A 114,831-nucleotide genomic window follows, 5' to 3' on the forward strand; every position below is an offset into this window, starting at 1 on the left:
CCTCCACACCTACAACCACCATCGCTGCCACACCGCACTCGGAGGCAAGCCCCCGATCAGCCGCGTCAACAACGCTCCGGGCCAATACACCTAGCCGAGGTCGATGCCCGGGTAGAGCGGGAAGCCGGCCAGCAGGTCGGCGGCGCGCTGCGCGATCTCGTCGGCGACCTTCGCGTCCAGCACGTGCTGCGCCTTGGACGGCTTGCCGGCCGAGGTGACCCCGGCCTCCGTCGTGGTCAGCACGCGGTCGATGAGGCCCGCGATCTCGTCCATCTCGCCCGTGCCGAGGCCGCGGGTGGTCAGGGCCGGGGTGCCGATGCGGATGCCGGAGGTGTACCAGGCCCCGTTCGGGTCCTGCGGGATGGAGTTCCGGTTGGTGACGATGCCGGACTCCAGCAGGGCCGCCTCGGCCTGGCGCCCCGTGAGGCCGTAGGAGGACTCGACGTCGATGAGCACCAGGTGGTTGTCCGTGCCGCCGGTGACCAGGGTCGTGCCGCGCCGCAGCAGCCCCTCGGCCAGCGCCTTGGAGTTGTCGACGATGCGCTGCGCATAGCCGTGGAAGTCGGTGTGGCGGGCCTCGGCCAGGGCGACCGCCTTGGCCGCCATGACGTGCGGCAACGGGCCGCCGAGCACCATCGGGCAGCCGCGGTCGACCTGTTCGGCCAGCGAGGAGTCGCACAGCACCATGCCGCCGCGCGGGCCGCGCAGCGACTTGTGCGTGGTGGTGGTGACAATCTGCGCGTGCGGCACGGGGTCGAAGTCCCCGGTGAGGACCTTGCCGGCGACCAGGCCCGCGAAGTGCGCCATGTCGACCAGCAAGGTGGCGCCGACCTCGTCGGCGATCTCCCGCATGATGCGGAAGTTCACCAGCCGGGGGTAGGCCGAGTAGCCCGCGACGATGATCAGCGGGCGGAACTCGCGCGCCGTCCTGCGCAGCGACTCATAGTCGAGCAGGCCCGTCTCCGGGTCGGTGCCGTAGCTGCGCTGGTCGAACATCTTCCCGGAGATGTTGGGCCGGAAGCCGTGGGTGAGGTGACCGCCCGCGTCCAGGGACATGCCGAGCATGCGCTGGTCGCCGAGCTCGTGGCGCAGCCGCGCCCAGTCCGCCTCGGACAGCTCGTTGACCTGGCGCACCCCGGCGCGCTCCAGCGCCGGCGCCTCCACCCGGGCGGCCAGCACGGCCCAGAAGGCGACCAGGTTGGCGTCGATGCCGGAGTGCGGCTGCACATAGGCGTGCTCGGCGCCGAAGACCGCCCGCGCGTGCTCGGCGGCGACGGCCTCGACGGTGTCGACGTTGCGGCACCCGGCGTAGAAGCGGCGCCCGACGGTGCCCTCGGCGTACTTGTCGCTGAACCAGTTGCCCATGGCCAGCAGCACCGCCGGGGAGGCGTAGTTCTCGCTGGCGATGAGCTTGAGCGAGGCCCTCTGGTCCTCGATCTCCTGGCCGATCGCGTCGGCGACGCGCGGCTCGACCCCCCTGATCACGTCAAGGGCACTGCGGAAGGCGGTGGACTCGGTGGGACCACTGGACATGCGGACCTCCTGCGCGGCACGGCATACCGGATGGCCCAGGCGCACGGCACACAGTTCACGGGCCGCTCCCCGATGGTCCGTCCCATCCCAGCGCGCCAGTCACGGCCCACGGCCAGCCTAGCAACGCGAGGTCGGGACGTCGCCGCAATGTTTCTTCACATCCCGGGCGAGCGACGATAGGAACAATGGGAAGGAGCCCCACCGGGCTCCAGCGCCCCATCTCCCGACGTACCACGAACGGAGCACTCACGTGTCGACCGCCGCCGAGCACATCGCCGCCGCAGAAGCGCACAGCGCGCACAACTACCACCCGCTCCCCGTCGTCGTCGCCTCCGCGGACGGCGCCTGGGTGACGGACGTCGAGGGCCGCCGGTACCTCGACATGCTCGCCGGCTACTCGGCGCTCAACTTCGGCCACCGCAACGCCCGCCTGATCGACGCGGCCAAGGCGCAGCTGGACCGGGTCACGCTCACCTCGCGGGCGTTCCACCACGACCGCTTCGCCCGGTTCTGCACGGAACTCGCGGAGCTGTGCGGCATGGAGATGGTGCTGCCGATGAACACCGGCGCGGAGGCCGTGGAGACCGCGGTCAAGACGGCCCGCAAGTGGGGCTACCGGGTCAAGGGCGTGCCGGACGGCCAGGCGAAGATCATCGTGGCCGCGGACAACTTCCACGGCCGCACGACCACCGTCATCAGCTTCTCCACCGACCCCGAGGCCCGCGCCGACTTCGGCCCGTACACACCGGGCTTCGAGGTCGTGCCGTACGGCGACCTCGCGGCGCTGGAGGCGGCGATCGACGCGAACACGGTGGCCGTGCTGATGGAACCCATCCAGGGCGAGGCCGGGGTGCTGGTGCCGCCGGCGGGCTACTGGGCCGGGGTGCGGCGGCTGACCTCCGAGCACGGGGTGCTGTTCATCGCCGACGAGATCCAGTCGGGCCTGGGCCGTACGGGCAGGACGTTCGCCTCGGAGCACGAAGGCGTCGTCCCGGACATGTACGTGCTGGGCAAGGCCCTGGGCGGCGGCGTCGTCCCCGTCTCGGCGGTCGTGTCCTCCGCGGAGGTGCTCGGGGTGTACCGCCCGGGTGAGCACGGCTCGACCTTCGGCGGCAACCCGCTCGCGTGCGCCGTGGCCCTGGAGGTCCTCGCGATGCTCCGCACGGGTGAGTACCAGCAGCGGGCCACCGAACTCGGCGACCATCTGCACCACGAGCTGTCCCTGCTGACCGGCAGCGGCACGGTCACGGCGGTCCGCGGCCGCGGCCTGTGGGCAGGGGTCGACATCGCCCCAGGCCACGGCAGCGGCCGCGAGGTCTCCGAGCGGCTGCTGGGCCGGGGTGTCCTGGTCAAGGACACCCACGGCGCCACGATCCGGCTGGCCCCGCCGCTGGTGATCTCCAAGGAGGACCTGGACTGGGGCCTGGACCAGCTGCGGGAGGTGCTGTCCGCCTGAGAGCCGGCCCCCAGGGTCAGATCCCCTCGGGGCGGGGCGCCGGGGACATCCGCGTGGTGATGCCGATGCGGTTCCAGGCGTTGATGGTGATGCACATGGCGATCAGACGGGGCAGCTCGTCCTCGTCGAAGACCCGGGCGGCCTCGTCGTAGACGTCGTCCGGGACACCGTGCTCGCCGAGGCGGGTCACCGCCTCGGCGAGGGCCAGGGCGGCCCGCTCGCGCGCGGTGAAGAAGGGGGTCTCCCGCCACACGGTGAGGCCGTGCAGCTTCTGCTCGGTCAGGCCCAGCTTGCGGGCGTCCGCGATGTGCTGGTCGACGCAGTAGGCGCAGCCGTTGACCTGGGAGGCACGTGCCTTGACCAGCTCGACGACCACCGGGTCCAGGCCGTTGGCAGCCGCGGTGTCGAGGGCGATCATCGCCTTGTAGAAGTCGGGGGCGGCCTTGGCCAGCGCGATGCGGGGGGCGGGGGCGGGAACGGGCTCGTCCGGGCCGTGGCCGGAAGTGCTGCCCGCGGGAGCGGTGATCGTCGTCATGCCACCCAACCTATCGACGCGGTGGCCCTGCTCCGTGGTCCACTTGAAAGGTGAACGATTGGGCCACTTCCGGAGTCGATCTCCATCTCGACCTCGTCGGGGGCGCCGGCGCGCGGGCCGGGCTGGAGCGGGCGCTGCGTGAGGCCGTCCGCGTCGGCCGGCTCGCCCCCGGCACCCGGCTGCCGTCCTCGCGCGCGCTGGCCAAGGATCTCGGCCTCGCCCGCAACACCGTCGCCGAGGCGTACGGGCAGCTCGTCGCCGAGGGCTGGCTGATCGCCCGCCAGGGCTCGGGCACCCGCGTCGCCGACGGCCGGCCCCCGTCCGCACGCCGCGGCCAGGCCGCCGTCCCCCGCGGCACGGACCGGGGCACCCGCGGCGGCCCCCTCACCGTGACGCCCGGGATCCTGCCCGACCCGGACCGGTTCGCCTACGACCTGCGCCCCGGCTCCCCCGACCTCTCGTCCTTCCCGCGCGCCGCGTGGAGCGCGGCGGCCCGCCGGGCACTGGCGGCGGCGCCGCACGAGGCCTTCGGCTACACCGACCCGCGCGGCCGGCCCGAGCTGCGCGAGGCGCTCGCGGCCTATCTCGGGCGGGTGCGCGGGGTCCGCACGAGGCCCGAACTCCTCACGGTGTGCTCGGGGTTCGTGCAGGCCGTCGGAGTGCTCGGCCGCGCGCTGCGGGCCGGCGGGGCGCGCCGCGTCGCCGTCGAGGCGCCCGGCTACGCGCACACCGTGGAGATCCTGCGCAGGGCGCGGCTGACGACCGTCCCGCTGCCGGTGGACGACAACGGCGCCCAGATCGGCGCCCTCGGCAGCGACGTGGACGCCGCGCTGCTCACCCCCGCCCACCAGTTCCCGACCGGCAGCCCGCTGTCCCCGGAGCGGCGCACGGCGGCGGTGGCCTGGGCCCGCGCCACCGGCGCGGTGGTCGTCGAGGACGACTACGACGGGGAGTTCCGCTACGACCGCCAGCCGGTCGGCGCCCTCCAGGGCCTCGCCCCCGAGCACGTCGTCTACGCCGGAACCGCCAGCAAGAGCCTCGCGCCCGGGCTGCGGCTGGCCTGGCTGGCACTGCCGCCCGCCCTCGTCGAACCGGTCCTGGACGAGAAGCGGATGGCCGACCACCACTCCCCCGTCCTGGACCAGTTGACGCTGGCCGAACTGATCGTCTCCGGCGCGTACGACCGCCATGTGCGGCGGATGCGGCTGCACTACCGGCGGCGGCGCGACCGGCTCGTCGCGGCGCTGGCCGAGCACGCCCCCGCCGTCCGGGTGTCCGGCATCGCCGCCGGACTGCACGCGGTGCTCCGGCTGCCGCCCGGCACACCGGCCGCGCAGGTCGTCGCCGAGGCGGCCGCCCGGGGCCTGGGACTGCAGAGCCTGGACGAGTTCGGCGGCCGGGACACCGAGGATCTCGTCGTCGGCTACGGCACCCCGCCCGAGCACGCCTTCGCCGGCGCGCTCGACGCGCTGTGCGCGCTGCTGGCCGCGCGGACCTAGCGGCTGGGAACGCCAACGGCCCGCCGCCGGCCCCCTCTTCGGGGACCGGCGGCGGGCCGCCGGACGCGCGTCAGATCAGGCCGAGGCCGCGGACCGCGTCGCGCTCCTCCTCGAGCTCCTTGACGGAGGCGTCGATGCGGGCGCGGGAGAACTCGTTGATGTCCAGGCCCTGGACGATCTCGAACCTGCCGTCCTTCGCGGTGACCGGGAACGAGGAGATCAGGCCCTCCGGCACACCGTAGGAGCCGTCGGAGACGACGCCCGCGGAGGTCCAGTCGCCCTCGGCGGTGCCGTTGGTCCAGGTGAAGACGTGGTCGATCGCGGCGTTGGCGGCCGACGCGGCGGAGGACGCGCCCCGCGCCTCGATGATGGCCGCACCGCGCTTGGCGACGGTCGGGATGAACTCCTCCGCCAGCCACTTCTCGTCGTTGACGGTCTCGGCGGCGTTCTTGCCGGCGACCTCGGCGTGGAAGACGTCGGGGTACTGGGTGGCGGAGTGGTTGCCCCAGATGGTGAGGCGGCGGATCTCGCTCACCGGCACGCCGGTCTTCTTCGACAGCTGCGACATCGCGCGGTTGTGGTCCAGGCGGGTCATCGCGGTGAAGCGGTCGGCCGGGACGTCCGGGGCGGAGGACTGCGCGATGAGCGCGTTGGTGTTGGCCGGGTTGCCGACGACCAGGACGCGGATGTCGTCCGCGGCGTGGGCGTTGATGGCCTTGCCCTGCGGGCCGAAGATGCCGCCGTTGGCCTCCAGCAGGTCGCCGCGCTCCATTCCGGCGGTGCGCGGGCGGGCGCCGACCAGCAGCGCGACGTTGGCGCCGGCGAAGGCGACGTTCGGGTCGTCGCTGATGTCGATGCCCTGGAGCAGCGGGAACGCGCAGTCGTCGAGCTCCATCGCGGTGCCCTCGGCGGCCTTGAGCGCCGGGGTGATCTCCAGCAGGCGCAGCTTCACCGGGACATCGGGGCCGAGCAGGTGGCCCGACGCGATGCGGAACAGCAGCGCGTAGCCGATCTGTCCGGCCGCTCCGGTTACGGTGACGTTGACGGGAGTGCGAGTCATTGCCTTCTCCTGGCCTTCTGCTGCTGGATCCCATGCCGCCCCGGCAGCGTCCCTTGCTCCCGGAACGGGGATCTCTCGGCGTCAAGAGACCCACGCCAGGCTATACCCGTGCCGTCCCGGCGGCTGCCACACCGGGTGTGGCCCCGGTCACCGCCCGCCCGGCCCCAGGGACGGGGAGGCGACCTGCGGCGCCGCGCACCCGTGGAGACCCGAGGCGAGCGTGGCGCAGGAGAGGACGGCGGTGGGAGCGGTGGCGGCGAGCATCGGGGTGTACGCGGCGGCCGTCCCGCCGATGCGGGTGCGCTGGACCTGACCGCCGGCCCCCGCGGGGCCGACGGTGAGGGTGTCGCCGGGCGCGGCGGCGGACATCCGCGCCCAAGCGGCGGCGCAGACCTCGCTGTACCTCGTCTCGACCAGGGCGCCGCCGATCCAGGCCGAGGCCGTCGTCCGCGCGTGCGCCCCGCCGCACCCCATGCCCTCGGGGTCCTCGCCGGTGCAGGTGGCGCCGGTGCACTTGACCCCGGAGGGGAGCGCGGCCGCGTGGGCCGTGCGGGAGGAGTGCGGTGCCCGTGGCTGCCCCGCGCGGTCGGTGCCGCCGCCCCCGCCTGCGAGCACAGTCGCGACGACGACCGCCAGCACCACGGCCACCGCGCCCGCGGCGAACAGCACCAGGGCGCGCCGGGACCGGTGCGGGGCCGGACCGGTGCCCGGCGCGGGCCCGAACTCGCCGAGCGCGGCGCGTGCTTCGGCGACCCGTCCGGCCTCCATCGTGACGTCGTGCCGGTTCTCGGCGCGGCTCCAGGCCCGTTCGGCGACCTCCCACAGGGTGACGAGGTGCCGCGGGTCGGCGCCCGTCGCCTGGGCGAGCGCGACGACGGCGTACCGGGGCGGCAGAAGCCGGGCGGACAGATACCGCTCCCAGGAGCTTCTGCTGTACCCGGTGGCGTCGGCGAGCGCGGCGGCGCTCAGGCCGCCGCGGTCGACCTGCCGTCGCAACTGCTCGGTGAACTCCCGGACGCGCGGGTCGAGATCGTCCGCCAGCGGTCGCCAACGGGTCATGGTGCGCTCTCCCTGCTCGTCCTGCTGTCGTGCTGTCGTGCTTGCCGTGCTTGCCGTGCTTGCCGTGCTGGCGTACGAGGGGATGCCGTCACCCGATGCAGATGCCGAGGACGATCAGCCCCAGGCACAGTCCGTGGCCCGGGGTCGGGCTCGGTGCCGCGGGGGTGGGCGTGGGGGTCGGGGCGGGCGGGGCCGTGGTGGCGGGCGGTTGCGTGGTGGCGCCGCTGCCCGGCGCTGTCGTGCCGTGGCCACCGGAGGAACCCGTGCCCCCCGGGGAACCCGTGCCGCCGGAGGACCCCGAACCGCCGGAGCCGCCGGTCGCGGGGGCGTGGCCGCCCTCAGTGTGCTCGCTCATGTCGTCGACCGGCGCCGCGGGCGTCCCGCCGTCCGGGGTGACCGCGCCGGCCCCGGTGCGCGGGGCGGCGGGCCGGACCGGCGATTGCGTCGGCACCGAGGAGGCCTTCCCCGGCCGGGCGACCGAGGACCCGGGAGCACCGGCGGACGGCGCCCCGCCGCCCGCGGCGGCCCCCCGGGGATGCGCCGACAGCGGCGCCTGCGCCCGCATGCTCCCGTCGGTGGCGATCCCGGCGACGAGCAGCAGCCCGAACGCCCCGGCCAGCATCCCGAAACCCACCAGCAGAGCCCTGCGCCGCCGCCGGGCCGCGTGCCGGGGCATGCCCTCGACCGGGGCCAGCGGATCGAGCGGATCGGAGTACCGGAAGCCGGTCATCGTGTCGGTCACCCCGCGGTCGGCCAACTCCCACAGGGCGATCAGCCGTTGGTAGTCCGCGCCGCTCAACTGGCCCAGCACCTCGACCGCGTCGCGCGGCGGCACCCGGACACCGTTGAGGAACTGCTCCCACGCCTCGGTGCTCTGGGCCGTGCGCGCGGCCAGCGCCGGCACGCTCAGCCCGCTGCGGTCCTTCATCCGGCGCAGGTGCACGGCCAGCCGGCGCGCGGCGGCGTCAAGTGTCTCGGGCAATGGTTCCCATCGCGCCACCACGCACCCCCCGGTTCCGTCGGTCAACCCACGGTAGCGACGCACATACGCTCGACGCTCGAAATCCGGAGAATCCTCATCCTCTTCGCGGGGTCACGAGTCCCGTCTCGTATGCCAGTACGACCGCCTGCGCCCGGCTGCCCAGCCCCAACTTGGCCATGGTGCGGTTCAGATGGGTCTTCACGGTCGCCTCGCTGATGAACAGCCCCTCGGCGATCTCCGCGTTGGACAGCCCCTTGGCGATCAGCCGCAGCACCTCCACCTCGCGCGCGGTCAGCGCCCCGAGTTCGGCGGGGGGCGGCCGGCCCGGGTCCTGGGCGGGACGGACCGGCGCGTACGCCTCGATCAGCCGCCGGGTGACGCTCGGCGCGAAGAGGGTGTCGCCCCCGGCGACCGCGTGGACGGCGGCGATCAGCCGTTCCGGGCCCGCGTCCTTGAGCAGGAAGCCGGAGGCCCCGGCGCGCAGCGCGGTGTACACGTACTCGTCGAGGTCGAAGGTGGTGAGGATGAGGACCCGCGGCGCCCGCTCGCCGGCCGCGGCCAGGATGCGCTCGGTCGCGGTGACCCCGCTGATGCCGGGCATGCGGATGTCCATGAGGATCACCTCGGGCGCGGTCTCGGCGGCCCGCTCCACGGCCTCCTCGCCGTCGCCGGCCTCGCCGACCACCTCGATACCGGGGGCCGCGCGCAGCAGCCCGACCAGTCCGGCCCTGATCAGGAACTGGTCGTCGACGACGAGCACCGTGGTCATACGTCCAATGAGTCCCCTCGCCGCGCGGCCCCGCGCGCCGATGTGGGAAGCGTGAGGCGCACCTCGAAGCCATCGCCGAGCGGGCCGATGTCCACCGTCCCACCGTAGAGCCTGGCGCGCTCGCGCATGCCGATCAAGCCGTGACCGGCTCCCTGGGGGATTGTGGCCGGATCGGAACGACCGGGCGCCTCGCCCGGCCCGGCACCTGCGCCGTCGTCGGTGACCGCGACCCGCAACCGGTGGGGCTCGTACGCCACCAGCACGCGCGCCCGCGCGTGCGGGGCGTGCTTGAGGACGTTGGTCAGCGCCTCCTGCACCACCCGGTAGGCGCACAGCCCCACGCCGGGCGCGACCGGGCGCGGCGTGCCCTCGATGCGCAGTTCCACCGCGAGCCCGGCGGCGCGCACCCGCTCGATCATCTCCCCCATGCGGGTCACCGAGGGCATCGGGTCGTAGGAGGGCGCGCCGCCCTCGGGCTCCCCCGGTCCCGCGCGCAGCACCTTGAGCATGCGGCGCATCTCCTGAAGCGCCTCGCGCGTGGTGTCGGAGATGGTGTCCAGGGCCTTGCGCGCGCTCTCCGGCTCGCTGGCGAAGACGTACGAGGCCATGCCCGCCTGCACCGATATCACCGACATGTGGTGGGCAACGACGTCGTGCAACTCCCGGGCGATCCGGGCCTGTTCCTCCGCGACCGCCAGCTTGGCGGCGTCCTGCCGCTCCGAGCGCAGCCGCTCGGTGACCTCCCCGAGCCGGTCCGCGCGCTGCGCCGAGACTCGCGCGGAGTGCCCGAACCAGCACATGACCAGCGGGAACACCACCGCCTGCGCGACCACCGTGGCCATCGAACTCTGCGCGGCCGTCAGCCCCGCGTACACCCACACCCCGCCGGTCAGCGCCGCACAGCCCAGCGCGACGCGCACCGGGCGCACGGTGGCCACGCCGTACAGCGCCATCAGGGGGGCGAGGCTGTTGACGACCGGCCAGTAGCCCGCCGCCACGAAGACCGCCCACGCCGCGCAGACGAAGACGGCCACACCCACCGGGAAGCGGCGCCGGGCGGCGACGGGCAGGTTGACCAGCGCGGTGAGCGCGTAACCCGCGGCGTCCAGCCGCTGCCAGTCCGGCGGTGGCCGTTCGTGTCCCAGCAGCATGCTGGCCGCCGTGAAAGCCACCGCCAGCGCCACGTCCGCCAGCACCTTGTTCCGCACGCGCGAAGCGTAGACCGGCCGCCGGGCACCCGCGTCAGCCCGTCGCCGTACCGCGAAAGTTGTACACCGGCCGAAAACCTCCACCCAGAACGGGACGCCCCGGCGGGCGGGCTGCCCGTAGCGTCGTGGCCGGGGAGCCAGAGGGGGGCGCCCTACGCGACGGTGTCCCGTCCTCCGACGGGGGGAGGACGGGACGCCAAGTGCTGTCGCGGGCCGGTACGCCCCGTGCGCTCAGCGCACGGAGAAGCGGACGACGTCCTCCAGGAACGGGATCTCCAGCACCGGATGCGGCTGCGCCATCAGCGCCAGCAGCACGATCACGGCACCCAGCACCCCGTAGGTGATCACGTCGGTGAAGCGGCTGCGCACCGCCAGCATGCCGACCGAGGGCAGCGCCCAGCGCATCAGTGCGCCCGCGAGCAGCGCCGCGCCGATCAGCACCATGCCGGACCGCACCGTGTCCGCGGCGATCAGCACGAGCCCGAGGGCCACCGCACCGCCGACCCCGAGAATCGGCCACTGACGGGCCGGCGCGGGCGCGTCGCCCGCCGCGGCCCGGCCGCCGCCCTCGGGCCGGGCCGTGCCCTCCGTGACGGCCTGGAAGCGGCGGCCGAGACCTGCCTGGTCCTGCTGCGGGGCCGGCTCGGCGGTCTTCGCGGCGGGAGTGGCCACCGGGGTGCCCTCGTCGCCGGTACCGGCGCTGTCGGTGCCGGTGTCGGTGCCGGTGCCGGTGCCGGTGCCGGCGGTGTTGCCCTGGCGGGGGCCGTCGGTCATGAGAAGCGGCCCTCCGCGGCCTCGACCACGTTCGCCAGCAGCATCGCGCGGGTCATCGGGCCGACACCGCCCGGGTTCGGCGAGATCCAGCCGGCGACCTCGGCCACGCCCGGGTGGACGTCGCCGACGATCTTGCCGTTCTCGTCCCGGCTCACACCGACGTCGAGCACCGCGGCGCCCGGCCGCACGTCCTCCGGCTTGACCAGGTGCGGCACACCCGCGGCGGCGACGACGACATCGGCCTGGCGCAACTGCGCGGCCAGGTCCCGGGTACCGGTGTGGCAGAGGGTGACCGTCGCGTTCTCGGACTTGCGGGTCAGCAGCAGGCCGATGGAGCGGCCCACGGTGACCCCGCGCCCGACCACGGCCACATGCGCGCCGTTGATCTCCACGCCGTGCCGCCGCAGCAGTTCGACGATGCCGTTCGGCGTGCACGGCAGCGGGCCGCGCTCGTTGAGCACCAGACGGCCCAGGTTGGTGGGGTGCAGTCCGTCCGCGTCCTTGGCGGGGTCCATCAGGCCGAGGACGCGGTTGGTGTCGATGCCCTTGGGCAGCGGGAGCTGCACGATGTAACCCGTGCACTGCGGGTCCTCGTTGAGCTCGCGCACGACCGCCTCGATGTCCTCCTGCGTTGCCGTCCCCGGCAGTTCGCGCTGGATGGACGCGATGCCGACCTCGGCGCAGTCGCGGTGCTTGCCCGCGACGTACCAGCGGCTGCCCGGGTCGTCGCCGACCAGCAGGGTGCCGAGCCCCGGCGTGACCCCGCGGGCCTTGAGCGCCTGGACGCGTACGGAGAGTTCTGACTTGATCGCGGCAGCAGTGGCCTTGCCATCGAGAATCTGGGCGGTCATACCTCCATCTTCTCAGGTCTCCCACCTGATGCTGGACAGCGGATGACACCGCCCAGGACGATGTGGGCCGTCCCCACTCGTATCAGCGCGAAAGAAGTCACCGTGAGCTACCCGCCCGGTCCCGGAAACCCGTACGGCCAGCCGCCCGTTCCGCCGCAGCAGCCGCAGCCTCAGCCGCCCTACGGGTACCCGCAGCAGCAGCCCCCGGGCCAGCCCGGTTACGGCTACCCCCAGCAGCCGCCGTCCCCGTACGGCAGCGTCCCGCAGCAGGCCCAGGGACCGTACGGCTACGGCGCCTACGGCCAGCCGGCGGGGCCGGTGCCCGGCATGCCGCCGTTCGCGAGCTGGGGCGCGCGGGTCGGTGCCACGCTGATCGACTTCCTGATCGTGGGACTCGTTCCGATGATCCTGGTCGGCATCGGCTACGGGCAGTTCATCTCCGTGGTCGTGGACGCGGTCAAGGCCTGCGACGCCAGCGGCGCCGCCACGTGCGACTCCCCGCAGATGCCGGGCGGCGCCCTCGCCCTGATCGGGCTCGGCGTGCTGCTGTCCTTCGTCGGCAGCCTCTTCCTCTGCTACCGCGAGGGCAGGACGGGCCAGACGCCCGGCAAGAAGGCCCTCGGCATCAGCGTGCTGCGCGAGGCCGACGGCCGTCCGCTGGGCTTCGGCATGGCCTTCGTGCGCCGCCTGTGCCACGGACTCGACGGCGCCGCCTGCTACATCGGCTACCTGTGGCCGCTGTGGGACGACAAGAAGCAGACGTTCGCCGACAAGATCCTCAACTCGGTGGTCGTCAAGACCCAGGCACCTCGGTGACCTTCGGCAGCACCAGCACCAGCAAGGCCCCGTCCGCGCGAAGGAATCCGAAGTGAGCCATCCGCCCGGCCCCGGCAATCCCTACAGCGGACCGCCCACGCCGCCGCAGCAGCAGCCGTGGGGCCGGCCCTCCTACGGCTTCCCCCAGCAACCGCACCAGCAGTGGGGCCCGCCGCAGCCGCCGTACGGCTACCCCGGGCCGCCGGGCGGTCCGCAGACGATGCCGTCGTCGGCGAGGACGGCGCGGGCGATGCTCTACGTACTGGCCGGCCTGTGGGTCCTCAGCGGCCTGCTGGTCCTGCTGATCGGCGTCGTCCTGGCGAACATCGAGGACGACACCGGCCTGGCCGCGAAGTACGGCGGCCTGCTGTGGGTCGGCGGGGTGCTCGCCCTGGCGCTGGCCCTGCTGGCGACCGGTGTGGCGGCGAAGTACCGGACGGGCGGCAGCGGCGTGCGCACGGGGTCCGTCGTGCTGGGCGCGCTGAGCGCGCTCGGCTGCCTGGCGAGTCTGGTCACGGGCGCGTTCCTGGCGGTCGTCCCGCTGGTGCCGAGCATCGTGCTGATCGTCTCCGCCGCGAAGGCGGAGACGGCTGCGTGGTTCAGGCGGCCGCAGTACTGAGCCCCCCGAGTCCCGCGAGCGCCGAAGGCCCCCGCTGCTGCGGGGGCCTTCGGACGTCAGGGCGCGGGTTCCGCCTCAGTGGAAGAAGTGCCGCGTCCCGGTGAGGTACATGGTCACGCCCGCCTGGCGCGCCGCCTCGACGACGGCCTCGTCGCGCACCGAACCGCCCGGCTGCACCACGGCCTTGACGCCCGCGCCGGTCAGCACCTCCAGGCCGTCCGGGAACGGGAAGAAGGCGTCGGACGCCGCGTAGGAGCCGGCCGCGCGCTCCTCGCCGGCCCGCTGGACGGCGAGCCGGGCGGAGTCGACACGGTTGACCTGGCCCATGCCGACGCCGACCGTCGCGCCGTCCTTGGCCAGCAGGATGGCGTTGGACTTCACGGCGCGGCAGGCCCGCCACGCGAAGGCGAGGTCGGCCAGCTCCTCCTCCGCCAGCGGCTCGCCGGTCGCCAGCGTCCAGGTCGCCGGGTCGTCACCGGTGGCCTGGAGGCGGTCCTTCTCCTGCAGCAGCAGGCCGCCCTCGACCGGGCGGAACTCCGTCACCGCGACGGGCGCCTCGGGGCAGCGCAGCACCCGGATGTTCTTCTTGCGGGCGAGGACCTCGACCGCGCCCTCCTCGAAGTCCGGCGCCACGATGACCTCGGTGAAGATCTCCGCGACCTGCTCGGCCATGGCCACGGTCACCGGCCGGTTCACGGCGATGACGCCGCCGAACGCCGACAGCGGGTCGCAGGCGTGCGCCTTGCGGTGCGCCTCGGCGACGTCGTCGCCGACCGCGATACCGCACGGGTTGGCGTGCTTGATGATCGCGACACAGGGCTCGTCGTGGTCGTACGCCGCCCGGCGCGCGGCCTCGGTGTCCACGTAGTTGTTGTACGACATCTCCTTGCCGTGCAGCTGCTCGGCGTTGGCGAGTCCGGGGCCGCCGTCGGTGTAGAGAGCCGCGGCCTGGTGCGGGTTCTCGCCGTAGCGCAGCACGTTCTTGCGCTCGTAGGTGGCGCCGAAGAAGTCCGGGAAGGGGCTGTCGTCGGCCGGCGCGTAGGACTCGGCGAACCAGCCCGCGACCGCGACGTCGTACGCGGCGGTGTGCTGGAAGGCCTCGGCGGCAAGGCGCTTGCGGGTGGGCAGGTCGAACCCGCCCCCGCGGACGGCGGCCAGCACGTCCGCGTACCGCTCGGGGCTGGTCACGACCGCCACGGACGGGTGGTTCTTGGCGGCGGCGCGCACCATCGACGGGCCGCCGATGTCGATCTGCTCGACGCACTCGTCGTCCGAGGCGCCGGACGCGACGGTCTCGCGGAAGGGGTAGAGATTGACCACGACCAGGTCGAAGGGCTCGACGCCCAGCTCCTCCAGCTGCCGGCGGTGGTCCTCCAGCCGCAGGTCGGCGAGGATGCCCGCGTGCACCTTCGGGTGCAGGGTCTTCACCCGGCCGTCCAGGCACTCGGGGAAGCCGGTCAGCTCCTCCACCTTCGTCACCGGCACCCCGGCGGCGGCGATCCGCCCGGCCGTCGAGCCGGTGGAGACCAGCTGGACGCCCGCCTCGTGCAGGCCGCGGGCCAGCTCCTCCAGACCGGTCTTGTCGTAGACGCTGACCAGCGCGCGCCGGATCTCCCGCTTGGTACTCACGGCAACAGAACCTTTCGTCCCTCAATGCGATACCCGTCGCGGGACAACCGCCCCACGACGTCGACGAGCAGCCTTCGCTCGACTTCCTTGATGCGCTCGTGGAGAGCTTCCTCCGTGTCGTCCTCCCGCACCTCGACCACGCCCTGGGCGATGATCGGGCCGGTGTCGACGCCGTCGTCGACGAAGTGGACGGTGCAGCCGGTGACCTTCGCGCCGTACGCGAGGGCGTCGCGCACCCCGTGCGCGCCCGGGAAACTCGGCAGCAGCGCCGGATGGGTGTTGACGACGCGGCCGCCGAACCGGGCCAGGAACTCCTTGCCCACGATCTTCATGAAGCCGGCCGAGACGACCAGGTCGGGCTCGTACGCCGCGACCTCCGCGGCCAGCGCCGCGTCCCAGGCCTCCCGGTCGCCGTGGTCCTTCACCCGGCACACGAACGTCGGCACCCCGGCGCGCTCCGCGCGCTCCAGTCCCGCGATGCCGGAGCGGTCCGCGCCCACGGCGACGACGTGGGCCCCCGCGTCCAGCAGCGCCTGGAGGTTCGTGCCCGAACCGGAGACGAGCACGACGAGTCGGGCGGGGCGGGAAAGGGGCGGGAAGACTGCGGCCACTGCGGGTCAACTCTCGGGTCCGGCGCTTTGGAGGATCGTACGACTCGAAGATCCCCCCGATTACGGGGAACCCTACGAGCCCGTCGACCGTCAGCAACGATACCGGCACACCCGACCGCCCCCCACGGGACGGGGGAGCGCCCGGACGGTAGCGTCTGGGGGAGAGAACGGCGTAGCGACGCGTCCGACAACTCGAGGAGTCGACGGCAAGGGGATGACCCAGGCAACCATGAGCAGTGGCCGCGGCCATGAGCAGGACAATCCGTTCGCTCCGCCGCCGGAGAACGCTCCCGACCAGCCGTGGCAGCCGCGCAGGCCGCAGCAGCCCTCGGACGAGCAGGACTCCGACCAGCGGCCCACGCCACCCCCGCCGCCCTCTTGGGGCAGCCAGTGGAGCGACCGGCAGCCGGGGCGCGGCGGCGGTCTCGGCGACCGCCCCGGCGGAGACGGCGGCTACGGCGGCGGGCGCCCGAACGGGCCGCGGTTCGACCCGACCGACCCGGCGCAGCGGCGCGCCCGCTACGCCCTGCTGTCCGGCATGTGGGGGCTGTTCTTCGCCCTGCTGCTGGGCTGGACGTACCTCGCCCTGCTGCTCGGCGGACTCGCCCTCTACTGGGGCGTCAACGCGCTCCGCATGAAGCCCGAGGAACGCGCCAAGGCCCGCGCCGAGGCCGCCGCCCTGCTGGCCGACGGCCCCGCGCAGCCCCCGCCCCCGCCGGCCGACCCCAACGCCAAGCCCCAGCGCCCCGCGGCCATCGGCGGCATCGTCATGGGCGCCCTCGCGGTCGGCCTCGTCGGCGGCCTGCTCAGCAGCGAGTTCGCCTACCGCGACTACTACTCCTGCGTCGGCGACGCCCTCACCCAGTCGGCCCGCGACTCCTGCGCCCGCGACATGCCGGCCCCACCCGTCTGGCTGCGCAAGGCCTGACACCCACCCCCGCCCGCCGGGCCCGCGCCGTCCACGACGCCGCGGGCCCGGCGTTCGCGCGGGTCAGGTCAGACGGGGTCCGTGGCCGCGGACTGCCTGCGGCTGCCGCCGGCACGGGGTTCCGCATCGGGCCCGGCCTTGTCGTCGTCGTCCTCGTCGGCCCGCGACTCATACCCCCGCGACTGCCGGCCCCACCGGTCCGGCAGCACAAATCCTGACACCCACCCCGCCCGCCCGGTCCACACCGCCCCCGACGCCGCAGACCCGGCGATCGCGACACTCAGACCGGATCCGTGGCCGCGGACCGCTTCCCGCCGTCGCCCGCGCCGGCCTCCGCGTCGGACCCGGCCTTGTCGTCGTCGGCGGCGTCGTCGTCCTCGTCGGGGTCTGCCACCGCTTCACCGTCCCAGTCGTCGGCGTCCTCGGCGTCCGCGTCCTCGAACCAGTCCTCGGCGCCCTCGGCGTCCGCGTCCTCGGCCCAGTCTTCGTAGGCGTAGGCGTCCTCGTAGGCCGCACGGGCCGCGCGGAAGCGGCGGAGCCAGCGCACCACGAGGGCGGTGGGGACGCCGATGACGACGGTCCAGCCGGCGGCCGCGGCCGCGGCGAGCCAGCGTGACGGGCCGAAGTCGGCGAGCGCACCCGAGCCGAGGGGGCCCGCGGCGAGCTCCGTGAGCAGGCCGAGGGCCACGCCGCAGGCCGTACCGCCGAGCGCCGCGCGGGCCGCCGTGCGGCCCAGGCCCGCGGAGGCTTCCCGATCGACCGCGAACCAGCCCGTGGCCACCCCCGCGACGGCGGGCACCAGCAGCGCGAGCCAGGTCAGCACCGTGCCCGGGCCGGCCTGCGGCAGCGTGGCCAGGAGCGGGAAGTCGGGCAGTACGGGATCGCCGACCGCGCCGGCCGGCCGGACGACCGCCTCCGTACCCAGGGCGAACCCCGGCCCGAGGGCGTAGGCCGCACCCCACACCGCCGCGTTCGGGATCAGCGCGACCGACAGGGCGAGCACGGCCAGCCGCCCGGACAGCGCCTCGCTGAGCCGGCTGAACGATGCCCCGGTGGCGCCGGGATGCAGGACCAGCGCGACCGCCGTGAGGACCGCGCCGCCGGCCAGCAGCACCGCCACTCCGGCCGCCGCCGAACGCGTCACCGGCCCGATCTCCCCTGCCGGCACCCGGTCCGTCACCCGGTGGAACGCCGCCGGAAGGGGGATGTGCGGCCTCCCCCGTTCGGCCCACGCGCCGGCCGCCGCCGCCAGGGCGGCGACGAGGGGGACGTGCAGCCCGGCACTGAGGGCATCGCTCCGCACCGGTCCGTACGAGGTGAAGATGGCCGCGCCCGCGGCCACCGCGACATATCCGCCGATCAGCCAGGCCACGGCGGACGCCGCCGCCCGGTCGGTGGACGCGGGGGCGGCGGCGTCGGCACCGGCCCGGTACAGCAGCCAGACGGGGAAGACCGCCAGAAGGAGCGGCGTGACCCCGACGGGCGCGGGGACGCCGGAGACCGTCTCCACCCGCACCAGGTCCGTGCCGTGCGCCAGCAGCCAGCAGTCGGCGGCGATGTGCAGGGCCCCGTACAGCCCGCTGTCGGGGAACGGGGAGATGATCCAGAGGAACAGCACCAGCACGGCGAAGCCGCCGAGTCCCAGTCCGGCGGCGAGCACGCCGCCGGTGAAGGCGGGCACGGACTCCGCGGTGAGCAGGGCCTCGTGCGCGGCCCGGACACGGCGGAAGACGAGTCTCACAGCGCGGGCGGCGGTCACGGCACCCCATGCTGCCAAGAAGACCCCTTTTACCGTCGCAGCATGCGAATGTCCGTCGTGTCGCAGAACATGGCGGTATGCGTATCTTCACACGATCCGAGTGGTCGATCGCATGACCCGCACCCACCTGACGAAGACGGCAGGGACCGCCAGGAAGCGGCGGCCCCACCCGCAGCCCGCGGCGACCCCGCGGACCGCCCCGTCGGCTCCGCCCCCCGCCGGCCCCGAAGCGCCCGCCGGGGCCGCGGGGCCGCCTCGCGCGCCCCGCGCCGAGGCTCCCCAGGCCGCGCGGCCCGAGGGGCAGGACCGGTCCGCGCCCCCGGGGGAGCCCGACGACGCGGCGGCCGACGCCGCCGGGACGTCCGGGGCGACCGCGAAACAGGTCAAGGCGGCGGCGAAAGCGGCGGCAAAGGAGACCAAGGCAGCGGCCAAAGAGGCCGAGGCGGCCGCCGAGGAGGCGGAACTGCGCCTCGCCGAGGCCGCCGAAGCCGCCTTCGACCACCTCTACGCGCACGCGGCCCCCGCCCTGATCCGGCAGGTCGAGGTCCTCACCGGCAACGAGGAACTGGGCCGGCACTCCGTCCACCGCGCCTTCCACCGGGCCTGGCAGCGCTGGCCCGAGGTCGCGGCCGACCCCGATCCCGTCGGCTGGCTCCGCTCCCAGGCGTTCGAGCACGCGCTCGCCCCCTGGCAGCAGTTCGTGCCCTGGCACCGCACCGGGCGCCGCGCCCGCGGGGACCTCCAGCGGCTGCCGCGCGGGGCCCGGCACGCCGTGCTGCTCCACGAGGGCCTCGGGCTCGGCCTGCGGCACACCGCCGCCGAGAGCATGGCCAGCACCCCGACCACGGCCGCGCGCATCATCCGGGCCCGCGACGCGCTCGGCGAGGAGGCCGTCGCCGGGCTGGCCGGCCTCCTGAACGAGCCGCGTGTCCCGGAGTTCCCCGCGGAGCAGGTGCGGGAGATGAGCGAGGAACGGCTGCGGCACCAGACCTTCGGCTCGGTCGCCGCCACCGTCCTCCTGGTGCTGCTGACCGCGGGCGGTCTGGTCTTCGGCCCGCTCAGCGACCACTTCTCGGTGTCGACACCGCTGATCGACATCCGCTTCTCCCCCTGACGCCGCCCCCGGGCACACCGGCACACGGCAGCGGGCCCGCCCCCCGAAGGGAGCGGGCCCGCCGACTCACGGCGTACGCCTGGGCGAACTCAGCCCTGCAGGATGGCGCGCGCGAGGCGGGCCGTCTCCGACGGGGTCTTGCCCACCTTGACGCCGGCGGCCTCGAGGGCCTCCTTCTTCGCCTGGGCGGTGCCGGAGGAGCCGGAGACGATGGCGCCGGCGTGGCCCATGGTCTTGCCCTCGGGCGCGGTGAAGCCCGCGACGTAGCCGACGACCGGCTTGGTGACGTGCTCGGCGATGAACGCGGCGGCACGCTCCTCGGCGTCGCCGCCGATCTCGCCGATCATGACGATCAGGTCGGTATCGGGGTCGTCCTGGAACGCCTTCAGCGCGTCGATGTGGGTGGTGCCGATGATCGGGTCACCGCCGATGCCCACGGCCGAGGAGAAGCCGATGTCGCTGAGCTCGTACATCATCTGGTACGTCAGCGTGCCGGACTTCGACACCAGGCCGATGCGGCCGGCGGTGCTGATGTCGGCCGGGATGATGCCCGCGTTGGACTGACCGGGGGTGATCAGACCGGGGCAGTTCGGGCCGATGATCCGGGTCTTGTTGCCCTTGCTGCCCGCGTACGCCCAGAAGGAGGCGGTGTCGTGGACGGCGATGCCCTCGGTGATCACGACCGCGAGCGGGATCTCGGCGTCGATGGCCTCGACGACCGCGTCCTTGGCGAACTTCGGCGGGACGAAGATGACGGTGACGTCGGCACCGGTCTTCTCCATGGCCTCGGCGACGGAGCCGAAGACCGGCACCTCGGTGCCGTCGAAGTCGACGCTCGTGCCGGCCTTGCGCGGGTTCACGCCACCGACGATGTTGGTGCCCGAGGCGAGCATGCGCCGGGTGTGCTTGGTGCCCTCGGAACCGGTCATCCCCTGGACGATGACCTTGCTTTCCTTGGTCAGGAAGATAGCCATGATGTGGTGACCTGTCCCTTACTTCGCAGCCAGCTCGGCGGCGCGCTCGGCGGCGCCGTCCATGGTGTCGACCTGCTCGACCAGCGGGTGGGCGGCGTCCGTGAGGATCTGCCGGCCCAGCTCCGCGTTGTTGCCGTCCAGACGGACGACGAGCGGCTTGGTGACCTCCTCGCCCTTGGACTTGAGCAGCTCCAGGGCCTGGACGATGCCGTTGGCCACCGCGTCGCAGGCGGTGATGCCACCGAAGACGTTGACGAAGACGGACTTGACGTCCGGGTCGCCGAGGATGATCTCAAGACCGTTGGCCATGACCTCGGCGGAGGCGCCACCGCCGATGTCGAGGAAGTTGGCGGGCTTGACGTTGCCGTGGCCCTCGCCGGCGTAGGCGACGACGTCCAGGGTGCTCATGACGAGACCCGCGCCGTTGCCGATGATGCCGACCTCGCCGTCCAGCTTGACGTAGTTCAGGCCCTTGGCCTTGGCCGCGGCCTCCAGCGGGTTGGCGGAGGCGTGGTCCACCAGCGCCTCGTGCTCCGGCTGGCGGAAGTCGGCGTTCTCGTCCAGGGAGACCTTGCCGTCGAGCGCGATGACGCGGCCGTCGGCGACCTTGGCGAGCGGGTTGACCTCGACGAGGAGCGCGTCCTCGGCGATGAAGGTCTTCCACAGGGTCTGCAGGATCTCGACCACCTGGTCGGCGACGTCGGCCGGGAAGGCGGCCGCCTCGACGATCTCGCGGGCCTTCTCCGGGGTGACGCCCTCGTTGGCGTCCACGGCGATCTTCGCGAGGGCCTCGGGCTTGGTCGCCGCGACTTCCTCGATCTCCATGCCGCCCTCGACCGAGGCCATCGCCAGGAAGGTGCGGTTGGCACGGTCCAGCAGGAAGGAGACGTAGTACTCGGAGGCGATCTCCGGCGCCAGCTCCGCCAGCATCACCTTGTGGACCGTGTGGCCCTTGATGTCCATGCCGAGAATCTGGCCGGCCTTGGCCACCGCGTCCTCGGGGTCCGACGCCACCTTCACGCCGCCGGCCTTGCCACGGCCACCGGTCTTCACCTGTGCCTTGACGACAGCCTTGCCACCGAGCCGCTCCGCGACCTCGCGCGCCGCCTCAGGCGTGTCGATGACTTCACCGGCCAGCACCGGTACACCGTGCTTGGCGAAGAGGTCCCTCGCCTGGTACTCGAACAGGTCCACGCGCGTCCGTCCTTGGTAATCGCGGGTTCGTTGTTGGCGTGAGCGTGCCGGGGGCGGTCGTCGCTGACGTCTTCGTAACGATCCATGCGTACGGTCGTACGGGGGGCGCACACGTCGGCCGAGCACGCGGCATGTCCGTCTCGCAGGTTAGCGCCGCGCAGGCGGCGCGACTAAATCCCAGCTCGTGGACGAGCGGTGAGAACAGTCACAGACGGCGCCCGTAACAGCGGCGCGGTTGATCCTTCCGGGTGATCCGGGCGGCGACGGTAAGGCCTTACCCCCTCTACTCCTGCGGGACGGGCAGCGGCCGCCTCTCTATCGCCGCCGCCATGATCTCCGGGAACACGTCGGGTGTGCAGGCGAACGCGGGGGCGCCGAGCGCCGCCAGGGCCGCGGCATGCTCCCGGTCGTAGGAGGGCGCGCCCTCGTCGGACAGTGCAAGCAGAGCGACGAACTGGACGCCGGAGGCCTTCATCGCCGCGACGCGCTTGAGCATCTCGTCCCGTATGCCGCCCTCGTAGAGGTCGCTGATGAGCACCACGACCGTGTCCGCCGGGCGGGTGATGAGCGACTGGCAGTAGGCCAGGGCCCGGTTGATGTCGGTGCCGCCGCCCAGCTGGATGCCGAAGAGGACGTCGACGGGGTCGTCCAGCTGCTCGGTCAGGTCGACGACCGCGGTGTCGAAGACGACCAGCTTGGTGTCGATGCTGCGCATCGAGGCGAGGACCGCGCCGAAGACCGAGGCGTGGACGACCGACGCGGCCATCGACCCGGACTGGTCGATGCAGAGGACGACGTCCTTCTTCACCGCCTGGGCGGCACGGCCGTGGCCGATCAGCCGCTCCGGGACGACCGTGCCGTGCTCGGGCAGGTAGTGCCGGAGATTGGCGCGGATGGTCCGGTCCCAGTCGATGTCCCGGTGGCGCGGGCGGTTGACCCGCGCCGAACGGTCCAGCGCCCCGGTGAGGGTGGCGCGGGTGCGGGAGGCCAGGCGCTTCTCCAGGTCCTCCACGACCTTGCGGACCACGGCCCGGGCGGTCTCCTTCGTCGTCTCGGGCATCGCCTTGCTGAGCGACAGCAGCGTGCCGACCAGATGCACGTCGGCCTCGACCGCCTCCAGCATCTCCGGTTCCAGCAGCAGCGCGGACAGGCCGAGCCGGTCGATGGCGTCGCGCTGCATCACCTGGACGACGCTGCTCGGGAAGTAGCCGCGGATGTCGCCCAGCCACCGCGCGACCTGCGGCGCGGAACCACCCAGCCCGGCGGAGCGCGGCCCGCCCCGCGCCGGTGTCCCGCCCCCGGCGCGCGGGCCGGACCCGTACAGCGCCTCCAGCGTCCGGTCCATCGCGGCGTCGCGGCCGGTGAGCACCCGGCCGGTGCCGTCGGCGGGGCCCCCGCCCAGCACCAGCCGCCAGCGGCGGAGCCGCTCCTCGCCGTCGATGCCGGTGTCCACCCTCGGGTCGCCGTTCACAGCCGCGTCCACAGCCCCGTTCATGTCGCCGTTCCCCCTGTCGGTCGGTCGTGTCCCAGCAGCAGCCGGACGGTGGCCAGCACCGCGCCCGCCCGGGCCTCGTCCAGCCCGGCGGCGAAGCCCGGCGCGCCCTCCGCCGCCGCCTCGGGCGAGCCCTCCGCGGGACCGCGCCGCACCAGCTCCCCCACCGTGCACCGCACACCTGCGTCGAACTCGCCGAACGTGCGCCGCAGAAGCGGCAGTACGTCGTCGAACGCGGCGGCCGGAACCGCCGACAGCCACTCGTCGACCAGGGCCAGCAGCCGCGCGTCGTGGACGAGCAGCATGCCGCCCCCGGCGAGGAAGCCCTCCGTCCAGGCGGCCGCCTCCTGCGGCGGTGTCCCGGCCGACAGGGCCAGCCCCATCAGACGGGCCACCTCCCCGGCCGCCAGCCGGCCGTCGTCCAGCAGCAGGCGGGCGGCGGTGCCGCGCAGCAGCCCCGGCATCCCGCGGTCGCGCACCGCCAGGGCCCGCAGGACCCCCGCCCAGCGCGTGCGCAGCCCGTCGTCGGCCAGCAGCACCACCGCCTGCTGCACGCCCTGGACATGGCCCCGCATCTCGGACGCGCCCTCGGCGTCCAGCCCCGCGCACGCGGGCGGGAGACCGACGCATATCCGCTCCGCCAGCCCTTCCGCGACCTCGCGCAGCGCGGCCGCGTCCGTGCCCCGGACGTCGCCGTAGCGGACGGACCGCACCAGCGCGGGCAGCGCCTGCGCGAGATGGCCGACATCGGCGTCGAGCGCGGCGCGGTCGGCGAGCACCCGCATCACGACCGGCAGCGCGTCCGGCAGCTCCGCCAGCAGGCAGCGCTCGGCGAGGCCGGTCACCTCGGCGAGCGCGGTCGCCCGCACCGCCTCGTCCTCCGCCCTGGCGGTGGCGGCCGACGCCACGGTGGTGCCCCACACCCCCGCCTCGGCGACCCGCACCGCCAACTCGGGCTCCCAGCGCAGCCGCCAGGTCTCACGGAAGGTGCCGGTACCGGCGCGGGACCGGGCGGGCTCGCCCCATCCGATGCCGAGCAGCCGCAACCGGTGCAGCAGGCGGCTGCGGCCGGCGTCGGTCTCCTTGCGCAGGTCGAGCTCCACCTCCTTCTCCAGTGCCTCCGGCTTCAGTCGCAGCCTGCGCTGCTCGCGCGCCAGGTCGCAGGCGAGCGGCACCGCCGGCGCGCCCTCGGGAACCCGGCCCAGCTCGTCCCCGACCACCAGGCGGTCCCGGATGAGTTCCATCGGCACGTCGGACCCGTCGCACATCACCGCCCGGATCGCGTCGGTGGTCTCCCCGAGGCCGGCCAGCGGGCGGCCGCGCATCGCGGCGAGCGCGCCCGCGAGCCGCACCGCCTCGATGACATGCGCGGAGGAGACCGGCAGGTCCTCCTCCCGCAGCAGTCCGGCGGCCTTGGTCATCCATCGCGCGACGGGCCGGTCCGGTGCGGTGAAGAGATGGCGGTACCAGCCGGGCGAGTCGATCCCGGCCCCGTACCCGCCGGCCCGGGACAGCCGCCGGTGGGTCCAGGGCACCCAGGTGATCTCGACCTTGGCCTTCGGCAGGCCCTTGAGCAGGGCCCGGTCGGCGGTCACACCGGTCGCGGCCGCGAGCGCGGGCACGTGCCAGGCACCGCAGACCACCGCCACGCGCTCGTACTCGCGGCGGGCGTCCCGTATCCGCAGCCGCATGTGCGCCTCCCGGACGGCGTCATGGGGGTGCCCCCCGTCCCCGTACTCCGCGCGCAGCGCCCCCATGGCCTCGGCGACCGCTTCGAACGCCGCGAGCGGATCGTCCGCGTCGCCGGCGGAGTCCGCTTCCCCGTCGCGGCTCCCCCGGTGCTCCACGGCGTCCTCCCACCACCGCTCGGGGTCGTCGTAACCGGCGGTCCGCGCGAGTACGGCCAGCGGATCGATCCGCGCGCGGGCACCCCCGGACCCGCCGTCCCCTTCTTCTCCTTCTTCTCCTTCTGCTCCCTCCTCCGTCCCGTTGTCCGCGGACTCCCGCATCAGCAGCGAATGCGCCGCCGGCAGGTCGATGAAGCGGACCGGCACCCCCCGCGCGGCCGCCCAGCGGATCGCCTCCCACTCCGGGGAGAAGTCTGCGAACGGCCAGAACCCGGCCCGTGACGGCTCGTCGACGACGTGCGCCAGCAGCGCGACCGGCGGACGCATGTCAGGCTCCGCGGCCAGCCCCACCACGGCGTCCGCCTCCGGCGGCCCCTCGATCAGCACGATCTGCGGCGCGTACCGGTCGAGCGCCGCGCGGACACCGCGGGCCGACCCCGGCCCGTGGTGCCGCACCCCGAGCAGCGCGGGCCCGTCCGTCACGGCGTCACCTCGCGGCAGGCGCGGTAGAAGTCCTTCCAGCCCTCCCGCTCCCGGACCACCGTCTCCAGGTACTCGCGCCACACCACGCGGTCGGCCGCCGGGTCGCGGACCACCGCGCCGAGGATCCCCGCCGCCACGTCCCCGGCGCGCAGCACGCCGTCGCCGAAGTGCGCCGCGAGAGCGAGCCCGTTGGTGACCACCGAGATGGCCTCGGCCGTGGAGAGCGTGCCCGAGGGGGACTTGACCTTCGTCCGGCCGTCGGCGGTGACCCCGCCCCGCAGCTCGCGGAAGACGGTGACGACCCGCCGGATCTCGTCCGCGCCCGCAGGCAGGGACGGCAGCTCCAGCGACCGGCCCAGCTGCCCGACCCGGCGGCTGACGATGTCGACCTCCTCCTCCACGGTCGCCGGCAGCGGCAGCACGACGGTGTTGAAACGCCTGCGCAGCGCGCTGGACAGCTCGTTGACCCCGCGGTCCCGGTCGTTGGCGGTGGCGATGAGGTTGAAGCCACGCACCGCCTGGGTCTCGGCGCCCAGCTCCGGTATCGGCAGCGTCTTCTCGGACAGGACCGTGATGAGGCTGTCCTGCACGTCCGCGGGGATGCGGGTCAGCTCCTCGACGCGGGCGATGCGGCCCTCGGCCATCGCCCGCATGACCGGGCCGGGCACGAGCGCCTCCCGGCTCGGGCCGTGGGTGAGCAACTGCGCGTAGTTCCACCCGTAGCGGATGGCCTCCTCGGGTGTGCCGGCCGTGCCCTGCACGAGGAGGGTGGAGTCGCCGCTGACGGCGGCCGCCAGATGCTCCGAGACCCAGGTCTTGGCCGTGCCCGGCACCCCGAGCAGCAGCAGGGCCCGGTCCGTGGCGAGGGTGCTGACCGCGACCTCGACGATGCGGCGCGGGCCCACGTACTTGGGTGTGACGACGGTGCCGTCGGGCAGCTCGCCGCCCAGCAGGTACAGCGCGACCGCCCACGGCGACAGGTTCCAGCGGGCCGGGCGCGGCCGGTCGTCGGCCGCCGCGAGAGCCTTGAGCTCATGGGCGAACGCGTCTTCGGCATGCGGCCGGAGTGCGGTGTCCGCGGACATGCTTCTCCCCCTGTTCTGGGCACGTCTCAGTGGAGCGGACGATCCGTCAGACCCCCTGCGCCGTCCGCGGTTCCCACCATGCACGAGCCCACTGACAGTCGCCCTCCGCGCACACACAACGCCAGGTCAGGACCGATTGTCAGTGCCCGCACCTACCGTCTTGGGCATGGACGGGATGGACGAACAGCGACCCGAGCGGTGGACCGCCGACCAGGTCCTGGCCCTCGCGCCCGACGCGTCGTCGCGGAAGGCCGGGACGGGTCTGGCGGCGGCCGCGCGCTGGTCGGGCACGGGGACGTCGGACACGGCGGTGTGGGGGCTGTGCGCGGGCAGCGGCAGCAAGCCGTACCAGACGGTGGTGGACACCGCCGGGCCCGCGGCCAAGTGCAGCTGCCCGAGCCGCAAGTTCCCCTGCAAGCACGCCATCGGACTGCTGCTGCTGTGGTCCGGGGGCGAGGTCGGGCCGGCCGCACACGGGGGCGGCCGGCCCGACTGGGTCACCGAGTGGCTCGACGCGCGGCGCGCGCGTGAGGAACGCAAGGCGGCCCCCGCCGGCGGCGGGGACCCCGAGGCGGCGCGCAAGCGGGCCGGACAGCGGGCGCGCCGGGTCGCCGCCGGAGCGGTCGAGCTGGAGCAGCGGCTGACGGACCTGCTGCTCGGCGGGCTGGCCGGTGCCGACCGCGAGGGCTACCAGCGGTGGGAGGAGACGGCCGCCCGCATGGTCGACGCCCAGGCACCCGGGCTCGCCTCGCGGGTGCGCGAACTGGGCGCGGTGACGGCCGCGGGGGGCGACTGGCCGTCACGGCTGCTGGAGGAGACCGCGCTGCTGCATCTGCTGACCCAGGGCCTGCTGGGGCACGACCGGCTTCCCGAGGCCCTGGCCGCGACGGTGCGCGGCCGGGTGGGATTCACGGTGGACTCGGCGGAACTGCTCGCCGGGCCCACCGTGCGGGACCACTGGCTCGTGCTGGCGCAGCAGGACTCCGCCGACGACCGGCTCACCACCCGCCGCATATGGCTGCACGGCCGGGACACCGGGCGGCCCGCGCTGCTGCTGTCCTTCGGCGCGGGCGGCCGGGCGCCCGAGCTCGCCCTGCCGGTCGGGCTCGGTGTCGACGCCGAGCTGGCGTACCACCCGGGCGCCCGGCCGCTGCGGGCCGTGCTCGGCACCCGGCACGCCGCGCCCGGTCCGGCGCCCGTGCCGCCCGGACTGCCGGTCGGCGCGGCACTGGCGGCGTACGGGGAGGCCCTGGCGGACGACCCGTGGCTGGACGCCTGGCCCTCGGTCCTCGCCCAGGTCGTGCCGGTCCCGGGCGACGCGGGCTGGCAGCTCGCCGACGCCGAGGGGGCGGACGCGGTGCCGGTGACCGCGGGGGGCGGCACCGGCGCCGGGGGGCTGTGGCGGCTGGCGGCGGTCTCGGGGGGCCGGCCCGTGACGGTCTTCGGCGAGCTGGGACACCGCGGCTTCCGGCCGTACACGGTCTGGGGCGGGGCCGGGGCGGAAGCGGTCGCCCTCGTGGCGTAGCGCCACAACCGCCGACCGCACCGCGGACGGAGGCGAACGACACCGAAGGGGGACGCATGGAGACGGCGACCTGGGCCGAACTGGTCGGGACCGCCCTGATGGGCACCGAACGCAAGGGCGGGACGCCCACCGAACTGCTCGACGCCGCCGCGGTCGCCGTCCTGCGGCGTCGTGCGGGGCTGCGGCCGGCCGCCGCGGGGAAGCGGCCGGCCGCGGCCCCGGACGATCCGCGCCCCGCCCTGCCGGCCGCCGCGCGGCGGCGGCTCGCGCTGCTGCTGGCTGACCGGTCGGGCGGGAGCGGGGGTCGCCGGGGCGCCGCGCCCAATCTCGCCGAGCTGCTGCCGCAGTGGCTCGGCGAGGCCACCGCACGCGGTTACGCCGCCCCGCCGGAGATGCTGCCCGCCCTGCTCGACGCCGCCCGCGCCCGTACCGACCTGAGACCGGACGCGCTCGCCCTCGCGGGCCCGCGCGGACTGTGGCTGGCGGAGCTGAACGCGGACTGGCGGTTCGCGCTGCGGGCGGGCGCCTCCGGCGCCGCACCGGACGCCGGGAACGGGGCGGACGACCCGACGGTCCGGCAGCTGTGGGAGGAGGGCCTGTTCGCCGAACGGGTGGCCCTGCTGACGCGCCTGCGGTCCCGCGACCCCCGGGGCGCGCTGGAGCTGCTGCGGACCGGGTGGGGCGGTGAGCGGGCCGAGGACCGCCTGATGTTCCTGGACTCCCTGCGCGAGGGACTGTCCCCGGCCGACGAGCCCTTCCTGGAGCAGGCGCTCTCCGACCGCAGCCGCAATGTGCGGGCGACCGCCGCCGAGCTGCTCTCCGCCCTGCCCGGCTCCGCACTGGCCGGCCGGATGGCGGCCAGGGCCCGGACCTGCGTGGCCTGGGACGCCGCGGACAGCCGGATCGTGGTGGAGGCGCCGTACGAGTGCGACGCGGCGATGGAGCGCGACGGGGTGGTGGCGATACCCCCGGCCGGGCGGGGCGAGCGGTCGTGGTGGTTCGGGCAGGTGGTGGACGCGGCGCCGCTCGGGACCTGGCCGCAGCGGTTCGGCAGCCGCACACCGCAGGAGATCATCGCGCTGCCGGTCGCCGACGACTGGCAGGGCGACCTGCACGCGGCCTGGTGCCGGGCGGCGGTCCGCCAGCGCGACGAGGACTGGGCCCGGGCGCTGCTCGGGCCGATACCGACCACGGCGACGGCGGTCGCCCCGGTGGGCGACCCGGCGAAGCTGCTGGCGGTGCTCCCGGCCGGCGAGAGGGCCGCATGGGTGGCGCGCTTCATCGCCGCGCACGGCCTGTCGGAGGCGTTCCAGATGCTCGCGGTGTGCGCCGTTCCCTGGGCCGAACCCCTGGGGCGGGCGGTCGTGGACGCGCTGGACATCGCCCGGGACGCCGGCAGCTACCCGTGGAGCTTCAGCGGGGTCATGGGCCTCGCGGAGCGCTGCCTGGACCCGGCGGAGGCCGATCGCGCGACCCCGCTCACCGCGGTGCCCGCCGAGTCGGCGGACACCTCACCGGGCGCGGGCGCCTACTGGGCCGAGGCCTTCCAGCGCCTGGTGGGCACCCTGCGGCTGCGCGCGACGATGAGTGAGGAGCTGGCCTGAGCGGCCGCGGGAGCCCATGGCTCCCGCGGCCCCGGGCCGCGATCAGGCTTCGGCGGGCTGCCGGATGTTGGCGTTGACCCAGTCCACGACCTCGGAGGTCGTCGCACCGGGGGTGAAGATCGCGGCGACGCCCAGTTCGCGCAGCGGCGCCATGTCGTCCTCGGGGATGATGCCGCCGCCGAAGACCTTGATGTCGCTCGCGTCGCGCTCCTTGAGCAGCTCCAGCACCTTGGCGAACAGCGTCATGTGCGCACCGGACAGGATGGACAGCCCGATCGCGTCGGCGTCCTCCTGGATCGCGGTGTCGACGATCTGTTCGGGCGTCTGGTGCAGGCCGGTGTAGATGACCTCCATACCGGCGTCGCGCAGCGCGCGGGCGATGACCTTGGCCCCGCGGTCGTGGCCGTCGAGTCCCGGCTTGGCCACCACGACCCGGATCGGACCGGACACTCCCATCACTGCCTCCAACACGATTGCTGCGCTCAGCGGGCACTTCTGTGAACGAACGTTATCGCCAGCATCCCCCGACCGGACAGTTTCGCGAAGGCCCTCGAGGGGGAAATTACCCATTGGGACACGTTCACGTTAGAAACGCGTTCGGCCCGTGGTCGCCTCGGTCAGTGAGGCGACGCGGGCTTTCGCGTTCTCGGCGCACGGGGGACAGAGCCGTCTCCGTGTGCCGCACGGGAGGTAGGCCATGGGCGTCCTGTCTTTCGGTGTCGGAGACCGTCTGGTGCGTCAGGCGGCCTACGTACGAGCCGCGGCGATCGAGATCGCCATCCTGACCGGTCACGTTTTCCTGTACCCGACCGGCATCTTCCAGGAACGCGGGCCGGAGCCCCCGGTCGGCGAGCCGGAGGAACCGACGCGCATCCCCACCGCGGGCCGAAGCCACCCGCCGGTGCTGCTGCTGCACGGCTTCGTGGACAACCGTTCGGTGTTCGCCATGCTCCGCCGGTCTCTGCGCCGGCACGGCTGGCCGCATGTGCAGGCGGTGAACTACTCCCCTTTGACCTGCGACATCCGCACCGCCGCGGCGCTGCTCGGCCGTCACGTGGAGCAGATCTGCGAGCAGACCGGCCACAGCCAGGTGGACATCGTGGGCCACAGCCTCGGCGGGCTCATCGCGCGCTACTACGCGCAGCGCCTGGGCGGCGACAGCCGGGTCCGCACGGTGATCACCCTCGGTACGCCGCACTCCGGCACTCGTGCCGCGCCCCTGCTCAACCCGCACCCCATCGTCCGGCAGATGCGGCCCAACTCCGACCTGATAGAGGAACTGGCCGAACCGGCGGCGGGCTGCCGTACCCGTTTCGTGGCGTTCTGGAGCGACTGGGACGAGATGATGAGCCCGGTCGAGGCGGCCCGCCTGGACCATCCCGATCTCATCGCCCGCAATGTGCACGTCGCGGGCGTCGGTCATCTGACCATGCCGGTGCACGCGGCCATCGCGGCCGGGATCCGGCAGGCGCTGCTCGGGGAGGAACTGGCGTCCGGCGCCGTCGACGCCGCGTGACGGTCCTGCCCGCATAAGCATCGAAACGCCATCGAACACAAGGCATGGACGATGCCGGAATCCTGCCGAAGATTGTCGCCGTCGGCCGCAGGGGGATACAGTCGCCGCTAATTCTCCTGCTGCCGAGGCGAAAGAGAAGCGGTGAACACTCGTCACCCGTCGGGGTACGCCCCCGAGTACAACGCCTACGGGCACGAGGGCTATTCCGGCGCCTCGTACCAGTCCGCAGGCGCTGTCCACGCGGATGACGACCCGCTCTTCGGCACGTGCCAGGGCTACCCCGCGTACGACACCGGCACGCAGGCCACCGGTTCGTGGGGCACCACCGCGACCGCCTACTGGCAGCAGCCCCAGGACGCCGCCACCGGGTACGGCGACCCCGCCGCGGCGGCCACGGGCACCTGGTACACGCAGCCCGCGGCCGGGACGTACGACTACACGGGCGCGACGACGGCGTACGAGCACGCCCCGGTGTACGAGTACCACGAACCGGAGCCCGCCCTCCCGCACGAGCCGGCCCCGCACGAGCCCGTCGAGCCCCGCGCCTATGTGCCGCACGCCCGCGAGCCGGAGGAGTACGACTCCGCGCACGGCGCCGCCGCCGAGGAGTGGGCCGACGACGAGGGCGGCTACGCCTTCGACGAGCACGACGCCGCCCACGACCTGCACGGCGAGGACCCGCACGGCGACGAGCCGGAGGACGGCGCCGACGACGCGGGCCCGGACGGCGCGCCCGCCCTTCCCCGCCCGCGCGCCGGCAGCCGCCGGCGCCGCCCCGCCCGGCGTTCGGCGCTGCTGACCGTCGCCGTCCCCTCGGTCGCCGTCATGGGCGTCGCGGCCTGCGCCGCCGCCGTGACCGTCAACACCGAGGAGGGCGACACCACCACGACGCAGGCGGACGGCGTGGTCGACGCCGCCAAGACCCCCACGACCAAGCTCGACCAGCAGCTGGCCGGGGTGAACCGGGACGTCGACGATTTCGCCTCCCGTGCCAGCCGCACCCAGGAGCGCCTGGACATCAAGGAGCGCCAGGCCGCGGAGCGGAAGAAGAAGGCGGAGGAGGCGGCCCGCAAGGAGGCGCTGCGCCCGAAGTTCCTGCTCCCGGTGAGCGAGCACGGTCTGAGCGCCTACTTCGGCCAGGCGGGCGTGAACTGGATGTCGGTCCACACGGGCATCGACTTCCCGGTCAGTTACGGCACCCCCGTGATGGCCGCGACCGACGGCACCGTCCGCACGCAGTGGAACAGCGCCTACGGCAACATGGCCATAGTGACGGCGCCGGACGGCACGGAGACCTGGTACTGCCATCTGAGCAGCACCAAGATCCGCTGGGGCAGCGTCAAGGCCGGCGAGGTCATCGCCTATTCCGGCAATTCAGGCAACTCCACCGGCCCGCACCTGCACTTCGAGGTACGGCCCGCGGGCGGCTCGGCGATCGACCCGCTGCCGTGGCTGCTCAAGCACGGCCTCGACCCGCGCTGAGCCACCGGCCCCGGGGCGGCCCGTGCGGCTCCCTCACCGGAAGCCGCCACGCGACGCGCGTCCCGTCAGAGCTTCTCCACCGGCGCGTAGCGCAGCAGCAGCACCTTCGGCCGCTCGTCGCCGAAGTCGATGGTGGCCTTGGCCTTCTCACCGCTGCCGTCGACCGAGACGACCGTGCCCAGCCCGAACGTGTCGTGGTTGACCCGGTCCCCGACCGCCAGGGCGACGACCGGCCGGTCCTGGGTGCGGCGGGTGGCGAAGCCGGAGGGACCGCTCCTGGACGAGGACCGCGACAGCACCGAGGCCGCCGCCGACACCGAGGCGGACGGCGCCGGTGAGGACCCCGTACGCCGCCACTCGATGAGCGACTCGGGGATCTCCTCAAGGAAGCGGGAGGGCGGGTTGTACGACGGCTGGCCCCACGCGCTGCGCATGCTCGCCCGCGTGACGTACAGCCGCTGCCGCGCCCGGGTGATGCCGACGTAGGCGAGGCGGCGCTCCTCCTCCAGTTCCTTGGTCTGGCCGAGCGCGCGCATGTGCGGGAAGACCCCGTCCTCCATGCCGGTCAGGAAGACCACCGGGAACTCCAGGCCCTTGGCGGTGTGGAGGGTCATCAGCGTTATGACGCCGCCGCCCTCCTCGTCGTCCGGGATCTGGTCGGAGTCGGCGACCAGTGCGACGCGTTCCAGGAACTCGGCGAGCGTTCCGGGCTCCTCCTCGGTGCGCTCCTGCTCGAACTCCAGGGCCACCGCCGCGAGTTCCTGGAGGTTCTCGACGCGGGTCTCGTCCTGCGGGTCGGTGGAGGCCTGGAGTTCGGCCAGGTAGCCCGTGCGCTCCAGCACCGCCTCCAGGACGGTGGCGGGGCCGGCGCCGGACTCCACGATCGTGCGCAGTTCCTCCAGCAGTTCGTTGAAGCGCTTGACGGCGTTGACCGAGCGGGCGGCCATGCCGAAGGCCTCGTCGACGCGGCGCAGCGCCGCGGGGAAGGAGATCCGCTCGCGTGAGGACAGGGCGTCGATCATGGCCTCGGCGCGCTCGCCGATGCCGCGCTTGGGCACATTGAGGATGCGGCGCAGCGGGACGGTGTCCTCGGGGTTGGCGAGCACGCGCAGGTAGGCCAGGACGTCCCGGACCTCCTTGCGCTCGTAGAAGCGGACTCCGCCGACGACCTTGTACGGCAGGCCGACGCGGATGAAGACCTCTTCGAAGACACGGGACTGCGCGTTGGTGCGGTAGAAGACCGCGACCTCGCCGGGACGGGCGTCGCCGGCGTCGGTGAGCCGGTCGATCTCGTCGGCGATGAACTGCGCCTCGTCGTGCTCCTGGTCGGCGACGTAGCCGGTGATGACCGGGCCCTGGCCGGCCTCCGTCCACAGGTTCTTCGGGCGGCGGGAGGCGTTGCGCTCGATGACGGCGTTGGCGGCGGTCAGGATGTTCTGGGTGGAGCGGTAGTTCTGCTCCAGCAGGATCGTGCGCGCCTGCGGGTAGTCCTCCTCGAACTGGAGGATGTTGCGGATGGTGGCGCCGCGGAAGGCGTAGATGCTCTGGTCGGCGTCACCGACCACGCACAGCTCCGCCGGCCCTTCGCCGCCCTCCTCCGCGTCCCCGGTGCCGACGAGTTCGCGCACCAGGGTGTACTGGGCGTGGTTGGTGTCCTGGTACTCGTCGACCAGGACGTGCCGGAAGCGGCGCCGGTAGTGCTCGGCGACGTCCGGGAAGGCCTGGAGCAGGTTGACCGTGGTCATGATGATGTCGTCGAAGTCGAGGGCGTTGGCCTCGCGCAGCCGCGACTGGTAGATCGCGTAGGCCTCGGCGAGCTTCTTCTCGAAGGGGTTCTCGGCCTGGCCGGCGAAGGTCTCCTCGTCGATGAGCTCGTTCTTGAGGTTGGAGACCTTGGCGCTGAAGGACTTCGGCGGGAACTGCTTGGGGTCCAGGTCCAGGTCGCGGCAGACCAGGGCCATCAGGCGCTTGGAGTCGGCCGCGTCGTAGATGGAGAAGCTGGAGGTGAAGCCGAGCTTCTTGGACTCCCGGCGCAGGATGCGGACGCAGGCGCTGTGGAAGGTGGAGACCCACATCACGTTGGCGCGCGGGCCGACGAGTTGCTCGACGCGCTCCTTCATCTCGCCGGCGGCCTTGTTGGTGAAGGTGATCGCCAGGATCTGGCCGGGGTGCACCTGGCGGGCGCCCAGCAGGTGGGCGATGCGGTGGGTGAGCACCCGGGTCTTGCCGGAGCCGGCGCCCGCGACGATGAGCAGGGGGGAGCCGGTGTGCTCGACGGCGGCGCGCTGCTGCTCGTTGAGCCCGTCCAGCAGGGCGGCGGGGTCGACGGCGGGGCGCGGCGCGCCGTCCCGGTAGTACGCGTCCCGGTCGGCGGGCGCGTCGAAGCGTCCCTCGAAGAGGTCGTGCGGAACCGCCTCGGCCTCCTCCTCGGGGGGCGGCGGCGGGTGCTCCTCCCTCGGTTCGAAGCCGGCCAGGAAGCTGTCGTCAAAGAGGCTGCTCATCGCCTCCCGAGTCTAGGCGGTGGGACCGACAGCGGTGCACCGCTTCCGGATGCCGGTCGTCCGCGGGACGCACACCGCGGTGCCGCCGGGCGCCGCCGGGCCGCCGCCGGAACCCGTCCCGGCCCCGTCCGGGGAGCCGGACAACGGCACGGCTGCGTAAAGGTCACGAAATGATTGCGGACAATTCGAACACCAGCCTTCCCAGGAGCCACCCCAGTTGACTAGCGTGCCCCCTCAGGCGGTCCGCACCGAACGGCGGCGACCGAGCCGTCACGGCCGCCTCCGCTGAGTCCGGCAACCGCCGGAGCCGGGGACCCACCACTTTGGGGTGAATCGGTCCGTACGGGCGCACCGCACACGTGCCCGGACGACCGTAGGGCGGCCTTCCGAAGCCCGAACCCGACAGCTAACCCGGTAGGCGGTCCACGGAAGGAGCCGTCCGCCTTGGCGACGCACCGCAAGCCGCGCCCCCGCATGCTCACCGTTCCCGGCCCGCGCACGGCCGTGGGGCTGACGACCGCCGCACTGGCGACCGTCACCCTCTTCGGAGAAAGCGCCAGCGCGGCGCCCGCCTCCCCCGACAAACCCTCCATCACCGAGGTCAAGGCCAAGGTCGACGCCCTCTACCACCAGGCCGAGGCGGCCACCGAGCGCTACAACGGCGCCAAGGAGCAGACCGACAGGCAGCGGACGCACGCGGACGAACTGCTCGACCAGGTCGCCCGCAGGACGCAGACGCTCAACGACGCCCGCCGCACGATCGGCGAGTACGCCTCGGCGCAGTACCGCGGCGGCGGCCTGGACAGCACGACGACCTTCCTGCTCACCTCCGACCCGCAGCAGTTCCTGGACCAGGCGCACCTGATGAACCGCCTGTCCGACCGCCAGGAACACGCGATGGAGGACTTCCGCACGCAGCAGGCGGCGACCACGCAGAAGCGCACGGAGGCCGTCCAGAGTCTGGCGAAGCTCACCGAGGCGCAGACGCGGCTGGCCGCGGAGAAGAGGACGGTCAAGCAGAAGCTCGCCGCCGCTCAGCAACTGCTCAACACCCTGACCGCCCAGGAGAAGGCGCGGCTGGCCGCCCTGGAGAAGAAGAAGCAGGAGGAGGCCGCGGCCGCGGCCAAGTTGATCGCCGCGAAGGAGAAGGCGGCGCAGGAGGCGGCCGGGACGTCCTCGGACACGTCGTCCGCCGGCGGCACCACGACCTCGACGGCCTCGGGCAGCTACGCCGCCAAGGCCGAGAAGGCGATCGCCTTCGCCCACGCCCAGCTCGGCAAGCCGTACGTGTACGGCGCCACGGGCCCCAACTCCTTTGACTGCTCGGGCCTGACCCAGGGCGCCTGGGCCGCCGCGGGCGTCTCCATCCCCCGCACCACCTACGACCAGGTCGACTTCGGCACCCGCGTCACCGCGGACCAGCTGCAACCCGGCGACCTGGTCTTCTTCTACTCGGACGTGACCCACGTCGGCCTCTACATCGGCGGCGGCGAAATGATCCACGCGCCTCACACGGGCACTGTGGTGAAGGTCGCCCCCATCACCGAGATGCCGATCTACGGCTACGCCCGGATGGCCTGAGTCCCCCCGCCTCCCCGCGAAGGGGCTCAGGTCCAGAGCACCGCGATGAAGATGTCGGCGGTGGTCAGCGCACCCACGGTGCCGAAGGCCGCCGCCGACACCTTCTCCTCGTCGCGCTTGACGTAGACCAGGCCGAGGACCACCACCAGCACGGCGGGCTTCAGGCCGATCTTGGCGTTGTTCACCGGGTGGTCGTCGGCCTGGTTCAGGCCGACCGGCAGGGCGCCGGTCACCAGCATGGTGAGCGCCCCGTGCAGCATGCCCGGCACGAAGCGCGCCTCGCCGCGGCCCATGGCCTTCGTCCGGGTGAGGAAGCCGCCGAGCAGGGCGGCGATGCCGATGATGTGCAGGCCGACGACGAAGTCGATGGTTGCGTCCATGGCTCAGGACCCCAGCCAGGCCCGTATCAGCACCCGGCACCGAGGTGGGTCCCTTCCGGCACATCGGTCACGGCTGGACCGCAAGCGACCAGGTCACCCGTCGAACAGCGGTCATCGGCCGACAGGTAACGGCCGAATCGGACCAGTCCCGCACAGTGCCCCGCTGCCCGGCGACGCACAGGTTTAGCGTCCTGCCCCAGGTGGCCGATCCCCACTGCCGGCGGGACTCGCCGTCGGCATCGGCCACCCCCGCCGAAGGTCCGGCGGCGGCGCGGCTCCCCGTCCGTCCGCCGCCGGGCCGCGGGCAGCAGGCCCGGCAGCCCGGAAGGAGTGACGGCGCGTGGCGTCGCACAGAAAGCCCAAGGAGCGCACCCTCACCGGCTCCACCGCGCGCACGGCCGCCACCCTCGCCATCGCGGGAGCGGCCTCGGTGACGATGTTCGGTGAGACCGGGCACGCCGACCCCCGGCTGACCACCTCCGAGGCCAAGGCCCGCGTGGACCGGCTCTACGAGGAGGCCGAGCAGGCCACCGAGCGGTACAACGGGGCGAAGGAGAAGGCCGACACGGTCCAGCACCGGATCGACGACCTCCAAGGCGAACTCGCCCGCAGGACCGAGCGGCTCAACCGCACCCGCGACGGCCTCGGGTCGATCGCCACCGCCCAGTACCGCTCCGGCGGCGTCGACCCGGCGATGCAGCTCGCGCTCGCCTCCTCGCCGGACCAGTACCTCGAACGGGCCGGGCTGCTGGACCGCATGAGCAGCCGCCAGAACGCCGCGCTGCACGCCCTCGGCGCCCAGAAGCGCGAGATCGAGCAGCTGCGCACCGAGGCGGGCACCGAACTCACCGAGCTGCGCCGGTCCCGCGCCGAACTCGCCCGCCACAAGCGCACCGTGCAGGAGCGCCTGGCCTCCGCGCAGCGGCTGCTGGACGGGCTGACCGCGGGCCAGCGCGCCGCCGTCCTGGCGGACGGGGGCCAGGGCACGGCCCGCTCCGGCGACCGGGCCGGCCGCGCGGTGTCCGCGGGCTCACGCGCGGCCCTGGCGCCCGCGGCGGCCCCCAACGCCCGGGCCGCGCGGGCCGTGTCCTTCGCGTACGACTCCCTCGGCCTGCCCTACGTCTGGGGCGCCACCGGCCCGTCCTCGTACGACTGCTCGGGCTTCACGCAGGCCGCCTGGCGGGCGGCCGGGGTGGAGCTGCCGCGCACGACCTACACCCAGATCAACGCGGGCAGCCGCGTCTCCCGCGCCGAACTGGAGCCGGGGGACCTGGTCTTCTTCTACTCGGGGATCAGCCACGTCGGCCTCTACATCGGCAACGGCATGATGATCCACGCCCCGCGCACCGGCGACGTGGTGAAGATCGCCCCAGTCGACCAGATGCCCTTCGCGGGGGCCACCCGCCCCGTGTGACGCCGCCTTGCCCGGCCGGCCCTCAGACCAGCCGGCGGGCGGTGGCCCAGCGGGTGAGTTCGTGGCGGTTGGAGAGCTGGAGCTTGCGCAGCACCGCCGAGACGTGCGACTCGACCGTCTTGACGGAGATGTAGAGCTGCTTGGCCACTTCCTTGTAGGCGTAGCCGCGGGCGATCAGCCGCAGGACCTCGCGCTCGCGCTGGGTGAGCCGGTCCAGGTCCTCGTCGACCGGCGGGGCGTCGGTGGAGGCGAAGGCGTCCAGGACGAAGCCGGCCAGCCGCGGGGAGAAGACCGCGTCGCCGTCGGCGACCCGGAAGACCGAGTTGACCAGGTCGGGACCGGTGATGGTCTTGGTGACATAGCCGCGGGCGCCGCCGCGGATCACGCCGATGACGTCCTCGGCGGCGTCGGAGACCGACAACGCCAGGAACCGCACCGGGTGTTCGGCGGCCGCGCTCAGTCCCGCGCAGCGCTTGAGCACCTCGACCCCGCCGCCGCCCGGCAGGTGGACGTCGAGCAGGACGACGTCGGGCCGCGTCGCGGTGATGACCGCGACGGCCTGGTCGACGTCGGCGGCCTCGCCGACCACGTCGACGCCGGTCCGCTCGGTCTCGCCGATCTCCGCCTGGACCCCGGTGCGGAACATCCGGTGGTCGTCGACGAGGACGACCCTCACACGCCGTTCGGTGCTCATGACGGCCTCCCTGCTCCCGAGTCCTGCTGCCGCTCCATCTCCAGCTCCACTTCCGTCCCCCCGCCCGGCGCGGGGCGCAGCCGCGCCTCGCCGCCATTGCGCCGCATCCGGCCGATGATGGACTCCCGTACGCCCATCCTGTCCGACGGTACGTCGTCCAGGTCGAAGCCGGGGCCGCGGTCGCGCACGGACACGAAGACCCTGTCCCCCTCGACCTCTGCGTACACCTGCACCGGCTCGTCGCCACCGTACTTGGCGGCGTTGACCATGGCCTCGCGGGCCGCCTGCATCTGCGCGACCAGCCGCTCGTCCAGCGGGCAGTCGCCGACGCACACCACCTCGACCTGGACGCCGTGCGCGTCCTCCACCTCCGCCGCCGCGCGGCGCACCGCCTCGGCCACCGTGGCCGGCTCGTCCTCGCGGCCGTTGCCCTCGGGGCGGTAGAGCCAGGCGCGCAGTTCGCGTTCCTGCGCGCGGGCAAGCCGGGCCACCTCGCGCGGGTCGTCGGCGTGCCGCTGGATCAGGGTCAGGGTGTGCAGGACGGAGTCGTGGACGTGCGCGGCGACCTCGGCGCGCTCCTGGGCCCGGATGCGCGCGAGGCGCTCGGCCGACAGGTCCTGCGTCATACGCACCAGGTAGGGGCCGGCGATGAGCGCGACGCCGACGAGCACGGCGAGCGCGGCCTGCAGGATGGTGCCGAGGTGGCTGACCGAGCCCTGCACGACCAGGAAGCCGGTCACACCGACGCCCACCAGGATCACCCCGGCCGCGCCGCGTGCGACGGGCAGCAGCCGCTTGCCGCGGCTGAGTTCGGCCCAGCGGGCACGGCGCGCGTTGTCCGCCTGCCGCCACACCAGCGCGACGCCGAGGCCGATCAGCAGCAGCGGCCAGACATAGGCGTTGGCGGCCCCGAGGTCGAGGTTGTCCAGCAGGATGCCCAGGCCCGCGGCGAGCGCGAGCAGCGCGACGATCTGGCCGCGGTCGGGCCGGCGCCCGGCGAGCCAGGACCGGGCGTCACGCGGCTCCTTGGCCTCCACGACCCCGCCGACACCGAGCGGCACGACGAACCAGAAGACCGCGTACAGCAGGATGCCGAGGCCCTGGATGGTGGCCAGCACGACGAAGACGACCCGCACCCACGCCACCGGCAGCCCGAGGTGCCCGGCCAGACCGCGGGCCACGCCGCCGATCATGCGGCCCTCGGAGCTGCGGTAGAGCTTGCGGACCGGCGCCTCGGCCGGATCCGGCGGGGCGAAGTACGACGCCCCGGTGGACGGGGGTGTCTGCGGGCCGGCGGGTGACATGCCCCGATCGTCACACGTTTCGCGGGCGGTGGGTATCAGGGTTGGCCCCCATGCGCGGTCAGGGTCGTTCCGGATACCGGCGGGGCCGGCGGGCCGCCACCATGGAGCCATGACGGAGCAGTACACGCAAGGTGCGCCCGAGGCGGCCCCGCAGCGGCGCAGGCTCACCCGCAGCCGCCGGCGGAAGGTGATCGCGGGCGTCTGCGAGGGGGCGGGGCGGTACTTCGACATCGACCCGGTGGTCTTCCGGATCGTGCTCGGTGTGCTCGCGCTCACCGGCGGTCTCGGGCTGGTGGCGTACGGCCTGGGCTGGCTGCTGATCCCGGCCGAGGGGGCCGGGGAGAACGACGGGCCCGCCGAGAGCGAGGCGCACCGGCTGCTGTCCGGCCGGGTGGAGGGCCCCGCGCTGACCGCCGTGCTGATGGCGCTGGTGGGGTGCGGGCTGTTCCTGTCGCTGCTCGGCAGCGGGGGCAACCTCGCGTTCTCGCTGGGGCTGGTGGCGGCGTTCGCCGGCGCCGTGTACTGGTCGCAGCACCGGGAGCGGACGGCCCAGGCGCCGGTGCCGGGCACCGCTCCGCCGCCCACCCAGCCGCCGCCCGCCCCGGCCACGGCGGCGTGGTGGAAGGACGCCCCGCCCTACGACGCGACGTCCGCGACGTCCGCCGCGGGCGGCGGGGGCGGCGGGGGCTACCTGTGGGGCCCGGACGACGGGCCGGCCGACGACGAGCGCGACCGCCGCGAGTGGCGGCGGCGCCGGCAGGCGGTCCGCCGCGAGGGGGCCTGGCTGGGCGTGCCGGTGTTCTTCCTGGCGGTGGCGGCGGCCACGGCCTGCGTCGCGGGCACCTGGAACTCCCAGCCGCTCGGCACCGCCCTGCAGATCGGGTTCGCCGCGGCGCTCGCCGTCTTCGGCCTGGGCTTCGCGGTGAGCGCGTGGTGGGGGCGGCTCGGCGGCGGCACGGTCTTCATGGTCGTGCTGGCGGCGGCCCTGCTGGTCGGTGCCTCGGTGCTGCCGAAGTCCGTCGGTCACGAGTGGGAGCGCCGCACCTGGCAGCCGGCCGCGGTCGCCTCCGTGCAGAAGTCCTACGAACTGGGCGCGGGAAAGGCGACGCTGGACCTGTCGCGCCTGAAGCCCGGGGGGCGCACGGTCGCGACCCGCGTCCACGTCGGCGCGGGGCAGCTCGTCGTCCAGGCACCGGGGGACGTCACCCTGGCGCTGCATGTGCGCGTGGGCCTCGGCGACGTCCAGCTGCCGGGCGACGCGCAGGAGGACGTGGACGTGCAGCCCGGGGTGGACAAGACCGTCAGACTGCAGCCGGTGGACGGGAAGAAGTCCGCCGGAACGCTGGAACTGGAGGTCGACATGGGCGTCGGACAGGTGCAGGTGACCCGGTGAAGCGGCACGGCTTCCGTTTCTCGGCCCTGTTCACCGCGCTGGTGCTGCTGGCGCTGGCCGCGGTGTTCCTGCTGGACGCCGTCGGCAGGCTCTCGCTGCCACCGCAGGTGGCCGTGCCCATGACCTCCGCGGGCCTCGGGCTGGCGGCACTCGGCGCGTTCATCGCGCGCTCCGCCCGCGCGCGGCGCGGCGGGCCGCCCTCGGAGCCCCCGGAGCCCGTGGACGCCCCGGCCCGCCACCACGGCGCCCGCCGGTAGCGGGACGCGGGGGCCGGCGAGGGGTGGTGTGCCCCTCGCCGGCCCCCGCGCGGCGGTCCGCCCGGGTCAGCCGAGGTACCGGCGCCCGCGCCGCCTGCGGCGGGCGATGGCCGCGTCCGCCGACAACTGCGGCGCCCCGGCGAGCACCAGCGGCAGCCAGGCCATCAGGTAGATGAGGTCGTTGCCGTAGTAGTACGGCTGGGTGGCCCAGCTGACGGTGAGCCACAGGCTCAGCGAGATGAGCGCGCCGCCCAGCGCGGCGATCCGGCTGAACAGCCCGATCAGGGTGCCGACACCCACCGCGATCTCACCGAAGGCGATGGCGTACCCGAAGCCGTGCGGGCTCTTGAGCGCCAGGTCGATCATCGCGGGGATGGCGGCGCTGCCGCGCACCCCGTTGAGCGTGCCGACCAGGGAGCCCGGTGCGGAGTCGGTGAAGAAGGTGTCCGACAGCAGTTTGTCGAATCCGGCGTAGACGAAGGTCACGCCGAGGAAGATGCGCAGGGGAAGCAGCGCGTAGCGCCGGGCGGTGTCCCGCCAGGGCCCCTGTGAGGGGTCCGTCCCCGAGTCCGGTGTTCCACTCATGCCCGATATACCCGTCACACTCATGACGTCCGCCCTCTCGCGTCCGCACCCGGTCCGATGCCCCCTCCCGGATCGGTTCTCCGGGAGCGCCATAGGCGGATACGTATGCCAACCGTCCACGGTTCAATCAAAAAGCTCGGAATCCTGGCGAACTATGCGCTCATATGTCGGCTGATAGTTGATCCATGCGACCAGATCATGGCCCAGTTGCTCACGGGTGGCCACCGCGTCGTCGTGGCCGATCTGCACCGGGGTGCCCGCCGCCTTGGCGCTGAGCTGGACCTCGCAGGCCTTCTCCATGGTCATGAACCACCACGCCGCGGCGTCCACCGTCTCGCCGACCGTCAGCAGCCCGTGATTGCGCAGGATCACCGCCTTGTGCCCGCCGAGGACCACGGCGACGCGCCGCGCCTCGGCGTCGTCGACGACGACCCCGGTGTAGGAGTCGTACACCGCGTGGTCCTCGTAGAAGGCGCACGCCTCCTGGCTGATCGGCTCCAGCCGCTCGCCGAGCGCCGCGAGCGCCCGGCCGTACGTGGAGTGGCTGTGCACGACGGCCACCGCGTCGGGTCGGGCCAGGTGCACATGGGCGTGGAGGGTGAAGGCGGCCTGGTTCACGTGGTGGCGGCCCTCGACCACCGCGCCCTGCTGATTGACCAGGATCAGCTCGCCGACACCGACGTGCGCGAAGGGCACCCCGAAGGGATTGACCCAGTAGTGGTCGGCCAACTCCGGGTCGCGGACCGTGATGTGGCCCGACACGCCCTCCTCGAACCCCATCCGGCCGAACGCCCGCAGCGCCGCCGCCAGGCGCTCCTTGCGGTGCCGCCGCTCCGCGGCCGGGTCCTCGAAGGTCGGCGGCAGGGCGAAGTGCAGTTCGCCGGGGGGCACGGGCTGGGGCGCGGTGTCGGTCATGGCGCGGAAGTTACCCCGAGGTACCGGAGATGAACAGGGGCGATACGAGGTTTCCCCCGTACCGCCCCAAGCCGGCCCCACTAGGGGCTCACTCCCACTCGATGGTGCCCGGGGGCTTGCTGGTGACGTCCAGCACGACGCGGTTGACGTCCGCCACCTCGTTGGTGATGCGGGTGGAGATGCGGGCCAGCACCTCGTAGGGCAGCCGCGACCAGTCCGCGGTCATGGCGTCCTCGCTGGAGACCGGGCGCAGCACGATCGGGTGACCGTAGGTGCGGCCGTCGCCCTGGACGCCGACCGAGCGGACGTCGGCGAGCAGCACCACCGGGCACTGCCAGATGTCACGGTCCAGGCCCGCCGCGGTGAGCTCCTCGCGGGCGATGGCGTCGGCGTCGCGCAGCAGGTCCAAGCGCTCCTTGGTGACCTCGCCGACGATGCGGATGCCCAGGCCCGGGCCCGGGAAGGGCTGGCGCTGGACGATCTCCTCGGGCAGGCCGAGCTCCTGGCCGACCATGCGGACCTCGTCCTTGAAGAGCTTGCGCAGCGGCTCGACGAGCTGGAACTGCAGGTCCTCGGGGAGGCCGCCCACATTGTGGTGGGACTTGATGTTGGCGGTGCCGGTGCCGCCGCCGGACTCCACCACGTCCGGGTAGAGGGTGCCCTGGACCAGGAACTCCACCGACTCGCCGTGCGCGCCCGCCTCGGCGACGATCTCGCTCGCGGCCTGCTCGAAGACCCGGATGAACTCCCGGCCGATGATCTTGCGCTTCTCCTCGGGGTCGGAGACCCCGGCGAGCGCGGTGAGGAAGCGCTCCTCGGCGTCGACGACCTTCAGCTGCACACCGGTGGCCGCCACGAAGTCCTTCTCGACCTGCTCGGACTCGCCCTTGCGCATCAGGCCGTGGTCCACGTAGACGCAGGTCAGCTTCTCCCCGATGGCCTTGTTGACCAGGGCCGCGGCGACCGCGGAGTCCACACCGCCGGACAGGCCGCAGATCGCGCGCTTGTCGCCGACCTGGGCGCGGATCGCGGCGACCTGCTCCTCGACCACGTTGTGCGTGGTCCAGTTCGGCGCGATGCCCGCGCCCCGGTAGAGGAAGTGCTCCAGGACCAGCTGGCCGTGCTCGGAGTGCAGCACCTCGGGGTGGTACTGGACGCCGTAGAGCTTCTTCTCGTCGTTCTCGAAGGCGGCCACGGGCACCAGGTCGGTGGCCGCGGTGACCGCGAAGCCCTCGGGGGCGGCGGTGCAGGTGTCGCCGTGCGACATCCACACCGAGTGCTCGGCCGGGGTGCCCTCGAAGAGCGTCGAGCCGGTCTTGCCGACGTGCAGCGGCGTGCGCCCGTACTCCCGGGCACCGGTGTTGTCCACGGTGCCGCCGAGGGTGATCGCCATCAGCTGGAAGCCGTAGCACATGCCGAAGACCGGGACGCCGGCCTCGAAGAGGGCCCCGTCCAGCCGCGGGGCGTGCTCGGCGTAGACCGAGGACGGTCCGCCGGACAGGATGATCGCGGCGGGCCGCTTGGCCAGCATCTCCTGGACGGGCATGGTGCTCGGCACGATCTCGCTGTAGACCCGGGCCTCACGCACACGACGGGCGATGAGCTGGGCGTACTGCGCCCCGAAGTCAACGACGAGAACGGTGTCGGGGGCGGCTGGGGTCGCTGATGCCACGGTGGGCCTTCCGGCGGGTCGAACGTGGGGTCCCTGCCGATTCTACCGGGGCCCGCGGCTTTACTTCCCCGCCCCGAGGAGTCAGACTGACCGCCATGTTCAGCAGCACGCATACCTATGGCACCGGCTGGTCCGGCTGCCATGGTCGTGCTGTCTGATCGCGGAAACGCATTCCAGACGTCACCAGGCGCCCCGGGCCACACGGCCCGGGGCGTCTGGCGTATGCCTCCCCGGGCGGGCCAGGGGCCCCGACCAACCGAGGAGAGACCCATGAGCGGCACGGCAGCACCCACCGAGCAGGACCGCACTCCGGACGCCGAGACCGTGATCGCCGGCGGGCAGCAGCGCATCGACGACCTCGACGCACGGATCGTCGCGCTGATCCGAGAACGGATGACCGTCTCGGCCGGGATCCAGCGGGCCAGGATCGCGTCCGGCGGCCGCCGGGTGCACCTGGCCCGCGAGATGGAGGTCCTCGCCCGCTTCCGCGGTGAGCTGGGCAGGCCCGGCACCACCCTGGCGATGACCCTGCTGGAGCTGTGCCGCGGCCGCGTCTGACGCGGGCGGGTGAGCAGCCCCCGGGACGGGCCGAGTGACCCGTTCGGGGGGCATCACCCGTACGGCACGTGACCGCCTCCGGGTGCCTTCGTTGAATCCGGTGTCCGTGCCAGCCAGGCGCGGTCACCTTGGGCCAGGGGTAGCAGGGACAGCAGGAACAACAAGACGTCGAAAAGCAGGACACCGCGCGTGGACACCGCTCAGACGCAGCTGGGCGGGGTGGCACCGGAACGATGAGGCGCGCCCGCGTCTAGTGGAAGCACCGCGGGCTCGCCGTGGGACCTCGTTCCGGTGGAATGTGACCGGACGGCAGGGGACAGCAGCCCGGTCACGACTCAAAAGTGGCGGTCGGCTCCGGGGACGCCGGGGGCCGGCCGCTCTGCGAGGAACACACTACTCATTTCGCGGCACTTGGGCAGACATCCGGCCCACGATCGAGTGAGTCGCCGTCCGCCGCCCCGCAACGACGGGGCCGTCAGGACGTGGGCGGGACCTGCCGCACTGGCGGCACCGGCGGGACCGGGAGCAGCGGCAGGCGCAGGGCGCCGAAGGCGTCCCCCGGGACGACCGGCTGCTTCGGCTCGACCGGCACGACCCGGCGGTAGGGCTCGCCCTGGGCCGGACGCGGGTCGGCATCACCCTTGTTGGGCCACAGAGACATCGCCCGTTCCGCCTGCGCGGTGATGGTCAGCGACGGGTTGACGCCGAGGTTCGCCGACACCGCGGCACCGTCGACCACATGGATGCCCGGGTGCCCGAACAGCCGGTGGTACGGGTCGATGACGCCGTGCTCCGCGTCCTCGCCGATCGCGCAGCCGCCCAGGAAGTGCGCGGTGAGCGGCGTGCCCATCAACTCGCCGACGTTGCTGCCCGCGAAGCCGTTGATCTCCTCGGCCAGCAGCCGGGCCGCCTCGGCGCCCTCGGGGATGAAGTCCGGGTTGGGCGCGCCGTGGCCCTGGCGGGCGGTGAGCAGGCCCTTCCCCAGTCCCTTGGGCTTGCGGTACGTGGTCAGCGAGTTGTCCAGGGACTGCATGACCAGGCCGATGATGGTGCGCTCGGACCAGCGGCGGTTGGACAGCGAGCGCATCAGCAGCACCGGGTGGCGGGCGCAGTGCGCGAGGTAGGCCAGGCCGCGCGGCAGTCTCGTGCCGTGCGGGACCTGGAGGATGGACAGGCCGCCCATCGAGTTGGAGCCCTTGCCGTAGCGGACCGGCTCGATGTGGGTGCTGTCGTTCGGGTGGATCGAGGACGTGATGGCCACGCCCCGGGTGAAGTCGACCCGCTGCTGGCCGGTCCGCTTCCGGTAGCGGCGGCTGTCGGTCTGCGCGCCCACCAGGGCCTCGGAGTTGGTGCGGGTCAGCTCGCCGAGCCGGGCCGAGACACCGGGCAGCCGGCCCGCGTCGCGCATGCGGTGCAGCAGCGTCTGCGTGCCGTAGGTGCCGGCCGCGACGACCACGTACCGCGCGCGCAGCACGCGGGGGGCGGCCTTGCGGCGGTCGGTGGGGACGACGGAGACGTCGTAGCCGCCCCCGGGGTTCTCCGCCAGCGCCGTGACCGTGGTCATGGGGTGGATCACCGCACCCGCCTTCTCGGCGAGGTGCAGGTAGTTCTCGTTGAGGGTGTTCTTGGCGCCGTGCCGGCAGCCGGTCATGCACTCCCCGCACTCGGTGCAGGCCCGCCGGGACGGTCCGGCGCCGCCGAAGTAGGGGTCCGGCACCTCGCCGCCGGGCGCTGCCTCGGCGCCGCCGCCGGCCCCCTCCTCGACTGCGTCCTTGCCGTCGCCGAAGAACACGCCGACCGGGGCCATGTGGAAGGAGTCGCCGACGCCCATCCGCTCGGCGGCGGCCTTGAGGTGGATGTCGGAGGGGGTCATGGTCGGGTTGAGGCGCACGCCCAGCATCCGCTGCGCCTGGTCGTAGTAGGGGGCGAGCTCTTCGCGCCAGTCGGTGATCCGGCCCCACTGGCGGTCCTCGAAGAACGCCTTCGGCGGCACGTACAAGGTGTTGGCGTAGTTGAGCGAGCCGCCGCCGACCCCGGCGCCCGCCAGGATCATGACGTTGTCGAGCAGGTGGATGCGCTGGATGCCGTACAGCCCGAGGGACGGCGCCCACAGGTAGTCCTTGAGGTGCCAGGAGTTCTTCGGCAGGCTCTCGCGGGTCCAGCGGCGGCCCGCCTCCATGACGCCGACCGCGTAGCCCTTCTCGGTCAGGCGCAGCGCGGAGACGGCCCCGCCGAAGCCGGACCCGATCACGATCACGTCGTAGTCCCGGCCGTCGTCCCGGCCGTCGTCCTGGCTCTGCGTCATCGGCCCGTCCCCCATCAGCGGAGCCTCAGCGCCTTCATCGCGCGGAGGCTGCGGCTCATGAACGCCGCGTACTTCTCGTCGTCCATGCCCATCGACGGGGCCATCGGCAGCAGCCGCTGCGTGGCCACGGTCTGCGCCTCGGTGTACTTCAGGATGCCCTCGGAGCCGTGCCGGCGGCCGAGGCCGGAGTCCTTCATGCCGCCCATCGGGGAGCGCACGCTGCCGTAGGCGGCCGAGTAGCCCTCGTTGACGTTGACGGTGCCGCTGCGCAGGCGGGCGGCGACCCGGGCGCCGCGGCGGGCGTCCTTGGTCCAGACGCTGGAGTTGAGGCCGTAGGGCGTGGCGTTGGCGCGCGCGACGGCCTCGTCCTCGTCGGTGAAGCGGTAGACGGAGACGACCGGCCCGAAGGTCTCCTCGGTGCAGACCGCCATCGGCGCCTCCACCCCGTCCAGGACCGTGGGCTCGAAGAAGAACGGGCCGACGTCGGGCCGGGGCCGGCCTCCGGTGAGGACGGTCGCGCCCTTGGCGACGGCCTCCTCCACGTGCCGGGTGACGGTCTCCAGCTGGCGTTCGCCGGCCAGCGAGCCCATCCCGGCGCCGTAGGCGAGGGCCGTGCCGAGCCTCAGGGCCCTGGTGCGGGCGGTGAAGCGCTCCAGGAAGGCGTCGGCGACCGACGCGTGCACGAAGAGGCGCTCGATGGAGATGCACAGCTGCCCCGCGGAGGAGAAGCAGGCGCGGACCGCGCCCTCGGCCGCCTTGTCCAGGTCGGCGTCCTCCAGGACGAGCAGCGCGTTCTTGCCGCCCAGTTCGAGGGAGACGCCGACCAGGCGGGCGGCGGCGCGCGTCGCGACGTCGCGGCCGGTGCGGGTCGAGCCGGTGAACGACACGTAGTCGGCGTGCTCGACCACGGCCGGGCCGACGACCGGGCCCTCGCCGATCACGATCTGCCACACGTCGGCCGGCAGCCCGGCCTCGATCAGCTGCTCGCGCGCCCACAGGGCGGTCAGCGCGGTCTCCGTGTCGGGCTTCATGACCACGGCGTTGCCCGCGACGAAGGCGGGCAGCGCGTCGCCGATCGAGAGCTCCAGCGGATAGTTCCAGGGGGCGATCTGCCCGACCACGCCCCGCGGGTGGCGCAGTTCGGTGACCTTGGTCAGCACCGGGATCGCGCCCGTGTGCCGCTTGGCCCGCAGGTACGACGGGGCCTTCAGGCCGTAGTGGCGGGCGGCGACCGCGACGGCCTGCACCTCCTCGTGCGCGTGCAGCCGGGTCTTGCCGGTCTCCAGCTGGATGAGGTCCAGCACCTCGGCCTGCCGGCGCAGCACGAGGTCGTGGAACCGCAGCAGGACCGCCGCGCGGCGGCGGACCGAGGTGGCCGCCCACGCCCGCTGGGCCTCCCGGGCCCGGTCGTACGCCGCCGCCACGTCCTGCGGCGTCGACTCGGGAAGCTCCGCCAGCGTCTCGCCGGTCAGCGGCGTGTGGTTCGCGGTACGGCCGCTGCCGCCCACGCCCCGCGTGAGCCGTGCGACCAGGTCGGGGGTGACCACGTCAGCGGCCGTCCTGCTGCCGGAGGGGGCGACCGGATTGCCGTCGCCGGCCGGACCGGCGGGACCACTTGGGGGGAAGTCCGTCATGGCGGGAGAGTACGGCGGGACGACACCGCGTGCATACCCGTCAGTAGCTACTTTTCACAATTACGCCAGCAAAAGCTGGCAAGAACGCCTCAGGTGTCCCTGCGGGGGCTCCGGGACGCGTGGTTCAGGCCCCCGATCCGGTCCGCCAGGTCTGCAGCGCGACCTGGAAACGGGCGAGGGAGGCGGGCCAGTCGGCCGCCGGGGCGCCCATGTAGATCGCGTACTCGGTGCCGTCCGGGGCGCGGTACGCCTGGTCGACGGCGCGGCGCGGCCCGGGGTTCTCGTTCCCCGCGGTCCACGTGAATTCCCACAGCGCGCCGTCGCCCCCGCGGAAGGTGTTCTGGTGCAGCCGCACACGGCTGTAGCGGGGCAGCGCGCGCACGTCCTGTTCGAGCCCGAGCAGGTGCATGTACGGGTTGGGCTCCGCCGGTTGCCGCTCGATCCCGATGCGCAGGCGGTGCGCACCGTTGTCGGGCGTGTAGTCGATCTGGTCGCCGTCCAACTGCCGCTTCCAGCCGCGCGGTACGGCCACGCTGAACCCGGCCGGGTCGTGGACCCGCTCGTATCCGGCGGGGACCCCGGCCGTGGAAGCGGCCGCCGAACCGCCGTTGCCGCCGTGGCCGTGGTCGCGCAGCACAGTGACGAGGACCGCGGCGCCCGCGACCAGGGCGACCGCGACCGACACGGCGAGCGCGGCGCGGACGCGCCGCGGCCGGGGGCGTTCCTGGCGGGGCCCGCCCGCGGCGACGACCGACAGGGCGGCGGCGAGCCGGTCCGCGGGCGTCCGCGCGGCCGGCTCCTTCCGCAGCAGGCCCGCGATCACCGGCCCCAGCGGTCCGGCGCCGGCGCCCTCGGGCGGCTCCTCGTACACCACCGCCTGGAGCGTGCCGATCGCCGAGGTGCGGCGGAAGGGCGAGCGCCCCTCGACCGCGGCGTAGAGCGTGGCGCCCAGCGACCACAGGTCGGACTCGGGTCCCGGGCGGTCGCCGCGGGCCCGTTCGGGGGCCAGGTAGTCGACGGAGCCGACGAGTTCGCCGGTGCGTGTGATGGCCGCGTCGCCCTCGACGACGGCGATGCCGAAGTCCGACAGCAGCACGCGGCCGTCGCGGGCGAGCAGCACGTTGGCCGGTTTGACGTCGCGGTGCAGGACGCCCGCGGCGTGCGCGGCGCGCAGCGCGTCCAGGACCGCGGCGCCGACCCGGGCGGCCTCGCGCGGGGCGAGCGGGCCGTCCGCGCGGATCGCCTCCTCCAGGGAGCGGCCGTCGACGAGCTCCATGACGATCCACGGGCGGCCGTCCTGCTCGACGACGTCATGGACGGTGACCACCCCCGGGTGGCTGATCCGGGCCGCCGCGCGGGCCTCGTGCTGCATGCGGGTCTGGAGCAGCGCCCGGTCCTCCTCGGCGAGATGGGCGCCGAGGGTCAGCTCCTTGACCGCGACGGTGCGCCGCAGCACGACGTCCTGGGCCTCCCACACCCGGCCCATGCCGCCGCTGCCGATCAGGTCGCCCAGCCGGTACCGTCCGGCCAGCACGCTGCCGCTGCCGCTCGCGCTTCCGATCATTCCTCTGCCCCCACGGCCTGTTCGACGCCGGACCGCCCCGCTCCGGTTCCGCGCGGCGGGACCGGAGCGGGACGGATCAGGTGCCGTATGTCTCCGCCGCCTTCTCGAAGTACCGCTTCACGTCCGAGCGGCGGCTGTCCGGGCCGACGACCAGCACGACGTGGTACTTGCCGTCCCGGATCATCACCAGGTTGCGCGCGAACAGCTGCTGCCCCGAGGTGTCGCTCCAGCTGAACTCCCCCTCCGCGGCCGGCACTCCGCCCATGTCGAGACGGCGCAGCCCGGAGGCGGAGGACCAGCCGGAGGCGCGGAAGCCGGCCAGTTCCGGCTCGTCGTTCTGGTACGCCATGGGGTCGCTGCCCTTGTCGGCGACGGAGTCGCGGCCCGGGACGACGAGCAGTTGGTAGTCCCCGCCGGCATAGCGGATCTGGCCGTCGCCGTTCTTGCCGCTGCGCTGCCAGCCGTTGGGCACGGCCAAGTGGAAGCCCGCGGGGTCGGTGCGCAGCTGGAAGTCGCCGCCGAGGCCGGTGGTCACCGTGTTGTCGGGGGACGCGGGCCGGCTGGGCGGGGGGCTGCTCACCGGCGTCCGCGAGGGCGGGGCGTGCGAGGACGGGGCGTGCGAGCCCTGCGGCTTGTCGTCGCCACCGGGCATCTGCGCGGGCAGGGTCCGCGCGGGGTCCGCGCCGCCCTCGTCGGTGCCGCCGCCGCGGGGCAGGAAGACCACGGCGTAGACCACGGCGGCCGCCAGCAGTGCCATGACCAGGGCGACGAGCATCAACCCCAGCGTGCGCGGCCCCCGTTGGGGCTTGGTGCGCGCCTTGGACCGCTTGTGCCGGCCGTGGGCCGGGGGCGCCGGCACCGGATCGGCGGCGGCCTTGCGGCGCCGGACGAGCTCGCCCCGGCGCCGTACGACGGGCAGCTTGTGCGCGTCGTCGGCGGGCACCGGCACGGTGCGCAGCCCGAGGTCCGGCTCGGGCGCGGAGCGCACGAGGGAGCGCAGCCAGCCGCGCAGTTCCTCCGCGTCCGGCCGCTCCTCGGGGTCCTGCCGCAGCAGGGACTCCACGACGGGCCGCAGCGGGCCGCACTCCTCCGCGAACGCGGGGGGCTCGGCGACGACGAGCTGCACCAGTTCGGTGGTCGACTCCTCGGGGAACGGCGGGTGGCCCTGCACACTGCGGAAGAGCAGCGAGCCCAGCGCCCACAGGTCGGCGGCGGGGCCGACCGGCGGGGCCAGCTGCCAGTTCTCGTGGACCTCGGTGGCCTGCTCCGGCGCCCAGCGTTCGGTGACCGGGCCGACCACGGTGAGCCGGGCCTGCCGGGCGCGCTCCAGCTCCAGCACCGAGTGCGGGCCCTCCCAGCTGCCGCCGCCCGCGTCCTCCTCGCCGCCGCCCGCGAGCGCCGGCACCGGCAGCGTGTTGTAGCCGCACAGCGCCTCCTGGGCGGCGCCGACCGCGAGGCCGGACAGCATCGCGCGGCCGTCGTCGCAGACCAGCACGGTGCCCGCGGTGACATTGCGGTGGGTCCAGCCGTGGGCGTGCAGCACGCGCAGCGCGGTCAGGACGTCGTTGCCGACCTCGGCGGCCCGGTACGGGCTCAGCCTCTTGTCGGCCAGGAGCGCGGCGAGCGGCCGGGCCGACACCAGCTCGCTCACTATCCAGACGCTGCCGTCCTCGACGAAGATGTCGAAGACCTGCACCAGCCGCGGGTGGTCGGGTATGGACGCCGCCGCGCGGGCGGCCTCGAGGGCCCGGCGCGCGGTGTCCCCGCCGTCACCGCGGTACGGCTCCGGCTCGGCGCCGACGACCTCCGGCAGCAGGACCTGGCGTATCAGCACCTCCTGGCCGCTGTAGGTGTCAAAGGCCCGGGTCTCCACGAGTTCGTACTCGTCGGCGGGTGGCCGCGGCAGGCGGTAGCGGTCGGCCAGTACCCGTCCCGCGTAGTCGTCCACCACGCCTCCCCAAAGCGTCAGATCCGGTCCGATCTGGATGCGGACAGTCCGCAATGATTCACGATACGTGCTCGGGCGGCGTCACTTGGCCGGTTTGAAGGTGTTGTACAGAGACGCCAGCATCGCCTTGGTCTCCGGGCTGTCCCACTCGGCGTCCGGGGCGGTGAAGAGGATGGCGTAGCCGTGCGTGTCGTCGGTGACGAAACCGCGGTTGACCGCCCGCATCCTGGTGCCGTGGGACGTGAAGGTGAACGTCCAGTCCGCGACGGTGCGGTAGCCGCGCCAGGACACCGGCTCGATGGCGATCCGCTGGTAACCGGGGTACGCACTGCGGGTGCTCGGCTCCTGGTCCCTCCACGCCTTCGCGGCGTCCTTGCCGGGCGTATTCGTCCAGTCGATCTGGACGCGCGGGCTGTGGCTCGCGTTGAATATCCGGCCGCTGCCGTAGCCGTTGCCCTTGCTGTTCGCCTCCCAGCCGGCGGGCAGCGCGATCGAGAAGCCGCCCTCGGAGGAGGCGTAGGTCTGCCAGCCGGACGGCACCGAACCGGCGGAGCCGTCGTCCGAGCCGCTGCCGGAGTCCTTGCCGGAACCGGAGTTGTCGCCGGACGAGGGTGTGGAGCCGGAGCCCTTGCCGGAGTTGTCGCTCTTGCCGTCGTCCTGGTTCTTGCCCTGGCCGTCACCGGACGTGTCGTCGCCCTTGCCGCCCTTGTCGTCCTGGACGCCGCCGTTGTCACCGGACTTGGTGCTCGACGAGGTGGAGGGGGCGGGGGACGCCCCCGAGCCCGTGCCGTCGTCGCCGCCGCCCGCGAGGACGCCGATGATCGTGCCGAGCACGGCCAGCACGACCACGCCCGCCACGATCAGCAGGGTCCTGCGGTGCCGCTCGTCCCGCAGGAAGGGCGGCAGGGTGAACGACGCCGGTGCGGCCGCGGTGGCCGCCGCGGGCGCCGGGGCCGGCTCGGGCTTGGTCTTCGCGGCGCGCAGCGCGGCCTGGTCGGCGGCGGCCTCGCGGGTCGCGGGCGGCGCGTCGGTGGGGGTCGGCTGCGGATCGGTGGGCAGTGCCATCGCGCGGGTGGCGTCGGGCGCGGGGCCGACGGGCACGGCCGGGGCGGTGGCCACCTCGGTGAGCATCGGCCGCACGGCCGCGTCGTCGAGGCGCTCCTCGGGGTCCTTGGCGAGCAGCCCCTGGATCGCGCCGGCCAGCGGGCCCGCGTTGGCGGGGGTCTTGAGCTGCTCGGTCATCACCGCGGTGAGGGTGGCGATGGCCGATCCCCTGTCGTACGGCGGCCGGCCCTCCACGCACGCGTACAGCAGCGCGCCCAGCGACCACAGGTCGGCGGGCGGTCCGGGCTTCTGGCCGCGGGCCCGCTCGGGCGAGATGTAGGAGGGGGCGCCGACGAGCATGCCGGTGGAGGTGACCGAGGGGTCGCCGTCGATCTGGGCGATGCCGAAGTCGCTGAGCACCACCCGGCCGTCCTTGGCGAGCAGCACGTTGGACGGCTTCACGTCGCGGTGGAGGATGCCCTCGTTGTGCGCGGCGCGCAGCACGTCGAGGACGGTCAGGCCCACCTCGGCGGCGCGCTTGGGCGTCAGCGGGCCGTCCTCGCGGATCGCGTCGGACAGCGAGCGGCCCTCGACCAGCTCCATCACGATCCAGGGGCGCTCGTCCTCCTCGACGACGTCGAAGACGGTGATCGCACCGGTGTTGCGGATCCGGGCGGTCGCCTTGGCCTCCCGCAGGGTGCGGGTGATCAGGCGGCGCTTCTCGTCCTCGTCGACGTTGCCCGGGAAGCGCAGCTCCTTGACGGCGACGGTACGGCCCAGGGTCTCGTCGACGGCCCGCCACACCGTGCCCATGCCGCCCTTGCCGAGCACGGCACCCAGCCGGTAGCGGCCGGCGAGGAGGCGGTGGTCGGTGTCGGTGTCGTGCGCCTGACCCATGAATTCCCTCTGCAGTCGCTGAAGATGAAGCTCCCTCATCGCCTGGTTTCGGCGACCGCGGGATGGAGAGCTCCATCATCCCTGACAATGCCCCGTGGTCCCACCCCGCCCTGACCCTGTGCTAGTCGTGCAGCACGAGTCCGGCCACGACGTTCTCGAACACCCGCCGGTCGGAGGCCCATTGGGCGGCCGGAGCGGAGAGGTAGACGGCGAACTCCCGCTGTCCGGGATCGCCGAAGCCGAGGTCGATCGCGCGGAAGGTGCGTGCCTTGCCCTCGAAGGTGAACTCCCATACGGCGGCGGGCCGTCCGCGCCACTGGGTGCTCTGCATCCGCAGCTGCTCGTAGCCGTCCAGCTTGGGGATCGTCTGCGCCTCTTCGTCCTTGAAGTGCTGGAGCGGGCTCGGCCCGGCGAAGTCCAGCGTGCCGATGCGCAGGCCGACCAGCTCGGTGGGGTCGACGTAGATGATCTGCTGGCCGTCGTCGCTGACCTGGCGCGTCCACCCGTCGGGAATCGGCACGGAGAAGCCCCGGTCCGGTTCGTCGACCATGTGGTAGCCGACCGGGACGGGGGACGGGCTGTACGAGGGCGGCTGCGAGGCGGGCGGCGACGTGGGGGCGGACGGCGTGCTGCTCGACGCCTGCGAAGACGGTCCGGTCGGTCCCGCGCCGGTGTCGTCCACGCCGCCGAAGTGCTGGGCCGCGTACGCCCCGCCCCCGGCGAGGACCGCGACCAGGACAGCGGCGGTGATCCACAGCGGGGCGCGCCGCCGGCGGACGGGCGGCGGCGCCTGGGCGGGCGCCGGAGCCTGCGGCATCGCGGTGACGGGGGCCGTCACCGGACCGGCCGGGGGGCGGACGACCGCGGTCGGCCCGGTCAGCGGCTGCTGCGGGTGGGACAGCACGTCCCGCGGCACGCTCGCCGTCGCGGTCTCGGCGGCGAGGCCGCGCAGCATCCGCTCCGCCTCCTGCGCCGGCAGCCGTCGCTCCGGCTCCCTGACCAGCAGCCCGGCGATGACCGGCCCCAGCGGGCCCGCACGGCCCGTGACGGGCACCTCGTCGGTGGCGATGGCGTACGCGGTCTCGATGGCGGTGTCCCGGCGGAACGGCGAGCGCCCCTCGACCGCCTGGAACAACGTCGCCCCCAGCGCCCACAGGTCCGCCTCGGGACCCGGCGTGCCACCCGTCAGCCGCTCCGGCGCCAGGAAGTCGATCGAGCCGATCAGCTCGCCGGTCCGGGTCAGCGTCGAGGTCCCCGACGCCTGGGCGATGCCGAAGTCCGTCAGCACCACCCGGCCGGTGTCGGACAGCAGCACATTGCCCGGCTTCACGTCCCGGTGCAGCACGCCCGCGGCATGCGCGGCACGCAGGGCGGCGATCATGCCGCGGCCGATGCGGGCGGCCTCCTCGGGCGCGACCGGCCCGCGCTCCTTCAGCCGGTCGCCCAGCGTCGTGGCCGGCACGTACTCCATCACGATCGACGGCAGGCCCTCGTCCTCCACCACGTCGTGGACCACCACGACATTGGGGTGGCTGATCCGGGCGGCGCTGCGCGCCTCGCGCCGGGTGCGCTCGAAGAGCGTCTCCAGTTCGTCGTCCTGCAGATGGGGCTGCGGCGGATGCAGCTTCTTCACGGCCACCGGGCGTCCGAGCAGTTCGTCCTCGGCCCGCCAGACAGTGCCCATGCCGCCGCGGCCTATCCGCTCGACGAGTCGGTACCGCCCTGCCACCAGGCGTCCGAGGTCGGACATCGCGCGCCCCTTCCTGCGATCTGCCAGAAGGAACGATATCCGGCCCCGTCACGGCACCTGCGGGCGCCGTGGTCCAGGCCACACGGAACCCCCGCCCACCTGCGCTCCCGCGCGCTACAGCGGCACGATGTCCGGGGCGCCCAGGCGGGCCGCGTCGGCCGTCTGGTCGTCCGGCTGCCGCTGCGACTCCCGCTCCGCCTCCACCCGCTTGCGGTAGTGCTCGACCTCCTTCTCCACCTGCTCCTTGTCCCAGCCCAGCACGGGCGCCATGAGTTCGGCCGCCTCGCGGGCGCTGAGGGTGCCGCGGTCGAAGGTCTCGATGGAGATGCGGGTACGGCGGGTGAGCACGTCGTCCAGGTGGCGCGCGCCCTCGTGCAGGGCGGCGTAGACGATCTCGGCCCGCAGGTAGTCCTCGGCATTGGCGAGGGGGCTGCCGAGGGACGGGTCGTCCTTGATCAGCGCCAGCACCTCCTCGGTCAGGGAGCCGTAGCGGTTGAGCAGGTGCTCGATGCGCGCCACGTGCACGCCGGTGCTCTCCGCCATGCGCGCCCTGGCGTTCCACAGCGCGTGGTAGCCCTCGGCGCCGACCAGCGGGACGTCCTCCGTGCAGCACTCCGCCACCCGCCGGTCCAGCCCGTGCACGGCGGCGTCCACCGCGTCCTTGGCCATCACCCGGTACGTCGTGTACTTGCCGCCCGCCACGACCACGAGCCCCGGCACGGGATGCGCCACCGTGTGCTCGCGCGACAGCTTGCTGGTCGCCTCCGACTCCCCGGCCAGCAGCGGCCGCAGTCCCGCGTACACACCCTCGACGTCGTCACGGGTGAGCGGCACCGCGAGGACGGAGTTCACATGCTCCAGCAGATAGTCGATGTCGGCACTGGACGCCGCCGGGTGCGCCTTGTCCAGGGACCAGTCCGTGTCGGTGGTGCCGACGATCCAGTGCCGGCCCCACGGGATCACGAACAGCACGCTCTTCTCGGTGCGCAGGATCAGCCCGGTCGAGGAGTGGATGCGGTCCTTCGGCACGACCAGGTGGATCCCCTTGGACGCGCGGACGTGGAACTGCCCGCGCTCGCCTATCAGCGCCTGCGTGTCGTCCGTCCACACCCCGGTGGCGTTCACGATCTGCCGGGCCCGCACCTCGTACACACCGCCGCCCTCGACGTCCTCGACCCGGGCGCCGACCACACGCTCGCCCTCACGCAGGAAACCGATCACCCGGGCCCGGTTCGCGGCGAGCGCGCCGTACGCGGCGGCCGTCCTGACCAGCGTCATCGTGTAGCGGGCGTCGTCCATCTGCGCGTCGTAGTACTGCAGCGCCCCCACCAGCGCGTCCTTGCGCAGGCACGGCGCCACGCGCAGCGCGCCCTTGCGCGACAGGTGCCGGTGGTGCGGCAGGCCGCGGCTGTGGCCCGACGACAGCGCCATCGTGTCGTACAGCGTCACGCCCGCCCCCGCGTAGAAGCGCTCCCAGCCGCGGTGCTGCAGCGGATAGAGGAACGGCACCGGCTTGACCAGGTGCGGGGCCAGCCGCTGGATGAGCAGCCCGCGCTCCTTCAGGGCCTCCCGGACCAGGGCGAAATCCAGCATCTCCAGATAGCGCAGGCCGCCGTGGATCAGCTTGCTCGACCGGCTCGACGTCCCCGCCGCCCAGTCCCGCGCCTCCACCAGCCCGGTCGACAGTCCGCGGGTCACGGCGTCCAGCGCCGTCCCCGAGCCGACGACGCCGCCGCCGACCACGAGCACGTCCAGTTCCTGCTCCGCCATTCGGGCGAGCGCGGAGGCGCGCTCCGCCGGTCCCAATGTCGCCGTCAGCATCCGAGCCTCCCGTGGTGACGCCAGGTCGCGCCACAGCGCATTCCCCGTCCCCACGATCGTTACCCGCCCCGCCCGCCCCTGCTACCTGTGGGACCCGGCCCTTTCCCCGCCCTCCCACCCGTGTGCCCCGTGAAGTCCGGGCGCCCCGACGCAAGTGGTGTGGGGGCCGGGTGCGGGCCCTCCGGGGCTGCCATTCTGGACAGCACATTTAGGTGCCTCAGGCACTGTCGGCTGCGCGCCCCGGGTCACGCACCCAAATATGCTCCACAGTCCAGAACGCCACCCTCCCCCAGCTACCGCTGGGAGGTGCCCCCACCTCCCCCGCCCCCTCCGTCTCGTATCGCGCCTGATCCCCGGTGGGTGGTCTGAAGCGGCACCGTGCTCGGGCACCCGTAGGCGCCGCGCTGTCCAAGTGCGCAGCCGTCACCGCCCGCCGACACCCCACCGGCCGTCAGTCGCCGCAACCGGCCCGGGAGGGGGTGTGGCGGGGTGCGCCCGGAAGCGACGAGCGGCGACCGCGGTACACCAATTTCAGGGCCGACCCGCGAGCGCTGAGGACGTACCCCGGCGCGGCACCGACCCCACAGCACACGTGCGGGGCCCGCACTTACCGCGCCGGGCTGGGGGCACCCCCGGCCGAAGGTTGGGGGAGGGTGGGAGGGCGGGGGAAAAACCCAGGCCCGGTCAAGCGAAGCGCAGCGCCCCGCAGCGTGGCGTGCGGTCATATCAGCTATCTGTCTGGTTAGCCTGATTTCGAGCTGTTTGGGTACCGCACGCAGGAAGAGGCCCCCATGCCCGCAGACCTCGCAGTCATCGGACTCGGCCATGCCGGCCTGCCCTTCGCGCAGGCGGCCTGCGCCGCCGGGATCGGGGTGATCGGGTACGACCCTGACGAGGGGACCGTGGACGCGGTGAACGCGGGCCTGCGCGGGCCGTCCGGGGATCTCGCCGCCGCGGACGTCCGCAGGATGCTGGCGGCCGGCTTCCGCGCGACCTCCGACCCGGCCGCGCTGGGCCGCGTCAGGACCGCCGTGATCTGCGCGCCGGTCACCGCCGGCGAGGACCGGGAACTCGACCTGTCCGCGCTGGAGGAGGCCGGCCGCACGCTGGCCGCGCAGTTGCGTCCGCACACCACCGTGGTGCTGCAGTCGCCCGTGTACCCGGGCACGACGGAGGAGTTCCTGCGGCCGCTGCTGGAGAAGGGCTCGGGCCTGCGGGCGGGCCACGGCTTCCATCTCGCCTACTCCCCCGTCCGCGGCTTCGCCGGCCCCAGGGTGATCGGCGGCCTGACCCCCGCGTGCACGGAGGCCGCCGCCGCGTTCTACGCCCGCTTCACCGAGCGGATCGTACGGGCCAGAGGCCTGCGCGAGGCGGAGACCGTGCAGTTGATGGAGACCAACTACCGGCACGTCAACATCGCGCTGGCCAACGAGATGGCCGTCTTCTGCCACGACATCGGCGTCGACGTCTGGGACGTGATCCGCTGCGCCGAGACCCGGCCCTTCGGCTTCCAGGCGTTCCGGCCGGGCCCGGGGGTCGGCGGCCACACGATGCCGCTGGACCCCAACCACCCGCCGTACCAGGGCCGGATGCGCGGCCACCCGCTGCGGCTGGTGGAGTACGCGCAGGAGGTCAACGCCCGCATGCCGCGCTATGTGGTGCAGCGTGCCGCCGCGCTCCTCAACGAGCACGGCAAGTCGCTGCGCGGCGCCCGCGTCCTGCTGCTCGGGGTGACGTACAAGCCCGACCTGCCGGACCAGGAGGGCGCCCCGGCCCGGGAGATCGGCGCCCGGCTCATCGAACTCGGCGCGCAGCTCAGCTACCACGACCCCTACGCCCCCGAGTGGCGCGTGCTGGACCGCCCCGTGCCCCGCGCCGACTCCCTGTGGGAGGCGGCGGCGCAGGCCGACCTCACGGTGCTCCTCCAGCACCACCGCACCTACGACATGCAGGGCCTCTCCGCCAAGGCCCAGCTCATGCTGGACACCCGCGGCGCCACCCCGGTCGGTGCGGCCGCCCGCCTGTGAGCCGCCCGGGCCTCAGACCGACGAGGTGGGCGCCGAGAGGCGGACCGCCCTCTCGGGGAGGCGGACGCCGCAGTCGACGCGCACGCCCGCCGGGAGCTCGTTGTGCGGGCCCACGTGGGCGTGGTCGCCCACCACCGCGCCGACCACGCTGGTGCGCTCACCGACGACGGCCCCCCGCCCGACCACGGACCGCTGCACCAGCGCCCCCCGCCCGATGCGCGCCCCGGGCAGCACGACACTGCCCTCGACCACGGCACCGGCCTCCACGACGGCGCCCTCGCACACCGCCGTGCCTGCCGTCAGCACTGCCATCGGGTCGACCCGCGCTCCCGGCAGGACCAGGGCCTCCCCCGCCGGACCGGGAAGCGCGGGCGAGGACACGTACCCGCGCACCAGGTCGGCCGACCCGGTGACGAAGGCCGACGGCGTGCCGAGGTCCAGCCAGTACGTCGTGTCAACGACGCCGCGCAGCAGGGCGCCGGCCGCCAGGAGGCCGGGGAAGGTCTCGCGCTCGACGGAGACCACCCGGTCCCCGGGGATGGAGTCGATGACGGACCGGGTGAACACGTAACAGCCCGCGTTGATCTGGTCGGTGACGATCTCCTCCGGCCGCTCCGGCTTCTCCAGGAAGGTGGTGACCCTGCCCGTGCCGTCGGTGGGGACCAGCCCGTAGGCCCGGGGGTCCGGGACCCGGGTCAGGTGCAGGGTGACGTCTGCACCGGTGGCGCGGTGGCCGTCCCGGAGGCCGGCGATGTCGAGGCCGCTGAGGATGTCCCCGTTGAACACCAGGACCGGCTCGTCGGGACCGCAGGTCAGATGGCGGGCGGCGTTGCGGATCGCGCCCCCGGTGCCGAGGGGCTCGGTCTCTGTGACGTAGACGAGTTCCAGGCCCAGTCCGGCACCGTCGCCGTACTCCCGCTCGAACAGCTCCGCGAGGTAGGACGTGGCGAAGACGATCCTGGTCACCCCCGCGGCCGCGGCGCGTGCCAGCTGGTGGGTGAGCAGCGGTACCCCGGCGACGAGCAGCAGGGGCTTGGGGGTGAAGGTGCACAGCGGATGCAGCGGGGTGCCCTTGCCGCCGACGAGGAGAATCGCTTCGCTCATGTCTTCTCCCAGTAAACGTTCAGGAGGGGTTCGGAGGACGGCGCCGCCGGCGCAGTTCGGTAGGCGGGCGCTCCGCCGTGCTGGACGGGGGCGGTTGCCTCCGTGCCGTCGGCGGCGGTCTTGAAGACCCACGTCCGGTAGGACCAGAAGCGGAAGAGAGTGGCAACGCCGATGCCGACGAACTTGAAGATGTTGTTGGCGAGCGTCCCGTCCCAGCCGAATCCGTAGGTGGTTGCGTAGAGCACCGAGTTCTCGATCACCAGGCCGACCGCGCTGAAGAAGAGGAAGAGCCCGAGCTCCCTCTTCTGGCCGTCCTGGCCTCGGTCGCGGTCGCGGTACGTGAAGTACCGCAGGCCGAGGTAGTTGGTCATGATCGCCACGACCGTCGCCAGGACGCTCGCCCGCACCGTCTGCCACTGGGCGACGTGCCTGATGAAGTTGAAGACCGCGAGATTGACCACGAAGCCCGAGAGCCCCACCAGGCCGAACTTCGCGATCTCGCGGTACAGGTGTCCCAACCGCGAAGGAAGCGCGTGCCGTCCGCTCATGGTGAAGTCATGTCCCTTGTCTCAGCAGTCTCGTGACTCGTGGTCCTCTGGGTCGTCCGTCGGCCGCGCCGCGGCCGACGGTCTCCGGTTCAGCTCCGGCGGTTGCGCATGCGCAGTCGCAGCGGCACCAGAGCCGACTCGATCTGCGTCGCGAGATTCATCTTGGAGACGCCCTCGGTGCGCTCCTCGAAGCGGATCGGGATCTCCACACCGTTGTGGCCGTTGCGCGCAGCAAGGAACTTCAGCTCCACCTGGAAGCTGTAGCCCGCGCTGTCCAGCGTCCGCAGGTCCACGTCGCGCAGCGTCTGGGCACGCCAGAGGTTGAAGCCGGCGGTGATGTCGCGGATCTTGGTGTCGAGGATGGTACGCGCGTAGCGGTTGGCGAAACGCGACAGCAGCTGCCGGTGCTTGCCCCATTCCTCGTCCAGGGAGCCGCCGTCCACGTACCGGCTGCCCACGACGAAGCCCGCCCCGGTGGCCAGCGCGGTGCCCAGCATCTGCGGGATGACCTCGGCCGGGTGGCTGCCGTCCGCGTCCATCTGCACCACGAACTCGGCGCCCTCGTCGAGCGCCGCCAGCATTCCCTCGGTGTAGGCCCTGCCCAGGCCGTCCTTGGTGGTCCGGTGCAGTACACTCATGCGCGGATACACACCGAAGTCGTTGTACTTCTCAGCCAGTTGCTCGGCGAGCGCACCCGTACCGTCGGGGCTCGAATCATCCACGACCTTCAGATGCAGGCCGGGCAGCGGCAGCCGCATCACGATATCCGCGATCCTTGGCAGGTTGGCCGCCTCGTTGTACGTGGGCATGACGACCGTCAGCGGAACGTTCCCCCACAACGGAGGGAAGTGGGCCGGATCGAGAGTGTTCACGGTCGCTCCTGTCTTGGTTGGGCCGGACGGCCCAGGGCGTGAAATTCCCAGCCGGCGGCGGCCCAGCGGGCGCCGTCCAGGAAGCCCCGGCCGTCGATGATCCGGGGACGGGGGGTTGCGGCGGCCAGTTCGGCCGGATCCAGTGCCGCGAACTGCGGCCACTCGGTGAGGTGCAGCACCAGGTCGGCGCCGCGCACCGCGTCCGGGGCCGAGACCGCGTAGCCCAGCGCCGGGTACGCCTTGTGGGCGTTGTCCATGGCCTCGGGGTCGAAGACGGTGACCTCGCCGCCCTGGAGGTGGATGCAGCAGGCGATGTCGAGGGCCGGCGAGTCACGGATGTCGTCCGAGTCCGGCTTGAACGCCGCGCCCAGCACGGCCACCCGCTTCCCTTCGAAGCTGCCGTCGCACAGCTCGCGCGACAGCTCCACGGTCCGCTCGCGGCGCCGCAGATTGATGGCGTCGACCTCGCGCAGGAATGCCAGCGACCGGCCGGTGCCCAGTTCCTCGGCGCGCGCGACGAAGGCCCGGATGTCCTTGGGCAGGCAGCCGCCGCCGAAGCCGATCCCGGCGCGCAGGAAGCGGGACCCGATGCGCTCGTCGTGGCCGATCGCCCGGGCCAGCACCGAGACGTCGGCGCCGGCAGCCTCGCACACCTCGGCCATCGCGTTGATGAAGGAGATCTTGGTGGCGAGGAAGGCGTTGGCCGCGGTCTTCACCAGCTCAGCCGTGGGAAAGTCGGCGGTGACCACCGGCGTGCCGGCGTCGACGACCGGGGCGTAGACCTTCCGCAGCAGCGCCTCGGCGGCCTCGGAGCGTACGCCGAACACCAGCCGGTCGGGGCGCAGGGTGTCCTGCACGGCGAAGCCCTCGCGGAGGAACTCGGGGTTCCAGGCGAGCTCGGCCTTCCCTTCCAGTCGTCCGGCGAGCCGCTCGGCCGTTCCCACCGGGACGGTGGACTTGCCGACCACCAGCGCCGGGGCGTCACCGAGGTGCGCGCGCAGCCCGTCCACGACCGCGTCGACATGGCGCAGGTCGGCGGCACCGGAGTCGGTGCGTTGCGGAGTGCCGACGCACACGAAGTGCACCTGGCCGAAGGCCGCGGCCTCCTCGTACGAGGTCGTGAAGCGCAGCCGCCCGGAAGCGGTGTGCTTGACCAGCAGTTCCTCGAGCCCGGGCTCGTAGAAGGGGACCCGTCCGGCGCGCAGCGCCGCGATCTTGTCCGGATCCACATCCACGCCGAGCACCTCGTGCCCCAGCTCCGCCATACAGGCGGCATGGGTGGCACCGAGATATCCGGTGCCGAAGACGGTGAGCCGCAGGGCCACGGTCTCTCCTCACAAAAATCCGTAGGTGCGGCTACTGCTTGATCCAGATGCGGTACTCGCCGTGGCCGGAGGAGTTCTTGAAGGGCAGGTTGCCCAGCAGCCGGTAGTGGGAGCTGCCCTTCATCTGTCCGGCGATGTACGCGTCCATCTCCGGGGTGGTCACCATGTCCAGGATCACCACGTCGAAGTAGCCGTCCTTGATGGCCTGGCGGTACCCGTCGCGGCCGGTATGGGTCGCACCCTTCTTGTCCTGATAGGAGATGAAGAAGGTCGACGTCCACTGGCGCTGGTTGGTGCGGTCCCTGAGGTAGTAGACGGGTACCTCGTAGGTCTCCGCGAGGTAGCGCCCCTCCTTGTTCACATGGGGCTTGATGGCCGACACGAGCTGGCTGGAGTCCGCCCAGACCCCGAAGCGCCAGGTGGACTGGCTCAGCCCCAGGCACAGCATCACCACCCAGACAAGTATCCCGAGCTGGGGGTAGCGGAAGTGCGCGCCGACCATCCGGGTCACCCCGATGCCCGCCATCGGCGCGGCGAAGAGCAGGCCGAAACCGATGTGCTTGAAGAGCGACACGGAGGTGTGCAAGTGGATCTGGTAGGCCGGGGCCAGCAGCGCCGTCCCGCACAGGGTCACCGCGAGCAGTGATCGCCAGCGCCAGCCGGGGCTGCTCATACGCAGGGAGAGCGGGGACTCGTTCATCCGGCTCCGCCGGATGTACGACACCAGTCCGCCGAGGGCGGTGAGGAACATCAGCCCGCCCCACTCCCAGGATTTCTCGATGAGCGACCAGGTGCTGTCGGTGCCGTGCTCTCGGTTGGTGGTCGTCTGCTGAACACCGGACAGGACGTCCGTGTACTTCGCCCCGAGCAGGATGAGGCCGCCGACGAAGACGGCGAGCAGCACACCGCGCAGCAGCGCACGCCACTTCCGGTGCGGCCAAGAGGTCAGCACTGCGAGCACGATGATCGTCGGCAGGTACAGGGCTGAGGCGTACTTCACCGCGACGGCCAGCACCGCGATGGGGGCCGCAAGCAGCACGACGGCGATGGGCGCACGGTCGGTACGCACCACGATCCAGGTCGTCAGCGCGAGCAGGAACAGCGCGGCGGCGTCGTACGTGGCGAAGTTGCCCATGACGATCGCCGACTGGGTGACCGCGAACATGGCGGCCGCCACCAGGGCCACCCGTTCGTTGAACATGCGCCGGGTGAAGGTGTAGAGCAGAATCGTGCTGCCCAGCATGAACGCCAGGCTGAGCAGCCGGGCGCCGATCAGCCCGAAGGTGCCGTCGACGGCGGCCGCCAGCACCGGGTACAGCACGGGCGAGCCCGAGAAGTACGTGTTGTAGTTGATCGGGGTGGGAGTGCCGTGCAGGAGGTGGGCGATCTCCATGTGCCCGGCGTAGAGGTAGAGCGCCTCGTCCTGGAAGGCGGTGTTGTCCAGGCGAAGCGACAGCACTGCCTGGATGGCCAGGATGGCCAGCAGGATGGCACGGCTGACCCAGTCCCTGCGGCGGCTGGGCGCCGCGTCCCAGCCGGCCTCGGGGCTCTCCGGCACGTGGTACGCGGGCTCGGGCTCCGGCTCGTGGTCCTGGTGGCCGCCGGCGTCTCCGTACGACTCGTACGACGGGTACGCCTGGTACTGCGGATAGGCCTCCTGCTGCGGGTACGCCTCGTACGTACCGTTGTCCTCGTAGGTTTCTTCCTGCGGCGGGTGGGAGGCGTATGCCGCCGGCTGCCGGTCCCACCTCTGGCGCGCCGCGTAGCGCGCATCGTTGGTCTCAGGTTCCATCACGGTTTCCGGACGTCGAAGCCGAAGCGGTCGTCAGCGGCGAGGCGCTTGAACTCGGCCAGGGCCAGCGGGCTCACCTTCAGCCGCCAGTCGGCGCGCTTGCGGTAGTCGAACCAAACAAATCCGAGGAGATCGTCATCGGCTGCGACGCCCTCGAAGAGATTGCGGACGTCGGCACGCCGGCGCTCACCGGGCTCGGCGGCCGTCTCGACGATGATGAAGGGCTTCTTGCTGAAGGTGCGGACCTGGCGCATCGTCGGGCCGAAGACGCTGTCGAAGGCGTTGTCCGACTGCAGGGTGAAGTAGCCGATCATCCCGACCCAGTCGACGTACCCGTCGCCGGGGTAGTACGGCTTCAACTCGACCTGCTTCACCGGGTTGATCACATTGGGCGACCAGGCCCAGATCACGTTGGCGGCGCCGGCGTCGGCGAAGACGTCGTGGATGTGCCGCCAGGCGGCCACGAACTCGGCGGCCGTGACGTGCTTGGTGCCCCAGTTCTCCCAGCCGCCGTTGAACTCGTCGGCGAAGTCCAGGACGACGGGCAGGTTGAGCTTGCGGACCGCGGTCGCGTACTCCTTGATGTAGTCGTCGTCCTTACCGGCCGCGATGTCGGCCAGGGTGATGTGGAAGGGCTCCCACGACATCAGCGTGAGGGCACCGGACTGCCAGGCATTCCGCACGCCCGAGGCGTCGAAACCAGCACCCCACTCCGCGTAGTACGCCACCAGGTTGGGCTGCTTGCCGGTCATCGCGGCGTACTTCTCCACCGGCGCCATCGAATGCGGCGCCTTGTCCTCGGCCACACCGAGGTACTTCTTGTCGGGCTGCAGCAGCGGACTCACATCGTAGGGAAAGGAGGCCGGAGCGCTCGCCTCGTTGTTGCCGCGCGGCTCGGCGCCCTCCGGCGAGCCGGACCCGGAGGGGCTGCAGGCGGTGAGCGCCAGCAGGGCCGCCGCCACCAGGCCGGCCGATGTCCGGATGATCTTCGCCGTCGGCCTCATGCCGCACTCCCCGCCCGCGGCTGCACCAGTACACGTCCGACGACCACCGCGTAGAAGAGCCCGGACGAGAGGACGAGGGCGAAGTCCAGGGGATCCATCGACAGCATCCGCCACACCGCGACGCCCACCCAGACCAGGGCGGTGCCGCCGCCCCAGGCCCACATGCCGATCCAGAAGCGCCGGGTCTTGTTCTTCTTGGCGCCGGAGGAGCCGGTGGGCTGCCAGCCCATCCGGTTCTTGCGGAGGATGTCCCAGATGGCGAAGACATGCGCCCAGCCGTACATCATGCGCGCGGCCCAGGCCTCGAGACGGTAGGGGGCGCGGTGCCAGAGGGGGAAGATGATCGTGGTGTAGAGGATGCTCGGCACGACGAGCGCCAGGTTCTCCACCCGGAGCTTGTCCGGCATGGCCAGCAGCAGCACGATCGGGATGACGGGCGCCGCGAAGGTGAACAGCGCCGTGTGGATGTAGTAGAAGAAGCCGGACATGTAACACATGCGGCTGGAGAACCTGATCTTCGAGTCCCAGAACTTGCGGCTTCCCAGCAGGCTCATCGAGCCGGAGCACCAGCGGTACTGCTGGTTGAAGAACGCGCCCGCGTTGTCCGGGCACACGCCGGTCGAGACGGGGACGGGCACGTAGCGCACGTCCCATCCGAGGTTGCGGAGGTCGAAGCCGGTGTGCACGTCCTCGGAGTGCTCGATCAGCGTGGTACCGCCGTTGGTCTCCAGCGCGGCCCGTCGGTAGACAGCGCAGCTACCCACACAGATCGCGCCATCACTGCCCTGCCGGGCGACCTGCACGGACCGGTAGAACAGCTCCTGCACGGCGCCGGCGCCCCGCTCGATCCAGTTCTGCGAATCGAGGACGCGGAAGAACTGCGGGGACTGGACGATGCCGATGCGCTCGTCCGCCGCCATATACGGAATTAGCTCTTCCAGAAGATCGGAACGCGGTGTGAAATCGGCGTCGAGGATGAGGATGTACTCCCCATCCGTCTGCGCGAAGCCGAAGTGGAGGTTACCCGCCTTCTTGAACCAGCCGCGATTCTCCCGGGTGCCGTAGCGGAACCCGAAGTCCCTTGCCATGGCGGCCAGCTCGGGGCTCGCACCGTCGTCGAGGACGAAGGGCACGCACCGTCCGGGGTACCGGTCGGCAAGGGCGCGCACATGCGTCCACGTGTTGTGGAGGACCTCGATGGGTTCACCGCACACGGGAAGGAAGACATCCACGGACGGATACACCTGCGGACGCCACTCCCGCACGAGGCGCTTGTGCGCCTTCATGTCGAAGTCCCGGGTCAGCGCGTTGACCCGAAGCGAGATCAGGTAGTACACCACGGTGAAGACCAGCAGTGGCATGTAGATCCACATCCACGGCGTGGACTGTGCCAGCTTGAACTGGCTCACCACCAGGCAGCAGAAGCTGATCAAGGAGAAGACCGTCAGGACCCACAGATGCCGCTTGGCGTACGAATACTTCTCGCGGTCCGTCGGCGGGATCGGCAGCAACCCCACCTGCGGGGCATGCTTGCGCGTCCCGTGACGCCGATTCACGGCAGGCTGACGCCCCCGGCTTCCCCCCGCAAACGCAGGTTGAAGAGAACTCATTTTCACTCCCCGAGCCAGCGGCCCGTATACCCCCACCCTTTACTCGGCCTCCATGAGTCGAACACGAGGCCGAGCATCGGAAGCATATATGAGACTCCCGGCGGCGCCAGATACCCAAGGGGCATCGACTGTCCGTTATGTGCATCTTGCATATAGGAAGAAGCACAAATTTTTCGTTACGGAATGATTGCCACCGGGGATGGCTCGAACTGATCGGCCCAGGCAGACCGTTCCCGGCGAGGGCTGCACGGCGGGCGGACCGGAGAGCGGCGAGAGGTGTCCCACGTCACGCGAGTCGGTCCGGCGTGTCCGCGGCGTCCGGGGCGTCCGGGGCGTCCGCGCACAACAACGGGCCCGGACCACCCATGGCCGGTGTCGCCACGTCCCCGGCCGACCGGACGACGTACACCTCGCCGCCGTGGGCCCCCTCGCGATCGGCTTCGGCGCCCGGTTCGCCCGCATTGCGGTCGACATGCCGCTCGCCCTGGTCTTCGCCGCCGCCCTCACCGCCTCGGGGCGGCACGAGAAGGTCGGCGATGTCCTGACGGTGCGTCCGTCCTCCGGCTGCGCTCCTCCCCGCGGCTCGCCGCTCCGGGCGGGGAATCGGACCGGGAACGCCGGCGAAGTGGCTTTACGGGGGCCCACGATGCTGCTCTAGCATCCGTGGTGTGACTGACCCCGTGGAGAACCCGGAAGACGCGGCTGCCGCTCCTGGGCGGAGCCCCTGGAACACCCCGTCCGCCCCCGAGCCGTCCGCGGCGCCGGGCGGTTACGGGTACCCGCAACAGCACATACCGCAGGAGCAGCAGCCCGGGTACCGGCAGTCCGGCTTCGGGCCGGCCACCGGCTACCAGCAGCCCTCCTACTCGCCCCAGCCCGACTGGCAGGCCCTGGCCGACGCCAACGAGACCACACAACGTCGCCGCCACAGGCTCAGGACGGGTCTGATCGTCCTGGTGGCGTGCGTGCTCGGGGTGGGAGCGGGCGTCGTCGCACTCCACTACACGAAGGACACGAACGGCTCGGCAGCCCCGTCGCCCTCCCCCAGCGCCTCGGCCTCCGCGTCCACCTCCGCCGCGGCCGATTCGCCCACGGTCCCCGGGGAGGACAACGCCCTCGCGGACAAGTCCGGGCAGAACAACCTGATCCTCGGGCCGGACGCCGGGGTGAGTAAGGTGACCAACGGCTTCGTGGTCAGGCTCAGGAGCAACGGCAATTCCTACGCCCAGTCGGCTGACCAACTGATCGACGTCACCAAGAGCTTCACCGTCTCGGCATGGGTCTACAACGAGGCCCCGGGCGGCTCCCGCTCCGCGATCAGCCAGGGTGACGGGGTCTCGCCCTCGTTCAGCCTGGGCCGGGAGGCCTCGGGTGCCGACCGCACGTGGGTCTTCAAGGTGCAGACCGCCGACGGCGGGGCGGACAGCACAATCCTGCAGGCCGAGGCGGCCGCGAACGTCAACACGGTCGGCCAGTGGGCTCTGCTCACCGGCACGTACGACGCCGGGAAGAAGACGATCGCGCTCTACGTGGACGGGAATCCGGCCGATTCCACGAAGGTCCCCGGGGTCTGGGCCGGAAAGGGTCCGCTGCAACTCGGCCGCGTCCGTACGCACGGGGTGTGGGGAGGCTACTGGGCCGGCGTCCTCGGTCACGTCATGGTCTGGGACCAGGCACTGGCACCGGACCAGGTAGCGGGCCTCAAGAAGGGTGCGGCGGGCGGGAGCGCCAAGCCCGTCGCCTCCTGGCTGGTCGGCTGACGAGCGCTTTTGCCCGTTCGCCATCACGAGTTGGTCACACCATCGACTGTGTTTCGCGGTATTGGACTAGAGTCGCAACCGTTCCGCACTTCATCGACTGCCGGATGAGCGGCGGGCTTCGCTGGCCGGAGTTCCCCGTCATCGCCACCAAGCGTCGGCGACCCTTCCCGTGCGCCGAGATGCCTTGCGGAGAAACTCATACGGGCGTGCCGCCCCGACGAGCGCCCGGGGGGGGATGACACATGAGAAGCCTGTCCGGAGTCGTCCCTGCGCGCGGCGAAGTGTCCCCCCTGCCCGGTGCCACGGCCCCGGCGGCCGAGGGCCGGGACTCCGCAGAGCGGTGCGGAACGACATGAACGACCCGGCCGACGAGCCCGACGAGCACGCTCCGGAACCGGACCCCGAACCGGATCAGCCGTCCCCCCGCCAGGCACCTGTGGACCAGCAGGACCGGGGGACACGCCGGCCTCCGGCCTCGCCGAAACGCAGGATGGCCGGTGCGGCGGTGGCCGTGGTGGTCGCCGTCGCTCTGGGGGCGGGGCTCTGGTCGGTGCCGACAGTGCGCACGGTGCTGCTCCAGTCCTTCACCCGGCAGCCGGCCCCGTTCACCGAGATCTACTTCACGGCTGTGCCGCGCTTCGACGGCAGCACGCTGATCGTCCCCGTCGCCGTGAACGCCCACGGCACGGGCCCCGCACCGCTGCGGCTGAGGCTGACACTGGAATCGGCCAGGGGCAAGGTTGTGGCCACCAGGACGGTCGGGCTGAAACCCAAGGACGGCAAGGCCGTACCCGTCGTCACGCGCTTCACCAAGACCACGGGCACGACCCTCGTACGGGTGGCCCTCGTCGGGCACGAGCAGACCTTGCACTACAACTTCGTGACGCCGAAGGCCATGACAGGGCCGCTCGGTACGCCGCCCCCTGACGTACGAGACTGAAGCCTGATGCGACGCACCATTTTGCAGATCACCCCGTACTACCCACCCCACCTCGGCGGGCTCGAACGCGTGGTGGAGCACCTCGCCGTCCAGCTCGGGCAGCGGCACGACGTGCGGGTCATCACCACCGGCCTCGGTGCCGACGGCGGACCGCGCCGCTACGGCGCCGGCCGGGTGACCATACGGCGGCACCGCGCGGTCGAGGTCGCGCACACCGCGCTCGCACCGGGCCTGCCCGTCTCGCTGGCGGTGCGCGCGCCGCGCGACGCCGTGCTGCACGTGCACTGCGCGCACGCGTTGATGCCCGAACTCGTCGCCGTCATCGCCCGCTTGCGCGGACAGCGCTTCATCCTCCACTTCCACCTCGACGTCGAAGCCTCCGGGCGCCTGGGTGGGCTGCTGCCCGCCTACAAGAAGCACGTCTTCGGACGGTCGATGCGCGCCGCCGCCGGGGTGATCGTGCTGACCGAGGAGCAGGGCGCCTTCGTCCGCGAGGCGTACGGCGTCCGGGCGGACAGGGTGTTCGTCGTCCCCAACGGCGTGGGGGCCGGCTACTTCATGCCGGTGCGGGAGACGGCACAACGTCCCCTGCGGTTGCTGTACGTCGGCCGCCTGAGCTCGCAGAAGAACGTGGCGCGGCTGCTGGAGGCGACGGCCCTGCTGCGGGAGCCGGTGCAGCTGCGCATCGTCGGCGACGGCGAGTTGCGGGAGAAGCTGGAGGCGCACGCCGCCGAACTGGGGCTGCGCAACGTCGAGTTCTCGGGCAGGCTGCTCGGCGAGCAGCTGGTGCGGGCGTACGCGGACGCCGACGTCTTCGTGCTGCCCTCGGACCGGGAGGGCATGCCGCTGGTCGCCCTGGAGGCGATGGCCGCCGCCCTGCCGGTCGTCGCGACCGACGTCCCCGGCACCGCCGAACTGCTCAAGGGGGTCGGGCTGCTGGCCGCTCCCGAACCGGCGGCGCTGGCCGCCGCCATCGACTCGGTGGCCGCCGACCCCGGTCTGCGCCTGCGGCTCGCCCGGAGGAGTGCAGCGGCGGCCCCCGACTACTCCTGGGAGGCCGTGGCGGCCCGGGTCGAGCAGGTCTACGCCCATGTCTACCCCGAGCCCGGCGTATGACGGCCCATGGCACGGGAAGCAGCGCTCCGCGCGCAACCTCCCGCCCGTCGTGGGCCGTCGAAGCGGACGGCGCGGATCTGGAGACGGAGAAAGAGCCGGAACCGGAACCGGCCGCGAGCGACGCGGCGGCGGGCGATGCCCAGGCCGCCGGCCTGCGGCTCCCGGGCCTCGTCCGGGGGCGCCTCGGGGTGCTGCTCTCCATCGCGGTGGCCTGTGTTGTGGAGATGCTGCCCGGCGTGCCCGGGGTGCTGCTGACGGTGGCCGGCCTGTGGCTGCTGTTCGGGGCACCCGTCGCGGTGTGGCGCGGCGTCGCCTCCCGGGTCGTGTCCACCAGGGACGGCAGCCTCCTGCTCGCCGTCGGCATGGCGGTCGTCACGGATCTCGTGATCGCCCTCGCCGTGAACACGCTGCTGCCACTGGCCGGGGTGGAACGCCCGCTGACCAGGGTGTCCCTGGCCGGGGCCACGGCGCTCACGCTCATCGTGATCGGCGCGTTCGTACCGGAGGAGGAAAGGGCCGGCACGAGCAGGTCCTGGCTCCGCAACGGGCTGCCGCCGGGCGCAATCCCCGTGGGGGCGTTCGCCGGCGTCGCCCTGGTGCTGTCGGTCGCGGGGCCCATCAGGCTGAACAACGGCTACGGCGGGGCGGTCAGCACGGCCGCGATTCCGGCCGTCATCGCGCTGCTGGTCCTGCTCATGGTCCGCCGCCGGCGCTACCCGGTCACCGTTCTCGAGACCGGCCTGTTCCTCGGCGCGACCGCGCTGCTCATGCTGAACTCGTTGCGCGGCTGGTCCATCACCGGGCACGACATCCAGCGCGAGTACGAGTACTACCGGCTGACGCTCGGCGGATCGCTCTGGGACGTCTCCACGTACCCCGACGCCTACAACGCCTGCCTGAGCATCACGTTGCTGCCGGTGAGCGTGTTCCGGCTCACCGCGATCCCCGACGTCTACATCTTCAAGATCGTGCTGCCGGTGCTGTTCGCGCTCACCCCGGTGCTGGTCCACCGCTCCGTCCGCAACGTCGCACCGCATCTGGTGTCCCTGTTGTCGGCCGTCTTCTTCATGCTCTTCCCCACCTTCCTGTCCGACATGACCTTCCTCGGCCGCCAGGAGATCGCGTTCGTACTGCTCGGCTGCGGCATGGTCGTGCTCACCGACTCCGGGCGGCCCCTGCGCGTACGGCAGCTCGCCTTCGCGGTGCTGTTGGCCGGCATCACGCTCTCGCACTACTCGACGATCTACGTCGTGATCGTCGTCCTCGGGGTCGCCCTCGTCGCCGACGTGATCTGGCGCACGGTGGACCGCTTCACGTCCAGGCGCGGGCGCCGGCGCATACATCGGCCCGCAGCGGCCGCACCCTTCCTGACCTGGTGGATCGTGGTGGGCGCCGCGGTCATGGCACTGGTCTGGGCGGGCCCGGTCACGCACACGAGCGGGCAGTTGCGGAGCACGCTGAACGCGGTCGTGCAGGAGATCAGGAACCCGGGGCACGCGGGCGTTGGTTCGTCCGACACCTCGTACAGCCTCTTCGGAGGCGGGCCCTCGCTGACGGCCGAGCAGCGGCTGGCCGACTACCGCGAGGAGACCGTGCGGGAGACGACCGCCGACCGGGCGAAGGGGACGTATCTGCCCCTCGATACCGTGGACGCCTACGCGACCCCTGTCGTGCCCAAGCAGAACATGGCCCCCACCGCCGCGGGACGGGTGCTGGAGGGCATCGGCCTGAAGGCGACCACGGTCAACTCCCTGCTGCGCCAGTTCACCGCCGGCATGATGCAGCTCCTGCTGATCATCGGTCTCATCGTCATCGACGTCGGGCGACGCGGCGCCTTCCGCCCACAACGCGAGCAGACCACGCTGGCCATCGGCGCCATCGCCCTCCTCGGGGTCCTCACGGTCGTGCCCCAGCTCTCCGTCGACTACGGCGTGCTCCGCGCCTTCCAGCAGGGCCTGTTCTTCTTCGCGCCCTTCATCGCGGCGGGCATGCTCTCCGCCCTGCGCTGGGCCGGGCGCCGTCGGACCGTGACGGTGTACGCGCTGGTGGCGGCCCTCTTCCTGGACCTCACGGGCGTGGTGCCCAAGCTGCTGGGCGGCTATCCGCCGCAGTTGCAGCTCAGCAACGCCGGCCAGTACTACGACGTCTACTACCCGAGCGCAGAGGAGCGCATGGCCGCCTACTGGCTGTCTCAGCGCTTCGCGGCCGAGGGCAAACCGTCCCTGGTGCAGACGGACCGCTTCACCTTCAACCGGCAGCAGACCATCCTGACCGGACCCGTCGTGGGCGATGTCTTCCCGACGGAGCTGCGCACCGACTCCTACGTCCTGCTGGGCACGTCGACCGTGCGCACCGGACGCATGACGTTCTCCTACCGGGGCGACCTCGTCACCTTCCGCTACCCCACGCGCCTCCTCGACACGACGAAGAACGAGATCTACAGCAGCGAGGGGGCGAGGATCTACCGATGAGGGTCCTCCTGGTCAGCCACTACTACCCGCCGCACGTCGGCGGCATCGAGAACGTCGTCCGGATGGAGGCCGTGCACCTCGCCGCGCGCGGTGCCGACGTCACGGTGCTCACCAGCGGCGCGCGCAGCGCGGTCAGCCAGGAGGACGGCGTACGCGTCGTGCGGGTCGCGGCGTGGAACGGCGCGGAGCGGGCCGGCGTGCCCTTCCCCGTCCTGGCGCCCCGGCTGCTGACGGCCGCACTCCGCTGGGCCCGCCGGGCGGATGTGGTCCATGTGCACGACTGCCTGTACCTGACCTCGTGGGCGGCGGGGCTCGCCGGCATGCTCACCCGCACTCCGCACCTGGTCACCCAGCACGTCGCCCTGGTCGAGCACCCGTCCGCGCTGGTGCGCGGGGTTCAGCGGGCCGTGTACGCCGTCGCCGGACGCGGCCTGCTGCGGCGGGCCCGTACCGTGATCACCCTCAACGCCTCGGTCGCGGACTTCGTACTGCGCCACGGCGCCCCTCCCGCCCGGACCCGCCACCTCGCGAACGGCGTGGACACCGCCCTCTTCCGCCCGCCCGCCTCGGTCGAGGAGCGGGCACTGGCCCGCGAGCGCTTCGGGCTGCCCGACAACCGGCCGCTGGTGCTCTTCGTGGGGCGCCTGGTGCCGAAGAAGGGCTACGACCTGCTGCTGTCCGGCCACGACCCCTCCGCCGGCTACGACCTGGTGTTCGCCGGGGACGGCGACTCCGCCGTCCTGGCAGGCCCGCCGGGCGTGCACCACCTGGGCGGACTGCCCCCGCGGGAACTGGCCGAGGCATACCGGGCCTGCGACGTCTTCGCGCTGCCGTCGACCGCGGAGGGCTTCCCCCTCACCGTCCAGGAGGCCATGGCCTCCGGCCTGCCCGTCGTCACCACCGACGACCCCGGCTACGCGCCCTATCGTCTCGACCGGTCGCGCGTCACACTGCTGGACCGGGACGCCGAGGAGATCCGTTCCGCCTTGTCCGCACTCGCCGGGGACAAACAGCGGCGCGAGCGCATGGGCCTGTACTCGCGCGAGCTCGCGACGACGGCCTTCGCCTGGGAGGAGCACGTGAGCGCCCTGTCCGAGTGCTACCGCGAGGCGGTGGGAGCGACCACATATGGCTAGGAACGGCAAGCGCGCCCTGACGCAGGACCAGGTGTACCGCAACTCCTTCTTCCTGATGGCGTCCACGGCGACCACCGCCGGCCTGGGCTTCGTCTTCTGGGTGCTGGTGGCACGCTTCTACAGTCCCGAACAGGTCGGACTGGCCACCTCGCTCATATCGGCGACTTCGCTCATCTCGTACCTGAGCCTGTTCGGGCTCAACAGCACACTGATCCGCTTCCCGGCGCCCGCCGCGTCCCGCAACGGACAGCTGACCCAGTCGATCGTGCTGGTCAGCCTGGTCTCGTTCGTGGTCTCCGCCGTCTACCTGCTCGGGCTTCCGCTCTACGCGGAGAAGCTGACCTTCATCCGCGACCATGCGACGGCGGCCGCCGCGTTCGTGATCTTCTGCATCTGCGCGACGGTGAGCCAGCTGACCTTCTCGGTCTTCGTCAGCGCCCGCATGGCCCATCAGAACGCGCTGGTCTACGGACTGCTCCAGGGACTGGTCAAGCTGGCGCTGCCGGTCGCGCTCGTCGGCTACGGCTCGGTCGGCATTCTCGGTGCCAACGGCGTCGGCTACGTGGTGACGGCGCTGGTCTCCCTGCTCCTGATGTACCGCCGGCTGGGCTTCCGCTTCCATCTGCTCGCCCGGGGCACGCGCATGCGGGAGCAGTTCCGCTTCTCCCTGGCGAGCTACATCTCCAGCCTGCTCAACCTCGCACCGCTCCTGGTCCTCCCGATGATCGTCCTGCAGCAGCTGGGAGCTGCGGCAGCGGGCTACTACTTCATCGCCTTCCAGATCGCCAACCTGCTCAACTCCGTCTCCTTCTCGGTCGGCGAGGCCGTGTTCGCCGAGGTCTCCTACGACCCCTCGCGCTTCTCGGTACTGCTGCGCCGTGCCGCCGGCATCATCGCCGCGGTACAGATACCGTCGGTGGTCGTCGTCGCGCTGGGCAGCGGACTCATCCTGCGGATGTTCGGCGGCCCCTACGCGATCCGTGCGCAATCGCTCCTCGTCGTACTGGCCTGCGGAGCACTTGCCGTCGCACTGAACACATGGGCCAGTTTCGCCCTCAAGCTGGCCCGGAAGATGACGCCACTGGTCCTCAGCAATGTCGTCTACGCCGTGGTGACCATCGGTCTTGCCGCGATGTGGGCGCCGCGCGGACTGGTCTGGCTCGGCTGGGCCTGGGGTCTGGGCAACCTCGCCAGCGGCATCTACGCGGCGGTCGCCCTGCTCGGCCGGCGAACCGCCGTGCCACGATCGCCGGAACCGCCCCCCGGCAACGCCGTGAACGAACCCGAAATGAGCCCAGTCGAGGGGTACCACCGGTGAAGATCGTCGTCATCAACGCCTACGTAAGAGAGAACGCGGGGGACGCGGCGCTGCTGTCCGTCTGCCTGCGCCACGTCAAGGAAGCCTTCCCGGATGCCGCCCTGGCCATCGCGGGCATGGAGGACGCCGCCACCCACCGCTCGTTCGAAGGGGTGGACAACCTCGGATCGATCCGCCGCTATGTCGCCGACGGTGGGGTCCCCCGGTCACGGCGGCTGCTGCGCAAGCTCGTGGTGGCCCTGGTGGGCACGACGGCCCTGCTGCTGCCCCGAGCCCTCGCCAACGTGCTGCTGAAGCTGCTTCCCGCGGAGGCCCGCCGGGAGGCCGACGCCGTGTCGCGGGCGGACATGGTGGTGTCCATGGGCGGCGGGTACCTCCTCGCACGACCCGGACTCGACGGGTACCAGAACGTGTTCTTCGTTCTGCTTCCGGTGCTGCTGGCGCAGAAGTCGGGAGTGCCCGTCGTGTTCGCGCCCCAGTCCTTCGGCCCGTTCCCGGGCAAGCCGCAGCGCCGGCTGGTCGGCCGGGTACTGCGTCGCGCGGCCCTGGTCCTCGCGCGCGAGGACGTGAGCGTCGGCCTGCTCGAGGAGTGCGGTGTCCCCGCGCGGCAGGTGCGGCGCGCGGTCGACTCCGGCTTCGCGTTCGCCCCCGAGGTCACCTCGGACTGGCGGAGCAGGCTCGGGATCGGGACGCAGGAGCCGCTGGTCGGCCTCACCGCGCGCCGCTGGCTCGCCCCCGCCGCACAGGAGCGCTACGAGCGCGCACTCGCCGCCACGATCGACGCGCTCCAGGCGGACGGGGCCCGTGTGGTGCTCATTCCGCAGGTGACCACGGACTACCTGGGCGACGACGACCGCATCGTCGAACGGCGGACAGCGGACTACTGCCGGACCTCTCCGCTGCGGATCGAGGAGCGCGTCGACTACCGCGACCTCAAGGGGCTGTACAGCGAGTGCTCCCTGCTCATCGGCACCCGCTTCCACTCGGTGATCTTCTCGCTCACCAGCGGCGTCCCGTGCGTGGCGATCGAGTACGAGCACAAGACCCGGGGCATCATGGCCGACCTCGGCCTCGGGGAGTGGGTCCTTCCGATCGCCGAGGTCACGCACGCGGACCTGTGGGCGCTGGTCTCCAAACTGCGCGCGAATCCCGAGGAGTACCGTATGGCGCTCCAGCAGCGGCTGCCTGCGTACATCGCTCAGGCGGAGGAGTTCCCCGCACTGCTCCGCGCCGCAGCGGGCGCGAACGAGCGCGAGCGGTCCGAGCGGGCCGAGAAGGTCGCGTGATGGCAGGCACGGACCCGTTCCGGGACCGCGGCCGGGGGACCCGCACGGTGGCGGTGGTCGCCCCCTACTACCCGCCCAAGGTGGGCGGCGTGGAGAACTACGCCGCCCGGATCGCCCGCGCCGTCGCCGAGACCCCCGGGCTGCGGCCCGTCGTCATCACCACGCGGCTGTCGGGGCTCCGCACCACGGTGGACACCGAGGAGGGGGTGCAGGTCGTCCGGCTCGGCGCCTGGCTGCGGCTGTCCAACACGCCGCTCAGCCCCCTGTGGCCGCTGCAACTGCGCCGCTGGCTGCGGCGGACCGGCGCCGAGGTGGTCAACGCCCATGCGCCCGTCCCCGGCCTGGCCGACCTGGCGGTCGCCTTCTCCGGGAAGCGGCCCGCCGTCCTGACCTACCACGCGGGCTCGATGCACAAGGGCGAGCCCGGCAGCGGCGCGGCGGACCGGCTCATCGGCATGTACGAACGGCGCGTGCTGCCGCGGGTGTTCCGGCGGGCCCGGGCGCTCGTGGCGGTCTCGCCGGTCTCGCTGGCCGCCGGGCACCCGCACGCGGTCGAGATCAGCCCCGGCGTCGACATCGAGCGGTTCACCCCCGGCCGGCCGGCCTCCGAGCGCCCCCGCACCATCGTCTACGTCGGGCGCATGGACCGCTCGTCGGCCTGGAAGGGCGTCGACGTCCTGGTGACGGCCTTCGCCGAGCTGGCGGCCGAGGTGCCCGGCGTACGGCTGCGCCTGGTGGGCGGCGGTGACGCCGTGCAGGACCACCTGCGGCTCGCGGCGGAACTCGGCGTCGCGGAACGGGTGGAGGCGGCCGGGGAGCTCACCGGGGACGCCCTGGTCGAGGCGGTGCGGACGGCCGCCCTCGCGGTGCTGCCGTCGCGCACCGAGGCCGAGTCCTTCGGCATGGTGCTGGTCGAGGCGATGGCCTGCGGCACCCCGGTGGTGGGCTCCGCCGTGGGCGGCATCCCGCACGTCGTGACGGACGGCGAGACCGGGCTCCTGGTCCCGCCGGGGGACCCCGCTGCGCTGGCCGCCGCCTGCCGCAAGGTGCTGACCGACGGCGTGCTCGCCGACCGGCTGGGCGTAAGGGGCCGGCAGGAAGCCGAACGGCGCTTCGCCTGGAGCGGCCTGATGGAGCGCTACATCAGGCTGTTCCAGGCCTTGTAGCCCCGGCCGGACCGCCGGACGCTCAGCCCTTCTTCGCCTCGTAGGCGGCTATCGCCGCCTTGAACGCGTCGAAGGACGGCTTCTTCGATCCGTCGTAACGGCGCATCCCGTAGTAGAGGGCCCGGTCCTTCTTGTCCCCGGCGATCGCCCCGTCCTGGTCGGTGTACCAGAACATCGCGTCCACGTGCGGGTTCGCCACCGCCGCCGGGATCGTGTCCGTGGCGATCTCGGCCTGGCGGGCCTCGGTCACATGCGTCGTGCCGGGGGGACTCACCTTGCCGTCCGACGCCGCACCGGGTCCGCTGGTCGGTGCTCCCGTCTCGGTCAGCCAGATGGGGACATCAGGGGTGCCGTACTGGGCGAGGATCCCCACCAGGTTGTCGCGGAAGCCGCTGATCCGCTCGAAGGCCGTTCCCCTGCCAGGTGTGGCGCTGGGCAGGGTGGGATAGTTGAACGGGTGGTAACCGACGGCGTCCACGTACTTGTTGCCACCCAGCTTGCAGACAGCGGCCAAGAAGTCCGTCTGCGACATCCGGTGGGACTCGGCCTCGGTGTCGGCCACCGCCAGACCCCCCATGACCACGTACGCCTTGGAGTCCGCCGCACGCAGCGCCTGGCTCGTGGCCCGGAGCAGTGCCGTGTAGGCCTTCGGGTCGGGGGCCGGCCGCCAGAAGCCGATGTTCTCCTCGTTCCACACCTCCCAGGTGTGGATCCCCATCGCGGAGTACCGCTCGGCGGCCAGCTTGGCGAAGTCGGCGAAGATCTCGGGGTCGGCGGGTGCGCAGCTCTGGCCGGACGTACAGCCCGCCGCACGCGCCCACTTCGGGGTGTAGGCGAGCACAGGGAGCACCTTGAGACCGCGGGCCTCGGCGGCCTTGGCCACCCGGTCGAAGCGGTGCCACGAGTAGGTGTAGGGCGAGTCCGGCTGGATGTTGTTCCACGACAGGTCCATCCGGACCCAGGTGACGCCGACCGCGACCGCGTCGTCCAGACCCCGCGCGAGGTCCGCGTCCGACTTCCACGTCAGGGTGTCGCCGTACGAGATGCCCATCTTCACCTCGCGCACGCCGCCGGCCTCCGCCCCGGAAGGCGACGACGACGGCTTGCCGGTGACGGGCGGCGAGGCCGCAGGGCTTTTCGACGGCATGGACGCGGCGACGACGGTCGCGACCGCGGACACCACGAACGCCACAAGGGCGACGAGCAGGCGCTGCCGTCGACTGGGATCCTTCACCATGCGCACAGCGTAGGCCAACCATTCATCAGGTCCTCCCGCCCCGGGACGCGCCCGTCAGGCGGTGTAGTGCTCGCTCGGCACTCGTTCCCACTCCGCGTCGCTCACCTGGGACGACTGCGCCGGCCGCTGCGCGGTCATCAACGGCGTCGGTTCGGGCCGCGTGGAACGGTCGTACCACTGGGCCCGGGTGGCGGTGCGCAGCGCGTTGTCCCGGAGCCGGTGGCGGAACAGCTGCGACAGGTTGGCCACGCCGTCGGACAGCGCGTTGAGCTTCACCTGGCCACCGCGGGGCCGGTACTCGATGGGCACCTCCATACAGCGGAAGCCCTCCCGCACGGCGGCGTTCTTGATCTCCTGCGAGAAGCCCATACCGTCGGAAGTGACCTTGAGGGTCTCCCAGATGTAGCGGCGGAACACCCACATGCCGCTCTGGGAGTCATGTATCCCGCTCTTGAACAGCACGCGGCTGAGGAGGCTGAGGGCGTGGTTCGCGACGGTGTGGGAGGGCTTCATCGCCGCACGGTTCTCCCGGCCGAGCCGGTTGGTGTTGAGGAACTCGACCTGGTGCTCGTCGACGATCCTCAGCAGCCGGGGCAGGTCGTCGAAGGGGTAGGTGCAGTCGGCGTCACCGGTGGCGATCACGTCGCCGTACGCCGCGGCGATCCCGGCCTTGTAGGCGTTGCCGTAGCCGCGCAACGGCTGGTGGACGACCCGGGCTCCGTAGGACGCGGCTATCTCGGCGGTGCCGTCCGTGGAACCGTTGTCCGCTATGACCACCTCGACGCCCCAGCCCTCCGCGGCGAGTTCCTCGAGCGGGATCGTCCCGAAGACGTGCGGCAGGTTCTCGGCCTCGTTCAAGGCGGGAATGACGATGGACAGAGTGGACACGGCAGGCTCCCCCAGCTGGCAGTGTGCGCAGAGGCCAAGTCAAGACCCGGCTTCCGTGCTCTCCCACCCCCAGCCGGACCGTCCGATAGCACCAGACACTGTAGACGACGGTCAGCACAGCAGAATCACGGATACGCGATCGTAACCGAAAATCACATGTTCACCAACGGCTCTTAATCTTCCGGTTGTCGCCACTCCCCCCGTAAGTTCATTGCGAGCACCGGTATATGACGGTCCATCGGCGATGAATCCGCCGGCGGTTCGGCCGAACACCCCCTGCTCCGTGCGGCATCCGCCGCCCGCGAACGCACCAGGGGCCCGCACCGCCGGCGGCGGTGCGGGCCCCTGAGGGGTGAACAGGCGTCAGCGGTGGTGCGTCGGCGAGACCGTGACCTCGACCCGCTGGAACTCCTTGAGCTCCGAGTAGCCCGTGGTGGCCATCGCCCGGCGCAGCGCGCCGAAGAAGTTCATCGAGCCGTCCGGCGCGTGCGAGGGGCCGAGCAGGATCTGCTCGGTGGTGCCGGCGGTGCCGAGGTTCATCCGCTTGCCGCGCGGCAGCTCCTCGTGGGTGGCCTCCATGCCCCAGTGGAAGCCGCGGCCGGGGGCGTCCGTGGCGCGCGCGAGCGGGGAGCCCATCATCACCGAGTCGGCGCCGCAGGCGATCGCCTTCGGCAGGTCGCCGCTGGAGCCGAAGCCGCCGTCCGCGATGACGTGCACGTAGCGTCCGCCGGACTCGTCCATGTAGTCCCGGCGGGCCGCCGCGACGTCCGCCACGGCGGTGGCCATCGGCACCTGGATGCCGAGCACGCTGCGCGTGGTGTGGGCGGCGCCGCCGCCGAACCCGACCAGGACGCCCGCGGCGCCGGTACGCATCAGGTGGAGCGCGGCGGTGTAGGTGGCGCAGCCGCCGACGATCACCGGGACGTCGAGCTCGTAGATGAACTGCTTGAGGTTGAGCGGCTCGTGCGAGCCGGAGACGTGCTCGGCGGAGACCGTCGTGCCGCGGATCACGAAGATGTCGACGCCTGCGTCGACGACGGCCTTGGAGAACTGCGCGGTGCGCTGCGGGGAGAGCGCGGCGGCGGTGACCACGCCGGCGTCGCGCACCTCCTTGATGCGCTGCCCGATCAGCTCCTCCTTGATCGGCGCCGCGTAGAGCTCCTGCATGCGCCGCGTCACGGAGGCGTCGTCCAGCTCGGCGATCTCGGCGAGCAGCGGCTCCGGGTCCTCGTAGCGGGTCCACAGGCCCTCGAGGTTGAGGACGCCGAGGCCGCCGAGGTTGCCGATGCGGATCGCGGTCTCCGGGGAGACCACCGAGTCCATCGGCGCCGCCAGGAACGGCAGCTCGAAGCGGTAGGCGTCGATCTGCCACGCGATCGAGACCTCCTTCGGGTCCCGCGTACGGCGGCTCGGGACGACGGCGATGTCGTCGAATGCGTACGCCCTGCGGCCGCGCTTGCCCCGCCCGATCTCGATCTCAGTCACTGTCGCTATGCCTTTCCTCGTGTCCTGCCCGACCAGTATCCCAGCCAGGGCAGGCGAAAGCCCGCGACCGTGGAAGGCCGCGGGCTCCGCCGTGTCCGCGCCGTACGCGCACCGCGCGCCGGTCGCGGATCAGCGACCGTGGTAGTTGGGCGCCTCGGTCGTCATCTGGATGTCGTGCGGGTGGCTCTCCTTGAGGCCGGCCGCGGTGATCCGCACGAAGCGGCCCTTCTCCTTCAGCTCCGGGATCGTGGCCGAGCCGACATAGCCCATGGAGGAGCGCAGACCGCCGATGAGCTGGTGGGCCACCGCGGCGAGCGGGCCGCGGTAGGGCACCTGGCCCTCGATGCCCTCGGGGACGAGCTTGTCCTCGGAGAGCACGTTGTCCTGGAAGTAGCGGTCCTTGGAGTACGACTTGGCCTGGCCGCGCGACTGCATCGCGCCGAGCGACCCCATGCCGCGGTACGACTTGAACTGCTTGCCGTTGATGAACATCAGCTCGCCCGGCGACTCCTCGCAGCCCGCGAGCAGGCTGCCCAGCATCACCGTGTCGGCGCCGGCGGCGATCGCCTTGGCGATGTCGCCGGAGTACTGCAGACCGCCGTCGCCGATCAGCGGCACACCCGCCGGGCCGGCGGCCAGCGAGGCCTCGTAGATCGCGGTGACCTGCGGGGCGCCCACGCCGGCGACCACGCGCGTGGTGCAGATGGAGCCGGGGCCGACACCGACCTTGATGCCGTCGGCGCCGGCGTCGATCAGCGCCTGGGCGCCGTCGCGGGTGGCGACGTTGCCGGCCACCACGTCGATCCTGATGTTGGCCTTGACCTTGGCGACCATGTCGAGGATGCCGCGGCTGTGGCCGTGGGCGCTGTCGATCACCAGGAAGTCGGCACCGGCCTCCACCAGCCGCTGGGCGCGCAGGAACGCCTCGTCGCCGACACCGACCGCCGCGCCGACCAGGAGGCGGCCCTCGGCGTCCTTGGCGGCGTTGGGGTACTTCTCCGCCTTGACGAAGTCCTTGACCGTGATGAGGCCCTTGAGCCGGCCCTCGTCGTCGACCAGCGGAAGCTTCTCGATCTTGTGCTTGCGCAGCAGCTCCATCGCCTCGATGCCGGAGATCCCGACCTTGCCGGTGACCAGCGGCATCGGCGTCATGACCTCGCGGACCTGGCGGGAGCGGTCGCTCTCGAAGGCCATGTCGCGGTTGGTGACGATGCCCAGCAGCTTGCCGGCGCCGTCGGTGACCGGGACACCGCTGATGCGGAACTTGCCGCAGAGCGCGTCGGCCTCGGCGAGGGTCGCGTCCGGGTGCACGGTGATGGGGTCGGTCACCATGCCGGACTCGGAGCGCTTGACCAGGTCGACCTGGTTGACCTGGTCGTCGACCGACAGATTGCGGTGCAGCACGCCCACGCCGCCCTGGCGGGCCATCGCGATGGCCATCCGGGCCTCGGTGACCTTGTCCATCGCGGCGGACAGCAGCGGGATGTTCACGCGGACGTTGCGGGTGACCCGGGAGCTGGTGTCGACCTGGTTCGGCACGACGTCCGAGGGCCCTGGGAGGAGGAGCACGTCGTCGTAGGTCAGTCCGAGCAGTCCGAACTTCTCGGCTACTCCGTCGGCGTTCAGCGTCATGACACCTTCCCCATGGTCTTGCCCAGCGAGATGTTCAATGCTAATGGCTCTCGCGGGAAACCTTTTCCGGTCCCGACCGCGGCCCGCGTGACAGGGATGCGCGCCGGGGACGGGAGCGAGGGGCTAGGCGCTCAGCCCGCGGGCTCCCGCGGCTTCCTCGGCGAGCGCGCGCAGCCGGGACAGCGCCCGGTGCTGCGCCACCCGGACGGCCCCCGGGGACATCCCGAGCACCTGTCCGGTCTCCTCGGCGGTGAGCCCGACGGCGACCCGCAGCAGCACCAGCTCCCGCTGGTGCTCCGGCAGATTCGCCAGCAGGCCCTTCGCCCATTCGGCGTCGCTGCTGAGCAGCGCCCGCTCCTCCGGCCCGAGCGAGTCGTCGGGCTGCTCGGGCATCTCGTCGGAGGGGACCGCCGTCGAGCCGGGGCCGCGCATGGCCGCCCGTTGCAGATCGGCGACCTTGTGCGCCGCGATGCCGAACACGAAGGCCTCGAAGGGCCGGCCCTGGTCGCGATAGCGCGGCAGCGCGCACAGCACCGCGAGGCACACCTCTTGGGCGAGGTCGTCCACGAAGTGGCGCGCGTCACCCGGCAGTCGCGACAGCCGGGTGCGGCAATAGCGTTCGGCGAGCGGGTGCACATGGGCGAGCAGGTCGTGGGTCGCCTGCTCGTCGCCCTCGACGGCTCGACGTACGAGAGCCCCTATGGCTGTCTCTGTGCCGGTGGCCTCGTCGCGCATCCATCCATAGTGCCTCGCCGAAGCGCGCTCTGTGGCCTCGGCGGGGTTGTTGTGCTCCGAAGCGTTATGCGAAGCGCCCTGCGGCGCGTTCCGAGGGACCGCACCGGCCGTAGTCATGTCGCGCACCCGCCGCCCCGCCCGCCCGTGTCCCCGAGAGTCCATGCCTCAAGCATGCGCCCTCGGAGCGGAAACCGGTACGAGCGGGGCAGCCCCGCAGCCGCCCCACAGTCCATCGGCCCCTCGCCGCTCAACTCGACGGCCTAGCGCACCAGGCCCCAGCGGAAGCCGAGCGCCACCGCGTGGGCCCGGTCCGAGGCGCCGAGTTTCTTGAACAGGCGTCGCGCGTGCGTCTTGACGGTGTCCTCGGACAGGAAGAGCTCGCGTCCGATCTCGGCGTTGGAGCGGCCGTGGCTCATGCCCTCCAGCACCTGGATCTCACGGGCGGTGAGTGTCGGCGCGGCGCCCATCTCGGCGGAGCGCAGCCGGCGCGGTGCGAGCCGCCAGGTCGGGTCGGCGAGGGCCTGGGTGACCGTGGCCCGCAGTTCGGCGCGCGAGGCGTCCTTGTGCAGGTATCCGCGGGCACCGGCGGCGACGGCGAGCGCCACCCCGTCCAGGTCCTCGGCGACCGTGAGCATGATGATGCGGGCCCCCGGATCGGCGGACAGCAGCCGCCGTACGGTCTCGACACCGCCGAGTCCGGGCATCCGGACGTCCATGAGAATGAGGTCCGAGCGGTCGGCGCCCCAGCGGCGGAGGACTTCCTCGCCGTTGGCCGCGGTCGTTACGCGCTCGACACCGGGCACGGTCGCGACCGCGCGGCGCAGCGCCTCTCGGGCGAGCGGGGAGTCGTCGCAGACGAGAACGGAAGTCATGACCGTCCTCCGCAGCTGATCCGCGTCACGTTGAGCCTCCAGGCTGTACGAATCGTCACTGGTGGGGTCGACGGCCCCGGGCACCTGCCCGATGCGTTCGGCCGCCAACCACTTCCGCACCTTCAACGACCCTCACTCGAAAGAGTTACGGAGTTTGCGGACGCTCTCCGGCACGGTGCGTGCCCGGCTCGCCACGCATCAGCAACACCGCAGGTCGTGACCGTGGGACCGGATACGGAACGAAGGACATCGGGCGCCCGGTTGCCGGACACCCACCCGCCGACCGGGGGGTCAATGTCAGATTTTGCCTGTTTGGCGGCTTTTTACCCGCATGGCGGGAGTTCGTTGGCGATTTTGTGATGAATCATATTTACATCTACTTGGACAGTAGATGTACCGTCGACATCACCTCCCGCAGAGCGTCTGGAGCGTCGCCTGGGAGGCAGTCCCGTGCAGCCCACCTCTCGAGGAGATGAGCAATGGCAGACTTCTCCCGCCTCCCGGGCCCCAACGCCGACCTCTGGGACTGGCAGCTGATCGCCGCGTGCCGTGGTGTGGACAGCTCGCTGTTCTTCCATCCGGAGGGAGAGCGCGGTGCGGCGCGGAGCGCGCGTGAAGCGGCCGCCAAGGAGGTGTGCATGCGCTGTCCTGTGCGCGCCGAGTGCGCGACCCACGCCCTGACGGTTCGCGAGCCCTACGGGGTCTGGGGCGGGCTCACCGAGGACGAGCGCGAGGAGATGATGGGCCGGTCCCGCAACCGGGTCATGAGCTCGCACGCCGCCGGCGGACACTGAACACCGGGCTTCACCCACTGAGGAAACGTTTCCCCCTCCCCGTACCGCGGGGAACCGGACCGGGCGCCCGAGCGGCGCCCTTGTCCTGACGGGCCCCTGGGCCCGCGGGCCGCTTGGAACCGCCGAACCGCAGCCGCACCCCCGCGTCACGGCCGCCCGCCGTGACGGGGCGACGCCGGCACCGCACATCCCCCATGGACTTCGGGCAGCTCTGGGCCCAGGCTGAGGAGCCATGGACCTCACCGGGGAATTCACGTTCGATGCCGGCATCACCTACCTGAACACCGCGTCGGCGGGCGTCGGCCCGCGCCGGGCCGCCGACGTACTGCGCACCGCCGTGGCCGCCTGGTCCGACGGCAGCGACGACTGGGTGCGCAACGAGGCCGTCCTGAACACCACCCGCGCCGCCTACGCCCGGCTGACCGGCGTGACGGCCGACCGGGTCGCCGTAGGCTCCTCCGTCAGCACCCACGTCGGGATGATCGCCGCGGGCCTTCCGGCGGGCGCCGAAGTCGTGCTCGCGGAGGGCGACTTCAGTTCCCTGGTCAACCCCTTCGCCTCCCGCCCCGACCTCGCTGTTCGCACCGTGCCCCTGGAGGGCGTGGCCGACGCCGTGCGCGCCACCACCGCGCTGGTCGCCGTCAGCGCGGTGCAGTCCGCGGACGGCCGCGTCGCCGACCTCGCCGCGGTCCGCGAGGCCGCCGACCGGCACGGCGCCCGCGTGCTGGTCGACGCCACGCAGGCGGTCGGCTGGCTGCCGCTGGCCGCCGGCGCCTACGACTACGTGGTGTGCGGCGGCTACAAGTGGCTGCTCGCCCCCCGCGGCGTCTCCTTCCTGACCGTGCGGGAAGGCGCCGAGGACGGCGTGTCCCCGCACTTCGCCGGGTGGTACGCGGCCGAGGACCCCTGGGACGACTGCTACGGACCGGTGGCCCGGCTCGCCCGCTCCGCGCGGCGCTTCGACGTCCTGCCCCCGTTCCTGCCGTACCTGGCCGGGGCGGCCTCCCTCGGGCTGATCGAGGAGGTGGGTGTCGGGGCGATCGGCGCCCACGACATCGCGCTGGCCGAGCGCTTCCGGGCGGGACTGCGCGAACTCGGCCACAAGGCCGTGCCGCCGGGTGCGCACGACTCGGCGATCGTCGCCGTCCCGGGCCTGGGGGACGCGGCGGAACGACTGGCCGCGGCCGGCATCCGCCTCTCGGTCCGCGCCGGGAACCTGCGGGCGGCGTTCCACCTGTACAACACCGAGGCGGACGTGGACCTGCTGCTGCGCGTGCTCGCGCGCTGAGCGGCCGGAAAACGCGTCGCCATGCCACGGGCGGCCGCCGTACCGTCGCGGGATGAGAGTGCTCTCGGTCAACGTGGGACGTCCCCGGCCGAACCCCTGGAAGGACACGGGCGTCACGGGCATCGACAAGCGGCCCGTGACCGGTCCGGTGGCCGTGACCGCGCCGGGCCCCAAGGGCACCGGCGCGGTGGGCCTGGCCGGCGACCGGGCGTACGACATGCGCCACCACGGCGGTCCCGACCAGGCCGTCTACGCCTACGCCCGCGAGGACCTGGACGGCTGGCAGCGGGAGCTGGGCCGGGACCTGCGCGACGGCGTGTTCGGGGAGAACCTGACGACCCTCGGCGTGGACGTCAACGGTGCGCTGATCGGCGAACGTTGGCGGATCGGCGGCCCGGCGGGCGCGGTCCTGGAGGTGTCCTGCCCGCGCGTTCCCTGCGCCACCTTCCAGGGCTGGCTGGACGAGGCCGGCTGGCTCCGGCGGTTCACCCGCGCCGCGCTGCCGGGCGCCTACCTGCGGGTGGCCGAACCGGGCGGGATCCGCGCCGGCGACCCGGTGGAGGTCGTCCACCGTCCCCGCCACACGGTGACCGTCGCCCTGGTCTTCCGGGCGGTCACCCTGGAACCCCGGCTGCTCCCCGCCCTGTTGGCGGCGGACGCGCTCCCGGAGGAGATCCGCGCCGCGGCGCGCAGGCGCACACCGTCCCACTAGCCTTTCGGGGCATGACGACTTCACTCATCACGGGAGCCACCGCGGGCCTCGGCGCCGCCTTCGCCCGCCGGCTCGCGAGCGACGGCCACGCCCTCGTCCTCGTCGCACGCGACGAGCAGCGGCTGGAGGAACGCGCCGCCGAGCTGCGCCGCACCTACGCGGTGACCGTGGAGGTACTGCCCGCCGACCTGTCGACGGACAAGGGCATCGAGGCGGTGGAGACCCGGCTGGGCGACCGCGAGCGCCCGGTCGGCGTACTGGTCAACAACGCGGGCTTCGGCAACCGCGGTGCCTTCGGCGACGTGCCGATGGCCGAGGAGCTGACCATGCTCAAGGTGCACTGCGAGGCCGTGCTGCGGCTGACCGGCGCGGCGGCCGCGGCCATGAAGGAGCGCCGCCGCGGCTTCATCGTCAACGTGGCCTCGGTGGCGGCCTTCGTGCCGCGCGGCACGTACGGCGCGAGCAAGGCGTGGGTGGTCAGCTTCACCCGGGGCGCGGCCCGGGAACTGTCCGGCAGCGGGGTGCGGCTGATGGCGCTGTGCCCGGGCTTCATCCGCACCGAGTTCCACGAGCGGGCCGGCCTGGATACCGCGGGCATCCCCTCCTGGGCGTGGCTCGACGCCGACAAGGTGGTCGCCGCCGCCATCCGCGACCTGGCCCGCGGCCGCACGCTCAGCGTGCCCGACCCGCGCTACAAGGCCGCGGCGCTCGCCGCCAAGCTCGCCCCGAGCGGAGCCATGGGCTCGGTCTCCGCATCGGCGGGACGCCGCTTCGGTCCCCTCTACCCCCGGGACTGACGGGGGCCGCGAGGCTCACCGGGCAGGCCGAAGGCCCCCGTTCCCGCACCGGGAACGAGGGCCTTCGCGCGCACTCAGTGGGAGTGGCCGTGACCGTGGCCGTGACCGGCCTCGGCGGGCTCCTCCTCCTTCTTCTCCACCACGAGGGTCTCGGTGGTGAGAAGCAGGGAGGCGATGGAGGCGGCGTTCTCCAGGGCGGAGCGGGTGACCTTGACCGGGTCGATGACGCCGGCCTTCACCAGGTCGCCGTACTCGCCGGTCGCAGCGTTGAAGCCGTGGCCCTTCTCCAGCTCGGCGACCTTGGAGGTGATGACGTAGCCCTCCAGGCCGGCGTTCTCGGCGATCCAGCGCAGCGGCTCGACCGCGGCGCGGCGGACGACCGCGACACCGGTGGCCTCGTCGCCGGACTTGCCGAGGTTGTCCTCCAGCACCTTGACGGCGTGGACGAGCGCGGAGCCACCACCGGAGACGATGCCCTCCTCGACCGCGGCGCGGGTCGCGGAGATGGCGTCCTCCAGACGGTGCTTCTTCTCCTTGAGCTCGACCTCGGTGGCCGCGCCGACACGGATGACGCACACGCCGCCGGCCAGCTTGGCGAGGCGCTCCTGGAGCTTCTCGCGGTCCCAGTCGGAGTCCGTGGTGGTGATCTCGCCCTTGATCTGGTTGATCCGGCCCTCGATCTCCGAGGAGTCGCCCGAGCCGTCGACGACGGTGGTCTCGTCCTTGGTGACGGTCACGCGGCGGGCGTTGCCCAGCACGTCCAGGCCGACCTGGTCGAGCTTGAGGCCGACCTCCTCGGCGACGACGGTCGCGCCGGTGAGGGCGGCGATGTCGCCCAGCATGGCCTTGCGGCGGTCACCGAAGCCGGGGGCCTTGACCGCGACCGCGTTGAAGGTGCCGCGGATCTTGTTGACCACCAGGGTGGACAGGGCCTCGCCCTCGACGTCCTCGGCGATGATCAGCAGCGGCTTGGAGGCGCCCGCCTGCAGCACCTTCTCCAGCAGCGGGAGCAGGTCCTGGATGGAGGAGATCTTGCCCTGGGTGATGAGGATGTACGGGTCCTCCAGGACGGCTTCCTGGCGCTCCGGGTCCGTCACGAAGTACGGCGACAGGTAGCCCTTGTCGAAGGCCATGCCCTCGGTGAAGTCCAGCTCCAGACCGAAGGTGTTGGACTCCTCGACGGTGATGACACCGTCCTTGCCGACCTTGTCGATCGCCTCGGCGATCAGCTCGCCGACCTGCTTGTCCTGGGCGGACAGCGCGGCGACGGCGGCGACGTCGTCCTTGCCCTCGATCGGGCGGGCCGAGGCGAGCAGCTCGTCCGACACGGCCTTGACGGCGGCGTCGATGCCCTTCTTCAGGGAGGCCGGGGAGGCGCCGGCGGCGACGTTGCGCAGACCCTCGCGGACCAGCGCCTGGGCGAGCACGGTGGCGGTGGTGGTGCCGTCACCCGCGATGTCGTTGGTCTTGGTCGCCACCTCCTTCACCAGCTGCGCGCCGAGGTTCTCGTACGGGTCGTCGATCTCGACCTCACGGGCGATGGTCACGCCGTCGTTGGTGATGGTCGGGGCGCCGAACTTCTTGTCGATGACGACGTTGCGGCCCTTGGGGCCGATCGTCACCTTCACGGTGTCGGCGAGCTTGTTGACTCCACGCTCAAGGGCGCGACGGGCGTCCTCGTCGAACTTCAGGATCTTGGCCATACCGGCGGAATTCCTCGTCTTTGGGTTCTCGTCAAAGACCGCGCCCCGGGCCCCCGGTCCGTGCGTGGACTCGGTGTGCCCGGGGCGTGGTCACGGCATTTCTCGGTTACGAGCGGCGCCGGATTTACTTCTCGACGATCGCGAGGACGTCGCGAGCCGAGAGGACGAGGTACTCCTCGCCGCTGTACTTGACCTCGGTGCCGCCGTACTTGCTGTACAGCACGATGTCGCCGACCTTGACGTCGAGCGGGATGCGGTTGCCGTCCTCGAAGCGACCCGGACCGACGGCCAGGACGACGCCCTCCTGGGGCTTCTCCTTGGCGGTGTCCGGGATGACCAGGCCGGAGGCGGTGGTCTGCTCGGCATCCAGCGGCTGGACCACGATGCGGTCCTCGAGCGGCTTGATGGCAACCTTGGTGCTGGCGGTCGTCACGATCCGACCTCCCCCTTCAAAGGGCTCACGGGAGTGTCTGTCTGGGGTGGCGACCTGGTAGGCCCGTCGTCGCGGGTGCCGGACCTGCCCGTCGCTTTGTTGCTGGCACTCGACATGGCCGAGTGCCAGGTCTGAGATTATGACGCGCTTAGCACTCGGTCAAGCGGAGTGCCAACGCCGCGCCGGACGCGGTCGACCGGGACCGGGGCAGCCACCGCGGCGCGGGACAATGGACGACGTGGATCTCGACGCGTTCTCCGCCCTGCTGACCGACGAGGGGCAGCGCCTGCTGGCCGCCCTCCGCGACTACGACCCCGCGGACGAGATCGCCACCGCGACCCGGCTGCGGCGCGCGCACGACGCGGCCCTGGTCTCCGCGGCGCTCACCCAGGCGCGGCTGCGGCAGCGGGCCGAGGCGAAGTTCGGCGAGGACGCGTACGCGATGTACTTCACGCCCCACGGGGTGGAGCAGTCGACGCGGGCATCGGTGGCCCGGCACCGCGCCGAGCGGTTCGCGGCCCTCGGCGTGCGGCGGCTGGCCGACCTGTGCTGCGGGATCGGCGGCGACGCGATCCCGCTGGCGCGGGCCGGCGTGGACGTGCTGGCCGTCGACCGCGATCCGCTGACGTGCGCGGTGGCCCGGGCCAACGCGCGGGCGCTGGGGCTCGCGGAACGCATCGAGGTGCGCTGCGCCGACGTCACCGAGGTGGCGGCGGACGGCTTCGACGCGGTGTTCGTGGACCCCGCCCGGCGCGGCGGCCGCGGCAGGATCTTCGACCCCGAGGCGTACTCCCCGCCGCTGTCCTGGGCCGTCGCGGCGGCCCGGAAGGCGCCGCTGGCCGCGCTCAAGGTCGCGCCGGGCATCCCGCACGAGGCGGTGCCGCAGGACGCGGAGGCGGAGTGGGTCTCCGACCACGGCGACGTGAAGGAAGCCGTCCTCTGGTTCGGCACGGCCGCGGGTACCCGCCGGGCGACCCTGCTGCCCTCAGGCGCCTCCCTGCCCGCCGCGGGCCTCCCCGACCCCGCCGTCCGCCCGGTCGGGCGCTGGCTGTACGAGCCCGACGGCGCCGTCATCCGGGCCCACCTCGTCGCGGACGTCGCGGCGCAGGTCGGGGGCGGGCTCATCGACGCGACCATCGCGTATGTCACCTCCGACGAACCGCGCCCGACGCCCTGGGCGACCGCGTACGAGATCACCGACGTGCTGCCGTTCAGCCTCAAGCGGCTCAAGGCGCTGCTGCGGGAACGGGAGGTGGGCGTGCTCACGGTCAAGAAGCGGGGCTCCGCGGTGGAACCGGAGGAGGTGCGCCGCAGGGTCCGGCCACAAGGGCCGAACGCGGCGACGGTGTTCCTGACCCGGGTCGCGGGTGCGCCGAGCATGCTGCTCGGCTCACCTGTTCCCCCGCCCTCCCTCCCGTGTGCCCCGTGAAGTCCGTTCGCCCCGACGCGCGTTGTACGGGGGCCGGGTCCGGGGCCTCCGGGGCTGCCATTCTGGACAGCACATTTAGGTGCCTCAGGCACCCGGCCTGATCACCCCGGGTCATGCACCCAAATATGCTCCAGTGTCCAGAACGCCACCCCTCCGACCCCGCCCCCTCAGGTTTCGCCATGCGCCTGATCCCCGGTGGGTGGGTATGGACGGCACCGTGCTCGGGCACTCGTTGGCGCCGCGCCAACGACCTGCTCCGCCGTCACCGCCCACAGCACCCCCACCGGCCGTAAGTCGCCCCAACCGGCCTGGGAGGGGGTGTGGCGGGGTGCGCCCGGTGGGGGCACCTCCCAGCGGTAGCTGGGGGAGACGAGCGGCGACCGCGGTACCCAGGACGTTGGCGTAGCCCGCGAGCGCTGTGGGGGTCCCCCCAGCCGAAGGCTGGGGGAGTACCCCGGCGCGGCACCGACCCCACAACGCACGCAGCGCAGGGCCCGCACTTACCGCGCCGGGCTGGGGGCACCCCCGGCCGAAGGTTGGGGGAGGGAGGGAGGGCGGGGAAAAAAACCTGGGCACGGTCAGGCGAAGCGCAGCGCACCTCAGGCCACGGCCTCGAAGCGCCAGCGGTGGACACCCCGCCGGCACAGCGCCAGCGGCGGATCCGGCAGTTCGGGGAGTTCCGCGTCGTACGCGGCGTCCCACCAGGTGATGACCAGCACCCGGTCCTGGGGGGCCGAGAAGGTCTCCCGGCGCAGCGGGGCGGGCGTCAGCGTCCGGGCGCGGACCCACGCGAGGAGTTCGGGCCCGCGGCCCTCCGCGGCGCGGGCCTCCCACATCAGGGCGACGGTCATGAAGAGTAGAGGTTGTCCTTGCTGAGCTCGTGCACGTGGTCGTGGGTGTGGCCCGGCACGGACACGTCGGTGACCAGCAGCGAGGAGTCGGCAGGGAGGTCCCACGTCGAGGACGGGCGGTTGCGGGCCACCATCTCCGCGCCGAGTGCCGCCACCATCGCGCCGTTGTCGGTGCACAGCTTGGGCCGGGGCACGCGCAGCACGATGCCCGCGTCGTCGCAGCGTTCCTGGGCCAGTGAGCGCAGCCGGCTGTTGGCGGCGACACCGCCGCCGATCATGAGGTGGTCGACGCCGTTGTCCTTGCAGGCGCGGATCGCCTTGCGGGTCAGCACGTCGGCCACGGCCTCCTGGAAGGAGGCGGCGACGTCGGCGACGGGCACGTCCTCGCCCTCGCGGCGCTTGGACTCGATCCAGCGGGCCACGGCCGTCTTCAGCCCGGAGAAGGAGAAGTCGTACAGCGGGTCCCGCCCGCCCGTGAGGCCGCGGGGGAAGCGGATCGCGGCCCGGTCGCCCTCACGCGCGACGCGGTCGATGGCGGGGCCGCCGGGGAAGCCGAGGCCGAGTACGCGGGCGACCTTGTCGAAGGCCTCGCCCGCCGCGTCGTCGATGGTCGCGCCGAGCGGACGGACGTCGCCGGTGATGTCGGGGGCCAGCAGCAGCGAGGAGTGCCCGCCGGAGACCAGCAGCGCCATCGTGGGCTCGGGCAGGGCGCCGTGCTCCAGCTGGTCGACGCAGATGTGGGAGGCCAGGTGGTTCACGCCGTACAGCGGCTTGCCGAGGGCGTAGGCGTACGCCTTGGCGGCCGAGACGCCGACCAGCAGCGCGCCCGCAAGGCCGGGTCCGGCGGTGACGGCGATGCCGTCCAGGTCGGAGGCCGCGACGCCGGCCTCCTTCAGCGCGCGCCGGATGGTGGGGACCATCGCCTCCAGGTGGGCGCGGCTGGCGACCTCGGGGACGACGCCGCCGAATCGGGCGTGCTCGTCCACGCTGGACGCGACCGCGTCGGCCAGCAGCGTGTGTCCGCGCACGATGCCGACACCGGTCTCGTCGCAGGACGTCTCGATGCCGAGGACAAGGGGCTCGTCAGCCATGGGTCGTCTCAGTTCCTTGTAGACCTGGTGCTTCTCGTGTGTCCGCCGTCAGATCGCCGAGCCGCATGACCAGGGCGTCGACGTTGCCGGGCTGGTAGTAGCCGCGCCGGAATCCGATGGGCTCGAAGCCGAAGCGCTCGTAGAGCCGCTGGGCGCGGATGTTGTCGACCCGCACCTCCAGCAGCACCTCGTGGCACTCGAACGACGTGGCCTGGTGGAGCAGTTCGCGCAGCAGGCGGCCGCCGAGGCCGGTGCCCCACTGGTCGCGGGCGGCGGCGATGGTCTGCACGTCGCCGGTGCCGGCCACGGCGGCCAGACCGGCGTAGCCCACCAGGCGCCCGTCCTTCTCGGCGACGACGTAGTGCCGGGTCGCGGCCGGGTGCCGGGCGTCGGCGAGTTCGGACCAGAACATGCCGCGCGACCAGGCGTCGTCGGGGAAGAGCAGGTGCTCCAGCTCCATCACCGGCTCCAGGTCCCACCAGCGCATCTCGCGCAGGACGGCGGTCACTGCGGCAGGACCGCCTTGTAACCGGCCGGCACCTGCGCGTCGGGGCGGCGCAGGTAGAGCGGAAGCGGGGGGAGGAAGTCCTCGCCCTCGGCCAGCTTCGCCGCGGCGAGCGCGGCGAGCGCGCCGGCGGACTGGTCGGCGGGCGGGCGGACGTCGGTGAAGACGCCCGGGTACAGCGCGGCGCCCGCGCCCACCGCGGGCAGGCCCGCGACGCGCTCGGCGATCTCGGCCGGGTGGTCCACCGCCGGGTCGCCGACGCGGCCGCGCGGGCCCTCGTAGCGGGCCCAGTAGACCTCCTTGCGGCGGGCGTCGGTGGCCACGACGAAGGGGCCGTCGATCCCGGCGGCGTAGGCGAGGCCGTCCAGCGTGCACAGTCCGTGCACGGGCACCCCGAGGACGTCCCCGAAGGCGGCGGCGGTCACCAGGCCCACGCGCAGACCCGTGTAGGGACCGGGGCCGACGCCGACCACCAGTCCGGTCAGGTCGGCCGGTTCGGCGCCGGCCTCGCGCAGCACGCGGTCCACGGCGGGCATCAGCAGCTCGCCGTGCCGGCGCGCGTCGATCTCCGTCGACTCGGCGAGCACGCGCCGCCCGTCGTGCAGGGCGACGGTCACGGCGGGGGTGGCGGTGTCGAAGGCAAGCAGCAGCACGCGTTCAGCCTACGGCGTTCACCGGGGCGGCCCTGCCGCCACCGGGGTCCCCGCCGGTACGGGGGCGGCGCTCGGGTCCCGCCCGCACCGGCTGCTAACGTCAACCTGAGTCTGACGCCCCACTTCCGGAGGACCCCGTGGCAAGGATCGGTTCAGGGACGATCGTGGCCGGACTGACCGCAGCCGCCCTGGCCGCCGTCGGCGTGCTCGCCGTCCAGGCCTCCAGCTCCGCCACGGAGGTGACCGCGGGCGGCGCGGCGGTGTCCACGGACGACGGCACTTCGCCCTCCGGCACCACGTCCCCCTCCGCGGGCAAGAAGCTCCTGCTGCCCGCCGCCTCGGGCAGCGGCCGCCGCGTGGTGTACTCGCTGCGCCAGGACCGCGTCTGGCTGGTGGGCGACGCGGGCACGGTGAGCCGCACCTACGTCGTCGTGCCGGGCACGGTGGACCCGGACCCGGGGACGTACGACGTGACGACGCGCAGTGCCAGCGGCACCGGCGGCGACGGGGTCCCGATCGAGCACGTGGTGCGTTTCGCGTCGGTGGACAACGTGATCGTCGGCTTCAGCGCCGCCCGTGACGGGTCGCTGCCCAAGCCGGACCCCTCGCAGCAGACCGGCGGTATCCGCGAGAAGCGCCCGGACGGCGTGGCCCTGTGGAAGTTCGCCACGATCGACACCAAGGTCGTGGTCGTCCGCTGAGCAGGCCGCTCACGCCGGCGCCAAGGAATCACCCGACCGAGTGAACGGCTCAGGCCGCGTCCGCCTCGGGTGCTGTCCCGTCGGGGGTCCGCGGGTCCGGGACGTCGGGCTCCGCCGGCCGCTCCGGCTGCTCCGGCGGCGTAGGGGGCGTACTGACCGCGTTCGCCGCGGCACACGCGGCGAGCAGTGCCTCCACCGAGTAGCCCGGCTCCGGCTCCGGCACCTTGTGGGCCGACATGGTTGCCTCCTGGGGCGGGGGGCGGTGTGGTCCGAGGGGCTGGAGGTTAGGCAGCCCTAACTTCTCCTCGCACCTCCAGAAGAACACGTGACCCGTGCCCGGCGCAACATCTTCCCGACAGCTTGTCGGAACGGTTACGCGCCCAGCGCCACCAGGTCCTCCCCGGCCCAGCGGGCGCCGACCCCGGTGACGACCACCTCGCGCACGTCGTGGTCCTCCTGCCCGTTCCCGGACGCGATCTCGCCCACGGCACGGTGGATCACCAGCTGGAGGCGGTCCTCGGACAGCTCCTCGACCTTGCCCTCGCCCCATTCGACGACCACGACCGACTCCGGGAGCGAGACGTCCAGGTCCAGGTCCTCCATCTCGTCCAGACCGCCGGCGAGCCGGTACGCGTCGACGTGCACCAGAGGCGGACCGCCGGTCAGCGACGGATGGACCCGCGCGATCACGAAGGTCGGCGACGTCACCGCGCCGCGCACGCCCATGGCCTCGCCCAGGCCGCGGGTCAGTGTCGTCTTGCCCGCGCCCAGGTCCCCGCTGAGCAGGACGAGATCACCCGCCCGCAGCAGCGGTGCGAGGCGCTGCCCCAGCTCCCGCATCTGCTCGGGGGTCCTGACGACGACCCGGATCGCTTCCCTGCCGATGGCTTCCATGCCCATGGGCCCGAATGCTACGCGCCGCCGGTGACCGTCCGGTCGGACCGGCCCTGCTGCCGCGGCACCGCCGGCCGCGCCGCGGCCAGCTCGCGCAGCACCTGCGGCACGGGCGCGCGCGAGGCGTCCGCCGCCTCGGCGAGCACCGCGGCGAGGTGTGTGTTGACCAGGTCCGGCTCCTCCAGCATCACCAGGTGGCCGGCGCCGGGGACGACGACCAGCTCGGTGTCGGGCAGCCGCTCGGCGATGGCCCGGCTGTGCTCACTGGGCGTCAGCAGGTCCTTGTCCCCGGCGAGCACCAGTCCGGGCAGGCCGTCCAGGACGTCCAGCGCCTCGCTCTTCTCGTGCTCGGTGAAGGCCGGGTAGAACTCGGCGACCACGTCGATCGGCGTCGACTCGATCATCCGCTCGGCGAACCGCGCGACCGCCGGGTCGACGTCCGAGCCGAACGAGTAGCGCTTGATGATCCCGGCGAAGAGGTCGGCCGTCGCCCGGCGCCCCCGTTCCACCAGGTCCACCTGGGTGCCCAGAATGCGCAGCACCCCCGGCGCCAGCGCCCGCAGCGCCCGCGCGCCCACCGCCGGCAGGCCCAGCGTCACACTGGCGAGCTTGCCGGAGGACGTGCCCACGAAGGCGAAGCCCACGACGCGCTCCCGGACGAACTCGGGGAACTGGTCGGCCAGCGCCATGACCGTCATACCGCCCATGGAGTGCCCGACGAGCACCACCGGGCCCTCCGGCACGGCGGCGTCGACGACCCGCATCAGGTCGCGGCCGAGCTGGTCGATGGTGGCGCGCCCGCCGTCCGCCTGGTCGTTGCCGCGGGCGGAGCGGCCGTGGCTGCGCTGGTCCCAGTACACGGCGCGCACCGCACCGCGCAGGGCCGCGCGCTGGAAGTGCCAGGAGTCCTGGTTGAGGCAGTAGCCGTGGCTGAAGACCACGGTGAGCGGGGCGTTCTGCCCGGGGCGCCGGAACAGGCCCCAGCGGCGGGCCGGCGCGACCGGGTCGGCGGCGACCGGATCGGCCTCCTCGACCTCGTAGTACAACTCGGTGCCGTCCTCGGCGGCCACCCGCCCCGGCATCCCGCGCAGCGACCCGTAGGGCCCGGACACATCGAGGGCGAGCCGCGCGCGCCGGCGCATGCTGCGGCCGACGGTGACGCGCTCCAGGGCCACGCCCGCGGCGGCACCCGCCGCCACGACGCCGATGGCCGCGCCCGCTATCCCCGCGCTGCGCCAGCGGCCGGACGCCAGCACGCCGCCCGAACCACCCGTCACGGCCTCCGCGACCGCCTCGGCGGCCCCGGCCACCGCCTCGGCCGCCTCCACCGCTCTCCCCGCCGTGCTACCGCTCTCGGACCCGGTCATGTCGTCTTCGCTGCTTCCCCTCGGCTACGCGGTTACGTACCCACGTAGACGCGCGGCACCCGGCTCCCGATCCGGGTGACGATCTCGTACGCGATGGTGCCGGCGGCACGTGCCCAGTCCTCGGCGGTCGGCTCGCCACGGTCGCCGGGACCGAACAGCACGGCCTCGTCGCCGGCCTCGGCGTGGTCGCCGCCGAGGTCCACGACGAACTGGTCCATCGCCACCCGGCCCGCGGCGGTCCGCCACTTGCCCGCCACCAGCACCGGTCCGGTGCCTGAGGCGTGCCGCGGGACACCGTCCGCGTAGCCGAGGGGGACGAGGGCGAGGGTGGTGTCGCCCGGTGTCGTGTAGTGGTGCCCGTAGCTGACGCCGTGTCCGCCGGGCACCCGCTTGACCGAGGCCAGGCGGGCGGAGAGCGTCATCACGGGCCGCAGCCCGAACTCCGCCGGGCCGCCGACCTGCGGGACCGGCGAGATCCCGTACATGGCGACACCGGTCCGCACGAGGTCGAAGTGCGCCTCGGGCAGGGTGAGCGTCGCCGGGGAGTTGGCCATGTGCCGCACCTCGGGGCGCAGCCCGGCACGTTCGGCGGTCTCCAGCGCGGTGCGGAAGACGGCCAGCTGGGCGGCGTTGGAGGGATGCCCGGGCTCGTCGGCGCACGCGAAATGCGACCACAGGCCGGTCACCTTGACCAGCCCCGCCTCCTCGGCGGCGCGGGCGGCGGTCACCAGGTCCGCCCAGTCGGCGGGCTGGGCGCCGTTGCGGCCCAGCCCGGTGTCCGCCTTGAGCTGCACCCGGGCGGTGCGGCCGGCGGCCTCGGCCGCCGCGGCCGCCTCGCGCAGCGCCCACAGCCCGCTGACCGTCACGTCGAGGTCCGCCTCGACCGCGTCGCGCCACGGCCCGTTCGGCGTCCACAGCCAGCACAGCACCGGGGCGGTGATCCCCGCGGCCCGCAGCGCCAGCGCCTCCTCGGGCGTGGCGGCCCCGAGCCAGGCGGCGCCGGCCTCCAGCGCCGCCCGGGCGGCCGGGACCATGCCGTGGCCATAGGCGTCCGCCTTGACCACGGCCATCAGCCCGGAACGGGGCGCACGGGCGCGCAGCGCCGCGACGTTCGACCGCAGCGCGGCGAGATCGATCGTGGCCTGGGCACGCAGATTCGTCTCATCCATCGCGCCCAGTGTCTCAGGCCCGCCCGGTGCCCCCGTCACGTGCCGGACTTGTGCCCGAAGACATGCACCTGGTCATGGAGCTTCAGGATGTTCCACAGCCGGCCCGCGTCGGGCGTGGACAGGTTCACGCAGCCGTGCGAGCCCGGCGGGCGGTAGACGCTGCCGGTGATGGCGTGCAGGGCCTGGCCGCCGCTGAAGAACTGGCTGAAGGGCATGGGCGCGTCGTAGAGGTCGGACACGTGGTCGCGGTGGCGCCAGTAGACCTTGAAGCGCCCCGTGCGGGTCGCGAAGCCCGTACGCCCGCTGCGCATCGAGACCGGCCCGAAGACCACGTTCGACGCACTGGTCTGCACCCACACGATCTGCCGGGTCAGGTCCACGCACGCGACGCGCTGCCCCTTGGCCGGGGTCATGCACTGGCGGCCCGCGTTCGGGCCCTGGCGGATGGCCAGGTCCAGGCGCAGGTGGCCGAAGGTGGTGGGCCCGGCGAACCCGGTGTCGGGCAGGATCTCGCTCTCCTGCTGGTAGCGCTGGATGGCGTAGCAGTCGTCCTCGGACTGCTTGCCGTCCACCGGCAGCCCCAGCAGCCTCTCCACGTCCCGCTGGTACGGGCCGGCGAGCGGGGTGCAGTACGGCGACAGACGTCCGGCGGCGGCCTCGTCGGGGGGCAGCCACTCGACCTGCTGCGGGTCGATGGGCGCCTGCTCCTCCTCCGCCTCCTCCTCGTCGTAGTCGCCGCGGTTCTCCTGGGCGTCGTGCGAGTGGTCCACGTGCTTGGGCGGCAGCCCCTGGTCCGGGGTGTCGGCGGGCCCCGGCAGGTCGTACTGCTGGAACGGGACCCCGGCGACGTAGTCTTCCAGCTTCACGGGGTGGTGATCATCGGCGGAGGCCGTCGTCTCTGCGCCCAGGGCGGACAGGACGACCAGGGCGGCGGTGCACAACCGCGCCCCCCGGCAGGCGTACGTTCTTCCCATGCCTTGACGGATAGACGCGACGCCGCCCGCCGGAACACTCCGCGCGCGGACTCCACCCGTTTCGCCCAGCTACGATCTGACGCTCCGCCAGGCATCGGGAACCGCGTCGGCCACGTCGTGCGCCGCGACCGGTGCCCCCACCGCCCCGGCTGCAACGCGCGCCGCGAGACCGTGCAGATACGCGCCGGCCGACGCGGCGTCACGCGCCGCGAGGCCCGCGGCGAGCAGCGAGCCGGTGATGCCGGACAGCACGTCCCCGCTGCCGGCCGTGGCCAGCCAGGGCGTCCCCGTCGGATTGACCCGTACAGGCACGCCCGCCTCCGGGTCCGCCACCAGCGTCGTCGAGCCCTTCAGCAGCGCCGTCGCGCCGAACTCCGCCGCCAGCCGCCGTACGAAGACCAGCCGGGACGCCTCGACCTCCTCCCGGGCCACGCCCAGCAGCGCCGCCGCCTCGCCCGCGTGCGGGGTCAGCACGGTGGGCGCGGAACGCCCGCGCACGGCCGCGCGGTCCAGCAGCCGCAGCCCGTCGGCGTCCACCAGCACCGGGACGTCCGAGGCGAGCACGTCCGCCACGGACTGCCGCGCCTCCGACCCGTCGCCGAGCCCCGGGCCGACCACCCAGGCCTGCACCCGGCCCGCCTTGTGCGGCGGCCCCGCCGACACCAGCGCCTCCGGGAAACGCGCGATCACCGCCCGCGCGCCCGGGCCCACGTACCGCACGGCCCCCGCGCCGGCGCGCAGCGCGCCCGCCACCGCGAGCACGGCCGCGCCGGGGTAGCGCTCCGACCCCGCGACCACGCCGACCACCCCGCGGCGGTACTTGTCGCTCTCCGCCGACGGATGCGGCAGCAGCGCCGCCACGTCCACGTGCTGCAACGCCTCCAGGTCCGGGGCGGGCGGCTCCAGGCCGATGCCGATCAGGCGCAGGGCGCCCGCGTACTCGGCGGCGGGGTCGATCAGCAGACCCGGCTTGTACGTACCGAACGTCACCGTCATGTCGGCCCGCACCGCCGCACCGCGGACCTCACCGGTGTCCGCGTCCACACCGCTGGGCAGGTCGACGGCGACCACGATCGCCGGCGCCGCGTGCGCGGCCTCAGCCAGCGGCACCGCCTCCGGGCGCAGACCGCCCTTGCCGCCGATGCCCACGATGCCGTCCAGGACGAGGTCGGCGCGGTGGATCAGCGCCTCGGCGTCCACGTCCGTCGGCGTCACCGCCCGGCCGCCGGCCGCGCGCAGCGCGGCCAGCCCGCCGGGGTGCGCCTTCTCAGGGGAGAGCAGCACGGCCGTCACTCCCGCCCCGCGCCGGGCGAGCCGCGCGCCCGCGTACAGGGCGTCGCCGCCGTTGTCCCCGCTGCCCGTCAGCACGACGACGCGGGCGCCGTACGCGCCACCGCCGAGCGCTGTCGCGCAGGCGGCGGCGAGGCCTGCGGCGGCACGCTGCATCAGTGTGCCGTCCGGCACACGGGACATGAGCTCGCGCTCGGCGGCCCTCACGGTGTTCACGTTGTGCGCAACCCGCATGGGGCCCATGTTCCCATCCCCGCGCGTATGTTGCTGCCCGGGTTTCTCCCCCCACCCACCCGCCCGTGAGCCCTGTGAAGTCACGCGCCCCGACGCGCGTTGTCCGGGGGCCGGGTTCGGGGCCTCCGGGGCTGCCATTCTGGACAGCACATTTAGGTGCCTCAGGTACCCGGCTTGATTACTCCGGGTCATGCACCCAAATATGCTCCACAGTCCAGAACGCCACCCCTACGACCCCGCCCCCTCAGGTCTCGCCATGCGCCTGATCCCCGGTGGGTGGTGTAGACGGCACCGTGCTCGCACCACCCGTCGACGCAGCGCGGCCGTGCCGTCACCTATGGGCCCTCAGACCGCGCCGCATCAAGTGACCACTCCCTTCTCTGCAACTGCGCTGCGCCAATGGCTGCCCGAGCACAATGCCGTACATACCCCCCCACCGGGGATCAGGCGCGAAAGCTCACGGAGGGGGCGGGGTCGGAGGGGTGGATGTTCTGGACGTTCGGCATATTTGTGTGCGGCACCCGGGGCGAACAGTCGAAAGCGCCGGAAACGCACGTAAATATCCAGTCCAGGACGTGCAGCCCCGGAGGCCCCGAACCCGGCCCCCACACAACGCGCGTCGGGGCACCTGACTTCACAGGGCACACGGGAGGGAGGGCGGGGAAAAAACCCAGGCACAGCGGAGCGTCAGCCCTCGGCGATCACGACCGCCGACGCGACGCCCGCGTCATGGCTGAGCGACACGTGCCACACCCGCACCCCCAGCGCCTCCGCCGCCGCCGCGACCGTCCCCCGTACGACGAGACGGGGCCGCCCGGAGTCCTCCGTGACGACCTCCGCGTCCGCCCAGTGGAGCCCCCCCGGGGCTCCCAGCGCCTTCGCGACGGCCTCCTTCGCGGCGAAGCGCGCCGCGAGGGAGGCGGTGCCGCGGCGCGCCCCGCTGGGGAGGTGGAGTTCGCCGGGGAGGAAGAGGCGTTCGGCCAGGCCGGGTGTGCGCTCCAGGGACTCGCCGAAGCGGTCGATCTCCGCGACGTCGATGCCGACCCCGATGATCACGCGGCCCCCCGGCTCATTCGACGGTGACGGACTTCGCGAGGTTGCGCGGCTGGTCCACCTCGTTGCCGCGGGCCGTGGCGAGTTCGCAGGCGAAGACCTGCAGCGGCACGGTCGCGACCAGCGGCTGGAGCAGGGTCAGCGTCTGCGGCACGCGGATGAGGTGGTCGGCGTAGGGGACGACGGACTCGTCGCCCTCCTCGGCGATGACGATCGTGCGGGCGCCGCGGGCCCGGATCTCCTGGATGTTGGAGACGATCTTGTCGTGGAGCACGGACCGTCCGCGCGGGGAGGGGACGACCACGACGACCGGCAGGTCGTCCTCGATGAGCGCGATGGGCCCGTGCTTGAGCTCGCCGGCGGCGAAGCCCTCCGCGTGCATGTAGGCGAGCTCCTTGAGCTTGAGCGCGCCTTCGAGGGCGACGGGGTAGCCGACGTGGCGGCCGAGGAAGAGGACGGTGTTCTTGTCCGCCAGGGAGCGGGCGAGTTCGCGCACCGGCTCCATGGTCTCCAGGACCTGCTCGACCTGCCGGGAGATCTGCGAGAGCTCGCGGATGACGGCGTTGACCTCGTCGCCCCACTTCGTGCCGCGGACCTGGCCGAGGTAGAGGGCGACGAGGTAGCAGGCCACCACCTGGGTGAGGAACGCCTTGGTGGAGGCGACGGCGACCTCGGGGCCGGCGTGCGTGTACAGGACCGCGTCGGACTCGCGGGGGATGGTGGAGCCGTTGGTGTTGCAGATCGCAAGCACCTTGGAGCCCTGTTCGCGGGCGTGCCGCAGGGCCATGAGGGTGTCCATGGTCTCGCCGGACTGGCTGATGGCCACGACGAGGCTGCGGGAGTCGAGGATCGGGTCGCGGTAGCGGAACTCGCTGGCGAGTTCGACCTCGCAGGGCACGCGGGTCCAGTGCTCGATCGCGTACTTGGCGATCATGCCGGCGTGGAAGGCGGTGCCGCAGGCGACGATCACGATCTTGTCGATCTCGCGCAGCACGGAGGCGGGGATGCGGACCTCGTCGAGCGTGAGCTGGCCGCTCGCGTCGATCCGGCCGAGCAGCGTGTCGGCGACGGCCTTGGGCTGCTCGGCGATCTCCTTGAGCATGAAGTAGTCGTAGCCGCCCTTCTCGGCGGCGGAGGCGTCCCAGTCGATGTGGTACGGCCGGACCTCGGCGGGCTTGCCCTCGAAGTCGGTGACGGTGACGCCCTCCCGGCGCAGCTCGACGACCTGGTCCTGGCCGAGCTCGATCGCCTCGCGGGTGTGCTCGATGAAGGCCGACACGTCGGAGGCGAGGAAGTTCTCGCCGTCGCCGACGCCCACGACGAGCGGGGAGTTGCGGCGGGCGCCGACCACGACGTCCGGCTCGTCGGCGTGGACGGCGACGAGGGTGAAGGCGCCGTCCAGGCGGCGGCACACCTGGCGCATGGCCTCGGTGAGGTCGCCGGTGGAGGAGTAGGCCTCGGCGAGGAGGTGGGAGACGGCCTCGGTGTCGGTCTCGGAGTGCAGGTCGTGGCCGCGCTCGGCGAGTTCCGCGCGCAGGGCCGCGAAGTTCTCGATGATGCCGTTGTGGACGACGGCGACCCGGCCCGCGTTGTCCAGGTGCGGGTGCGCGTTGGCGTCGGTGGGGCCGCCGTGGGTGGCCCAGCGGGTGTGGCCGATGCCGGCCGGGCCGGTCGGCAGCGGGCGCTCGTCGAGCAGCTTCTCCAGGTTGGCGAGCTTGCCCGCCTTCTTGGCCGCCGCCATGCCCCCGTCCGCCAGGACGGCGACGCCGGCGGAGTCGTAACCCCGGTACTCCAGGCGCTTGAGCCCTGCGATGACCACGTCGAGAGCGGACTGCCCGCCCACGTATCCCACGATTCCGCACATGAGGAGAACTCTAAGCGGCGAACCCGGAGCGGGGCGCCCGGATGCCCGGGAGGCCGGGCATCCGGGGCACCGGGAGGCGCTCGGTCAGGTCCGCGCGCGGTAGGCGCGCATCACCAGGGGGACGAACACCACGGCGATTCCGGCGGCCCACAGCAGCGACCACATCACCGGGCCGGCGACCTCGTCGGTACCGGTCGTCAGGGCCCGCACCGCGTCGGCCAGACGGGTGACGGGATTGACGTCGGCCCAGGCCTTGAGCCAGCCGGGCATCGTGTCGGCCCGCACGAAGGCGCTGGAGGTGAAGGTCAGCGGCATCACCAGGACGAAGCCGAAGGTCATCACCTTCTCCGGCTCGGAGACCAGCATCCCGATGAGCAGCGTCATCCACGACATCGCCAGGGCGAAGACCAGCAGCAGGCCCGCCGCGCCGAGCACGCCGGGGACGCCGCCGTTCACGTCGAAGCCCATCAGCATGCCGAGGCCGAGCATCAGCAGCAGCGACCACAGCTGTTTGCCGAGGTCGGCGACGACGCGGCCCATGAGCGGGGCGGAGCGCGCGATGGGCAGGGAGCGCAGCCGGTCCAGGACGCCCTTGGTGAGGTCGATGTTCAGGCCCATCGCGGTGTTCATCGTGGCGAACAGCGCGTTCTGCACGATGATCCCGGGGAGTGCGTACTGGAGGTAGGCGTCCGGCGAACCGGCCATCTGGCCGCCGAAGACGTAGGTGAACAGCAGGACGAACATGATGGGCTGGACGCTGAGGTCCATCAGTTCCATCGGGTTGTGCTTGATCTGCACCAGGTTGCGCCAGGCGAGGGTGCCGGTCTGCTGCAGCCCGTCCCAGGGCCGCACCTTGGCGGCCGGCGGCGTCACGTCCAGGGTCGCGGCGGTCATACCAGCGCCTCCGTCTTGTCCTCGTCGGTCGTCGTGCCGTCCATCGCGCGGTGCCCGGTCAGGGAGAGGAACACCTCGTCGAGGCTGGAGCGGCGCAGGGTGAGCTCGCCCACCTGCACCCCGGCCTCGTCCAGCCGCCGGACGACGGCGGGCATCAGCTCGGGGTCGTTCACGGGGGCGGTGACCGCGCCGTTCTCCACGGTGGCGGCGGGGCCGGCGATCACCGAGACCATGGCGTGCACCTTCGGCAGGTCGTCGGCGTTCATCGGGCGCACCTGGAGCACCTGGCCGCCGACCTGCTCCTTGAGGCCGTCGGGGGTGCCCTCGGCGATCACGCGGCCGCGGTCGATGACGGCGATGTCGTCGGCGAGCTGGTCGGCCTCCTCCAGGTACTGCGTGGTCAGCAGCACCGTCGTGCCGTCCCCCACCAGGGTGCGGACGATGTCCCACAGCTCGTTGCGGCTGTGCGGGTCCAGGCCGGTGGTGGGCTCGTCGAGGAAGAGGATGCGGGGCCGGCCGACGAGGCTCGCGGCGAGGTCGAGGCGGCGGCGCATGCCGCCGGAGTACGTCTTGGCGGCCCTGCCGCCCGCGTCCGACAGCCGGAAGTCCTCCAGCAGGCCGGTCGCCCGGGCCCGGGCCTCGCGCCGGGGCAGTCCGAGCAGGCGGGCGATCATCAGCAGGTTCTCGTGGCCGGTGAGCATCTCGTCCACCGCGGCGTACTGCCCGGTGAGTCCGACCAGGGCGCGCACCGCGCCCGCCTCCCGCACGACGTCGTGCCCGCCGACCAGGGCGCGGCCGCCGTCGGGCCGCAGCAGCGTGGCGAGGATGCGCACCGCGGTGGTCTTGCCGGCCCCGTTGGGGCCGAGCACACCGAGCACGGTGCCGGTCCGGGCGGCCAGGTCCACGCCGGACAGGGCCTCCGTCTCCTTGAAGCGTTTGACCAGGCCCTCCGCCTGGATCGCGTAACTCATCCGCGATGTCCTCCCCGTGCCGGTTCCTGCGGTCTTCGTGCGATGCGCACCACTGTCCTCTCCCCCACTGACAACGGGCCGACAGGCGGCTGACAGCGGATGTCGGCCGCCCCGGGCGACCCCGCCGCGAACGCCGTTCATCCCGGCGCAACAATGAGTCCGTGCCGCCGACGACTTCGCCCCACCCCATGCGCCGCCGCGCCGAGCCGACCCCGTACGTCGACCTGACCCGGGCCGAGTGGAGCGCGCTGCGCGACCGCACCCCGCTGCCGCTCTCGGCCGAGGAGGTCGAGCGGCTGCGGGGCCTCGGCGACGTCATCGACCTGGACGAGGTGATCGACGTCTACCTGCCGCTGTCGCGGCTGCTGAACCTGTACGTCGGCGCCACCCACGGCCTGCGCGGCGCGGTCAACACCTTTCTGGACGACTCCGCGGGCGGCCACGGCGCCCAGTCGGGCACGCCCTTCGTCATCGGGGTCGCGGGCAGCGTGGCGGTCGGCAAGTCCACCACCGCCCGCATCCTCCAGGCGCTGCTGGCCCGCTGGCCGGAGCACCCGCGGGTGGAACTGGTCACCACCGACGGCTTCCTGCTGCCCAAGGCCGAGCTCCAGCGCCGCGGGCTGATGTCCCGCAAGGGCTTCCCCGAGTCGTACGACCGGCGGGCGCTGACGCGTTTCGTCGCCGATGTGAAGGCCGGCAAGGACGAGGTGCGGGCACCGGTCTACTCCCACCTGATCTACGACATCGTGCCCGGTGAGGAGCTGGTGGTCCGGCGCCCGGACATCCTCATCGTCGAGGGGCTCAACGTCCTCCAGCCGGCCCTGCCCGGCAAGGACGGCCGCACGCGTGTGGCACTGGCCGACTACTTCGACTTCAGCGTGTACGTGGACGCGCGCACCGAGGACATCGAGCAGTGGTACCTGGCGCGCTTCCGCAAGCTGCGCGAGACCGCCTTCCAGAACCCGCGGTCGTACTTCCACCGGTACACCGAGGTCTCCGAGGAGGAGGCCATGGAGTACGGCCGGCACACCTGGCGCGCCATCAACCAGCCGAACCTGCTGGAGAACGTGCTGCCGACCCGCGGCCGGGCCACCCTGGTGCTGCGCAAGGGCGCCGACCACAAGGTGCAGAAGCTGTCCCTGCGCAAGCTCTAGGGGGGCGCCGGGCCCGGTAGCCTGCGCGCATGCTGCATCTTCGGATGATCGTCCCGGAGGCCGACACCGACCGGGTGGTCTCGCTCGTGGAACGGACCGTGGGCACCGCCCACGTGGCCGTGCTGGCCGGCGCCGCGCGCAACCCGCGCGGCGACGTCGTGCTGTGCGACGTGGCCCGCGAGTCCGCCGACGAACTGCTGCACGGTCTGCGGGGCCTCGGCATCGCCGACACCGGCGCGATCACGGTCGAGCAGATCGACCTCACGCTCTCCCGGCGGGCCGACAAGGCCGAGCAGGAGGCACCGGGCGAGGGCGCGGACGCCGTGCTGTGGGAGTCGCTGACCGAGGCGACGCACGAGGAGTCCACGCTCACCGTCACCTACCTGGCGTTCCTGTCGGTCGCCACGATGCTGGCCGCCTGCGGCGTGATGCTGGACAGCGCGATCCTCATCGTGGGCGCGATGGTCGTCGGCCCCGAGTTCGGCCCGCTGGCCGGAGTGTGCACCGGACTGGTACGCGGGCGGCTCGCGCTGGCCCGGCGCTCGCTGGTCGCGCTGCTGGTCGGCTTCCCGCTCGCGATGGTGCTCACGGGCGGCTTCAACTACCTGATGGACGTGCTCGGGGTCTTCAGCGAGGCGGCCTTCACCGCGCCCCACCCGTCCACCGAGTTCATTTGGCAGCCGGACCTGAGCTCCCTCGTGGTGGCGCTGCTCGCCGGGGTCGCCGGCATCCTCTCGCTGACCTCCGCCAAGTCCGGGGCCCTGGTCGGGGTGGCGATCTCGGTGACGACCGTCCCGGCCGCCGCCAACGCCGCCCTGGCGCTGAGCTACGGCGACTACCGCGAGCTGTGGGGCTCGTCGGCCCAGCTGGGTGTGAACCTGGCGGGCATCGTCATCGCGGGCGTCCTGACGCTGCTCGCCCAGAAGGGCTTCTGGGCGGTGCAGCGCAGGCGGCGTACGGGACCGGGGTCGTTCGCGGTCTAGCCGAGCGCGGACTTCACCACGTCGGCGAGCCGGCCGGCGACCGAGCGGGCGTGGTCGATGTCGGCGGCCTCGACCATGACGCGCACCAGCGGCTCGGTGCCCGAGGAGCGCAGCAGGACGCGCCCGGTGGTGCCCAGCTCGGCCTCGGCCTCGGCGACGGCGGCGGTGAGCTCGGGCGAGGAGTGCACGCGGTGCTTGTCGACGTCGCGGACGTTGATCAGCACCTGCGGCAGCCGCTCCATGACCTGCGCCAGGTCGGCCAGCGTGCGGCCGGTGGCGCTGATCCGGGCGGCCAGCATGAGGCCGGTGAGGGTGCCGTCGCCGGTGGTGGCGTGGTCGAGGATGATCACGTGCCCGGACTGCTCGCCGCCGAGCGCGTAGCCCTGCTCCTTCATGGACTCCAGCACGTAGCGGTCGCCGACGGCGGTCTGGATCAGGTCGATCCCCTCGCGCTCCATGGCGAGCTTGAAGCCCAGGTTGGACATGACGGTGCCGACGACGGTGTTCTTGCGCAGCTGGTCGGCCTCGCGCAGGGCGAGCGCCAGGACGGCCAGGATCTGGTCGCCGTCGACCTCGTTGCCGAGGTGGTCCACGGCCAGGCAGCGGTCGGCGTCGCCGTCGTGGGCGATGCCGAGGTCCGCGTGGTGCTCGATGACGGCGGCCTTGAGCAGTTCCATGTGGGTGGAGCCGCAGCCGTCGTTGATGTTGAGGCCGTCCGGCTGGGCGCCGATGGTGACCACTTCGGCGCCGGCCCGGGCGAAGGCCTCGGGCGAGACGCGGGCAGCCGCGCCGTGCGCCTCGTCCAGGACGATCGTCAGCCCGTCGAGGCGGTTGGGCAGCACGCCGATCAGGTGGGCGACGTACTGGTCGAAGCCCTCGTCGTAGTCCCGGACCCGGCCGACGCCGGCGCCGGTCGGGCGGTCCCAGGGGGCGCCGGTGCGGTGCTCCTCGTAGACGGACTCGATGCGGTCCTCCAGCTCGTCGGCGAGCTTGTGGCCGCCCCGGGCGAAGAACTTCACGCCGTTGTCGGGCATCGGGTTGTGGCTCGCGGAGAGCATCACGCCGAGGTCCGCGCCGAGCGCACCGGTGAGATACGCCACAGCCGGGGTCGGCAGCACGCCCACCCGCAGAACGTCCACGCCCGCGCTGGCGAGTCCCGCCACCACGGCCGCTTCCAGGAACTCTCCGGACGCCCGGGGATCACGCCCCACCACGGCCACCGGCCTGTGGCCCTCGAACGTGCCCGCCTCGGCCAGCACGTGCGCTGCCGCGACCGACAGCCCGAGCGCCAGCTCGGCCGTCAGATCGGCGTTGGCGACGCCGCGCACACCGTCCGTACCGAAGAGTCGTCCCACAGTATTCCCTCCGAGATGTTGCCGTGCGTCGCCCCGTGTCCAGCGGGCGTTCGTCCGGTTATACGCCACTATCCCCCGAAACACGTACGCCCCGGAGACGCAGAAAGTGTCTCCGGGGCGTACGCGCAGCGCAGCACGCGGGTTGATCAGCGCTTGCTGTACTGAGGCGCCTTGCGGGCCTTCTTCAGACCGGCCTTCTTCCGCTCGATCTCGCGAGCGTCGCGGGTCAGGAAGCCGGCCTTCTTGAGCGGGCCGCGGTTGTTGTCCACGTCCGCCTCGTTCAGCGCACGGGCGACGCCCAGGCGCAGCGCACCGGCCTGGCCGGAGATGCCGCCGCCGTTGATGCGGGCGATGACGTCGTAACGGCCGTCGAGCTCAAGGATCTTGAACGGCTCGTTGACTTCCTGCTGGTGCACCTTGTTGGGGAAGTACTCCTCAAGGGTGCGACCGTTGATGGTCCACTTGCCGGAGCCCGGGATGATCCGGACGCGGGCGACGGACTCCTTGCGGCGGCCCGTGCCGGCGGCCGGCTGGGGCTCGCCGAAGCGGGATGCGAGGGACTCGGAGGTGTACTCCTCCGGGATCTCGATGGTCTCCACGATCTCGCCGTCCTCGACGAGAGGGGTCTCAGCGGTGGTCTCGGCCACGATTCTCCTCAGATGCTTTCTGTGTTGACGGTGGCCGGGACTAGCCCTGCGCGACCTGGCTGATCTCGAACGGAACCGGCTGCTGAGCGCCGTGCGGGTGCTCGGCACCCGCGTAGACCTTCAGCTTCGAGAGCATCTGGCGGCCCAGGGTGTTCTTGGGCAGCATGCCTCGGACGGCCTTCTCGATGGCCTTCTCCGGGTTCTTGTCGAGCAGCTCGTCGTAACGAACGGAGCGCAGACCGCCGGGGAAGCCGGAGTGGCGGTAGGCGAGCTTCTGCTGCTTCTTGTTGCCGGACAGGTGCACCTTGTCGGCGTTGATGATGATGACGAAGTCACCAGTGTCAACGTGAGGCGCGTACACCGGCTTGTGCTTGCCCCGGAGGAGGGACGCGGTGTGGGCCGCCAGTCGGCCCAGGACGACGTCCTGCGCGTCAATGACGTGCCACTGGCGCTGGACATCGCCGGGCTTGGGGCTGAACGTACGCACGGTCGTAGCCTTCGCTTCTTCAGTGAGTGGGTACTGACAAGGCCACCCGGACGATCACGACAGCCCTGTCGTCCTGCGGCGACGCAACCGCTGGACGAACGCTGGTCATCGGCCCGGTGGACCGGCGTAGCGGCCTCTCACGTGAGAACGAGCAAGCCAATACGCATAACGAACCTGCAGAATACCCGCGCCGCCCTGTTCGGGTCAAAACGCGCCGCCGACCGCCGTGTGCGGGCCCCTCCGCACACGGCGTACGCGCCACTCGGCCGGCCGTTCGGGCGGCTAGCGCTCCCGCGCCACGCGTGTCTCGTCCCACACCGGCTCCGGCACCTCCCGGACGACCCCGTCCGACCCGAAGACCAGGAAGCGGTCGAAGCTGCGGGCGAACCAGCGGTCGTGCGTCACCGCGAGCACGGTCCCGTCGAACGCCTCCAGGCCCTCCTGGAGCGCCTCCGCCGACTCCAGGTCCAGGTTGTCCGTCGGCTCGTCCAGCAGCAGCGCCGTGGTGCCGGACAGCTCCAGCAGCAGGATCTGGAAGCGCGCCTGCTGCCCGCCCGACAGCTGGTCGAAGCGCTGGTCGCCCTGGCGGTCCAGCTCGTACCGGCGCAGGGCGGACATCGCCTTGCCCCGGTCGCGGGCGTGCTCCGTCCACAGGATGTCGACGAGCGTGCGCCCGAGCAGCTCCGGGTGCGCGTGGGTCTGCGCGAAGTGCCCCGGCACGACCCGCGCGCCCAGCTTCCACTGCCCTGTGTGCCGGACCCCGGCGTCCCCCGCCAGCAGCCGCAGGAAGTGCGACTTGCCGGAGCCGTTCGAGCCCAGCACCGCGACCCGCTCGCCGTAGAAGACCTCCAGGTCGAACGGCTTCATCAGCCCGGTCAGCTCCAGGCGCTCGCAGGTGACGGCGCGCACGCCGGTGCGTCCGCCGGACAGCCGCATGCGGATGTCCTGCTCGCGCGGCGGCTCCTGCGGCGGGCCCGCGTCCTCGAACCTCTTCAGCCGGGTCTGCGCGGCCCGGTAGCGGGACGCCATGTCAGGGCTGATCGCCGCCTGCTGACGCAGTGTCAGCACCAGCTTCTTCAGCTTGGCGTGCTCCTCGTCCCAGCGCCGCCGCAGCTCCTCGAAGCGGGCGAAGCGCTCGCGGCGCGCCTCGTGGTACGTGGCGAAGCCGCTGCCGTGCACCCACACGTCCGACCCCGCCGGACCCGGCTCGACGGAGACGATCTTCTCGGCGGAGCGGGCCAGCAGTTCGCGGTCGTGGGAGACGAAGAGCACCGTCTTGCGGGTCTGCCGCAGCTGCTCCTCCAGCCAGCGCTTGCCGGGAACGTCCAGGTAGTTGTCCGGCTCGTCGAGCAGCAGCACCTCGTCGGTGCCGCGCAGCAGCGCCTCCAGGACGAGGCGTTTCTGCTCGCCGCCCGACAGCGTCCGCACCTCGCGCCACTGCGCGCGCTCGTACGGGACGCCGAGGGCGGCCATGGTGCACATGTCCCAGACCGTCTCGGCCTCGTAGCCGCGCGCCTCGGCCCAGTCGCTCAGCGCCTGCGCGTACGCGAGCTGAGCGGCCTCGTCGTCCTGCGCCATGATCTCCAGCTCGGC

At 72.6% G+C, this 114,831-nt stretch carries 98 protein-coding genes and 2 riboswitches (1 of these 100 only partly in view); of the genes, 33 read left to right on the forward strand and 65 right to left on the reverse strand.

All coding sequences use genetic code 11. The features are described from left to right. Window positions 1-90 precede the first annotated feature (90 nt). Complete coding sequence (locus tag ACIP64_RS34815) at window positions 91-1,533, reverse strand: glycine hydroxymethyltransferase (RefSeq protein ID WP_401594952.1); 1,443 nt, start codon at window positions 1,531-1,533, stop codon at window positions 91-93. Between the two features lie 26 nt (window positions 1,534-1,559). After that, window positions 1,560-1,646: riboswitch (ZMP/ZTP riboswitch) on the reverse strand. Window positions 1,647-1,783: 137 nt separating this feature from the next. On the opposite strand from ACIP64_RS34815, the gene rocD reads away from it, so the two are divergent. Then, entirely contained in the window at window positions 1,784-2,989 is a 1,206-nt protein-coding gene (gene rocD / locus ACIP64_RS34820; RefSeq protein WP_360902210.1) for an ornithine--oxo-acid transaminase, read from the forward strand. 16 nt (window positions 2,990-3,005) lie between these two features. Here the strand turns inward: rocD and ACIP64_RS34825 are convergent, their stop codons facing one another. Beyond that, window positions 3,006-3,524: a carboxymuconolactone decarboxylase family protein gene (locus tag ACIP64_RS34825; protein WP_401594955.1), complete on the reverse strand. Its 519-nt coding sequence runs from the start codon at window positions 3,522-3,524 to the stop codon at window positions 3,006-3,008. 50 nt (window positions 3,525-3,574) lie between these two features. Between ACIP64_RS34825 and ACIP64_RS34830 the strand changes: the two genes are divergently transcribed. Then, on the forward strand, window positions 3,575-5,023 hold the full coding sequence (locus tag ACIP64_RS34830) for a PLP-dependent aminotransferase family protein (protein ID WP_401594957.1): 1,449 nt from the start codon (window positions 3,575-3,577) through the stop codon (window positions 5,021-5,023). 70 nt (window positions 5,024-5,093) lie between these two features. Here ACIP64_RS34830 and ACIP64_RS34835 read toward each other — a convergent pair whose 3' ends face one another. The 7 genes from ACIP64_RS34835 to ACIP64_RS34865 form a co-directional block, all read right to left on the reverse strand. After that, window positions 5,094-6,083, reverse strand: coding sequence for a malate dehydrogenase (locus tag ACIP64_RS34835; RefSeq protein ID WP_401594960.1), 990 nt, complete (start codon window positions 6,081-6,083; stop codon window positions 5,094-5,096). Between the two features lie 147 nt (window positions 6,084-6,230). Next, window positions 6,231-7,142: a DUF2690 domain-containing protein gene (locus ACIP64_RS34840; protein WP_401594962.1), complete on the reverse strand. Its 912-nt coding sequence runs from the start codon at window positions 7,140-7,142 to the stop codon at window positions 6,231-6,233. A gap of 88 nt (window positions 7,143-7,230) precedes the next feature. Beyond that, window positions 7,231-8,124 (reverse strand): helix-turn-helix domain-containing protein, encoded by an 894-nt coding sequence (locus tag ACIP64_RS34845; protein ID WP_401594965.1) that lies wholly within the window; start codon window positions 8,122-8,124, stop codon window positions 7,231-7,233. 94 nt (window positions 8,125-8,218) lie between these two features. Next, on the reverse strand, window positions 8,219-8,893 hold the full coding sequence (locus ACIP64_RS34850) for a response regulator transcription factor (protein ID WP_360902228.1): 675 nt from the start codon (window positions 8,891-8,893) through the stop codon (window positions 8,219-8,221). Next, window positions 8,890-10,101 carry a sensor histidine kinase gene (locus ACIP64_RS34855; protein WP_401594969.1) on the reverse strand — a complete coding sequence of 404 codons (1,212 nt, stop codon included), beginning with the start codon at window positions 10,099-10,101 and terminating at the stop codon, window positions 8,890-8,892. Before ACIP64_RS34855 ends, ACIP64_RS34850 begins: the two co-directional genes overlap by 4 nt. A 231-nt stretch (window positions 10,102-10,332) precedes the next feature. Then, window positions 10,333-10,875 (reverse strand): DUF3017 domain-containing protein, encoded by a 543-nt coding sequence (locus ACIP64_RS34860; RefSeq protein ID WP_401594971.1) that lies wholly within the window; start codon window positions 10,873-10,875, stop codon window positions 10,333-10,335. Beyond that, window positions 10,872-11,726 (reverse strand): bifunctional methylenetetrahydrofolate dehydrogenase/methenyltetrahydrofolate cyclohydrolase, encoded by an 855-nt coding sequence (locus tag ACIP64_RS34865; protein WP_360902237.1) that lies wholly within the window; start codon window positions 11,724-11,726, stop codon window positions 10,872-10,874. The genes ACIP64_RS34860 and ACIP64_RS34865 overlap by 4 nt, the downstream gene beginning before the upstream one ends. A gap of 102 nt (window positions 11,727-11,828) precedes the next feature. Between ACIP64_RS34865 and ACIP64_RS34870 the strand changes: the two genes are divergently transcribed. Next, complete coding sequence (locus ACIP64_RS34870) at window positions 11,829-12,542, forward strand: RDD family protein (RefSeq protein WP_401594974.1); 714 nt, start codon at window positions 11,829-11,831, stop codon at window positions 12,540-12,542. A 52-nt stretch (window positions 12,543-12,594) separates the two neighbouring features. Further along, a complete protein-coding gene (locus tag ACIP64_RS34875; protein ID WP_401594977.1) occupies window positions 12,595-13,161 on the forward strand; it encodes a hypothetical protein in 567 nt (188 codons plus the stop codon). A 75-nt stretch (window positions 13,162-13,236) separates the two neighbouring features. On the opposite strand, the gene purH is transcribed toward ACIP64_RS34875, so the two are convergent. Next, window positions 13,237-14,790 (reverse strand): bifunctional phosphoribosylaminoimidazolecarboxamide formyltransferase/IMP cyclohydrolase, encoded by a 1,554-nt coding sequence (gene purH / locus ACIP64_RS34880; RefSeq protein ID WP_401594979.1) that lies wholly within the window; start codon window positions 14,788-14,790, stop codon window positions 13,237-13,239. Beyond that, window positions 14,787-15,401, reverse strand: a complete 615-nt coding sequence (purN, locus tag ACIP64_RS34885) for a phosphoribosylglycinamide formyltransferase (protein ID WP_401594981.1) — start codon at window positions 15,399-15,401, stop codon at window positions 14,787-14,789. Before purN ends, purH begins: the two co-directional genes overlap by 4 nt. A gap of 214 nt (window positions 15,402-15,615) precedes the next feature. Here purN and ACIP64_RS34890 point away from each other — a divergent pair, with 214 nt between their 5' ends. Beyond that, entirely contained in the window at window positions 15,616-16,329 is a 714-nt protein-coding gene (locus ACIP64_RS34890) for a hypothetical protein (protein WP_401594983.1), read from the forward strand. 280 nt (window positions 16,330-16,609) lie between these two features. Here ACIP64_RS34890 and ACIP64_RS34895 read toward each other — a convergent pair whose 3' ends face one another. Continuing rightward, window positions 16,610-18,106: a DUF6350 family protein gene (locus ACIP64_RS34895; protein WP_401594986.1), complete on the reverse strand. Its 1,497-nt coding sequence runs from the start codon at window positions 18,104-18,106 to the stop codon at window positions 16,610-16,612. 94 nt (window positions 18,107-18,200) lie between these two features. Here ACIP64_RS34895 and ACIP64_RS34900 point away from each other — a divergent pair, with 94 nt between their 5' ends. After that, window positions 18,201-19,202, forward strand: coding sequence for a hypothetical protein (locus tag ACIP64_RS34900; RefSeq protein ID WP_401594989.1), 1,002 nt, complete (start codon window positions 18,201-18,203; stop codon window positions 19,200-19,202). Between the two features lie 89 nt (window positions 19,203-19,291). Here the strand turns inward: ACIP64_RS34900 and sucD are convergent, their stop codons facing one another. From sucD to ACIP64_RS34925, 5 genes are all read right to left on the reverse strand, one after another. After that, on the reverse strand, window positions 19,292-20,176 hold the full coding sequence (gene sucD / locus ACIP64_RS34905) for a succinate--CoA ligase subunit alpha (RefSeq protein ID WP_360902261.1): 885 nt from the start codon (window positions 20,174-20,176) through the stop codon (window positions 19,292-19,294). Between the two features lie 18 nt (window positions 20,177-20,194). Beyond that, window positions 20,195-21,370, reverse strand: coding sequence for an ADP-forming succinate--CoA ligase subunit beta (gene sucC / locus ACIP64_RS34910; protein ID WP_401594991.1), 1,176 nt, complete (start codon window positions 21,368-21,370; stop codon window positions 20,195-20,197). Window positions 21,371-21,653: 283 nt separating this feature from the next. Continuing rightward, the gene (locus tag ACIP64_RS34915) at window positions 21,654-22,865 is read right to left on the reverse strand and encodes a VWA domain-containing protein (protein WP_401594994.1); all 1,212 of its coding nucleotides are present in this window, start codon (window positions 22,863-22,865) and stop codon (window positions 21,654-21,656) included. Beyond that, window positions 22,862-25,192, reverse strand: coding sequence for a DUF5682 family protein (locus tag ACIP64_RS34920; RefSeq protein ID WP_401594996.1), 2,331 nt, complete (start codon window positions 25,190-25,192; stop codon window positions 22,862-22,864). Before ACIP64_RS34920 ends, ACIP64_RS34915 begins: the two co-directional genes overlap by 4 nt. Then, window positions 25,189-26,277, reverse strand: coding sequence for an AAA family ATPase (locus ACIP64_RS34925; RefSeq protein WP_401594998.1), 1,089 nt, complete (start codon window positions 26,275-26,277; stop codon window positions 25,189-25,191). Before ACIP64_RS34925 ends, ACIP64_RS34920 begins: the two co-directional genes overlap by 4 nt. 166 nt (window positions 26,278-26,443) lie before the next feature. On the opposite strand from ACIP64_RS34925, the gene ACIP64_RS34930 reads away from it, so the two are divergent. Further along, complete coding sequence (locus ACIP64_RS34930) at window positions 26,444-27,802, forward strand: SWIM zinc finger family protein (protein WP_401595001.1); 1,359 nt, start codon at window positions 26,444-26,446, stop codon at window positions 27,800-27,802. A gap of 56 nt (window positions 27,803-27,858) precedes the next feature. Then, window positions 27,859-29,406, forward strand: coding sequence for a DUF5691 domain-containing protein (locus ACIP64_RS34935; protein ID WP_401595004.1), 1,548 nt, complete (start codon window positions 27,859-27,861; stop codon window positions 29,404-29,406). Between the two features lie 42 nt (window positions 29,407-29,448). Here ACIP64_RS34935 and ACIP64_RS34940 read toward each other — a convergent pair whose 3' ends face one another. Continuing rightward, window positions 29,449-29,862 (reverse strand): cobalamin B12-binding domain-containing protein, encoded by a 414-nt coding sequence (locus ACIP64_RS34940; RefSeq protein ID WP_360902279.1) that lies wholly within the window; start codon window positions 29,860-29,862, stop codon window positions 29,449-29,451. A 241-nt stretch (window positions 29,863-30,103) separates the two neighbouring features. On the opposite strand from ACIP64_RS34940, the gene ACIP64_RS34945 reads away from it, so the two are divergent. Beyond that, window positions 30,104-30,922, forward strand: coding sequence for an esterase/lipase family protein (locus tag ACIP64_RS34945; RefSeq protein ID WP_401595007.1), 819 nt, complete (start codon window positions 30,104-30,106; stop codon window positions 30,920-30,922). Window positions 30,923-31,063: 141 nt separating this feature from the next. Further along, on the forward strand, window positions 31,064-32,404 hold the full coding sequence (locus tag ACIP64_RS34950; protein ID WP_401595009.1) for a peptidoglycan DD-metalloendopeptidase family protein: 1,341 nt from the start codon (window positions 31,064-31,066) through the stop codon (window positions 32,402-32,404). Window positions 32,405-32,469: 65 nt separating this feature from the next. On the opposite strand, the gene pcrA is transcribed toward ACIP64_RS34950, so the two are convergent. After that, window positions 32,470-34,905, reverse strand: a complete 2,436-nt coding sequence (gene pcrA, locus ACIP64_RS34955; RefSeq protein WP_401595012.1) for a DNA helicase PcrA — start codon at window positions 34,903-34,905, stop codon at window positions 32,470-32,472. Between the two features lie 273 nt (window positions 34,906-35,178). Further along, window positions 35,179-35,342: riboswitch (cyclic di-AMP (ydaO/yuaA leader) on the forward strand. Window positions 35,343-35,349: 7 nt separating this feature from the next. Here pcrA and ACIP64_RS34960 point away from each other — a divergent pair. After that, window positions 35,350-36,486, forward strand: a complete 1,137-nt coding sequence (locus ACIP64_RS34960) for an NlpC/P60 family protein (protein WP_401595014.1) — start codon at window positions 35,350-35,352, stop codon at window positions 36,484-36,486. A gap of 26 nt (window positions 36,487-36,512) precedes the next feature. Here ACIP64_RS34960 and ACIP64_RS34965 read toward each other — a convergent pair whose 3' ends face one another. Continuing rightward, complete coding sequence (locus ACIP64_RS34965) at window positions 36,513-36,866, reverse strand: hypothetical protein (RefSeq protein WP_401595017.1); 354 nt, start codon at window positions 36,864-36,866, stop codon at window positions 36,513-36,515. A gap of 340 nt (window positions 36,867-37,206) precedes the next feature. Between ACIP64_RS34965 and ACIP64_RS34970 the strand changes: the two genes are divergently transcribed. Further along, a complete protein-coding gene (locus tag ACIP64_RS34970; protein WP_401595020.1) occupies window positions 37,207-38,280 on the forward strand; it encodes an NlpC/P60 family protein in 1,074 nt (357 codons plus the stop codon). A 22-nt stretch (window positions 38,281-38,302) separates the two neighbouring features. On the opposite strand, the gene ACIP64_RS34975 is transcribed toward ACIP64_RS34970, so the two are convergent. Further along, a complete protein-coding gene (locus tag ACIP64_RS34975) occupies window positions 38,303-38,974 on the reverse strand; it encodes a LuxR C-terminal-related transcriptional regulator (protein ID WP_401595023.1) in 672 nt (223 codons plus the stop codon). Next, on the reverse strand, window positions 38,971-40,278 hold the full coding sequence (locus tag ACIP64_RS34980) for a PspC domain-containing protein (protein WP_401595026.1): 1,308 nt from the start codon (window positions 40,276-40,278) through the stop codon (window positions 38,971-38,973). Before ACIP64_RS34980 ends, ACIP64_RS34975 begins: the two co-directional genes overlap by 4 nt. A gap of 109 nt (window positions 40,279-40,387) precedes the next feature. Here ACIP64_RS34980 and ACIP64_RS34985 point away from each other — a divergent pair, with 109 nt between their 5' ends. Together ACIP64_RS34985 and ACIP64_RS34990 are read left to right on the forward strand one after the other, a co-directional pair. Beyond that, on the forward strand, window positions 40,388-41,671 hold the full coding sequence (locus tag ACIP64_RS34985) for a PspC domain-containing protein (RefSeq protein ID WP_401595028.1): 1,284 nt from the start codon (window positions 40,388-40,390) through the stop codon (window positions 41,669-41,671). Continuing rightward, window positions 41,668-41,928 (forward strand): hypothetical protein, encoded by a 261-nt coding sequence (locus tag ACIP64_RS34990; protein ID WP_401595031.1) that lies wholly within the window; start codon window positions 41,668-41,670, stop codon window positions 41,926-41,928. Before ACIP64_RS34985 ends, ACIP64_RS34990 begins: the two co-directional genes overlap by 4 nt. Window positions 41,929-41,994: 66 nt before the next feature. On the opposite strand, the gene ACIP64_RS34995 is transcribed toward ACIP64_RS34990, so the two are convergent. The 3 genes from ACIP64_RS34995 to guaA all read right to left on the reverse strand — a co-directional run bounded on the left by ACIP64_RS34995 (window position 41,995) and on the right by guaA (window position 45,100). After that, entirely contained in the window at window positions 41,995-42,513 is a 519-nt protein-coding gene (locus ACIP64_RS34995; protein ID WP_401595034.1) for a DoxX family protein, read from the reverse strand. A gap of 123 nt (window positions 42,514-42,636) precedes the next feature. Beyond that, window positions 42,637-43,428: a class II aldolase/adducin family protein gene (locus tag ACIP64_RS35000; RefSeq protein WP_401595036.1), complete on the reverse strand. Its 792-nt coding sequence runs from the start codon at window positions 43,426-43,428 to the stop codon at window positions 42,637-42,639. Window positions 43,429-43,516: 88 nt separating this feature from the next. Further along, a complete protein-coding gene (gene guaA, locus ACIP64_RS35005; protein WP_401595039.1) occupies window positions 43,517-45,100 on the reverse strand; it encodes a glutamine-hydrolyzing GMP synthase in 1,584 nt (527 codons plus the stop codon). A 270-nt stretch (window positions 45,101-45,370) separates the two neighbouring features. Here guaA and ACIP64_RS35010 point away from each other — a divergent pair, with 270 nt between their 5' ends. Continuing rightward, window positions 45,371-45,658, forward strand: coding sequence for a chorismate mutase (locus ACIP64_RS35010; protein WP_401595042.1), 288 nt, complete (start codon window positions 45,371-45,373; stop codon window positions 45,656-45,658). Window positions 45,659-46,133: 475 nt separating this feature from the next. Here the strand turns inward: ACIP64_RS35010 and ACIP64_RS35015 are convergent, their stop codons facing one another. From ACIP64_RS35015 to ACIP64_RS35045, 7 genes are all read right to left on the reverse strand, one after another. Continuing rightward, window positions 46,134-47,963 carry a GMC oxidoreductase gene (locus ACIP64_RS35015; protein ID WP_401595044.1) on the reverse strand — a complete coding sequence of 610 codons (1,830 nt, stop codon included), beginning with the start codon at window positions 47,961-47,963 and terminating at the stop codon, window positions 46,134-46,136. A 14-nt stretch (window positions 47,964-47,977) separates the two neighbouring features. Then, on the reverse strand, window positions 47,978-49,597 hold the full coding sequence (locus tag ACIP64_RS35020) for a succinic semialdehyde dehydrogenase (RefSeq protein ID WP_401595047.1): 1,620 nt from the start codon (window positions 49,595-49,597) through the stop codon (window positions 47,978-47,980). Window positions 49,598-49,721: 124 nt separating this feature from the next. After that, window positions 49,722-51,161, reverse strand: a complete 1,440-nt coding sequence (locus ACIP64_RS35025; protein ID WP_401595050.1) for a serine/threonine-protein kinase — start codon at window positions 51,159-51,161, stop codon at window positions 49,722-49,724. Window positions 51,162-51,237: 76 nt separating this feature from the next. Continuing rightward, the gene (locus ACIP64_RS35030) at window positions 51,238-53,109 is read right to left on the reverse strand and encodes a protein kinase (RefSeq protein ID WP_401595182.1); all 1,872 of its coding nucleotides are present in this window, start codon (window positions 53,107-53,109) and stop codon (window positions 51,238-51,240) included. Between the two features lie 81 nt (window positions 53,110-53,190). Then, window positions 53,191-55,050, reverse strand: a complete 1,860-nt coding sequence (locus ACIP64_RS35035; RefSeq protein WP_401595053.1) for a protein kinase — start codon at window positions 55,048-55,050, stop codon at window positions 53,191-53,193. Window positions 55,051-55,171: 121 nt separating this feature from the next. Continuing rightward, the gene (locus ACIP64_RS35040; RefSeq protein WP_401595056.1) at window positions 55,172-56,800 is read right to left on the reverse strand and encodes a protein kinase; all 1,629 of its coding nucleotides are present in this window, start codon (window positions 56,798-56,800) and stop codon (window positions 55,172-55,174) included. 114 nt (window positions 56,801-56,914) lie between these two features. Then, on the reverse strand, window positions 56,915-58,621 hold the full coding sequence (locus ACIP64_RS35045; RefSeq protein ID WP_401595059.1) for a glycerol-3-phosphate dehydrogenase/oxidase: 1,707 nt from the start codon (window positions 58,619-58,621) through the stop codon (window positions 56,915-56,917). Window positions 58,622-59,412: 791 nt separating this feature from the next. Here ACIP64_RS35045 and ACIP64_RS35050 point away from each other — a divergent pair. Continuing rightward, window positions 59,413-60,648: a nucleotide sugar dehydrogenase gene (locus ACIP64_RS35050; protein ID WP_401595061.1), complete on the forward strand. Its 1,236-nt coding sequence runs from the start codon at window positions 59,413-59,415 to the stop codon at window positions 60,646-60,648. 12 nt (window positions 60,649-60,660) lie between these two features. Here the strand turns inward: ACIP64_RS35050 and ACIP64_RS35055 are convergent, their stop codons facing one another. The 7 genes from ACIP64_RS35055 to ACIP64_RS35085 all read right to left on the reverse strand — a co-directional run bounded on the left by ACIP64_RS35055 (window position 60,661) and on the right by ACIP64_RS35085 (window position 68,705). Further along, window positions 60,661-61,752 carry a sugar phosphate nucleotidyltransferase gene (locus tag ACIP64_RS35055; protein WP_401595064.1) on the reverse strand — a complete coding sequence of 364 codons (1,092 nt, stop codon included), beginning with the start codon at window positions 61,750-61,752 and terminating at the stop codon, window positions 60,661-60,663. Next, a complete protein-coding gene (locus tag ACIP64_RS35060; RefSeq protein ID WP_401595066.1) occupies window positions 61,749-62,300 on the reverse strand; it encodes a GtrA family protein in 552 nt (183 codons plus the stop codon). Before ACIP64_RS35060 ends, ACIP64_RS35055 begins: the two co-directional genes overlap by 4 nt. 89 nt (window positions 62,301-62,389) lie before the next feature. Beyond that, on the reverse strand, window positions 62,390-63,109 hold the full coding sequence (locus ACIP64_RS35065; RefSeq protein WP_401595185.1) for a polyprenol monophosphomannose synthase: 720 nt from the start codon (window positions 63,107-63,109) through the stop codon (window positions 62,390-62,392). Window positions 63,110-63,168: 59 nt separating this feature from the next. Next, complete coding sequence (locus ACIP64_RS35070) at window positions 63,169-64,491, reverse strand: UDP-glucose dehydrogenase family protein (protein WP_401595188.1); 1,323 nt, start codon at window positions 64,489-64,491, stop codon at window positions 63,169-63,171. A 37-nt stretch (window positions 64,492-64,528) separates the two neighbouring features. Further along, window positions 64,529-66,289 carry an ArnT family glycosyltransferase gene (locus tag ACIP64_RS35075; RefSeq protein WP_401595069.1) on the reverse strand — a complete coding sequence of 587 codons (1,761 nt, stop codon included), beginning with the start codon at window positions 66,287-66,289 and terminating at the stop codon, window positions 64,529-64,531. Then, complete coding sequence (locus ACIP64_RS35080) at window positions 66,289-67,293, reverse strand: glycoside hydrolase family 26 protein (protein WP_401595071.1); 1,005 nt, start codon at window positions 67,291-67,293, stop codon at window positions 66,289-66,291. The genes ACIP64_RS35075 and ACIP64_RS35080 overlap by 1 nt, the downstream gene beginning before the upstream one ends. Beyond that, window positions 67,290-68,705, reverse strand: coding sequence for a glycosyltransferase family 2 protein (locus ACIP64_RS35085; RefSeq protein ID WP_401595191.1), 1,416 nt, complete (start codon window positions 68,703-68,705; stop codon window positions 67,290-67,292). The genes ACIP64_RS35080 and ACIP64_RS35085 overlap by 4 nt, the downstream gene beginning before the upstream one ends. 616 nt (window positions 68,706-69,321) lie before the next feature. On the opposite strand from ACIP64_RS35085, the gene ACIP64_RS35090 reads away from it, so the two are divergent. The 9 genes from ACIP64_RS35090 to ACIP64_RS35130 all read left to right on the forward strand — a co-directional run bounded on the left by ACIP64_RS35090 (window position 69,322) and on the right by ACIP64_RS35130 (window position 80,096). Next, on the forward strand, window positions 69,322-69,561 hold the full coding sequence (locus tag ACIP64_RS35090) for a hypothetical protein (RefSeq protein WP_401595073.1): 240 nt from the start codon (window positions 69,322-69,324) through the stop codon (window positions 69,559-69,561). Between the two features lie 10 nt (window positions 69,562-69,571). Then, window positions 69,572-70,663, forward strand: a complete 1,092-nt coding sequence (locus tag ACIP64_RS35095; RefSeq protein WP_401595075.1) for a LamG-like jellyroll fold domain-containing protein — start codon at window positions 69,572-69,574, stop codon at window positions 70,661-70,663. A gap of 352 nt (window positions 70,664-71,015) precedes the next feature. After that, window positions 71,016-71,603 carry a hypothetical protein gene (locus ACIP64_RS35100; protein WP_401595078.1) on the forward strand — a complete coding sequence of 196 codons (588 nt, stop codon included), beginning with the start codon at window positions 71,016-71,018 and terminating at the stop codon, window positions 71,601-71,603. 6 nt (window positions 71,604-71,609) lie between these two features. After that, entirely contained in the window at window positions 71,610-72,719 is a 1,110-nt protein-coding gene (locus tag ACIP64_RS35105) for a glycosyltransferase family 4 protein (RefSeq protein ID WP_401595081.1), read from the forward strand. Further along, entirely contained in the window at window positions 72,716-75,190 is a 2,475-nt protein-coding gene (locus ACIP64_RS35110; RefSeq protein ID WP_401595084.1) for a DUF2206 domain-containing protein, read from the forward strand. The genes ACIP64_RS35105 and ACIP64_RS35110 overlap by 4 nt, the downstream gene beginning before the upstream one ends. Then, complete coding sequence (locus tag ACIP64_RS35115; RefSeq protein ID WP_401595093.1) at window positions 75,187-76,326, forward strand: glycosyltransferase family 4 protein; 1,140 nt, start codon at window positions 75,187-75,189, stop codon at window positions 76,324-76,326. Before ACIP64_RS35110 ends, ACIP64_RS35115 begins: the two co-directional genes overlap by 4 nt. Then, window positions 76,319-77,644: a lipopolysaccharide biosynthesis protein gene (locus ACIP64_RS35120; RefSeq protein WP_401595095.1), complete on the forward strand. Its 1,326-nt coding sequence runs from the start codon at window positions 76,319-76,321 to the stop codon at window positions 77,642-77,644. Before ACIP64_RS35115 ends, ACIP64_RS35120 begins: the two co-directional genes overlap by 8 nt. Then, window positions 77,641-78,930, forward strand: coding sequence for a polysaccharide pyruvyl transferase family protein (locus ACIP64_RS35125; protein WP_401595098.1), 1,290 nt, complete (start codon window positions 77,641-77,643; stop codon window positions 78,928-78,930). The genes ACIP64_RS35120 and ACIP64_RS35125 overlap by 4 nt, the downstream gene beginning before the upstream one ends. Then, the gene (locus ACIP64_RS35130) at window positions 78,930-80,096 is read left to right on the forward strand and encodes a glycosyltransferase family 4 protein (RefSeq protein WP_401595101.1); all 1,167 of its coding nucleotides are present in this window, start codon (window positions 78,930-78,932) and stop codon (window positions 80,094-80,096) included. The genes ACIP64_RS35125 and ACIP64_RS35130 overlap by 1 nt, the downstream gene beginning before the upstream one ends. A 22-nt stretch (window positions 80,097-80,118) precedes the next feature. Here the strand turns inward: ACIP64_RS35130 and ACIP64_RS35135 are convergent, their stop codons facing one another. The 6 genes from ACIP64_RS35135 to ACIP64_RS35160 all read right to left on the reverse strand — a co-directional run bounded on the left by ACIP64_RS35135 (window position 80,119) and on the right by ACIP64_RS35160 (window position 86,945). Continuing rightward, on the reverse strand, window positions 80,119-81,333 hold the full coding sequence (locus tag ACIP64_RS35135) for a cellulase family glycosylhydrolase (protein ID WP_401595103.1): 1,215 nt from the start codon (window positions 81,331-81,333) through the stop codon (window positions 80,119-80,121). Between the two features lie 54 nt (window positions 81,334-81,387). Next, window positions 81,388-82,221, reverse strand: a complete 834-nt coding sequence (locus ACIP64_RS35140; RefSeq protein ID WP_401595106.1) for a glycosyltransferase family 2 protein — start codon at window positions 82,219-82,221, stop codon at window positions 81,388-81,390. A 363-nt stretch (window positions 82,222-82,584) separates the two neighbouring features. After that, window positions 82,585-83,706: a GuaB3 family IMP dehydrogenase-related protein gene (locus ACIP64_RS35145; RefSeq protein WP_360902374.1), complete on the reverse strand. Its 1,122-nt coding sequence runs from the start codon at window positions 83,704-83,706 to the stop codon at window positions 82,585-82,587. Window positions 83,707-83,835: 129 nt separating this feature from the next. Then, window positions 83,836-85,338: an IMP dehydrogenase gene (gene guaB / locus ACIP64_RS35150; RefSeq protein WP_401595109.1), complete on the reverse strand. Its 1,503-nt coding sequence runs from the start codon at window positions 85,336-85,338 to the stop codon at window positions 83,836-83,838. A 123-nt stretch (window positions 85,339-85,461) separates the two neighbouring features. Then, entirely contained in the window at window positions 85,462-86,073 is a 612-nt protein-coding gene (locus ACIP64_RS35155; RefSeq protein ID WP_360902380.1) for a sigma-70 family RNA polymerase sigma factor, read from the reverse strand. A 260-nt stretch (window positions 86,074-86,333) separates the two neighbouring features. Beyond that, a complete protein-coding gene (locus ACIP64_RS35160; RefSeq protein ID WP_003948568.1) occupies window positions 86,334-86,945 on the reverse strand; it encodes a response regulator transcription factor in 612 nt (203 codons plus the stop codon). Between the two features lie 479 nt (window positions 86,946-87,424). Here ACIP64_RS35160 and ACIP64_RS35165 point away from each other — a divergent pair, with 479 nt between their 5' ends. The 4 genes from ACIP64_RS35165 to ACIP64_RS35180 all read left to right on the forward strand — a co-directional run bounded on the left by ACIP64_RS35165 (window position 87,425) and on the right by ACIP64_RS35180 (window position 90,536). Further along, the gene (locus ACIP64_RS35165) at window positions 87,425-87,739 is read left to right on the forward strand and encodes a WhiB family transcriptional regulator (RefSeq protein ID WP_360902383.1); all 315 of its coding nucleotides are present in this window, start codon (window positions 87,425-87,427) and stop codon (window positions 87,737-87,739) included. A 232-nt stretch (window positions 87,740-87,971) separates the two neighbouring features. After that, on the forward strand, window positions 87,972-89,027 hold the full coding sequence (locus ACIP64_RS35170) for an aminotransferase class V-fold PLP-dependent enzyme (RefSeq protein WP_401595114.1): 1,056 nt from the start codon (window positions 87,972-87,974) through the stop codon (window positions 89,025-89,027). 52 nt (window positions 89,028-89,079) lie between these two features. After that, window positions 89,080-89,739 carry an MOSC domain-containing protein gene (locus tag ACIP64_RS35175; protein WP_401595117.1) on the forward strand — a complete coding sequence of 220 codons (660 nt, stop codon included), beginning with the start codon at window positions 89,080-89,082 and terminating at the stop codon, window positions 89,737-89,739. 11 nt (window positions 89,740-89,750) lie between these two features. Continuing rightward, on the forward strand, window positions 89,751-90,536 hold the full coding sequence (locus ACIP64_RS35180) for an SDR family NAD(P)-dependent oxidoreductase (protein ID WP_401595120.1): 786 nt from the start codon (window positions 89,751-89,753) through the stop codon (window positions 90,534-90,536). 74 nt (window positions 90,537-90,610) lie between these two features. On the opposite strand, the gene groL is transcribed toward ACIP64_RS35180, so the two are convergent. Next, window positions 90,611-92,239, reverse strand: coding sequence for a chaperonin GroEL (gene groL / locus ACIP64_RS35185; RefSeq protein WP_401595122.1), 1,629 nt, complete (start codon window positions 92,237-92,239; stop codon window positions 90,611-90,613). 124 nt (window positions 92,240-92,363) lie between these two features. Beyond that, the gene (groES, locus tag ACIP64_RS35190; protein WP_018562788.1) at window positions 92,364-92,672 is read right to left on the reverse strand and encodes a co-chaperone GroES; all 309 of its coding nucleotides are present in this window, start codon (window positions 92,670-92,672) and stop codon (window positions 92,364-92,366) included. 229 nt (window positions 92,673-92,901) lie between these two features. Here groES and ACIP64_RS35195 point away from each other — a divergent pair, with 229 nt between their 5' ends. Continuing rightward, window positions 92,902-94,101: a methyltransferase domain-containing protein gene (locus ACIP64_RS35195; protein WP_401595125.1), complete on the forward strand. Its 1,200-nt coding sequence runs from the start codon at window positions 92,902-92,904 to the stop codon at window positions 94,099-94,101. Window positions 94,102-94,700: 599 nt separating this feature from the next. Here the strand turns inward: ACIP64_RS35195 and ACIP64_RS35200 are convergent. Genes ACIP64_RS35200 through tsaB form a run of 4 tightly spaced genes read right to left on the reverse strand, consistent with a single transcriptional unit; the run spans window position 94,701 to window position 97,201 of the window. Beyond that, window positions 94,701-94,952, reverse strand: a complete 252-nt coding sequence (locus ACIP64_RS35200) for a hypothetical protein (RefSeq protein ID WP_401595127.1) — start codon at window positions 94,950-94,952, stop codon at window positions 94,701-94,703. Next, entirely contained in the window at window positions 94,949-96,043 is a 1,095-nt protein-coding gene (tsaD, locus tag ACIP64_RS35205; protein ID WP_401595130.1) for a tRNA (adenosine(37)-N6)-threonylcarbamoyltransferase complex transferase subunit TsaD, read from the reverse strand. Before tsaD ends, ACIP64_RS35200 begins: the two co-directional genes overlap by 4 nt. Continuing rightward, window positions 96,036-96,530 carry a ribosomal protein S18-alanine N-acetyltransferase gene (gene rimI, locus ACIP64_RS35210; protein ID WP_401595194.1) on the reverse strand — a complete coding sequence of 165 codons (495 nt, stop codon included), beginning with the start codon at window positions 96,528-96,530 and terminating at the stop codon, window positions 96,036-96,038. The genes tsaD and rimI overlap by 8 nt, the downstream gene beginning before the upstream one ends. A 17-nt stretch (window positions 96,531-96,547) precedes the next feature. Beyond that, window positions 96,548-97,201: a tRNA (adenosine(37)-N6)-threonylcarbamoyltransferase complex dimerization subunit type 1 TsaB gene (tsaB, locus tag ACIP64_RS35215; RefSeq protein ID WP_401595133.1), complete on the reverse strand. Its 654-nt coding sequence runs from the start codon at window positions 97,199-97,201 to the stop codon at window positions 96,548-96,550. A gap of 137 nt (window positions 97,202-97,338) precedes the next feature. Between tsaB and ACIP64_RS35220 the strand changes: the two genes are divergently transcribed. Continuing rightward, window positions 97,339-97,902 (forward strand): hypothetical protein, encoded by a 564-nt coding sequence (locus ACIP64_RS35220; RefSeq protein WP_401595136.1) that lies wholly within the window; start codon window positions 97,339-97,341, stop codon window positions 97,900-97,902. A 49-nt stretch (window positions 97,903-97,951) separates the two neighbouring features. Here the strand turns inward: ACIP64_RS35220 and ACIP64_RS35225 are convergent, their stop codons facing one another. From ACIP64_RS35225 to ACIP64_RS35270, 10 genes are all read right to left on the reverse strand, one after another. Beyond that, a complete protein-coding gene (locus ACIP64_RS35225) occupies window positions 97,952-98,140 on the reverse strand; it encodes a hypothetical protein (protein WP_401595138.1) in 189 nt (62 codons plus the stop codon). A 134-nt stretch (window positions 98,141-98,274) separates the two neighbouring features. After that, complete coding sequence (gene tsaE / locus ACIP64_RS35230; protein WP_401595140.1) at window positions 98,275-98,802, reverse strand: tRNA (adenosine(37)-N6)-threonylcarbamoyltransferase complex ATPase subunit type 1 TsaE; 528 nt, start codon at window positions 98,800-98,802, stop codon at window positions 98,275-98,277. An 11-nt stretch (window positions 98,803-98,813) separates the two neighbouring features. Then, window positions 98,814-100,163, reverse strand: coding sequence for an alpha/beta fold hydrolase (locus ACIP64_RS35235; RefSeq protein ID WP_401595142.1), 1,350 nt, complete (start codon window positions 100,161-100,163; stop codon window positions 98,814-98,816). Between the two features lie 32 nt (window positions 100,164-100,195). Beyond that, the gene (gene alr, locus ACIP64_RS35240) at window positions 100,196-101,332 is read right to left on the reverse strand and encodes an alanine racemase (RefSeq protein WP_401595144.1); all 1,137 of its coding nucleotides are present in this window, start codon (window positions 101,330-101,332) and stop codon (window positions 100,196-100,198) included. 35 nt (window positions 101,333-101,367) lie between these two features. Beyond that, window positions 101,368-102,306 (reverse strand): L,D-transpeptidase, encoded by a 939-nt coding sequence (locus tag ACIP64_RS35245; protein ID WP_401595146.1) that lies wholly within the window; start codon window positions 102,304-102,306, stop codon window positions 101,368-101,370. A gap of 69 nt (window positions 102,307-102,375) precedes the next feature. Beyond that, complete coding sequence (locus ACIP64_RS35250) at window positions 102,376-103,830, reverse strand: NAD(P)H-hydrate dehydratase (protein ID WP_401595147.1); 1,455 nt, start codon at window positions 103,828-103,830, stop codon at window positions 102,376-102,378. A gap of 687 nt (window positions 103,831-104,517) precedes the next feature. Then, window positions 104,518-104,886 (reverse strand): holo-ACP synthase, encoded by a 369-nt coding sequence (locus ACIP64_RS35255; protein WP_401595149.1) that lies wholly within the window; start codon window positions 104,884-104,886, stop codon window positions 104,518-104,520. A 13-nt stretch (window positions 104,887-104,899) separates the two neighbouring features. Then, on the reverse strand, window positions 104,900-106,747 hold the full coding sequence (gene glmS, locus ACIP64_RS35260; RefSeq protein ID WP_401595152.1) for a glutamine--fructose-6-phosphate transaminase (isomerizing): 1,848 nt from the start codon (window positions 106,745-106,747) through the stop codon (window positions 104,900-104,902). An 84-nt stretch (window positions 106,748-106,831) separates the two neighbouring features. Continuing rightward, a complete protein-coding gene (locus tag ACIP64_RS35265; protein ID WP_401595154.1) occupies window positions 106,832-107,641 on the reverse strand; it encodes an ABC transporter permease in 810 nt (269 codons plus the stop codon). Next, a complete protein-coding gene (locus tag ACIP64_RS35270; protein WP_401595157.1) occupies window positions 107,638-108,612 on the reverse strand; it encodes an ATP-binding cassette domain-containing protein in 975 nt (324 codons plus the stop codon). Before ACIP64_RS35270 ends, ACIP64_RS35265 begins: the two co-directional genes overlap by 4 nt. A gap of 188 nt (window positions 108,613-108,800) precedes the next feature. On the opposite strand from ACIP64_RS35270, the gene coaA reads away from it, so the two are divergent. Then, a complete protein-coding gene (coaA, locus tag ACIP64_RS35275; RefSeq protein WP_401595197.1) occupies window positions 108,801-109,766 on the forward strand; it encodes a type I pantothenate kinase in 966 nt (321 codons plus the stop codon). Window positions 109,767-109,795: 29 nt separating this feature from the next. Then, window positions 109,796-110,749 carry a DUF389 domain-containing protein gene (locus ACIP64_RS35280; protein ID WP_401595160.1) on the forward strand — a complete coding sequence of 318 codons (954 nt, stop codon included), beginning with the start codon at window positions 109,796-109,798 and terminating at the stop codon, window positions 110,747-110,749. On the opposite strand, the gene glmM is transcribed toward ACIP64_RS35280, so the two are convergent. From glmM to ACIP64_RS35300, 4 genes are all read right to left on the reverse strand, one after another. Beyond that, the gene (glmM, locus tag ACIP64_RS35285; protein WP_401595163.1) at window positions 110,746-112,104 is read right to left on the reverse strand and encodes a phosphoglucosamine mutase; all 1,359 of its coding nucleotides are present in this window, start codon (window positions 112,102-112,104) and stop codon (window positions 110,746-110,748) included. The genes ACIP64_RS35280 and glmM overlap by 4 nt on opposite strands. A gap of 146 nt (window positions 112,105-112,250) precedes the next feature. After that, window positions 112,251-112,751 (reverse strand): 30S ribosomal protein S9, encoded by a 501-nt coding sequence (rpsI, locus tag ACIP64_RS35290; RefSeq protein WP_360902447.1) that lies wholly within the window; start codon window positions 112,749-112,751, stop codon window positions 112,251-112,253. Between the two features lie 40 nt (window positions 112,752-112,791). Then, on the reverse strand, window positions 112,792-113,238 hold the full coding sequence (rplM, locus tag ACIP64_RS35295) for a 50S ribosomal protein L13 (protein ID WP_401595167.1): 447 nt from the start codon (window positions 113,236-113,238) through the stop codon (window positions 112,792-112,794). A 282-nt stretch (window positions 113,239-113,520) separates the two neighbouring features. Further along, window positions 113,521-114,831: the 3' portion of an ATP-binding cassette domain-containing protein gene (locus ACIP64_RS35300; RefSeq protein WP_401595170.1), read on the reverse strand. The gene runs 312 nt beyond the window's last position; 1,311 of the gene's 1,623 nt are visible here — the last part of the coding sequence; the start codon falls outside the window, past its right edge — the gene reads right to left on this strand; it ends in the stop codon at window positions 113,521-113,523.

This window comes from Streptomyces sp. NPDC088733, assembly GCF_044751185.1.
Taxonomy (GTDB): domain Bacteria; phylum Actinomycetota; class Actinomycetes; order Streptomycetales; family Streptomycetaceae; genus Actinacidiphila.

Coding starts and splice junctions, on each gene's coding strand:
- ACIP64_RS34995 (WP_401595034.1), bottom strand. CDS start 42,513: ATGAGTGGAACACCGGACTCGGGGACGGACCCCTCACAGGGGCCCTGG.
- ACIP64_RS35010 (WP_401595042.1), top strand. CDS start 45,371: ATGAGCGGCACGGCAGCACCCACCGAGCAGGACCGCACTCCGGACGCC.
- ACIP64_RS34925 (WP_401594998.1), bottom strand. CDS start 26,277: ATGTCCGCGGACACCGCACTCCGGCCGCATGCCGAAGACGCGTTCGCC.
- ACIP64_RS34865 (WP_360902237.1), bottom strand. CDS start 11,726: ATGACCGCCCAGATTCTCGATGGCAAGGCCACTGCTGCCGCGATCAAG.
- ACIP64_RS34935 (WP_401595004.1), top strand. CDS start 27,859: ATGGAGACGGCGACCTGGGCCGAACTGGTCGGGACCGCCCTGATGGGC.
- ACIP64_RS35065 (WP_401595185.1), bottom strand. CDS start 63,109: ATGCCCACGTACAACGAGGCGGCCAACCTGCCAAGGATCGCGGATATC.
- ACIP64_RS35270 (WP_401595157.1), bottom strand. CDS start 108,612: ATGAGTTACGCGATCCAGGCGGAGGGCCTGGTCAAACGCTTCAAGGAG.
- groL (WP_401595122.1), bottom strand. CDS start 92,239: ATGGCCAAGATCCTGAAGTTCGACGAGGACGCCCGTCGCGCCCTTGAG.
- ACIP64_RS35195 (WP_401595125.1), top strand. CDS start 92,902: ATGGACGACGTGGATCTCGACGCGTTCTCCGCCCTGCTGACCGACGAG.
- ACIP64_RS35130 (WP_401595101.1), top strand. CDS start 78,930: ATGGCAGGCACGGACCCGTTCCGGGACCGCGGCCGGGGGACCCGCACG.
- ACIP64_RS35050 (WP_401595061.1), top strand. CDS start 59,413: ATGCCCGCAGACCTCGCAGTCATCGGACTCGGCCATGCCGGCCTGCCC.
- ACIP64_RS34900 (WP_401594989.1), top strand. CDS start 18,201: ATGACCCGCACCCACCTGACGAAGACGGCAGGGACCGCCAGGAAGCGG.
- tsaD (WP_401595130.1), bottom strand. CDS start 96,043: ATGGCTGACGAGCCCCTTGTCCTCGGCATCGAGACGTCCTGCGACGAG.
- ACIP64_RS34840 (WP_401594962.1), bottom strand. CDS start 7,142: ATGACCCGTTGGCGACCGCTGGCGGACGATCTCGACCCGCGCGTCCGG.
- ACIP64_RS35245 (WP_401595146.1), bottom strand. CDS start 102,306: ATGGGAAGAACGTACGCCTGCCGGGGGGCGCGGTTGTGCACCGCCGCC.
- ACIP64_RS35115 (WP_401595093.1), top strand. CDS start 75,187: ATGAGGGTCCTCCTGGTCAGCCACTACTACCCGCCGCACGTCGGCGGC.
- pcrA (WP_401595012.1), bottom strand. CDS start 34,905: ATGAGCAGCCTCTTTGACGACAGCTTCCTGGCCGGCTTCGAACCGAGG.
- guaB (WP_401595109.1), bottom strand. CDS start 85,338: ATGACGCTGAACGCCGACGGAGTAGCCGAGAAGTTCGGACTGCTCGGA.
- ACIP64_RS34890 (WP_401594983.1), top strand. CDS start 15,616: ATGACCCAGGCAACCATGAGCAGTGGCCGCGGCCATGAGCAGGACAAT.
- ACIP64_RS34980 (WP_401595026.1), bottom strand. CDS start 40,278: ATGTCACCCGCCGGCCCGCAGACACCCCCGTCCACCGGGGCGTCGTAC.
- ACIP64_RS35045 (WP_401595059.1), bottom strand. CDS start 58,621: ATGCTGACGGCGACATTGGGACCGGCGGAGCGCGCCTCCGCGCTCGCC.
- ACIP64_RS35000 (WP_401595036.1), bottom strand. CDS start 43,428: ATGACCGACACCGCGCCCCAGCCCGTGCCCCCCGGCGAACTGCACTTC.
- glmS (WP_401595152.1), bottom strand. CDS start 106,747: ATGTGCGGAATCGTGGGATACGTGGGCGGGCAGTCCGCTCTCGACGTG.
- ACIP64_RS35235 (WP_401595142.1), bottom strand. CDS start 100,163: ATGACCGGGTCCGAGAGCGGTAGCACGGCGGGGAGAGCGGTGGAGGCG.
- ACIP64_RS34915 (WP_401594994.1), bottom strand. CDS start 22,865: ATGAACGGGGCTGTGGACGCGGCTGTGAACGGCGACCCGAGGGTGGAC.
- sucD (WP_360902261.1), bottom strand. CDS start 20,176: ATGGCTATCTTCCTGACCAAGGAAAGCAAGGTCATCGTCCAGGGGATG.
- ACIP64_RS34850 (WP_360902228.1), bottom strand. CDS start 8,893: ATGACCACGGTGCTCGTCGTCGACGACCAGTTCCTGATCAGGGCCGGA.
- ACIP64_RS35165 (WP_360902383.1), top strand. CDS start 87,425: ATGGCAGACTTCTCCCGCCTCCCGGGCCCCAACGCCGACCTCTGGGAC.
- ACIP64_RS35155 (WP_360902380.1), bottom strand. CDS start 86,073: ATGCGCGACGAGGCCACCGGCACAGAGACAGCCATAGGGGCTCTCGTA.
- ACIP64_RS35135 (WP_401595103.1), bottom strand. CDS start 81,333: ATGGTGAAGGATCCCAGTCGACGGCAGCGCCTGCTCGTCGCCCTTGTG.
- ACIP64_RS35225 (WP_401595138.1), bottom strand. CDS start 98,140: ATGTCGGCCCACAAGGTGCCGGAGCCGGAGCCGGGCTACTCGGTGGAG.
- ACIP64_RS35280 (WP_401595160.1), top strand. CDS start 109,796: ATGCTGCATCTTCGGATGATCGTCCCGGAGGCCGACACCGACCGGGTG.
- ACIP64_RS35035 (WP_401595053.1), bottom strand. CDS start 55,050: ATGGGTCAGGCGCACGACACCGACACCGACCACCGCCTCCTCGCCGGC.
- ACIP64_RS34930 (WP_401595001.1), top strand. CDS start 26,444: ATGGACGGGATGGACGAACAGCGACCCGAGCGGTGGACCGCCGACCAG.
- ACIP64_RS35250 (WP_401595147.1), bottom strand. CDS start 103,830: ATGCGGGTTGCGCACAACGTGAACACCGTGAGGGCCGCCGAGCGCGAG.
- ACIP64_RS35020 (WP_401595047.1), bottom strand. CDS start 49,597: ATGACGGACTTCCCCCCAAGTGGTCCCGCCGGTCCGGCCGGCGACGGC.
- ACIP64_RS35055 (WP_401595064.1), bottom strand. CDS start 61,752: ATGAGCGAAGCGATTCTCCTCGTCGGCGGCAAGGGCACCCCGCTGCAT.
- ACIP64_RS35120 (WP_401595095.1), top strand. CDS start 76,319: ATGGCTAGGAACGGCAAGCGCGCCCTGACGCAGGACCAGGTGTACCGC.
- ACIP64_RS34945 (WP_401595007.1), top strand. CDS start 30,104: ATGGGCGTCCTGTCTTTCGGTGTCGGAGACCGTCTGGTGCGTCAGGCG.
- ACIP64_RS34975 (WP_401595023.1), bottom strand. CDS start 38,974: ATGAGCACCGAACGGCGTGTGAGGGTCGTCCTCGTCGACGACCACCGG.
- coaA (WP_401595197.1), top strand. CDS start 108,801: ATGCGCCGCCGCGCCGAGCCGACCCCGTACGTCGACCTGACCCGGGCC.
- ACIP64_RS35075 (WP_401595069.1), bottom strand. CDS start 66,289: ATGGAACCTGAGACCAACGATGCGCGCTACGCGGCGCGCCAGAGGTGG.
- ACIP64_RS35170 (WP_401595114.1), top strand. CDS start 87,972: ATGGACCTCACCGGGGAATTCACGTTCGATGCCGGCATCACCTACCTG.
- ACIP64_RS35040 (WP_401595056.1), bottom strand. CDS start 56,800: ATGTCCGACCTCGGACGCCTGGTGGCAGGGCGGTACCGACTCGTCGAG.
- ACIP64_RS35265 (WP_401595154.1), bottom strand. CDS start 107,641: ATGACCGCCGCGACCCTGGACGTGACGCCGCCGGCCGCCAAGGTGCGG.
- ACIP64_RS35180 (WP_401595120.1), top strand. CDS start 89,751: ATGACGACTTCACTCATCACGGGAGCCACCGCGGGCCTCGGCGCCGCC.
- ACIP64_RS35080 (WP_401595071.1), bottom strand. CDS start 67,293: ATGAGGCCGACGGCGAAGATCATCCGGACATCGGCCGGCCTGGTGGCG.
- ACIP64_RS34985 (WP_401595028.1), top strand. CDS start 40,388: ATGACGGAGCAGTACACGCAAGGTGCGCCCGAGGCGGCCCCGCAGCGG.
- ACIP64_RS34940 (WP_360902279.1), bottom strand. CDS start 29,862: ATGGGAGTGTCCGGTCCGATCCGGGTCGTGGTGGCCAAGCCGGGACTC.
- ACIP64_RS35105 (WP_401595081.1), top strand. CDS start 71,610: ATGCGACGCACCATTTTGCAGATCACCCCGTACTACCCACCCCACCTC.
- ACIP64_RS34965 (WP_401595017.1), bottom strand. CDS start 36,866: ATGGACGCAACCATCGACTTCGTCGTCGGCCTGCACATCATCGGCATC.
- ACIP64_RS34835 (WP_401594960.1), bottom strand. CDS start 6,083: ATGACTCGCACTCCCGTCAACGTCACCGTAACCGGAGCGGCCGGACAG.
- ACIP64_RS35200 (WP_401595127.1), bottom strand. CDS start 94,952: ATGACCGTCGCCCTGATGTGGGAGGCCCGCGCCGCGGAGGGCCGCGGG.
- rimI (WP_401595194.1), bottom strand. CDS start 96,530: ATGCGCTGGTGGGACCTGGAGCCGGTGATGGAGCTGGAGCACCTGCTC.
- ACIP64_RS34860 (WP_401594971.1), bottom strand. CDS start 10,875: ATGACCGACGGCCCCCGCCAGGGCAACACCGCCGGCACCGGCACCGGC.
- ACIP64_RS34815 (WP_401594952.1), bottom strand. CDS start 1,533: ATGTCCAGTGGTCCCACCGAGTCCACCGCCTTCCGCAGTGCCCTTGAC.
- ACIP64_RS34825 (WP_401594955.1), bottom strand. CDS start 3,524: ATGACGACGATCACCGCTCCCGCGGGCAGCACTTCCGGCCACGGCCCG.
- ACIP64_RS35060 (WP_401595066.1), bottom strand. CDS start 62,300: ATGAGCGGACGGCACGCGCTTCCTTCGCGGTTGGGACACCTGTACCGC.
- ACIP64_RS35175 (WP_401595117.1), top strand. CDS start 89,080: ATGAGAGTGCTCTCGGTCAACGTGGGACGTCCCCGGCCGAACCCCTGG.
- ACIP64_RS35160 (WP_003948568.1), bottom strand. CDS start 86,945: ATGACTTCCGTTCTCGTCTGCGACGACTCCCCGCTCGCCCGAGAGGCG.
- ACIP64_RS35015 (WP_401595044.1), bottom strand. CDS start 47,963: ATGACGCAGAGCCAGGACGACGGCCGGGACGACGGCCGGGACTACGAC.
- ACIP64_RS35100 (WP_401595078.1), top strand. CDS start 71,016: ATGAACGACCCGGCCGACGAGCCCGACGAGCACGCTCCGGAACCGGAC.
- ACIP64_RS35110 (WP_401595084.1), top strand. CDS start 72,716: ATGACGGCCCATGGCACGGGAAGCAGCGCTCCGCGCGCAACCTCCCGC.
- tsaE (WP_401595140.1), bottom strand. CDS start 98,802: ATGGGCATGGAAGCCATCGGCAGGGAAGCGATCCGGGTCGTCGTCAGG.
- ACIP64_RS35025 (WP_401595050.1), bottom strand. CDS start 51,161: ATGATCGGAAGCGCGAGCGGCAGCGGCAGCGTGCTGGCCGGACGGTAC.
- alr (WP_401595144.1), bottom strand. CDS start 101,332: ATGGATGAGACGAATCTGCGTGCCCAGGCCACGATCGATCTCGCCGCG.